The following is a 115,343-nucleotide window of genomic DNA, read 5'->3' as shown; positions in this document are numbered from 1 at the left end:
CCGTCCCGCCTGGGCGAGTTCGCCCATCTCGAGCAGCGCCCGCAGCTCGCGCAGCCGCAGCTCCAGGGACGGCGCGGGCGCCGCGGCCAGCGCGGTGATCAGCTCGGCCGGGGCGGCGGCCATCAGACCGGCCAGGAACCCGGCGTTCGGGTCGCCCGGGTCCACCCGCGGCACCGGCAGCGCCAGCGAGGTCGCCCGTACGTCGAGCGGCGCCAGGTACGCCCCCGGGATCCCGGTGGCCGGGCCCGGGACGGCCGTCGCCGCACCCGTCGGCTTCGTACCGCCGCCGAACAGGCCGAACAGGCCCGTCGGCACCTCCCGCGCCCCGAGCGCCGACACGTCGCCGGCCGACTCCGCGAACAACTCCGTGTCCGTCACCCGCAGTTCCGCGCCGAACAGCGTCGACAGCGCGGGCCGCGGACGGCCGGACTGCAGCGCCACGACCTCCCGGAGCACACCCGTCAACTGCTCCGCCATCTCCTGCGCGGAGGCGAACCTGCGGGCCGGGTCCGGGTCGGTCGCCCGTACCAGGAAGCGGTAGAAGGACTCGTACGTCCGGAACACCTCGATGTGCCCGGGGTCCGGCAGCGAGTCCGCGAAGATGTTGGTGTAGCCCTGGAAGTCGAAGGTCAGCACCGCGAGCGTGCGCGCCACGGTGTACAGGTCGCTGGCCACCGACGGGCCGAGCTCGGCGACCTCCGGGGCCTGGTAGCCGACCGTTCCGTAGATCGCCGACTCGTCGTCGTCCATGCGGCGCACCGCGCCCATGTCGATCAGCTTGAGCTGGTCCTCGGTCTGGATCGCGTTGTCGACCTTGAAGTCGCAGTAGAGCAGGTTCCGGCTGTGCAGGTGCCCGAGCGCCTCCAGCGCCTCGATGCCGTACGCGCACGCCTGCTCGACCGGCAGCGGATCGCGCCGGCCGTCCGCGCCGCGGCGGGCGTTGGCGATCTCCTTGAGCGACTTGCCGCCGACGTACTCCATGACGATGTAGCCGTCGAGGGAACCGGTCCGCTGGTCGAGGTGCTCGACGAAGTTGTAGATGCGGACGATGTTGGAGTGCTCGATCTCCGCGAGGAAGCGGCGCTCCGATATGGCGGCGGCCATCGCGTCCTGGTCGCCGGTGTCGAGCAGGCCCTTGAGCACCACCCACCGGTCGGAGACCGCGCGGTCCACCGCGAGGTAGATCCAGCCGAGGCCGCCGTGCGCCAGACAGCCCGCCACCTCGTACTGGCCGCGCACGATGTCGCCGGTGCGGAGCTTCGGCACGAACGAGTACGGGTGGCCGCACTTGGTGCAGAAGCCCTCGGTGCGGCCCGGCCGGTCGCCGCGTGCCCGGCCCACCGGGGCGCCGCAGTCGGAGCGCGAGCAGAATCGCTTCCGCTCCGGGACCTCGGGGTTCGCCATCACCGCGGAACGCGGGTCGGGGCGCGGGATCTCGGGGATCGCGACCAGGCCCGCGCCCAGCCGGTTCCGGCCGGACTGGCTCGCGGACGAGCCGGAGCTGCGCACCGAGACCGAGCGGGCCGTGCTCGCGCCGGAGAGCGAGCGGGAGAGCCGGCCCGAGACGGAACGGCGCGAGGTCGAGGACCGCGAGGAGCGGGCGGACGGGGCGGAACTCCGCGACGAGGAGCGGGAACTGCTCGACGAGCCCGAGCCCTTGCCGGGGACGGCCACGCCGGTCGGCGTGGACTGCAGCAGCCCTTCCCCGGGCTCTCGGCTCCGCTCGAGCAGGGGAGACCCCGGTGGCGGCAGGACCGGCGCCAGCCCGCAGGTGTCGCAGTACAGCTCGCCGCCGCCCATGTCCTCGTACGCGCCCGCGCAGCCCGGCCGCTGACAGGACGCCCCGGCGGCGCCGGAGGCCCCGACCGCCTGCGCAGCCGGACCGGCCGTGTTGGTTCCGGCGGCCTGGCCCGTCGCACCGGTACCGGCAGCGGCTGCCTGGCCCGTCGCGTGCGGCGTGCCCGTGGGACCGGTCGCGCCCGGCGCGCCGGTGCTCGCCGTCTGCGGCACTCCACCCGGCGGCAGGACCGGCGCCAGCCCGCAGGTGTCGCAGTACAGCTCGCCGCCGCCCATGTCCTCGTACGCCCCGCCGCAGCCCGGCCGCTGGCAGGACGCGCCCGCCGCCTGCGGTGCGTAACCGCCGCGCCGCGCCGACTGGTTGGTCGCCTGGCTGTGCGGACCGCCCACCGCGCCCGTCGGCACTCCGCCCGTCGGCACCCCGCCCCCGTTCGTTCCGGTCTCGCTCATCGTGTTCCCCTCGCGTCGCCCGGCCCGGTCAGGACCTCGGCCGCCGCCTGCTGGTAGCGGAGCACCGCCTGCTCGGCGACCCGCAGGTCGCAGGGCGCGCTCCACAGCATCCGGCGGGCCGCGTCGTACCGCTCCACGAGGACCGGGTCCTCCGCCCATCCGAGCCGGGCCACCTTCGCCTTGTACGCGTCGAGGCGGCCGCGCAGTTCCGCGCGGACCGCGAGCGGCGCGGTGACCGCCGTCAACGACGCGCGGGCCCGCTCCAGTTCGTTGTCGGCCTCCCGCTCCAGGGCCTCCAGGAGCGGCGAGAGCCGGTGCCACTGCGCGTGCCGGCGGTACTCGGCCGCCGCGACGAGCCGCTCCTGCAGCGCGGTCGGCGGTCCGCTGACCGCCGGCACCTCCGAGGCGGCGATCTTCGCGAGCACCTCGCCGCGCGCCGCCCGTGCCTCCGCCAGCGTCCGGTCCGCCCGGGACAGCACGTCCCGCAGCCGCAGCAGCCGCTCCTCGGAGTCCTGCCGCACCGCGAGGACCGCCTCGATCTCCCGGCGCACGTCCTCCAGGGCGAGGGCCGCCCGGTCGTACCGCTCGGTGTCCGGCCGTCCGCCGCCGGGCGCCGAACTCCCCGCCGCGGGCTGCCAGAAGGCCAGCGGATCGGACACCACCTGCTCGCGCAGCCCGGTCAGCTCGGCCGTGATCGCCTCCAGCTCGTCACCGGCCGGATGCTCCCCGGGGCGCACCCCGACGGAGTGCGCCAGCGAACGGGTCCGCCCCAGCTCGGCGGCGAGCAGATCTATCCGCGCGGGCAGCGCCGACCAGACCGCGTCGGCGGTCACGACCATGTCGAGCGAGCCCGCGTACAGCTCGTTCATCCGGTCCACCAGGCCCTCCAGCGTGAACCGTTCGCTGAGCGCCGCGCCGCCGCCGACCACCACGCTCTCGCCGCGCAGCCGGTCGGTCAGCTCCACCAGGTCGTCCTGCCCGGGCCAGCGCCGCCGGGCGCGCAGCTCACGCGTCTCGTGCAGGGCCGCGGTGTACGCGTCGAAGTACGCCCAGAGCAGGGTGATCGTCCGCTCGGTGGAGCTCCACCGCTCCTGGGTCGTCCCGGTCAGCCGGGCACCCTCGAGCAGCCGTCGGCCCGCGTGGTCCTGGAGCGCGAGGAGCGAGTCCTCGATCGCCTTGTGCTCCGCGCCGAGCCGCCCCAGCGCACGGTCCACCTCGTCCCGGTCCATCACCGGCCCAGGAGGTCCCGCGACGCCCATCGATCACCTCTCCGCTCGTGCCGTCGCCTGTCGTCGTTCCCGCGCCGCCCCCGTGTGCGCACCCGGCTCAGCCGCTCTTGTACTTCGGCGCGGGCGGTCCGGCGATGCCGGGCAGGTCCGCCTTCAGCCACTTCTCGTACGCCGCGGTCCACGGGCCCTGCCGGTACTGCACGAGTACCTGGTTGACCCGGCGCACCAGGTCGTCGTTGCCGAGCTTGGCGGCCACCCCGTAGTACTCGGTCGTGAAGGGCTTGCCCTTGAGCTGGACGGCCGGGTCCTGCGCGGCCTGGCCGGCCGCCAGCGCGTTGTCGGTGACGACCGCGTCGACCTCGCCCATCTGGAGCCGGGCCAGGCAGTCCAGCTGGTTGGGCACGGTCAGCAGGTCCGGGTCGGCGGGGCCGCCGTCGCCCAGGTCCTTGTACACCGCGCCGAACGACTTCTGCTCCAGGGCCTCGTACGCCGTGGAGCCCTCGGCCGTGCACACCCGCTTGCCGGCCAGCGAGGTGTCGTAGCCGGTGATCGTGGACGTCTTCGGCGCGAGCACCTGCTGCCCGGCCTGGAAGTACGCGGTGGAGAACGCGACCTGTTCGATCCGCTTGCAGTTGATGGTCATCGTGCGGACCACCAGGTCGACCTTGCCGGTCTCCAGCGCGGCGATCCGCTGGTTGGTCGGGATCGCCCTGAAGACGATCTTCTCCTCGTCGCCCAGGAGGTCCTTGGCGATGGCCCGGGCCAGATCGATGTCGAAGCCCTCGAGGGTGCGGTTCGTCGGGTTCCGGTAGCCCCAGCGGTAGCTGCTCTGGTCGACGCCCACGACCAGCCGGCCGCGCGCCTTGATCGCGGCGACGGCCGGTCCGTCGGCGGTCGACGGGGTGAGCGAGGCCTCCGGGTCCTGGCAGGCGGCCTCGGCCCGCACCTGCACGCCCGTGCCCACGCCCGGTCCGGTGACCTGCGACGGCGTACGGTCCGCGGCGCCGGAGTGGGACAGCGGGCCGAGGGTGAGCGCGGCGGTCAGGCCGCAGGCGACGGCCATCGCGCCGACCCCGCCCCAGCCCCTGAACCGGCCGGCGAGACGGGCCGCCGCCCGCCGTCCGCGCCCTGTGACGTCCGTCAACTCTCCCCCTCTCACCGGTACTCCGACAGTCTGCGGTTGATGCCCATGATGGCCCCCACCGCGCCGAGCACGGCCAGCATGCCCGCGCCGAGGGGGAGAGCGGTGAGCGCGCCCCGGCCGTCCGAGGCGGAGCGGGTGAACTCGGCCTGCTCGCGGTCGAGCGCCTGCTTCAGCAGGGCGTCGACCTGGTCGAAGGACCGCCCGGTGGAGTCGTCCCGGCCGATGACCAGGTTCAGCGCGCCCTCGTAGTCGCCGGCGTCGTCGGTGGCGCGGGCGACGGAGTGGCGCTGCTTCCAGTGGGCGACCGTCTCCGACGCCTTGTCCACCAGCGCGCGGCCCGCGTCGTCGTCGGCGAGCTCGCGGGCCTCGGCGAGCGCGGTGGACAGCGCCTTCATGCCGGCGTTGTGCTCGGTCTCGTACTTGTCGTTCTTGCCGTCGTCGGTGAGCACCGCGCCGCGCGCGACCAGCGTCAGGTTCTCGTTGGCGCGTGCCTTCAGGGAGTTGATGCGGGCGGAGGTGAGGACCTGCAGCGAGTTCTGGCCGTGCTCGCGGGCGTTGTTCAGTTCGGCGCGGGCGACGGTGTGCCCGACGGTCAGCCACAGCAGCACCACCAGGGACGCGGCCGTCGCCGCGAGCAGGCCGTGGTTCAGGACACGGTGGGTGCGCAGGTAGTTGCGGCGCTGCACGGCGGCGAGCGCGAGCAGCGCCACCAGGCCGAGGGCGAGCGAGAGGTACGGCAGCGCCCGCGCCTCCTCGTCGTCGGCGTGCAGCCGGGCGGTCTCCGCCGCGTACAGCCGCTCGGCGGCGGGCAGCAGTTGGGTGGCCATGGTCTGGTTCGCGTAGCGCAGGTAGGCGCCGCCCAGCGGCAGGCCCTGGCGGTTCGCGGCGCGGGCGCGCTCGATCAGGCCGGTGTAGCGGGGGAGATGCTCCCCCAGGGTGGCTATCTCGCGGGTCGACTCGACGGAGCCCTCGGTGTTCGCCGCGGCCTTCACCAGCAGGCGGGAGGCGGTCGCGATGTCGTCCGCGTACCGCTTGCGGACGTCGGCGGGCTCCGTCGCGCCGGCGAGGAAGCCGCTCGCGGCGGCGGTGTCGGCGTCGGCGAGGGAGCGGTAGATGCTCGCGGCGTCGGCGCTGAGCGGCTGGCTGCGGCTGACGACGTCGTCGGCGGAGGTGGCGCGGGCGGAGATCTCGTACGCGGTGACCGCGCCGAACGCGACGACGAGAACGGCCAGGACGGCGCCGATGATCTGAAGCCGGCCCGGCTCGGTGGTCGCCGCACGGCGCAGCCGCGCGCGGCCCTCGGCCCAGGCCCCGACGGGCCTCTCCGGCCCCTCGGGCGGCAGCCCGGGCGGCGCCGCCTGCGCGGGCACGGCGGGCGGCCGGGACTGTCCCTCCAGTCCCGGCGCCGGCGCGGCGTGCGCGTTCGGCGGGTATGTCACGTGACCTCCCCCTCGGTCGCCGATCTCGGCCACCCGGCCAGCAGTATGGCCGCAGTGGCCCCACCCGCACACCGGGAATGACTCGATCTTGTTCCTATCGTGCCCCCTAGGAGAACACGAAGGACGCCCGAGACTGGTTCCCCGACCGGCGCGAACTGGCGTACACACGCCACCCGGGCGGCCCGCTACCCCCTCCTGTACCGCTCCCGCAGCCGGGTCGCCGCCCCCGCGTCCGCGCCGACGCGGTCCAGGCCCAGGAGGGCCGCGCCGAGGACCGGAGGGGCAGTCACCACACGGAGCGTGGCCTTGGGGGCCTTTTCGGCCAGGAGCTCGGCGATCCGGGCGTCCAGGTCCGGGTGCCGGGCGGCCAGGACGCTGCCGCCCAGGACCACCGGGACCTCCTCGTCCAGCAGGTCCAGGCGGCGCAGGGCCACCGTCGACAGGGCCACCACCTCGTCCGCGAGCCGGTGGACCAGGCCGAGGGCGATCGGGTCGCCCGCCCGCGCCACCGCGAAGAGCACCGGCGCCAGTTCGTGGCGGCGCGCCGCCGGGACACGGCCCAGGTGCAGCGCCTCGATCAGCGCGTACATCGTCGGCAGCCCGAAGTGCCCGGGCAGCGCCCGCACCAGCTCCGTCGGCTCCCCCCGCCCGTCCTCCGCCCGCGCCGCGAACCACAGCGCCTCCTCCGCCAGACCGCCCCCGCCGCCCCAGTCCCCGGAGATCCGGCCGAGCGCCGGGAAGCGGGCGGTCCGGCCGTCCGGCAGCATGCCCACGCAGTTGATACCGGCCCCGCACACCACCGCCACGCCCCGCGGCTCGTCCACCCCGGCCCGCAGGAGCGCGAACGTGTCGTTGCGGACCTCGGTCGTCCCCGCCCAGCCGCGCCGCTCCAGCGCGGCCGTCAACTCGGCCTCCTCGACCGGCAGATCCGCGTTGGCGAGACAGGCCGAGACATGCGCCGCGTACGGCGGACCGCCGGGCGGACCGCCCGGCCCCGCCTCCCGCGCCGCCTCCGCGACCGCCGCGGCCAGGACGTCCACGGCCGCCTCGACGCCGACCACCGGCGGCTGGAACCCGTCGCCGCGCGCGGCCCCGAGGACCGAGCCGTCCGCGCCGACCAGCGCCACGTCCGTCTTGCTGTTGCCGGCGTCGATCGCCAGCACCGCCGCCTTCACCGGTGCGTTCACGCCCACGCCAGGTGCTCCCGGTTGTGCGCGAGGAGCCGGTCGGTGAGCCCCTCGGCCGCCGCGTACTGCCCGACCAGCGGATGCGCGAGCAGCGCCCGGAAGACCCGCTCCCGCCCGCCGCGCAGCGCCGCGTCCAGGGCCAGGTCCTCGTACGCGGTGACGTGCGCGACCAGCCCCGCGTACAACGGGTCGAGCGGCGCGACCGGCAGCGGCGCCGCCCCCTTCGCACCGACCGCGGCCTGCACCTCGATCACCGCGTCGTCCGGCAGGAACGGCAGCGTGCCGTTGTTGGACGTGTTGACCACCTGGTACGGCGACCCTCCTCCGCCCAGCAAAGACGCCGCGAGGTCCACGGCCGCCTCCGAGTAGTACGCCCCGCCCCGCTTGGCCAGCAGCGCCGGCTTCTCGTCGAGCGCCGGATCGCCGTACATCGCGAGCAGCTCACGCTCCATCGCGGCGACCTCGGCGGCCCGGGACGGCTTACGGCCCAGTTCCCGTACGACCTCGTCGTGCAGGTAGAAGTACCGCAGGTAGTAGGAGGGGACGACGCCGAGCCGGTCCACCAGCTCGCGCGGCATCCTCAGGTCCGCGGCGACGGCCTCGCCGTGCTCGGCGAGCAGCCGGGGCAGCACGTCCGCGCCCTCGGGCCCGCCGAGCCGTACCCCGGTCTCCCAGGTCAGGTGGTTGAGCCCGACATGGTCGAGATGGACCTCGGCCGGCGCGACGCCAAGGAGCTTCGCGAACTTCCGCTGGAAGCCGATCGCCACGTTGCACAGCCCGACCGCCTTGTGCCCGGCCCGCAGCAGCGCGCGGGTGACGATCCCGACCGGGTTGGTGAAGTCGATGATCCAGGCGTCCGGACTGGTCCGGCGGACCCGTTCGGCGATGTCCAGGACGACCGGCACGGTCCGCAGCGCCTTGGCGAGCCCGCCCGCCCCGGTGGTCTCCTGCCCGACGCAGCCGCACTCCAGCGGCCAGGTCTCGTCCTGCTCGCGGGCCGCCTGCCCGCCCACCCGCAGCTGCAGCAGGACGGCGTCCGCGCCCTCCACGCCGGCGTCGAGGTCGGCGGTGGTGACGATGCGCCCCGGGTGGCCCTGCCGGGCGAAGATCCGCCGGGCGAGCCCGCCCACGAGGTCGAGCCGCTCGGCGGCCGGGTCGATCAGCACGAGTTCGGTGACGGGAAGGGTGTCGCGCAACCGCGCGAAACCGTCGATCAGTTCGGGGGTGTAGGTCGAGCCGCCCCCTACGACAGCCAGCTTCATGATGTCCGAATCAGCCCTTCACTCCGGTCAGTGTGACTCCCTCGACGAACGCCTTCTGGGCGAAGAAGAACACGACGATCACAGGGGCCATGACCAGCACGGTCGCGGCCATGGTCAGGTTCCAGTCGGTGTGGTGCGCGCCCTTGAAGGACTCCAGTCCGTAACTCAGCGTCCAGGCCGCCGGGTTCTCGGACGCGTAGATCTGCGGCCCGAAGTAGTCGTTCCAGCAGAAGAAGAACTGGAACAGCGCGACGGCGGCGATGCCCGGCTTCGCCATCGGCAGCACGACCCGCAGCAGTGTGCGCAGTTCGCCGCAGCCGTCGATGCGGGCCGCCTCGATGTACTCGTCCGGGATCGTCAGCAGGAACTGCCGCAGCAGGAAGATCGAGAACGCGTCGCCGAACGCCAGCGGGACGATCAGCGGCCACAGCGTCCCGGACAGGTCCATCTGCTTCGCCCAGAACAGGTACATCGGGATGATGACGACCTGCGGCGGCAGCATCATCGTCGCGACGACCAGCATCAGCGCGAGCCGCTGCCCGCGGAAGCGGAACTTGGCGAGCGCGTACGCGACGGGCACGGACGACAGCAGGGTGAGGACGGTGCCCAGCCCCGCGTACAGCAGGGTGTTGCGCCACCACGTGAGGAAACCCGGAGTCTCGACGACACGGGTGTAGTTGCTCCACACCCAGGTGTCCGGGAGGAGATCCCGGGTGAGCGCCTGCTGGTCGCTCATCAGCGAGGTCAGCAGCACGAAGACGAACGGCAGCACGAAGAACAGCGCGGCGGCGACGCCGAGCGCGTGCACGCCGATCCAGTGCAGCAGGGCGGTACGGCGGGCGGCACGGGCGGCGCGGCCGGCGGCGGTGGGCGCGACCGGTCTTTCGACGGCAACGGTCATGAGGTGGGGGTCACCTGCCTGGATCCTGGAGGAGCCCTCCCCGCCGCCGCATCAGCAGCGCGGTGAAGGCCGTCGCGAGGGCGAAGAGGACGAGGGCGAGCACACACGCGGCCCCGTAGTCGAAGCGCTGGAAGCCCAGGTTGTACACGAGCTGGGGCAGGGTCAGCGTGGACTTCTCGGGGTAGCCCGGCTCGAACTGCTGGCCGCTGTTGCCGATGATCCCGGAGGCGACCTTCCCGGCCACCAGGGGCTGCGTGTAGTACTGCATGGTCTGGATGACGCCGGTGACCACGGCGAACAGCACGATCGGCGAGATGTTCGGCAGCGTCACGTACCGGAACCGCTGCCAGGCCGAGGCCCCGTCCAGCTCCGCCGCCTCGTACTGCTCCTTCGGCACGTCGAGCAGCGCCGCCATGAAGATCACCATCAGGTCGCCGACGCCCCAGACCGCGAGCGCGGTCAGCGCGGGCTTGGACCAGTCCGGGTCCATGAACCATCCGGGCGCCGGGAGGCCGGCGTCGGCGAGGAGTGCGTTGACGGGTCCGGTGCCGGGGTTGAGCAGGAAGACGAAGGCGAGGGTGGCGGCGACGGGAGGCGCGAGGTAGGGCAGGTAGAAGAGCGTCCGGAAGAGATTCGTCCCCGTCTTGATCTTCGTGACGAGCAGCCCGACACCGAGCCCGAAGACGACCCGGCAGGCGACCATGACGACGACGAGCCAGAGGGTGTTGCGCAGGGTCGGCCAGAAGGCCGGGTAGTCGGTGAAGACGTAGGTCCAGTTCTCGAGTCCGTTGAAGACGGGATCCTGGAACCCGTCGTAGGCCATGAACGAGAAGTACAGGGTGGAGACGAGCGGATAGGCGAAGAAGACGCCGAACCCCACCAGCCAGGGCGAGAGGAAGGCCGCGGTGCGCAGCGCCGAACGGCGGCGCTTGGCGCGCAGGGAGTGAACGACGGTCATGTCCGGCCGGCCTACTTGGCCTTCTCGACATCGGTGTCGATCTGCCGGGCCGTCCGCTCCAGACCACCCTTCAGATCGGTCTCCTTCCCGGCCTCGTACAGATATCCGAACTCCTGCAGCGTCACCTGGTACACGCCGCCGTTGACGGAGGCCGGGGTGGTGTTGGACCTCGGGTGCCGGGCGATGTCGAGGAAGGTCTTGAACCGCGGGTCCAGCTTGAGCGCGGGCGAGGCGAGGGCCTCGTTGGTGGAGGGCACGTTGCGCAGCTCGTTGGCGAAGTTCACGACCGCGTCGGTGTCGGTGGTCAGGTACTTCACCAGCTCCCAGGCCGCGTTCTGCTTCTTGCTGGTGGCGGCGATGCCGACGATGGTGCCGGAGAGGTAGCCCTTGCCGTAGTCGGCGGCCTGGTCGTCCGGGACGGGCAGCGGGGCGACGCCGATCTCGAACGGCAGCCCGGCGTCGGTGGCCATGCCGAGCCGCCACTCGCCGTCGAGCTGCATGGCGACCTGGCCGGTGTGGAAGGGGTGCTTGGCACCCCACTCGTCGCCGAAGGTGTTGCGGTACTTCTCCAGCCTGGCGAAGCCGCCGAGCTTGGCGATGAGGTTCTTCTGCCAGGTGAACATGGCGGCGAAGGCCGGATCCTTGGCGATGTTCGACTTGCCGGAGGCGTCGAAGTAGGTGGGGCTCCACTGGGCGACGAGGTGGCCGGGGGTGGACTCGTACCCGTGGAACACGGGCATGAAGCCGAGCTGCTCGTACGAGTCCCCCTCGGCCTTGGTCAGCTTGACGGCGGCGGCGTCGAACTCGCTCCAGGTGCGGGGAGGTCGGGCGATCCCGGCGGCTTCGAACGCATCCTTGTTGTAGTAGAGCCCGTACGCATCCCCCAGAAGAGGAAGCGTGCACCGCTTCCCCTCGAACTGCGTATAGGCGAGCCGGGGAGCGGCGAAGGTCTTCTCGAGATCGATGCGGGACTTCTCGACGAACGGCTTGAGGTCGGCGAAGGCTCCGGAGGAGCAGAACTTGCCGACGTTGTCCGTGGTGAAGGACGAGACGACGTCGGGGGAGTTGGAGCCGCCGGCCCGGAGCGCCTGCTGGATCTTGTCGTCGGTGATGTTGGGGACGACCTTGACGGTGATGTTCGGATGGTCCTTCTCGAACCGCGCGATGGTGGCGTCGACGGCCTTCACCTCGGACGGCGCGGACCAGCCGTGCCAGAAGGTGAGGGTGGTCTCGGCCTTGGGGTCGTCGGTGGCCCGACCGCCGGACTGCCCGGTGCAGGCGGTGAGGAGGAGCGCGGCGGCGGAGGCGAGGAGGAGGCCGCGGCGTACGGGGGAGGACGGGGAGACGGGCATGAGGAGGACTCCCTTGACGGTCTGAGCGAGGGACGACGGGGGGACCCCGCGTCCTCATCGGGACGTGTCGAAAACCTCGTCGCGGGTGGCGGCGAGGGCGCTCTCCAGGGCACCGCGCAGGACGGGCCGCCGGGGCACCGCGGCCAGGACGAGGGTGGGCCGCGCGGCGGCGAGCTCGGTCAGCTCGGCCTGGACGCGGGCCCGCAGGGGCTCGCCGCCGGGGACGACGGCCTCGCCGGACAGGACGACGAGCTCGGGGTCGAGGACGGCGACGAGCGAGGCGAGCCCGGTGGCGAGCCGGAGGGCGTACCGATCGAGGAACTCGGCGTACCGGGCGTCGGACGCGTGCTGTTCGGCGGCGATGGCGAGCAGCGCGGAGGCGTGGGCGACGTACGACCGGCCGGTGGTGTCGATCCCGACCTCGCGGGCGAGCCCGGGTACGGCCTGGGCGCCGGCGAGCTCCTGGAAGCCGCCGCTGTTGGCCTTGGTGACCCCGCGGACGAGCGGCGTACCGGGCACGGGCAGGAACCCGACCTCGCCGGCGCCCCCGGTGAACCCACGGTGCAGGCGGCCCCCGAGGACGAGCGCGGCGCCGAGCCCCTCCTGGTTCCACAGCAGCACGAAGTCCCCGTGCCCCTTGGCCGCCCCGAGCCGCTGCTCGGCGACGGCGACGAGGTTGACGTCGTTCTCGTACTCGAACGGCATGGGGAGGGCGGCGGCGAGCTCGTCGAGCAGGGTGGGCGAGTGCCATCCCGGCAGGTGGGAGGCGTACCGCAGCCGTCCGGTGGCGGGATCAAAGGCACCGGGCGTCCCGATGACAACCCGCCGAACGTCCCCGGCCGAGATCCCTGCCTCCTTGACGGCCCCGTCGAGCGCGGCACGCACCTGCCCCACGACATCCTGCCGGTCACGCCCGGGCGTAGGCAGCTCGAACTCCCCGACGACGGCCCCGGTGACGTCGGCGACGGCAGCAAGGATCCGCTCGGGATTGACATCAAGCCCAGCGGCATAGGCGGAAGTCGGGTTCAACGAGTACAACTGCGCACTGGGCCCAGGCCGCCCGGCAGTGGCCCCAGCCGCAACAACAAGCCCAGCAGCCTCAAGCCGAGCAAGAAGCTGCGAAGCAGTCGGCTTGGACAACCCGGTCAGCTTCCCGATCCGAGTCCGCGACAGGGTCCCGTGCTCCAGCAACAGATCGAGCGCGGCCCGATCGTTCATGGCCCGCAACACCCGAGGAGTCCCCGGCACCCCCATCCCGCTCCCACCCATGCGCAACCCGCTCTGTTAGGAAACCTTCCTATCAACGTGCATGGAAACTAGGACCCCCACGGAACGGAGTCAACCCCCAGGAACGCGAACGCCCCCGAGGCAACCGAAGAGTTGCCTGCGGGGGCGTAGGAGGTTTCGGGGTTACTTCGCCAGGTTCGGCGCGCTGCCCGGCAGCGGGGTCGTCGCCGCCGACTGCGGCGACGTCGTGTTGGCGAAGGCCGAAGGGGCCGCCATGCCGGCCGACGGGTCCGGGGTGGCCTCCTCCGCCTGCGGCGGGATGCCGCCGACGATGCGGATGCCAGCCTCGTCCAGGGCGCGCTTGATGCGCCAGCGGAGTTCGCGTTCCACGCCGAGCTTCTTGCCGGGCATCGTCTTCGCCGAGACGCGGATCGTCATGGAGTCGAGCAGGACCTCCGTCAGGCCCAGCGTCTCCACCGGGCCCCACAGGCGCTCGTTCCACGGCTCGTCCTTCGCCATCGCGGCGCCGACCTCCGCCACGATGCCGTTGAGCCGGTCCAGGTCCTCCGTCGGGCGGACCGTCACGTCCACCGCGGCCGTGGCCCAGCCCTGGCTCAGGTTGCCGATCCGCTTGATCTCGCCGTTGCGGACGTACCAGATCTCGCCGTCCACGCCGCGCAGCTTCGTGACCCGCAGGCCGACCTCCACGACCTCGCCGGACGCCACGCCCGCGTCGACCGAGTCGCCGACGCCGTACTGGTCCTCGAGGATCATGAACACGCCGGACAGGAAGTCCGTCACCAGGTTCCGCGCGCCGAAACCGATCGCCACGCCGGCCACACCGGCCGACGCCAGCAGCGGCGCCAGGTCGATGTCGAAGGCGCCCAGGACCATCAGTCCGGCCGTGCCCAGGATCAGGAACGACGCCACCGACTTCAGTACCGACCCGATCGCCTCGGACCGCTGCCGACGCCGCTCCGCGTTCACCAGGAGTCCGCCGAGGGCCGTGCCCTGCACCGCCTGCGCGGAGCGGTTCATCCGCTCTATCAGCTTCGTCAGGGCTCGGCGGACCGCCATCCGCAGCAGCATCGCCACGATCAGGATCAGCAGGATCCGCAGGCCCGTGTTCAGCCAGACGGCCCAGTTCTCCTCGACCCAGCCGGCCGCGTTGCTCGCCTTCTGGGCCGCCTCGTCGAGGGTGGCCGTGCCGGGCGTCGCGTCGGACACGTGAAGACCTCCATGCGTTGTGTGCAGATCCTCCACGGTAGCGGGGCTCCGGGCCCGCCCCCGCTGTCCGGAACCGCCAACGGCCCGATGTGGTCGAGAACACCCCCGGGCCGTTACCCCTACCTAGTGGCGCTCCGACCAGCCATGAGGAGAGACTGAGAGCAGATCGTCCCGGCGCGAGCCACGCGCCGCCGGCGTATGAGGAGGCCGTCCGTGCCACATGTCCTGGTCCTCAACGCGTCGTACGAGCCGCTCGGCGTCGTACCGCTCCGTCGCGCGCTCGTCCTCGTCCTCGAGAACAAGGCACTCTGCCTCGAGGAGTCCGGCGCCTTCCTGCACAGCGAGACCCGCGTCGTCCCCGCACCCAGTGTGGTCAGACTGAAACGGTTCGTGCGGGTCCCCTACCGGGGGCCCGTTCCCTTGACCCGAAGAGCCCTCTTCGCCCGCGACGGCGGGCGTTGCATGTACTGCGGTGGCGTCGCAACCAGCGTCGACCACGTCATTCCGCGCAGCCGGGGCGGGACGCACGCCTGGGACAACGTGGTGGCCGCCTGCCGCCGCTGCAACCACATCAAGGCCGACCGCCATCTGCGCGAACTGGGCTGGCGGCTGCGCCACCAGCCCGCACCGCCGTCCGGACTGGCCTGGCGCATCATCGGCACAGGTCACAGGGACCCGCGCTGGTTGCCGTACCTCAAGCCGTACGGCGCGGACGACGCGATGGCCCGGATCGACTCCGTGTCCCCACCCCGTGAACCCGGGGTGGCCACGGTCTCCGTTCCGGGCCGTTGACGTAGGTGAGGGCCGTACCGACTCAGGGGTTCCGCAGGTGTGCGGGGTCCCTGTCGTCGGCCGGTTCCTCCGGCTCCGTCCCCTCCGGGGCCTCCGGAGGCTCCTCCGCCACGGCGTAGGTCTCCACCGACCACAACGAGTACCCGTACTCGGTCGCCCGCGCGTCCCCCTGCACCCGCAGGAACCGGGTGTCCGCCGCGTCCATCCGGACCGACTCGCGGCCGCCCCGGCCGTCCCGGACCGTCGCCGCGGTGCGCCAGGTGCGGCCGTCCGCCGAGACCTGGACGCGGTAGCGGCTCGCGTGGGCGTCCTGCCAGTGCAGGACGACCCGCCCTATGCGGGCCGGCTGCGCCAGCTCCACCTGCCACCACGCGCCGTCCTCCGCCGGGGAGGACCAGCGCGTCGCCGGGTCGCCGTCCAGGGCGTACGAGGCGGGGAAGTCCGCCGTCTCGTCGCCGGACGACGCGGCCGTGCCGAGCCGCGCCAGGTCCGGGCCCGCCGTGCGCGGGTACGCCCGTACGGTCAGGACCCGCTCCTCGCCCGCGAAGGACACCGGCACCAGGTACGTGCCCGACGGCGCGTCCGGCGCCACCGAGACCTCCAGCGGCACCGTCGTGCCCGCGCCGCGCGGCACCCGGATCTGCCGCGGGAGCCGCACCGTCACGCCCTTCGGCGGCCGCGCCGTCAGCGCGCCGCGCACCTCGTCGGGCCGCTGCGCCACCAGCCGGACCTGCAGTCGCTGCGCCGGGCCGCCGATCTCCGCGTCGGTCTCCGCGCGGGCCAGCTCCAGCTCCGCCTGCGGCTCGTCCGCGAACCACGGCACCAGGGAGCGCACGACGGGAGCGCGCCCGTCCGCCCACACGACCCGCACCGCCTCCGCGCGCAGGCCCTTCGCCGCGGTCTGCGTGTAGCCGCTCGGCGACACCGGGCCCAGGTCCTGCCATCCCCCGCCCGGCAGCAGCGCCTCCAGGCGGGCCGCGTCGCCGGTGCCCGGCTCGGTCATCAGGGTCAGCGACTCCAGCGGCCGCGGCCGGTCCAGCTTCACCGTGTACGCGCCGGCCCCCGGCGAGACCGAAGGCGAAGGCGCGGGCACCGCCGCCCTGCGGGCCCGGTCCGCGCCGGTCCAGGCCGTGGCCTCCTTCACCGACCGGGCCAGGAACGGGTCGAGAACGCCCTTGCCGACCGTCGCCCGGGCCTTCGTCACCGCCGACCGCAGCGGCTCCAGCCGCAGCTGCGCCTGCCAGGCCGCCGCGCCGTCGCCGCGGGCCTGGGCCTGCAGCATGTCGACCGCGGTCTCCCCGGCGAGCCCGTACCGCGACAGCTGCTCCAGCCACGGCCGCACCTCGTCGTCGAGCAGCCCGCCCGCCGTACCGCTCAGCCGCTCGGGCGCCTCGCGCATCACGGTGAACGCGGCCCGCAGCTCGCGCGCCGCGCGGTCCCGTACGGCCGGGTCGGCGGCGGCGCGGTCCCGCCAGTACGCCGCCATCAGCGGCTTGAGGTACGCGGACTCGGCGCCCGGGTCGAGCAGCGAGGAGGAGCCGTTCCCGGCCAGCGCGCGCAGCGCCTCGCGGGCCCCGGCGTCCCCGCCCGCGAGATCGTCGACGGCGGCCCGCCAGGACTCCTGGGCGCGGTAGCCCTTGGGGTTCCAGGCGTAGTCGGCGGCGGTGAACAGCGGGATCCGGGAGGCGGCCGGCTGCTCCATGGCGTTGGCCAGGAAGGCGGCGGAGCCGGCGGCGACGGCCGGTTCGCGGCCGGTGTGCGGGCCGAGGAAGAGACGGTCCTGCGCGTAGTCGTTGACCGGGTAGTTGTCCATGGTGACCAGCGGGTGCCGGAACGTGTCGCGGGCGCCCGCCAGTTCGCGGCCGGTGATGGTGCGCGGCACCACCCCGACGCCCGTCCAGGCCACCTGGACCCGCGGGTCGAGCCGGGCGGCGAGCGCCCTGCGGTAGGCGGTGGCGCCGTCCTGGTAGTACTCGGTCGGCATCAGGGTCAACGGCTCGGCGTCCGGATGCCGTTCGGTGAGGTGCCGGGCGACGGCGCCCGCGACGCGGGCGTGCGCGGCCGCGGCGGCCTCCGGGCCCCGGCCGTAGACGTCGGCGTCCCGGTCGCAGTGCCACTCGCTGTAGCTGACGTCCTGGAACTGGAGTTGGAAGGCCCGCACCCCGAGCGCCCACATCGCGTCGATCTTGCGGTTCAGGGCCCGTACGTCGTCGTCGGAGGCCAGGCACATCGACTGCGCGGGCGCGACGGCCCAGGCGAGGGTGACGTGGTTGGCGCGGGCCCGCTCGGCCAGTTCGCGGAACGCGGTGCGCTCGGCGGCCGGGTACGGCTCGCGCCACAGGACCTGACGGTACGGGTCGTCGCCGGGGGCGTAGAGGTAGCGGTTCTGCTTCGTCCGGCCGAGGAAGTCGACCTGGGCGAGGCGCTGTTCGCCGGTCCAGGGGCGGCCGTAGAAGCCCTCGGTCATGCCGCGGACGGCCGAGCCCGGCCAGTCCCGCACCCGGACGCCGGGGATCTCGCGCCCGCCGCCGGTCCGCTCCGTCACGAGCTGGCGCAGGGTCTGCACGGCGTGGAACAGGCCGTCCGGGCCGACGCCGTCGAGGGCGACGGTGTCCCGTCCCTGGACGCGTCCGGTGGCGAGGCGGTAGCCGCCCCGGGGCAGATCGGTGCGCTCGGGGGCGCGCAGCGCGCGCAGTGCTTCCGCGGCGCCGGACGCGCCGTGGCCGGAGGGCCCGCCGAGGCGGAACACCGGGCCGCGACCCGCGGGAGCGGTGGCGCCGGCCCCGGCCGTGTACACGGTGTGGACCCCGGCCGCCCGCAGCACCTCCCGCAGCGCCGCGACCGCGTACGGATCGGCGTCGGCGTCCGCGAGCAGAGTCGCCTCCGTGCCGAGGGCCACCGGCGCGCCGGCGGCGGTCAGCGACTGGGGCCGTGGCCAGACGGAGGGCGGACCGGAGCCGTCGGGAACGTCGGTGGTGGTCACCGGCGGGACCGGCGCCGCGTACGCCGGGACGACGCCGCCGCCGAGGAGACCGCCGATCACGGCGGCCGCGACCGCCGTCGCCGTCCGCCTGCCGCGCCGCAGGTGCACGCCCCTCTCCCCTCTCCTGTGCCCCACCCGTACATCACGAGCAGATCACGAGCCCACCACCCGGCGCCCGAAGGTGTCAATGCAGCCAGCCGATCTGTCGTTTTTGCCCGGCGGGGTGGCGTCCGTACGCCGCGTTCCGCGGGTACAACGGAGGGTGACCGGCGTCACGCGCCGCCTCAGCCGCTGTGTCCACGTGTCCGCCCCCCAGCCCCGGGAGTGCCGAAGTGACCCTGGCCCGCCTCGCCGAACTCCACGGTGTCGCCACCGCGTACGCGCCCTCCGCGGGCGTCACGGTCCACGTCCCGGACGCCACCGTGGTGGCCGTCCTGCGCGCCCTCGGCGTCGACGCCTCGACGCCGCAGGCGGTCGCCGAGGCCCTCGCCCGGGCCGAACGGGACGCCCGGGAGCGGCTGCTGCCCGCCACCGTGGTCCTCTGGCAGGGCGCGCCGCCGCCCCCGGCGCTCGCCGAACTCCCGCCGGACACCCGACTGGTGGTGACCACGGAGGACGGAGACACCGCGACGTGGGAGCCGGGGCCGGAACTGCCGCTCGGCGTGCACCGCGTCGAGGCGCACGCCCCCGACGGCCGCCGCTCGCGCGCCACCCTCGTCGTCGCGCCCGAGCGGCTGCCGCAGCCCCCGGAGCGGGTCCACGGGCTGCTCGTCCAGCTGTACTCGGTGCTCTCGGAGCACTCCTGGGGCATGGGCGACCTCGGCGACCTGCGGGAGCTGGCCGCCTGGGCGGGCCGCACCCACGGGGCCGGCTTCGTCCAGGTCAACCCGCTGCACGCGGCGGTCCCCGGAGCGCCCGTGGACCCGTCCCCGTACCGTCCGTCCTCGCGCCGCTTCCCGGACCCGGTGCATCTGCGGATCGAGCGGATCCCCGAGTTCGCGTACATCGGGACCGAGTACCGTGCCGAGCTCGACGCCGTCCTCCAGGAGGCCGCCGAGCTGCGCGAACGGGTCCTGAAAAAGGGGGCGTTGATCGACCGGGACGCGGTGTGGGCGGCCAAGCGGCGGGCCCTGGAGCTGGTGGCGACCGTGCCGCTCGGTCCCGGCCGGCGCGCCGACTACTGCGACTTCCTCGCCGAGCACGGCCGCGCCCTGGAGGACCACGCCACGTACTGCGCGCTCGCCGAACGCCACGGCCACCACTGGCGGAACTGGCCGGCGGAGCTGCGCGACCCCCGGACCGCCGCCGCGGTGGTCCGGGACGACGACGAACTGCCCGCGCTCGTCGACTTCCACTGCCGGCTCGCCTGGCTGACGGACCAACAGCTCGCCGCCGCCTCCCGCGCCGCCGGGGAGGCCGGGATGGCGGTGGGGCTCGTCCACGACCTGGCGGTCGGCGTGCATCCGGACGGAGCGGACGCCTGGGCGCAGCAGGACGTGTTCGCCGCCGGCATGTCGGTGGGCGCGCCGCCGGACGCGTTCAACGCCCGCGGCCAGGACTGGGGCCTGCCGCCGTGGCGGCCGGACGCCCTGGCGGCCGCCGGCCACGCCCCGTACCGCGGGCTGCTGCGGAGCATGCTGCGGCACGCGGGGGCGCTGCGGATCGACCACGTGATGGGCCTGTTCCGGCTGTGGTGGGTGCCGGAGGGCGGCGAGCCCACCGAGGGCACGTACGTGCGCTACGACGCCGAGGCGATGCTCGCCGTCCTCGTCCTGGAGGCGCACCGGGCGGGCGCGGTGGTCGTCGGCGAGGATCTCGGCACGGTCGAGCCGGGCGTGCGCGAGGCGCTGGAGCGGCGCGGGGTGCTCGGCACGTCGGTGCTCTGGTTCGAGCGGGACTGGGACGGCGACGGCCGCCCGCTGGCCCCGGAGCGCTGGCGCTCCGGCTGCGTGGCCACCGCCACCACGCACGACCTGCCGTCCACCGCCGCCCGGCTGACGGGCGAGCACGTGCTGCTGCGGCACCGGCTCGGGCTGCTCACCGGGGAGCTGGAGCGGGCGCGGGCCGCGGACCGGGCGGAGGTCGCCGAGTGGCTGGGCTGCCTGGACGGGCTCGGGCTGCTGCCGGAGGGCGTCGGCGAGGAGGAGGCGGAGGTGCGGGCGGTGCACCGGTTCCTGCTGCGCACCCCGGCCCGGATGGTCGGGGTGTGGCTGCCGGACGCGGTGGGCGACCGGCGGCCGCAGAACCTGCCGGGCACCTGGGACCAGTACCCGAACTGGCGGCTGCCCGTCGCGGACCCCGCGGGCCGGCCGCTGACGCTGGAGGAACTGGCCGCCTCGCCCCGGCTGCACCGGCTGTTCGCGCTCTTTCGGGAGGGCTAGGGAACGGCCTCGTGGGGGCGCGGAAGCCCGTACGGCACCCCCGGGCGCGCGCCCCGTCCGGGCGTTCGCTACTTTTGCACCGTGGACAAGAAGAACGCCCTGCGCGCCGGCGCCGTGACGGCCGGTACGACGCTGATGATGCTGCTCATGTCGTCCCCCGCGCTCGCCAACGTGCGTGACGACGGTGACGACCCGGCTCCCAAGCTGAGCGTCGCGGAGACCCTCGGCCTGTTCGTGGCCGCGCCGATCGTGCTGTTCCTGGTCATCGCCGGCCTGGTGATGGTGCTCGACAAGTCCAAGAAGCAGGCCTGACCGCCCGCTGAGTCTTCCGAGGGCGCCGTACGGTCCATGAGGACCGTACGGCGCCCTCGCATGCGTTCGAGCGGTCGCGGGCGCGGTGGTGCGCGCCTCAGACCGTCGTGGCGAGCAGCTTGCGCAGCAGTCCGGCCAGCTGCTCCGCCTCCTCCTCGGTGAGCGCCGACTCCAGCGCCGCCTTCTGCTGCGCGAGACCGGCCCCGACGGCCTGGTCCACCAGCTCCCGGCCGCGGTCGGTGAGGGTCACCCGCAGCGCGCGCCGGTCGTTCGGGTCGGGGCTGCGGCTGAGCAGCCCGGCCTTCTCCAGGCGGTCGAGCCGGCCGGTCATGCCCCCCGTGGTGATCATGAGGGTGGCCGAGAGCTCCCGAGGCGAGAGCGTGTAGGGAGCGCCGGAGCGGCGCAGCGTGGCGAGCACGTCGAACTCCCCGAGGGCCATGCCGTACGGCGCGTACGCCTTGTCGACGCGGCCGCGCATGGCGAGCGAGAGCCGGTAGATCCGTCCGAAGACGGCCATCGGCAGGGTCGTCAGATCGGGCCGGACGGCCGCCCACTGGTCGGTGATGGCGTCGACGGCGTCGTGGGCCGGCCCGGGGCCGGGGGTGGGTCCGGGTCCGGGGTGCGGCTCGGGGCTCTTCTCGTCCATGCCCTCAGTGTTCCTTCCCTGTTCGTTCTTCGGCAAGAAAGAAGCTGCCGAGAAAGCTGCTTACAAACAAGTAGCTTAGTGCTAAGTTAATTACCGCCAAGCCAGTTCCACGCAGAGGGGGGATCCGTCATGTCCCGCAAGGCCGCAGTCGTCGCCCTGACCGCCCTCGCCCCGGTCTCCTGGGGCTCCACCTACTACGTCACCACCGAGTTCCTGCCGCCCGACCGGCCGCTGTTCACCGGGCTGATGCGGGCCCTGCCCGCCGGGCTGCTGCTGCTCGCGCTCACCCGGAAGCTGCCGACCGGGGCCTGGTGGGGCAAGGCGGCGGTGCTCGGCGCGCTGAACATCGGCGCCTTCTTCCCGCTGCTGTTCCTCGCCGCGTACCGGCTGCCCGGCGGGGTGGCCGCGGTCGTCGGCTCGGTCGGCCCGCTCTTCGTCGTCGGCCTCGCCGCCCTCTTCCTCGGCGACCGGCCCACGGCGAGGTCCCTGCTCGCCGCCGTCGCGGCGGCCTTCGGCGTCAGCCTGGTGGTCCTGAAGGCGGGCGCGGCCCTCGACGCGGTCGGTGTGGGCGCCGGACTGCTGTCCGCCCTGTCGATGTCCGCCGGCACCGTGCTCACCAAGCGCTGGGGCCGCCCCGAGGGGGTCGGCGCGCTCGCGATGACCGGCTGGCAGCTCACCGCGGGCGGCCTGGTCATCCTGCCGATCGCCTTCCTGGTCGAAGGCGCCCCGCCCGCCCTCGACGGCACCGCGCTGGCCGGGTACGCGTACCTCGCCCTCGGCAACACCGCGATCTCGTACTTCCTCTGGTTCCGCGGCATCGAGCGGCTGAGCGCGTCCTCCGTCACCCTCCTCGGCCCGCTCTCGCCGATCAGTGCCGCCGTCATCGGCTGGGCCCTCCTCGGCCAGGCGCTCGGCCCGGTGCAGCTGGCCGGCATGGCGATCGCGTTCGGCGCCTCCCTGGTCGGGCAGATGGGGCCACGGACGCCGAAGAAGGAATCGCCCACCCAATTGTTTAGTCTGACTGAAGGAAAGGCTCAGGAACTTTCGATGGACCTGAAGGTTGTCGGGGTGCGACGGTAGGCCGCATGAGCCTGACCACCGCACGCCGTCCGACCACCGACCTTCCCGCCCTCGCCCCGAGGCCGGCGCCCGTCCGGGGCGCCGGCCTCGGGCTGCTTCTCGCCCTGCTCGCCACCGTCGTCTGGTCCGGCAGCTTCGTCGCCTCCCGCGCCCTGCACGACACCGTCCCGCCCGTCCAGCACGCCTTCTGGCGCTGGATCGTCGCCCTCGTCGCCGTCGCCCCCTTCGCCGCCCGCGCGGCCTGGCGCCGACGTGCCCTGATCCGGCGTCACCTCGGCTTCCTCGCCCTCGCCTCACTGCTCGGCGTCACCGTCTACAACACCCTCGTCAACCAGGCCGGACTCACCACCTCGGCCGCCAGCATGGGCATGATCATGGCCGCCTCGCCGGTCCTCATGGCCGGGTACGAGCGGCTCGGCGGCACCCGGCTCGGGGCCCGGCGGGTCACCGGCATGCTGATCGCCTGCGCCGGCGTCCTGCTCCTGGTCGGCCGGGGCGCGCTGCCGACCCGGCTCGGCGCGGGCGACCTGTGGATGTTCGCCGCCGCGCTCAGCTTCGCCTCGTACAGCGCCCTCCTCAAGCGCCGCCCCGCCGAACTCGGCGGCGCGGTCCTCCTCTTCACCACCTTCCTGATCGGCGCGCTGATGCTCGCCCCGGTCTTCGCGGTCAGCCTCGCCGTCCAGGGCGGCTTCGAGCCGACCGCCGACGCCGTCGGCCCGCTGCTCTACGTCGGCGTGGCCTCCTCCGCCGTCGCCTTCTTCGCCTGGAACAAGGCGATCGCCCTCATCGGCGCGGCCCGCGCCGGCGTCGTGTACTACCTCCAGCCCGTCTGCGTCGCCCTCCTGTCGTACGCGCTGCTCGGCGAGGGACTCGGCGTCCTCGGCGCGGCCTGCATGGCCCTGATCCTCGGCGGCGTCGCACTGGCCTCGGCCCGGAGCCGGTGACCGCGCCGGGGCGGGGCGCCGCGCCCGGTAGGTTGCGCCCCATGACCGAGTGGGACATCAAGAAGCTCCAGATCCTGCGCACGCTGCGCGACCGCGGGACCGTCACCGCCACCGCGGAGGCGCTGCGGATGACCCCCTCGGCCGTCTCGCAGCAGCTCACCAACCTCGCCAGACAGCTCGGCGTCCCGCTCCTGGAGGCCCAGGGGCGGCGCGTCCGGCTCACCGACGCCGCCCACCTCGTCCTGCGGCACGCCGAGTCCGTGTTCGCGCAGCTGGAGCGGGCCGACGCCGAACTCGCCGGCTATCTGCGCGGCGAGGCCGGCGAGGTCCGGGTCGCCGCCTTCTCCACCGCCGTGCCCGCCCTCGTCGTCCCCGCCGTGCAGCAGCTGCGCGCCGAGCACCCCGGACTCGGGGTGCGGGTACGGGAGGCGGAGGCGGCGGAGGCGTACGAGCTCCTCGGCGCCGGCGACGTCGATCTGGCCCTGTCGCTCGCGGCGCACGCCCCGCCCGAGCGCGACCCCAAGTTCAGCCGCGTCCCGCTGCTCGCCGACCCGCTCGACGTCGCCCTGCCCGCCGGTCATCCGCTGGCCGAGGCGCCCGGACTGCGGCTGGCCGACCTGTCCGCCGAGCCGTGGATCTTCGGCGGCTCCGGGCCCTGGTCGGAGATCACCACCGCCGCCTGCGAGGCCGCCGGTTTCGTGCCTGAGCAGGCGCACAGCGCGGCCGGCTGGACGGCGATCCTCGCCATGGTCGAGGCCGGGATGGGCGTCGCGCTCGTCCCCCGGATGGCCTCCGCCTCGGCCTCCGCCGAGCGGCGGGCCGGTGTCGTCATGCGGGTGCTCGCCGCCGACCAGCCGCGCCGCCACGTGGTCGCCGCCGTCCGGCGCGGCGCGGAGGAGGGACCGGCCCTGGCCCGTGTCCTCGGCGCGCTCCGACAGGCCGCGGTCCGCCGCGAGACCGTTCAGCAGAACTGAAAAGGACCGTCGAAAACATTCGATGGACCGCGAGGGTCGAGGCGCGGCACAGTCAGCACATGAGCTTCGACGACGCGCACGCCGACCACCAGGACCCGCACGCCAACGACGCCGCCCCCTACTCCGGCGGCGACCCGTACGCCGACTACCGCTCCGGTGACTTCCCCTTCACCGAGCTGGTCGACCTGGCCGACCGCCGGCTCGGCGCCGGCGTCGTCGCCGCCAACGACGAGTTCTTCGCCGAGCGCGAGAACCTGCTCGTCCGCGAGCGGGCCGTCTTCGACCCGGAGCACTTCGGCCACAAGGGCAAGATCATGGACGGCTGGGAGACCCGCCGCCGCCGCGGCGCCGACGCCGAGAACGTCTTCCCCGCCCCCGAGGACCACGACTGGGCGATCGTCCGCCTCGGCGCCCCCGGCGTCATCCGCGGCATCGTCGTCGACACCGCCCACTTCCGCGGCAACTACCCGCAGAAGGTCAGCATCCAGGCCACCTCCGTCGAAGGCTCCCCGAGCCCGCAGCAGCTGCTCTCCGACGAGGTGAAGTGGGAGGAGCTCGTCCCGCCGACCCCCGTGCGCGGCCACGCCGCCAACGGCTTCGCGATCACCGCCGAGCGGCGCTACACCCACCTCCGCGTGTGCCAGCACCCCGACGGCGGCATCGCCCGCCTGCGCGTGCACGGCGAGGTCGTACCGGACCCCGAGTGGCTGGAGCTGCTCGGCACCCTCGACCTGATCGCCGTGCTCAACGGCGGCGCGTACGAGGACGCCTCGGACAAGTTCTACTCGTCGCCGACCCAGATCATCCTGCCCGGCACCTCCCGCAAGATGGACGACGGCTGGGAGAACCGCCGCCGCCGGGTCCGCGGCACCAACGACTGGGTGCGCTTCCGGCTCGCCGCGCAGGGCGCCGTCCGCGCGGTCGAGATCGACACCGCGTACCTCAAGGGCAACTCGGCCGGCTGGATCGCCCTGCAGGGCCGCAACGGCGAGTCCGGCGAATGGTTCGAGATCATCCCGCGGACCAGGCTGCAGCCCGACACCCTGCACCGCTTCAAGCTTCCCGCACAGGCCGTCGTCACCCACGTCCGCCTGGACGCCTTCCCCGACGGCGGCGTGGCCCGGATGCGGCTGCACGGCTCGCTCACCGACGAGGGCGCGGCCGACCTGCGCGCCCGCTACCAGCGGCTGAACGGCTGACCGGCCGACGACTCCCGCCCGGCGGCGCGGCGCGCACGAACGCCCGCGCCGCCGGGCGGGCCCAAGACCGGCGAAGGGGCACCTCCGTGGGGGAGGGTGCCCCTTCGCCGTCCCACGTCGCCTGCGGTTACTGCCCGGCGGCCCGGTCCGCCGCCTGCGCCTTCAGAGCCCGCTCGACGCCCGCGCGCGACTCCGTCACCAGTCGGCGCAGCGCCGGGGCCGGGTCGTTCGCCGCGATCCACGCGTCCGTCGCGTCCAGCGTCTCCTGCGAGACCTGCAGCGACGGGTAGAGCCCGACGACGATCTGCTGGATCATCTCGTGGCTGCGGGTCTCCGCCACGCCCTTGATCGACGCGAAGTACCGCTCCGTGTACGGGGCGAGCAGCTCACGCTGGTCGGTCTGCACGAAGCCGCCGATCACCGCCTCCTGCACGGCGTTGGCCAGCTTGTCGTCCTCGACGACCGACGCCCAGGCCTCCGCCTTCGCCGCTTCCGTCGGACGCCCGGCGCGCGCGGTGGCCGCGTGCCGCTCGCCCGCCGCCGTACGGTCCCGCTCCAGCTCGGCCGCGATCTCCGGCTCGTCGAACCGGCCGGTCGCCGCGAGCCGCTGCACGAACGCCCAGCGCAGCTCGGTGTCCACGACCAGGCCCTCGACGACCTCGCCGCCGTCGAGCAGACCCGCCAGCAGGTCCAGCTCCGCGTCCGTGCGCGCCGTGTCCGCGAACGCCCGCGCCCACGCCAGCTGGTGGTCGCTGCCGGGGGCCGCCGCCTTCAGGTGCTCCAGGGCCGCCTGCGTCCAGCGGGCCAGGCCCTCCGCCCGCCAGGCCGGGTCCGCGTACAGCTCGATCGCCAGCTTCACCTGGCGCTGCAGCGACTGCACCACGCCGATGTCGGACTCCTTGCCGATGCCGGAGAGCACCAGCTCCAGGTAGTCGCGGGTGGCCAGTTCGCCGTCGCGGGTCATGTCCCAGGCCGAGGCCCAGCACAGCGCACGCGGCAGGGACGCGGCGAAGTCGCCCAGGTGTGCGGTGACGTTCTTCAGCGAGACCTCGTCCAGACGGACCTTCGCGTACGACAGGTCGTCGTCGTTGAGCAGCACCACCGCCGGGCGGGCACGGCCCACCAGCTGCGGCACCTCGGTCAGTTCGGCGGCGGCGATGTCCAGCTCGATGCGGTCGGAGCGGACCAGCTTGCCGTCCCGCAGGTCGTACAGGCCGATCGCGATCCGGTGCGGACGCAGCACCGCCTCGCCCTTCGCGCCGGCCGGCAGCGCGGGGGCCTCCTGCCGCACGGCGAACGCGGTGATCGTGCCGTTCTCGTCGGTCTCGATCGCCGGGCGCAGGATGTTGATGCCGGCGGTCTCCAGCCACGCCTTCGACCAGGCCTTCAGGTCACGGCCGGAGGTCTCCTCCAGCGCGCCGAGCAGGTCGGACAGGCGGGTGTTGCCGAAGGCGTGGCGCTTGAAGTACGCCTGGACGCCGGTGAAGAACTCGTCCTGGCCGACGTACGCCACCAGCTGCTTCAGGACCGAGGCGCCCTTGGCGTACGTGATCCCGTCGAAGTTGACGAGCACGTCCTCCAGGTCGTTGATCTCGGCCATGATCGGATGGGTGGACGGCAGCTGGTCCTGCCGGTACGCCCAGGTCTTCTCCGCGTTGGCGAAGGTGGTCCAGGCGTTGGGCCAGCGGGTGCCCTCGACGGACGCCTGGCAGGCGACCGAGGTGAAGGTGGCGAACGACTCGTTCAGCCAGAGGTCGTTCCACCACTCCATGGTGACCAGGTCGCCGAACCACATGTGGGCCAGCTCGTGCAGGATGGTCTCGGCGCGGCGCTCGTACGCGGCGTCCGTCACCTTCGAGCGGAAGACGTACTGGTCGCGGATGGTCACCGCGCCCGCGTTCTCCATCGCGCCCGCGTTGAACTCCGGCACGAACAGCTGGTCGTACTTGGCGAACGGGTAGTCGTACGCGAACTTCTCCTGGAACCAGTCGAAGCCCTGGCGGGTCACGTCGAAGATGTGGTCCGCGTCGAGGAACTCGGCCAGCGAGGGGCGGCAGTAGATGCCGAGCGGGACGACCTGGCCGTCCTTGCCCTCGTACGTCGAGTGCACCGCGTGGTACGGGCCGACGATCAGCGCGGTGATGTACGTGGAGATGCGCGGCGTCGGCTCGAACTCCCAGACCCCGTCCTTCGGCTCCGGGGTCGGGCTGTTGGAGATGACGGTCCAGCCGGCCGGGGCCTTCACGGTGAACCGGAAGGTCGCCTTAAGGTCCGGCTGCTCGAACGAGGCGAAGACCCGGCGGGCGTCCGGCACCTCGAACTGCGTGTACAGGTACGCCTGGCCGTCGACCGGGTCGACGAAGCGGTGCAGGCCCTCGCCCGTGTTGGTGTACGCGCAGTCCGCGACGACCTTCAGCTCGTTGCGGCCCTGCTTCAGGTGCGGCAGGGCGATCCGGGAGTCCCGGAAGACGGCGGCGACGTCGAGGGCGTGCCCGTTCAGCACGGCCTCGTGCACGGCGGGGGCGACGAGATCGATGAAGCTCTCGGCGTTGGCCTCGGCGGAATCGAAGCGGACGGTGGTGACGGACCGGTAGGTGCCGCCCTCCTGCGCACCGGTGAGGTCCAGTTCGACCTCGTACGCGTCCACGGACAGCAGCTTCGCCCGCTGCTGCGCCTCTTCACGGGTCAGGTTCGTGCCAGGCACCCGGTCAACTCCTCAATTTCGTGACGTTTGGCCCATCCTTCCACGGGGTGCGTCACCTGCGCACGGCGCATTTCCAAGGCCCGTCGCCGCTGATCCGGAGGAGCCCGGGACCGGGCACGGGGGCGCTCACCCTGACCTCCCCGATCTCGTTCACCAGCAGCTCCTGGTCCTCCTCGTCGTACTCCGGGTAGGCGGGCGGGGTGTGCAGGTGGACGGTGAAGTTGGACTCGCCGCCGTGCAGGAAGTCCAGGACCCCGGCCGGCCCCTCGTAGATCACCAGATCGTGGGCATGGCCCTCGATGTGCCCGTCGAACCGCCGGGCGTGGGTCAGCGGCAGGACCCGCAGCGTCCAGGGCGTGTCGGCCTCCACGCGCAGGGTCAGCGGCCGGTCGCGGGGCGCCAGTGCGACGGTACGGGCGTGCACGTCGTCCTCGTAGGCCATGAGGAGATAGTCCTCGGCGCGGCCGTAGGCGTCGCAGGACTCGATGGTCGTCGAGATGGAGTGGTACGCCTCGACCTCCAGCAGCGCCCACCCCGGCGGGATCCCCGGATCACACCGCACGGTCTCCTTGCCCCGCCCCTGGTGCACGAAGGGCCGGAAGGAGACGGAGTAGGGGTCCCCGGGCCCGGCGGCGGCCGGGTACGCGTCGGGCGCCTGGTACGGGCCGGGCGGGGCCGGATGCGGGGCGGGGCCTGCCGGGGGCGGGTACCCGCCGGGGGCGGGCGGCTGGTGGTACGGGGCGGCCGGGACGGGCGGCGGGTACGGGGACGGGGCGGCGGGCTGGTACGGGCCGGGCTGAGCCGGGTACCCGGCGGGCGGAACGGGGCTGCCGGCCGGTTGCCCGGGGTGCCCGCCGTACTGGCCGGGAATCCCGGCCGGGTGCCCCGGGTACGCGCCGGGCCGGCCCGGGTACGCGGCAGGAGCCGGACCCGGGTACGGGGCGGGGGCCGGCGGGGGCACGTAGCCCGGGCCCGGGATCGGGGCGGGCGGGGGTTCCACCTCGATGCCGAAGTCCGTCGCGAGGCCGGCGAGGCCGGAGGCGTAGCCCTGGCCCACGGCGCGGAACTTCCAGCCGCCGGTCCGCCGGTAGAACTCGCCGAAGACGAACGCGGTCTCCGCCGCCGCGTCCCCGATCGCGAAGTACACCACCGGCTGCCCGGCCGGATCCGTCACCCGCACGTCCAGTCCGGGCACCTCCCCGAACGGTCCGCCGTCGGCCGAGGCGGCCACCACGACCCGTTCCACACCCGGCTCGATCCGGGCGAGATCCAGCCACAGCCAGTCCGCGACCACCGACCCGGGACCGCCCGGAGCGGACTTGCCCAGATGCCGCACGGCGCCGGACGGGTGGGTTCCGTGGTTGTAGAACACCAGGTCCGCATCCCCGCGCACCCGCCCGCTCGCGTCGAGGAGCAGCGCCGACACGTCCACGTCCGGCACCCCCGCCCCGCTCAGCCACGCCACCGCCACCTGGAGCGCCTGCGTGGGCACCGCGACGTTGGCGCCCTTCGGAATCTGGGTCATGACCGGATCCTTGCACCCGAAGCCCCGGCTTCGAACGCATTGTCCGAATCCCGCCGGTACGGGATGCGCGCCCGGCGGGAACGGCGAAGGGGCGGCCGCCCCGGAGGACGGCCGCCCCTTCGGGGCGCGTCAGGCGTTCTTCAGCTCCTGGGCCACCAGCTCCGCGATCTGGACCGCGTTCAGCGCCGCGCCCTTGCGGAGGTTGTCGTTGGAGAGGAAGAGCGCGAGGCCGTGGTCGACCGTCTCGTCGACGCGGATGCGGCCCACGTACGAGGCGTCCTTGCCGGCCGCCTGCAGCGGGGTCGGGATCTCGGAGAGCTCGACGCCCTCGGCGTCCTTGAGCAGCTCGTACGCGCGCTCGACGCTGATCGGACGGTCGAAGCGGGCGTTGACCTGCAGCGAGTGGCCGGAGTAGACCGGTACGCGCACACAGGTGCCGGAGACCTTCAGCTCGGGGATCTCCAGGATCTTGCGGGACTCGTTGCGGAGCTTCTGCTCCTCGTCGGTCTCGTGCGAGCCGTCGTCCACCAGGTTGCCGGCGAGCGGGAGCACGTTGAAGGCGATCGGGCGGCGGTAGACGCCGGGCTCCGGGAAGGCCACGGCCTCGCCGTCGTGGGTCAGCTCGGGGGCGCGCTCGGCGACGGCCTTGACCTGGCCGTCCAGCTCGGCGACGCCGGCCAGACCGGAGCCGGACACGGCCTGGTAGGTGGTGGCGACGAGCGCGGTCAGCCCGGCCTCCTGGTGGAGCGGCTTGAGGACCGGCATCGCGGCCATCGTGGTGCAGTTCGGGTTGGCGATGATGCCCTTCGGGCGGTCCTTGATCGCGTGCGGGTTGACCTCGGACACGACCAGCGGGACCTCGGGGTCGCGGCGCCAGGCGGAGGAGTTGTCGATCACGACCGCGCCCTGGGAGGCGACCTTCTCGGCGAGCGCCTTGGAGGTCGCGCCGCCGGCGGAGAACAGCACGATGTCCAGGCTGGTGTAGTCGGCGGTGGCGGCGTTCTCGACGACGACGCCGTCCAGGACGGTGCCGGCGGAGCGCGCGGAGGCGAAGAGACGCAGCTCCTCGACGGGGAACTTCCGCTCCGTGAGGATCTTGCGCATGACCGTGCCGACCTGACCGGTGGCTCCGACGATTCCGACCTTCACGGGGCTCTCCTCCGTACGTTTGTGCAGGGTGCTGCGTTCCATGATGCGTATCACCAGAGGCGGCTTGTCCAATCCTTTGTCCGAGGATCGGGACACGCGCTGGACACCGGCCGAGACGACGAAGGGGCGGACGCCGGTTCCGGCGCCCGCCCCCAGTGATCGTTCCGCGGTGTTACGGGGTGACCTTGCCGATCACCACGCTGCCGGCGCCCGCGACGGTGCCGCGCGCGTTCAGCAGCTTGACCTCGCCGAAGAACTGCCGGCCCTCGGGCGCCTCGCCGGAGACGAGGACCTCGGCGCCGACCTTCGCGCTGGCGCCGTTGGCCAGCGGGTAGGTCTTCGCCGCGTCGACCTGGACCTTGCCGAGCGACGCGGAGTAGTACACGTCCCGGTAGTCGTAGGTCGTGCCGCCCTCGGCCTGCACCGAGTAGCCGTCGATCACGATGGTGTACGTGCCCGCGGCGGGCTTCACCAGCGAGACCGACTCCTCCGAGTCGCCGTCCGCCGACTGGCCGACCTGCTTGCCGTTGAGCAGCACGGTCAGGTCGAGGTCGGCGGCCTTGTCGGAGGTGTTGCCGATGGCCACGTCGAGCCGCTCGACACCCTCACCGACGGTGACGGTCTTCGTCTGCTGCTCGTGGTGCTTGATGGTCGGGGTCTCGACCTTCGCCGAGCCGAGCGAGCCGCCCTGCAGGGTGCCCTCCAGACCGGCGAACTTGTTCGTGACCGTCCACTCGACCGCGGCCGGGGTGCCGATCTTCGCCTCGGCGACGTTCTGCACCGCCGGGTCGAAGTCCGCGCCCAGGACGGACACGTCCAGCTTGAACGGGTTGTCCAGGTCGGGCGAGGTACGGCGCGACTCGACCTCGATCTCCCAGACGCCCGGGGTCGGGTTCGCGTACGAACGCAGGTCCGGACGGCAGGTGTTGGCCGGGTTGTAGTGCGGGTAGCACGCGGTGGACGCGGTCGACTCGATGGCCACGCCGTACGGGTGGATCGCGATGAACCGGGTCTGGCTCTTCTCCTTCAGACCGCCGAGGGCGACCTCGAGGGTCTTCGCGCCCGCGGGGACCTTCACGAAGAAGGACTTGTGGCTGTTGCGCTGCACGGTGCCGGACAGGGAGCCCGCGAAGCCCGGGGCCGCGAGGTCCTTGGCGACCACGACGGTCGACAGGATCTGCTTGTCGACGCCCTCGGTGCGCTCGTCGTCCAGCTCCAGGATGGCGCTGTGCACGCCGGCGGTCTTCGGCGCGGCCTGGACCTTCACGGTGACCGGCTTGTTCAGCGGCAGCGTGATGTAGTCGTACGCGGTGGCCGCCTTGAAGGTGCCGTCGTTGTACTTCCAGTTCAGCTCGTGCCGCACGCCGTACGCCGGGCCGGAGGTCCGGGTGACGGTGACGTCGTACGTCTTCTTCTGGCCGACCTTGAGGCCGCCCTCGCGGTCGTACACGCCGGTGCCGGTGTGCGGGGCCGGGAAGATGACGGTGTCGACCGGGGCCTCGACCTTGTAGTCGTGGGCGGTCGCGCCGGCCTGGATGGACTCCCAGGCCTCGTTGATGTCGATCAGACCGGAGCCCTGCTCGTGCGCGGCGACGCCCGAGATCTTGTTCGCGGTCGAGGTGAGCGCGGTGCGCAGGGTCAGCGGGGTGAGCTCGACGCCCTTCTGCTTCGCGGCGGAGAGCAGCAGCGCGCTCGCGCCCGCGACCTGCGGGGAGGACATCGAGGTGCCGTTGAGCATCCCGTAGCCGGCGGGCAGGGTGTAGCCCGCCTCGGGCACGCCGGAGCCGGCCTGCCAGGTCGGGATGGTGTTCACGGCCGAGCCCGGACCGGTGATGGTCGGGGTGAAGCCGCCGTCCTCACGCGGGCCGCGCGAGGAGAAGGGGAACATGGCGTACTTCTTCTCCACGGCGGAGCCGTAGTTGGACGCCCACGTCGACTGGGAGATGGCCGCGCCGACCGAGAGGACCTTGTCGGCCAGACCGGGGTCGCCGATCGTGTTGATGCCCGGGCCGGAGTTGCCGGCCGAGATGACCAGCTGGACGCCGTGCTCGTCGATCAGCCGGGTGTACAGGCGGGCGCGGACGTTGTCGCCGTCGTTCTGCGCGGGCAGGCCGCCGATCGACATGTTGACGATGTCGACGCCGCGGTTGACGACGAGGTCCGTCATGCCCTCCATGAGGGCGGTGTTGGTGCAGCCGCCGGTCCAGGTGCAGGCGCGCGAGGAGACGAGCTTCGCGCCCGGGGCCGCGCCGTTCATCTTGCCGCCGAACAGACCCTTGGCGGCGGTGATGCCCGCGACGTGGGTGCCGTGCGAGGACTCGACGATGCCGATGTTGACGAAGTCGCGCTTCTGGCCGACCCAGGTGCCGCCCAGCGGGTCCATCGGGACGTCCTTGCGGATCTCCACGACGAACGGGGTGCGCTCGGCGACCTCGGTGTCCGGGTTGTCCGTGCCGAAGTACCCGATCTGGAAACCGTCCTTGTACGGCTTCATCGGCGCGTTGTCCGTGAAGTCGTTGTTCTGGTCGGTGTCCACGCGGACGGTGCCCGCGGCCGGGTCGTACAGCATGCCGAAGACGTCGGTGGTGTCGCCGTCGCGGTTGATGTCACCGGCCGGGTCGCCGCCCGCGGTGATCGCCTCGCTGAACCGGCTCCACTGGTACGCGCCCTCGGGCGCCTTCCAGCTCTGGCTCGCGGCGGTGAACTCCGGGCCGGAGACCGGGGTGATCTGCGCGCGCCAGGTGGCGTCGCCCTCGGTCAGCGGGTCGGTGGCGGTGACCCAGTCGACGATCTTGCGCTCGCCGGTGGTGGTCTGCTGCAGCGCCGGGTGCCCGAGGTCGACGCCGGAGTCGAGGATGCCGATGGTCACGCCGCGGCCGTCGGCCTTGGGGTGGTCCTGGACGAACTCGACCGCGCCGGTCTCGTGCGACGGGTTGTACGGGTTCTTGGCCGGCGTGCTCTTGCCCGGGGCCGGGTACGTCGTCGCGGTCGCGCCCGCGGCGGAGCCCTTGACGCCCGCGTCCGGGGCCGGGTCGTCCAGGACGATCTCCGCCTGGAGGTCGACGGCCTGGACGGAGGAGAGCTTGGTGGCCGCCTTGATGGCGGAGTCCGCCTTGGCGGTCGGCAGGGTGGCGCGGACGTAGCCGAGCTTGTCGTCCCGCTTGCCGACGGAGCCGCCGGGGACGGCGTCGAGCTGGCCGGCGACCTGCTCGGTCGCGCCCGGGGCGGTCGCCACGAGGATCGTGACGTTCTTCCGGCCCGCGGCCTCGGCCTCGTCGAGGCGCTGCGCGTCGGTGGCGCCGAGCTTGTCGGCGGCGTCGGAGGACTTGACCGGGGGAGTGGTCGCCGGGTCGTCGGCGGCCAGGACCGGAGCGGCACCGGCGGCGATCAGCGCGGTCACCAGGCCGGCGGCCGCGGCGACGCGGGCGGCCCGTCTGTGTCCGGGGGTCGAGCGCCCGGGTATGGAGCTCTGGGTTTCGGGGGTGGTCATTTACATCCCTGATTGGTGAAAGAAGAGGGTCCGGATTTCGGTACCGGATGACCGCTCAGCCTTTCGTAAACGACCAGGGTTTGTGGAGAGTTGTCGAGGGGCGGGATGTGCAAGTGGCGTACATCCGCCACGGGGGGACATACGCCACAGGAGATGAATCACCCTCAACCGGGGCGATTCGCAGGCCGGTTAGTTTTCCTTTGTACGAGCGTAGTGGCGCGAGGCCTTGGCCCGGTTGCCGCAGACCGCCATCGAGCACCAGCGCCGGGTGCCGTTTCGCGAGGTGTCGAAGAAGTGCAGGATGCACGCCTCGTGCGCGCAGCCGCGGATCCGGTCGGGCGCGGTCCGCAGCAGGTCGAGGTAGTTCCGCGCGGCGGTCCAGGCCGGCCCCCAGGCGGGGTCGCGGAACTCGGGCAGTTCCCCGGGGCCGTCGACGGTGAGGGTGGCGCGGATCCGGCCGTGGCCGAGGATCGCGTCCAGACGCTCGACGGCGGCGGGGTCGCCGGGCCGGTCGACCAGGCCCAGGAGGGCGTCGCGGGCCGCGAGGGTGTGCCGGAGCGTCGTGTCGTCGGCGGTGAAGCGGTCGTCGAGGCCGTTGGCCGCGAGCCAGACCGCGAGTCCGGCCGGATCGGTGAGCAGGTCCAGTCGCTCGCCCTCGTGCACCCACCGGGTGTTGAGCAGGTCCAGGGAGACGGGCTCGCCGGTGAGCGGTCGGGGGTCGGGGACGGTCATGGCGGACTCCCTGGGCGCTCCGTCGGCCTCATTGCTAACCCCTCAAGAGTACGTGACCGGTTGCGCACCTCTTGACTAACCTCTAAAGTCGAAGTGAGAGGTTAGCCCGGAGGGGGTTGGCCACGTCCGAGGGGACCGTCATGTCTGCGATCGGCACGCTGCGCACGGGGCACATCGGGATCAACGTCACCGACCTGGAGCGCTCGCTCGGCTTCTACCGGGACGTCCTCGGCTTCGAGGTGCTGGGCGAGGGCAAGGAGGAGGGGCGGCGCTTCGCCTTCCTCGGGCAGGGCGGCGCGCTCGCCGTCACGCTGTGGCAGCAGGCGGAGGGCGCGTACGACAAGGCCCGCGCGGGGCTGCACCACCTGGCCTTCGAGGTCGAGTCGATGGACCGGGTCCGGGCGGCGGAGGCCGCGCTGAAGGAGTTCGGCGTCACCTTCGCGTACGAGGGCGTCGTCCCCCACGCCGAGGGCGCGGCGAGCGGCGGCGTCTTCTTCCACGACCCCGACGGCATCCGCCTCGAGATCTACGCCCCGAAGGGCGCGGAGGGCGCGGAGGCCCCGAACACCACGGCCCCCACCTGCGGCTTCTTCTAGAAGCGCCGCACCACCCACTCGCCCGCAGAGAAAGGCGACCCATGGACCCCGTCAGCGCGTACCACCCAGGCTCCGTGGCCGTACAGGAGCGCCTCGGGGTCCGCGACCTCGCCGACCACGTGGGCCGCTCCATCGGCCCGACGATCAAACCCGTCGCCGCCGCGTTCCTGGAGCAGCAGCCCATGCTGCTCCTGGGCGCGGCCGCCCCGGACGGTCAGGTCTGGAGCGCCCTCCTCACCGGCGAACCGGGCTTCGTGAGCGCCACGGGCCGGGCCCGGATCGCGATCCGGAGCACCCCCGGCGAGGGTGACCCCCTCGCCGCCGCCCTGAACGGCACCGCCCCCGTCGGCACCCTCGCCCTGGACCCCCGCACCCGCCGCCGCATGCGCCTGAACGGCACGGCGCTCCCCGCCCCCGGCGGCCTCGCCGTCCACGCCGAGCAGGTCTTCGCCAACTGTCCGAAGTACCTCCAGAAGCGCGAGCTGTACGGCGCCGAGCCCGCCGCCCGCCCGGGCGCCGCGCGGCGCGGCCGGGCTCTCACCCCCGGCCAGGAGCGGTTCGTCCGTGCCGCGGACACGTTCTTCGTCGCGACCACCGCCCCGGACGGCGTGGACACCAGCCACCGCGGGGGCCATCCCGGCTTCGTCCGGGTGCACTCGCCGACCGAGCTGAGCTGGTCCGACTATCCGGGGAACGCGATGTTCCTCACCCTCGGCAACCTGGAGGCCGACGGCCGCGCCGGCCTGCTCTTCCTGGACTGGAACACCGGCGACACGCTCCAGCTCTCCGGGACCGCCCGCACCGCGTTCGGTCCGGAGGGCCGGACCACGTACCTTAGAATTCAACAAATTGTGGAAACGGAGGGGGCGAGTCCGCTGCGCTGGTCGGCGCCCGACTACTCGCCGGCCAACCCTCCCCTGGACGAAGGAGCCCGATGGCCGGAGTGACGCAGACGGCGGAGGCGCCCCCGGCGGTGGCGTCCCCCGCCAGGACCCCGGCCTCGGCCCCACCCCGTCCCCGCCCCCGCGTCGTCCTCGCCGGCACCGCGCTCAGCACCCTCGCGCTGCTGACCCTGGTCGCCCTCGGCACCGCGGTCCACCACCCGCTCCTGATACCGCCGCTCGCCGCGAGCATGGCGCTCGTCGCCGGCGCGCCCGACCTGCCGCTCTCCCAGCCCCGCTCGGTCGTCGTCGGCCAACTCCTCTCCGCGCTCACCGGCTTCGCCGTGCTCGCCGTCGCCGGACCGGGCCTGTGGAGCGCCGCGGTCGCCGGCGGGCTGGCGCTCGGCGCGATGATGCTGGCCCGCACCCCGCACTCGCCGGCCGCCGCCACCGCGGTGATCGTCGCGCTGCAGGACCCGCCGTTCTGGACCTTCACCGGCCTGCTCGCACTGGCCTGCGCGGTCCTCGTGGCCACCGGAGTCCTCGGCGGCCGCCTCACCGGCCGCCGCTACCCGGTCTACTGGTGAGCCCCGGGGGCTAACCTCGCCCCATGGTGCAGGAGTTGAGGGTGGCGTCCTACGCCGTGTGCGTGCACGACGAGCAGATCCTGCTGGCCCGCTGGGTCGCGCGGGACGGCGCCCGGCAGTGGACGCTGCCCGGCGGCGGCATGGACCACGGCGAGGACCCGCTCGACACCGTGGTGCGCGAGGTGGAGGAGGAAACCGGCCAACTCGTGGAGCCCGTACGGCTCCTCGGCGTCGACACCATCCGCCGCCGCTGGTCGCGCCGGTTCGGCGCGGACGCCGACTGGCAGGGCCTGCGCATCGTCTACGAGTGCCGGCTCACCGGCGGCACCCTGCGCAACGAGATCGGCGGCTCCACCGACCTGGCCGCCTGGTTCCCGCTCGCCGAGGTCGCCGGGCTCGACCGGGGGGAACTCGTCGACACGGGCCTCGCCCTGTGGCGCGAGCGCCCCGTCCTCGGGAGGCTTCCCCACAACGGCTGAAAGCCGCCCCACCCCCGGCACGTCGATCAACTGCCCACGGCCCGGCGGAGTCCTGCCCCACGACCACAGTCGACGAGCAGGGGAGCACCGCACATGTCCGTACGCACGGTCCGCCCGGTCCGCACCGCGATCGCGGCGGCGACGGTCGCCGCCGCCCTCACCGCCACCGTCCTGGTGCCCGCCACGGCGGCCACCGCCGCACCCGCGAAGCCGCGCCACGAAGCCACCCGGCAGGCACTGGACGCGGCCGTGGCCGCCGGGGTCCCCGGCGTCGTCGCCGGGGCCCGCGACGGCAGGACGGCCCCATGGACCGGCACGGCGGGCGAGCGCGGCGGCCGCGACCACTACCGGGTCGGCTCCATCACCAAGACCTTCGTCGCCACCGTCCTGCTCCAGCTCCAGGCCGAGGGCCGGCTCGACCTCGACGACCCGGTCGAGAAGCACCTGCCCGGCGTCGTGCGCGGCAACGGCCACGACGGCCGCAAGGTCACCGTCCGCCAACTGCTCAACCACACCAGCGGGATCTACAGCTACACCGAGGACCCCGGTCTGACGGCCAAGGTCTTCGGCCCGGGCTTCCTGGAGCACCGTTACGACACCTGGACACCCCGGCAGCTCGTCGCGGTCGCCATGACCCACGAGCCGGACTTCCCGCCCGGCACGTCCTGGCACTACTCCAACACCAACTTCGTCCTGGCCGGCATGGTGATCGAGAAGGTCACCGGCCGCCCGTACGGCAAGGAGATCGAGAGGCGCGTCCTCAAGCCGCTCAAGCTCCGCGCCACCAGCGTCCCCGGCACCACCCCGACTCTGCCCCGGCCCAGCAGCCGGGCGTACTCCACGCTCCAGGACGAAGCCGGTCCCGGCGCCAAGGTGTACGACGTCACCGAGCTCAACCCCAGCATGGCCGGCGCGGCGGGCGAGATGATCTCCGACTCGAACGACCTGCAGACCTTCTACCGCGCCCTGCTCAAGGGCCGGCTGCTGCCGCCCGCGGAGATGAAGGAGATGACGACCGCGGTCCCGGTCTCGCCGGACTTCCCCGACTTCGGCTACGGCCTCGGGCTCATGCGGCAGAAGCTCAGCTGCGGCAAGGAGGTCTGGGGACACGGCGGCGGCATCCACGGCTCCAACTCCCAGGCCCAGGCGACCCGGGACGGCGAGCACACGCTGGCAGCCAACTTCAACGCCGACTGGACGGGCGACGGCCAGACCGTCGTCGAGGCCGAGTTCTGCGGCACCGTCCCGAAGGCGGCCCCGAAGGATGCCCCGAAGGGCGCCCCGCAGCTGCGCTGACGCTCAGCGCGGCAGGACGACCACGTAGGCGGCCGGCTCCCGGTCCGTCGCGGCCATCAGCGCCGTACGGACCACGGTCGCCTGCTGCTCCAGGGAGTCACGCAGCTTGCGCGGGGTGAGATGGACGACGGTGATCCCGAGCCGTTCCAGCACCTCGCGCTTGCGCGTGTACTCGGTCCACAGCGCGTCGCCGTCGTCGAGCCGCGGCGAGCGGGTGTCCAGCTCGACGGCGACCGCCTGGTCCGGCCAGTACGCGTCGAGGCCGCCGAGGTGCGGGCCGCCCGGCAGCCGCAGGTCCACGTTCCACAGCGGGTCGGGCAGGGCGAAGGCGCGCACCATCTCGTACAGCCGGTCCTCCGCGACCGCCCGGCCCTCGGCCAGCAGCAGGTCCACCGCGTCCACCACATGCGGCCGGGACAGCAGCCGCGCACGACTCAACTCCCGTACCACCGCGCTCGGTTCGCAGTGGCCGCCGCGCACCGCCTCGGTGAGCAGCCGGCGCACCACGCCCGCGTCGGCGAGCCCGTCCACCGCGTCGGCGAGCGCCCGGGCGACGGGGGCGACCGGCACCCCGTCGAGCTGGACCGCCTCGGGCATGTCCGGCGTGCGCACCACCCGCACCAGCGCGGTGGACTTCAGCCGGCGGACCCGCGGCACCAGGACGTCGATCCGGTCGACGACCGCGGTCGGGGGCGCGGAGGAGAAGCCGTGCAGGGCCAGCGCGGCGAGCCCGGTGATCACCGCCTCGGTGCCCTGCGCGGGCACGGCCCCGCGGCGGCGCGTGTGGTGGAGGGCCTCCCGGACCCGGTCGTCACCGGAACGGGGGAGGGGGCGGGGGGAGATGGGGGCGTTGTGGTTCATGCGGGGGATCTTCCGCCGTCCGGCCCGTCAACTAACCGCTGTTACAAGTCCGTCGCTCAATCCGGACAAGGCCGTCCTAAAGTACGCACGTTCGACAGCCGAGGGGCGCGACTCCGTTCGAGTGACGCCGCGCCCCTCCGCGGTACGACGATCAGCCCGCCGCCGCGTCGCACTCCTGCGCCCGCAGCGCCCGCGCGAGGTCGTCCCGGGCCTCCAGGACCAGCCGGCGCAGCGCCGGGGCCGCGTCGGCGTGGGCGGCGAGCCAGGCGTCCGTCGCCGCCAGGGTCTCCGGGGAGTCCTGCAGCCCCGGGAACAGGCCCCGGACCACGTGCATGCCGATCTGGATCGACCGCTCCGCCCAGACCCGCTCGATCGCCTCGAAGTACCTCGGTGCGTACGGCGCGATCAGCGCGCGCTGCGAGGGCTGCACGAACCCGGCGATGGTCGCCTCCACCAGCGCGTTCGACAGCCGCTCCGACTCCACGACCGCCGCCCACGCCTGCGCCTTGACCGCCTCCGACGGCCGGGACGCCAGACAGCGCACCGAGTGCCGCTTGCCGGTCGCGGTGTCGTCGCGGGCCAGCTCCGCCCCGATCCGCGCCTCGTCCGCGCGGCCGTGCGCGGCCAGCGGGCCGAGCAGCGACCAGCGCAGCTCCTGGTCCACGTCGAGACCGTCGATCCGGGCGGCGCCGTCGAGCAGAGCCTCCAGGAACTGGAAGTCCGCCTCCTCGGACGCGGTCGCCGCGAAGAAGCGCGCCCAGGTCAACTGCTGCTCGCTGCCCGGCTCGGCGAGCCGCAGCTCGCGCAGCCCGCCCTCGGCGAGCAGCCGCCCGCCCTCCGCGCGCCACGCGGGGGCCGCGTAGTGCGTGACCGCCGCCTGGGCCCAGGCGTGCACCATCTGCAGCACGCCGATGTCGGTCTCGCGGCCGGCGAAGTCCAGCGCGATCGCGACGAAGTCCCGGGCCGGCATCAGCCCGTCGCGGGTCAGGTTCCACAGCGCCGACCAGCACAGGGCGCGGGCCAGGGGGTCGGTGATGCCGCCGAGGTGCGCGCGCAGGGTGGTCAGCGACGCCTCGTCGAAGCGGATCTTGCAGTACGTGAGGTCGTCGTCGTTGACCAGGACCAGGTCCGGCCGCTCGGCGCCCGTCAGTTCGGCCACCACCGTGCGCGGCCCAGTGACGTCCGCCTCGGCCCGGGCGTACCGCTCCAGCGCGCCCTCGGGCGTCAGCCGGTACAGGCCCACCGCGGCCCGGTGCGGGCGCAGCTCGTCCCCGTCCTGGAGGACGGCGAGCTCGGTGATCCGGCCCTCGGCGTCGTGGGTGACGGCCGGCGTCAGCGCGTTGACGCCGGAAGTCTGCAGCCAGGACTTCGCCCAGGCCCGCATGTCCCGGCCGGAGGTCTCCTCCAGCACGGTGAGCAGGTCCGCCAGGCGGGTGTTCCCGTACGCGTGCCGCTTGAAGTAGCGCCGCGCGCCGTCCAGGAAGGCGTCCCGGCCCGCGTAGGCCACGAGCTGCTTCAGCACCGCGGCGCCCTTGGCGTACGTGATGCCGTCGAAGTTCAGCTTGGCGTCCTCCAGATCACGGATGTCCGCCGTGATCGGGTGCGTGGACGGCAGCTGGTCGGCGCGGTACGCCCACGCCTTGCGGTTGTTGGCGAAGGTGACCCAGCTGTTGGTGAAGCGGGTGGCCTCGGCCAGCGAGAACGAGCCCATGAAGTCCGCGAAGGACTCCTTCAGCCACAGGTCGTCCCACCACACCATGGTGACCAGGTCGCCGAACCACATGTGGGCCATCTCGTGCAGGATCGTGTTGGCCCGGCGCTCGTAGGCGGCCTGCGTGACCTTGCCCCGGTAGACGTACTCCTCGCGGAAGGTGACCAGGCCCGGGTTCTCCATCGCGCCGAGGTTGTACTCGGGGACAAAGGCCTGGTCGTACTTCCCGAAGGGGTACGGGTAGTCGAAGTTGTCGTGGAAGAAGTCGAAGCCCTGCTTGGTGATCAGGAAGATGTCGTCCGCGTCGAAGTGCTTCGCGAGCCCCTTGCGGCACATCGCGCCCAGCGGGATCGTCAGGTCCCCGCGCGTGTACGTGTCCGTCACGTAGTGGTACGGCCCGGCGACCACGCAGGTGATGTACGAGGAGATCGGCGCCGTCTCCGCGAACCGCCACACCCCGTCGGCGCCCTGCTCGCCCGCCCCGTTCGACCAGACCGTCCAGCCCTCCGGCGCGGTCACCTCGAAGCGGTACGGGGCCTTCAGGTCGGGCTGCTCGAAGTCGGCGTACACCCGGCGGGCGTCGGCCGGCTCGTACTGGGTGTAGAGGTAGACCTCGCCGTCCTCCGGGTCGACGAAGCGGTGCAGGCCCTCGCCGGTCCGGCTGTACGCGCACTGCGCGTCCACCACCAGCACGTTGTCGTCCTGCAGGCCGTCGAGCGCGATCCGCGCGCCGTCGAAGACGACCGCCGGGTCCAGCTCCCGCCCGTTGAGGGTCACGGAGGTGACGGACGGGGCGATCAGATCGACGAAGGTCGCGTCGCCCGTCCCGGTGCGCCGGAAGCGGAGGGTGGTCACCGAACGGAAGGTGCGCACCTCCTCCGTGGACTCGCCGACCGCCGAGCGCAGGTCGAGGGCGACCTCGTACCCGTCGACGGCCACCAGTCCGGCCCGCTCGTGGGCCTCGTCGCGGGTCAGGTTCTCTCCGGGCACGGTCACTCCTTCGTGGCTCGTTGGACAGCAGTGATCCTGCCATGTGCGGCTGACGCCGGACACTCCGGGAATGTCGGCGCCGGACGGCGGCGTTTCCGCTGAACGCGTACGCAGATATCCCTTCGCGAGGAGTGACATGTCCGAGAGCAGGACCACCGCCGACTTCTGGTTCGACCCGCTGTGCCCGTGGGCGTGGATGACCTCGCGCTGGATGCTCGAGGTGGAGAAGGTCCGCCCGGTGGACGTGCGGTGGAAGGTGATGAGCCTGGCGGTCCTCAACGAGGACAAGCTGGACGAGCTGCCGGAGAGGTACCGCGAGCTGCTCGCCACGGCCTGGGGCCCGGTCCGCGTGGTCATAGCGGCCAAGGAGCTGCACGGCGACGAGTACGTCGGCAAGCTCTACACGGCGCTCGGCACCCGCTTCCACAACAACGGCGAGGCGGCGACGAGGGAGACCGTCGTCGCGGCCCTCGAGGACGTCGGCCTGCCGGCCGCGCTCGCCGACTACGCGGACCAGGACGTGTACGACACGCAGCTGCGCGCCTCCCACAAGGAGGGCATCGACAAGGTCGGCCAGGACGTCGGCACCCCGGTGATCGCGGTGCCCGGCGCGGACGGCGACGAGGTCGCCTTCTTCGGTCCGGTCGTCACCCCGACCCCGCGCGGCGAGGCTGCGGCGCGGCTGTGGGACGGCACGCTGCTCGTGGCGTCGACGCCCGGCTTCTACGAGATCAAGCGCACCCGCACGGCGGCCCCGAGCTTCGAGTAGCCACCCCTGTTCCGTACGGAAGAACCCCCGCGATTCCTGTCATCGCGGGGGTTCTTCTTTCATCCGCCCGCCCGGTGAAAGTTGAGAAGACGATCACGAGCAGGACGTCGGGGGAGGCGCGGGTCAGAACGAGATCAGCGGGACGGACGCCTTGGCGGCCAGGTAACGCCTGCTCACGTCCTGCCAGTTCACGACCTGCCACATGGCCTCGATGAAGTCCACCTTCTGGTTCTTGTACTGCAGGTAGAAGGCGTGCTCCCAGGCGTCGAAGACCAGGACCGGGACGGAGCCCTGGCCCACGTTGCCCTGGTGGTCGTAGACCTGCTCGACGATCAGCCGGCCGCTGATCGGCTCGTACGCGAGGACACCCCAGCCGGAGCCCTGGGTGGTCGCGGAGGCCTTGGTCAGCTGGGCCTTGAACGCGGCGAAGGAGCCGAAGGACTCGGTGATCGCGTCGGCGAGCTCGCCGACCCCGTCGGCGGCCAGCGGCTCGCCGCCGCCCCCGTCCTTCGGGCTGTCCATGTTGTTCCAGTAGATCGAGTGGAGGATGTGGCCGGAGAGGTGGAAGGCCAGGTTCTTCTCCAGGCCGTTGAGCGCGCCCCACTGCTCCTTGTCGCGGGCCTCCTCCAGCTGCTCCAGGGTGTCGTTCGCGCCCTTCACGTACGCCGCGTGGTGCTTGTCGTGGTGCAGCTCGATGATCTGCGGATTGATCACCGGCTCCAGCGCCGCGTAGTCGTACGGCAGCTCAGGAAGTGTGTAGATCGCCATGTGCCGAGCCCTCGCCCTCGCCTTTCGACTGCTTATTGCAACCTCTATGCAATTGCAGGCTATCAGCAGGTGGGCAAGAAGTGGATCAGCCCTTCGCCCTACGCCTCGGGGCCCGGTCCCGGGTGCCGGGTACGACGGAACCCCCGGCCGCGACGTGCGGACCGGGGGTTCCTCGGGTGTGAGGGCGCGTCAGGCGTCCTGGCGCACCGCGCCCCGCTTCTGCCGGACGATGCCGATGGCGGCGAGGACGAGGGTCATCGCGCCCGTGGCGTACAGCTGGATGCGGGTGCCCTCCTCACGGGCCATCAGGAAGAAGATGACCGCCATGCCGGCCAGCGCCACCCAGGTGAGGAAGGGGAAGGCCCACATCTTCACGACCAGCTTCTCCGGCGTCTCGCGCTCCAGACGGCGGCGCAGCTTCAGCTGCGAGGCCGCGATGAAGATCCAGACGACCAGGATCACGCCGCCGATCATGTTCAGCAGCCACGGGAAGATCGTGTCGGGGGACAGGTAGTTCAGGCCCACGCAGACGAAGCCGAAGAAGCAGGAGGCGAGCACGGCCAGGCGCGGCACGCCGCCGGAGACCTTGCCGAGCACCTTCGGGCCGAGGTTGCGCTGGACCAGCGAGAAGGCGATGCGCGAGGAGCCGTAGATGTTGGCGTTCATCGCGGACAGCAGGGCGATCAGCACGACGACGTTCATGATCTGGCCGGCGGCCGGGATGCCCAGCTGGTCCAGGGCGGCGACGTACGGGCCCTTCTCCGTGACGGCCTTGTCGTTCCACGGGACGAGGGTCACGATCACGGCCATCGAGCCGATGTAGAACAGCGCGATCCGCCACATCGCCGTGCGCACGGCCTTCGCGACGCCCTTGACCGGGTTCTCCGACTCGGCGGCGGCGATGGTCACGGTCTCCATGCCGCCGTACGAGAACACCGAGGCGAGCAGACCGATGACCAGGCCCTCGCTGCCGTTCGGCAGCAGACCGCCCGCGCCGAAGAGGTTCGACGTGCCGGGGGAGTCGGTGCCGGGCAGCAGGCCCAGGACGGCGAGCACGCCGAGACCGAGGAAGAGGGTGATGGCGCCGACCTTCAGGGCGGCGAACCAGAACTCGAACTCGCCGAAGTTCTTCACGGCCGCCAGGTTGGCGCCGCAGAAGATCAGCATGAACAGCGCGACCCAGGCCCACTCCGGGGTGCCGGGCAGCCAGCCGGTGACGATCTTCGCCGCGCCGATGCCCTCCAGGCCGACGGCGACGCTGAGCAGCACCCAGAACGACCAGCCGGCGGTGAAGCCCGCCCACGAGCCGAAGGCGCGCTCGGCGTGCGAGGAGAAGGAGCCGGAGGACGGGTACGCGGCCGACATCTCGCCCAGCATCCGCATCACCAGCATGACCAGCAGGCCGGAGAGCGTGTACGCGAGGACGATGGAGGGGCCGGCGGCGGCGATGCCGGCGCCGGAGCCGACGAAGAGGCCGGCGCCGATGACGCCGCCGAGGGCGATCATCGAGAGGTGGCGCTGCTTGAGGCCGTGCGAGAGAACCGTCGTGCCGTCGTCCTTGCGGTCGACGGGCGCGGGCGCTGTGGTCCGGGACATGAACCTGCCCTGTTCGGGGAGGAGGCGGGGGACGCCACAGTCTGTGGGCGTGTACCGCTCACAGGGAACGGATGTCCGCTATACGGGCACGACCTTCACGCAACGTGAAGATCTCGTGTTGTTCTGTACGCGCCGGTAGCCCCGCATCCGCCGAAACCGGCTCATCTAGCCCCGGCGGTCCCGGAGTTCCCTCGCGCCGGCCGCCAGCAGCACCGCGCCGGTCGCCGCGGCCGACCACAGCACCTGCGGGCGCGTGGCGTCGTCGGTCAGCATCAGCACCAGGACGGCGCCGATCGCGACCAGGGCCGTCCAACTCAGCCACGGGAAGCCCCACATCCTCAGCGTCAGCTTCTCCGGCGCCTCGCGCTCGATGCGGCGGCGCAGCCTCAGCTGCGAGACCGCGATCAGGCCCCAGACGAAGAGCAGGACCGCGCCCACGGCGTTGAGGAGGTAGAGGAAGACGGTGTCCGGCCACATGAGGTTGAGCAGCACGGAGACGAACCCGAAGGCCACCGATGCCAGCACCGCCCGCCGCGGCACCCCGCCCCCGCTCCCGGTTGCGTCCGAGCGGGAGGACCCCCCTCCGGAGATCTTCAGCAGCCCCTTCGGGGCCTCCCCGCGCTCGGCCAGCGAGAAGATCATCCGCGAGGACCCGTAGAGGTTCGCGTTGAGCGCCGAGAGCAGCGCCACGAACACCACCACGTTCATCAGCTGCCCGGCCGCCGGGATCCCGATGGCGTCGAGCACCGCCACGTACGGCGACTCGCCCGGCTTCATCGACGTCCACGGCAGCAGCGTCACGATCACCAGCATCGAGCCGACGTAGAAGAAGAGGATGCGCCAGACCGCGCTGCGCACCGCGCGGGCCACATTGCGCGCCGGGTCCTCCGACTCGGCCGCCGCGATGGTGACGACCTCCAGACCGCCGAAGGCGAACACCACGGCGAGCACGCCGGAGACCACGCCCTCCCAGCCGTTCGGCAGGAAGCCGCCCTGCCCGGTCAGATTCGCCAGACCCACCGCGTCCGTGTCCGGCAGCCGGCCGAGGATCGCCAGGGTTCCGAGGGCCAGGAACAGTACGATCGCGCCGACCTTGAGCGCCGCGAACCAGAACTCGAACTCGCCGAAGTTCTTCACCGCCGCCAGATTGGCCCCGGTGAACACCAGCATGAAGATCAGCACCCAGGCCCACTGCGGCACCCCGGGCGCCCAGCCGTTGGCGATCCGCGCCGCGCCCGTCGCCTCCACCGCGAGGACCACGACCAGCAGGAACCAGTACAGCCAGCCCACCGAGAACCCGGCCCAGCGGCCCAGCGCCCGCTCCGCGTGCACGGAGAACGCGCCGGAGGCCGGCATGGCCGCCGACATCTCGCCGAGCATCCGCATCACCAGCATCGCCAGCGCGCCGGCGATCAGATACGAGAGCACGATGCCCGGCCCGGCGACCGCGATGCCCGCGCCCGAGCCCACGAACAGGCCCGCGCCGATCACCCCGCCCAGGCCCAGCATCGTCAGATGACGCTGCTTCAGCCCGTGGGAGAGCGGCTCCGGTTCGGTGGCCAGGGGGGACGGCGGTGCGTCGTGCATGTGCGGGCTCGTGCTCTCGGGAGGCGCTCGGAGATCGTCCGGCGGTTTATGGAGACTCCACAGTCTCTCCGGTCGGCCACCTGTGGCGCAAAAAGGACCTCGCGCGGGGACTCCCAAGTGACAAGCGTCACGCGGCCCGAGGCATGATCGAGCGCCTTTGTTCGATCTCCACCAAGCGCTCGGCCCGCGCTTTGTCGGCGGCTGACCGTGATCGCGCGCTCACCGCTCGACTACGGTCGAGCTGCCCGACCGACCCCTCACCTCGCGGAGTACCGATGAGCACCGCCGCCGCCCCCGTCCGTTCCCTCCGCCCCGGCCAGGTCCTCGCCGACCTGCTCCCGGCGGCGGGGCTCGCCCGCGACGCCGTACTGGTCGCCGGCGGCGCCGTACTCACCGGCCTGGCCGCCCAGCTCTCCGTACCGGTCCCCGGCTCGCCGGTCCCGGTCTCCGGGCAGACCTTCGCCGCCCTGCTCGTCGGCACCGCGTTCGGCGCCCGGCTGGGCTTCCTCTCCCTCGGCCTGTACGCCGTCGCCGGCATGGCGGGCGTGCCGTGGTTCGCCGAGGGCGCCTCGGGCTGGTCGATGCCGTCCTTCGGCTACGTCCTCGGCATGATGCTGGCCGCCACCGTCGTCGGAGCCCTGGCCCGCCGCGGCGCGGACCGCTCGGTGCTGCGCACGGCCGGCGTGATGGCACTCGGCTCGGCCGTGATCTACGCGGTGGGCGTGCCGTACCTGGCCCTGGCCACCGGCATGTCGTTCTCCCAGGCCGTCGCCGCGGGCCTCACCCCGTTCCTGATCGGCGACGCGCTCAAGGCCGCGCTCGCCATGGGCCTGCTGCCCGCCGCCTGGAAGCTGGTCGGCCGCAAGGGCTGACACCCGCGGGCAGACGAAGAAGCTCTCCGTTCCGCAGGGGGTCGCCCTGGGAACGGAGAGCTTTCCGCTGTCCGGGATCAGTCCTCGGTGACCGGCTCCGGGGTCTTGCCGAGGCGGTCGCGGACCAGGGAGATCGCCACCACGAGGCCCGCCACGAGGAGCGACAGCACGACCTGCTCACGGGCCGAGCCGCCGTTCCAGAGCATGTAGCCCAGGACGAAGACGATCATCGCGATGGTCGCCCAGGTCAGGTACGGGAAGAGCCACATCTTGACGAGCAGCTTCTCCGGGGCCTCGCGCAGGATGATCTTCCGCATGCGCAGCTGCGAGAAGCAGATGACCAGCCAGACGAAGAGCGCGATGGCGCCGGACGCGTTCAGCAGGAAGGCGAACACGGTGTCGGGCCACTTGTAGTTGAAGAACACGGCGACGAAGCCGAAGATCACCGAGCCGATGATCGCGGCCTGCGGCACGCCCTTCGCGTTGACCTTGGCGAACGCCTTCGGCGCGTCACCGCGGCGGCCCAGCGAGTAGGCCATGCGGGAGGCGGTGTACAGGCCGGAGTTCAGGCAGGACAGCACGGCGGTCAGGATGATCACGTTCATGATCTGGCCGGCGTGCGGGATGCCGATCGAGTCGAGCGCGGCGACGTACGAGCCGTCCTCCTGCAGCTTCGGGTCGTTCCACGGCAGCAGCGAGACCACGACCAGGATCGAGCCCAGGTAGAAGATGCCGACGCGCCAGATCACGCTGTTGGTGGCCTTGGCGACGGCGCGCCGCGGGTCCGAGGACTCGCCGGCGGCGAGGGTGACGATCTCGCTGCCCATGAAGGAGAAGACGACCATCAGGATGCCGGTGAGGATCGCCCCGTAGCCGTTGGGCAGGAAGCCGCCGTGCTCGGTGAGGTTGCTCAGACCGGCCTGCGCGGTGTCCGCGCCCGGCAGCACGCCGAAGATCGCGAGCCCGCCGACGATGATGAAGGCGGCGATGGCGACGACCTTGATGCCGGCGAACCAGAACTCGAACTCGCCGTAGGAGGCGACCGATCCGAGGTTGGTGGCGGTCAGCACGACCATCACGATCAGGGCCCAGGCCCACTGCGGGACGGCCGGGAGCCAGCCGTTGAGGATGTCCGCGCCCATGGTCGCCTCGACGGCGAGCACGACGACCCAGAAGAACCAGTACAGCCAGCCGATGGAGAAGCCGGCCCAGCGTCCGAGCGCCCGGTCGGCGTGGGCCGAGAAGGAGCCGGAGGTGGGGTTGGCCACGGACATCTCGCCGAGCATCCGCATGACGAAGACGACCATCGCGCCGACCAGCGCGTAGGAGAGCAGGATGCCGGGGCCGGCGGCCTTGATGCCGGCCGCGGAGCCGCCGAAGAGTCCGGCGCCGATGACGCCGCCGATGGCGATCATCGAAAGATGGCGGTTCTTGAGACCGGCCTTGAGACCGTCGGAGTGCTGGGAATCACCGGTGGTTCCGGTGTTACCGCCTTCCTTCGTAAGGGTCGGTTGCGTGTTCATGGACGCATTCCTTGCTTTGAGGGGAGGGCTCGGATCGCGAGCCCGAGTATGGAACACCGAGTTCGGGGAATTCCGGAAGGGCCGACTCCGGATCGTTACCGGAGTCACAGTGCCGCGGCGTGCGGCGCCGACCGGCCCCGACCCCGCTGACCGCTACCCCGGTCCCGCCGTGCCACACTCGGAACATGCGCGTCTACCTCGGCTCCGACCATGCCGGCTACGAACTCAAGAACCACCTCGTCGAGTGGCTGAAGGCCCATGGCCACGAGGCCGTCGACTGCGGTCCCCACATCTACGACGCCCAGGACGACTACCCGCCGTTCTGCCTGCGCGCCGCCGAGAAGACGGCCGCGGACGAGGGCAGCCTCGGCATCGTCATCGGCGGCTCCGGCAACGGCGAGCAGATCGCCGCGAACAAGGTGAAGGGGGTCCGCGCCGCCCTCGCCTGGAGCGAGCAGACCGCCGCGCTGGGCCGCGAGCACAACAACGCCAACGTGGTCGCGGTCGGCGCCCGCATGCACTCCGAGGAAGAGGCGACCAAGTTCGTCGAGATCTTCCTCAGCACCCCCTACTCGGGTGACGAGCGCCACACCCGCCGCATCGACATGCTGTCGGCCTACGAGACCGAGGGCGTCATGCCCCCGATCCCGGCCCACCACCCGCAGCAGGGCTGAACCCCACCCGTGCCGCCGGACCGGGTCCGGCGGCACGGCCGTGCCGTCCTTCATCCAGGCAGGAGAGCCAGCCGTGCCCGAGGGGCATACGATCCACCGCCTCGCCGAGGACCACCTGGAGCGCTTCGCCGGCGGGCCGGTACGGGTGAGCAGCCCTCAGGGCAAGTTCGCCGCCGGCGCGTCACTCCTCGACGGCCGGGTCCTCGACGGAGTCGACGCCCACGGCAAGCACCTCTTCCTCGGCTTCCAGGGCACCGGCTGGATCCACATCCACCTCGGCCTCTTCGGCAAGGTCGGCTTCGGCGCGACCCCGGCACCGCCCCCGACGGACACCGTCCGCCTGCGGCTCGTCAACGAGATCCACCACGTCGACCTCCGCGGCCCCACCACCTGCGCGCTGATCACCGAGCCCGAGAAGCAGGCGATACACGACCGCCTCGGCCCGGACCCGCTGCGGGGCGGTGACGACCCCGACAAGGCGTGGCACCGCATCTCCCGCTCCCGCACCACCGTCGCGGCACTCCTGATGGACCAGAAGGTCATCGCGGGCGTGGGCAACGTCTACCGCGCCGAGGTCCTCTTCCGGCACGGCATCGACCCGTACCGCGCGGGCAAGGACCTCACACGCCGCGAATGGGACGCGATCTGGACGGACCTGGCGGCCCTGATGCGCGAAGGCGTCCGCAACAACCGCATCGACACCGTCCGCCCCGAACACACCCCCGAGGCCATGGGCCGCCCACCCCGCGTCGACGACCACGGCGGCGAGGTCTACGTCTACCGCCGCGCGACGATGCCGTGCCACATCTGCACCACGGAGATCCGCACGGCGGACCTCCAGGCACGCAACCTCTTCTGGTGCCCGGGCTGCCAGACCCGCTGAGCGGGGGTCCGGGGGCCGAGCCCCCGGTGACGGGAAGGGGCGGGGTGGGGGACTAGAAGCCGTGCGGCAACCACGGCGCCACCGGCCACCCGAACGCGACGGCGGCCTGGTTCAGCGCCCCGGGCCGGAGTTCGCGCACGCGCCCCGCCGCGGCCAGCGCAGTCAGCGACACGCCGCCGAGGTACGCCGCTCCCAACTCCCGCACGGACAGCGCGACGTCGGCAGCGTCCTGCGTCCGGACGCAGTTGGCCCCGCTCGCGTCAGCGGTAAGTCGCCACCGCCCCTCGTTCCACGGACAGAACGCGTCCGCGACCTCGAACACCACGTCCACCGGCGCCTGGTACGCCCGCAGGGACAGCGCCGCCCCCACCTCCACCAGCCGCACGTGCAACCCGTCCCGCTGCGACGGCTCGCAGCGGCGGATGTCGCTCACCAGGTGCTGCCACGCGTCGTCCACCGGCCGGCTGTGGATCCGCACCGACGACGTCAGGTCGATCGAGCAGAGGAACCGCCACAGCGCCCCCTCCGCCGCCGGGTCCAGCGCCCCCAGGTCCCGCACCGTCACCGAGCCGTTCGCCCCGGCGAAGCTCCACTCCGGCTTGATCGAGTACCGGGCGAACCCCACGACCTCCCCGCCCCGCTCCGCGAGCACGCACTGCAGCGGCGAGGCGCCGCCCCGCCCGCCGGGCGGGTCGAGGAGCGGCTGGGCCTCCCAGCCGGGCTGGCGGGCGAGCATCCCGGGCCGCCCCGGTACCAGCCGCGCGTACACGGCCTCGCACGCCCCCGCGGCCTTCCCCGCATCGGTCTGTCGCAGCAGCACGTCGTCCGCGCCGTCCGGCACGCTCAGCCGCACCCGCGTCGTGTCGATCGTCGCGCGGGTCGTGCAGGCGCCGATGCCGTACCCGAAGCGTCCGTAGATCTCCGGCTCCGAGGCGGTCAGGACGGCCAGCGGCTCGCCCCACGCCCGTACGTCGTCGAGCTGACGTCGCATCATCGAGGTGAGGATCCCACGCCGCCGGTGCGTGGTGGCCACGCTCACCATCGTCACGCCCGCCGCCGGGACGAGCGTCCCGCCCGGTACGGACAGCCGGAACGAGAACGCGCCCGCCGTGCCGACCGCCCGCTCGCCGTCCCACACCCCGAGGAACCGCTCGGGCTCGGTCAGCTCCTGCCAGAGCGCCCGCTCCTCGGGGGCCTCCGCCACCCCGCCGAACGCGAGCTCCAGGTTCGCGTACCAGTCGTCCCACTCGGCGGGGTCGAGCACCCGTAGTTCGGTCGTCATATGCCATCGATATCAGCGAGCCGCCACCCCCGGCGACCCGATTTCACGCGCAATGTCTGAGGGGTCCCCCTGCACGAGCGCCGATCGGGTGGATAGGGTCCAGGCCAATGAGAAGTCGCGCGGGAGTGGATACCTATGCGGCCCGGCTGCGCAGGAGCGCACACCGGGCCCGCGTCGGCCTGCGCAAGTCGGGGGTCGACTACTTCCGGGGCGAGGGCTCCGACTGGGTGGCGATGGCCGCGCTGCTGCTGATGATCCCCGCGATCACCTTCGGCACGCTCCTCGACCCCACCTGGTGCGCGCCCGCCGCCCTGGTGCTGCCGATCGTCGCCGGCGGGCTCCTACTGCGGCCCGCCAGCCTCCTCGGCCTGTACGCGGCGGCCGCCGGCGCGCTGATCGTCGAGTCCCTGGTGCTCGGCCCCTACCAGGACACGCCGGCCGCGGTCACCCCCGGCACGGTGCTCGTGGTCGCCGCCTGCGGACTGTTCGGGCTGCTGCTCGCCCAGTTCCGGGCCCGGGTCGGCGTGCCCTGGCGGCGCGGCGGCACCATGCTCTTCGACCTGCGCGAGCGCATCCGCGTCCAGAGCGCGCTGCCCCGGCTGCCGCAGGGCTGGCACCACGAGATGGCGCTCCGCCCGGCCGGCGGCCAGTCCTTCTCGGGCGACTTCGTCGTCGCCGCCCGCACCAACGGCGGCCGCACCCTGGAGGTGCTGCTCACCGACGTCTCCGGCAAGGGCATGGACGCGGGCTCCCGCGCCCTGCTGCTGTCCGGCGCCTTCGGCGGGCTGCTGGGCTCGCTGCCCCCGCACGGCTTCCTGCCCGCCGCCAACGGCTACCTGCTGCGCCAGGACTGGGACGAGGGCTTCGCGACCTCCGTCCACCTCGTCCTCGACCTGGAGTCCGGCGACTACGAGCTGCTGTCCGCCGGCCATCTGCCCGCGCTCCAGCTGCACGCGGGCAGCGGCCGCTGGGAGGAGAAGGCCGCCGAGGGCCCGCTGCTCGGCGTGTACGACGGGGCCGAGTTCCACCCGGTCAAGGGCTCGCTGCGGCCCGGCGACGTGCTGATGCTGTTCACCGACGGCCTGGTGGAGGCCGCCGACCGCGACATCGCCGAGGGCATCGACCGCCTCACCGGCGAGGCCGACCGCTATGTCGCCTCCGGCTTCCACGGCGCGGCCTGGCACCTCATCGAGGCCTGCGCGAAGGACGTCAACGACGACCGGGCGCTCCTCCTGATCACGAGGGAGGCATGACCCGATGACGTATCTGAGCCTCACCGAGGTCGAAACCCTGGCCCGCGCGGTCCACGAGGGCCAGACCGACAAGGCGGGACGCCCGTACGCCGAGCACCTGCGGGCCGTCGCCGAGGGCGTACGCGCCCGGGGCGGCGGCGAGGAGCAGATCGCCGCGGCCTGGCTGCACGACTCCGTGGAGGACCACCGGCTCACCGCCGAGCAGCTCCAGGAGCTCCACGTCCCCCAGCAGACCAAGGACATGGTCCTCGCGCTTACCAAACGCCCGGGGGAGTCACCGGAGTCGTACGCGCGGCGCGTGCTCGCGGTGCCCGGCGCGCTCCTGGTCAAGGAGTCCGACCTCGCGCACAACGCCGACCCGGCCCGGCTCGCCGTCCTGGACGCGCCGACCCGCCTGCGGCTGACCGAGAAGTACGCCCGCATGCGCGCGCTTCTCGGCCTCGATCGGAACGATCAAGCCTAATTCCCGGGCCGGGACGCCCAGATGTCGCCGAAGTGGCCCGATCCGTACGCCGACGATTCGTCACCGGGGGACTACGCGGCCGAGGTTGGTGGCACGATGGAGGGAGCGGGGGCGCCTGAGTCGTGTGTCCCCCGGCCGGCTAGGCGGACCGACCAGGGGTGTGATCAGTTGTGGTCCTTTCACTGTCTGTGGTGCTTCTCTTGGGCATCGTGTTGGTGGTGCTGATCAGGGGCGGCTCCCTCAAAGCGGGCCCCGCGGTCGTCGCCGCTCTCTTCGGCTTCTTCCTGGCCTCGACGGGCATGGCCGACGACATCCAGCGCTTCCTCGACTCGATAGCCATGACGATCAACTCGATCAAGTTCTAGCGCGCCCGTCCGCCCACGACGACAGGGCCTGAGCCGGCGGACCGGCCCAGGCCCTCGCAGCCGTGCGACTTCAGGACTTCTTGGCGGTGCCCCGCTTCGCCGCCCTGCCCCGGCCGGCGGTCGCCGGCCGCGCGCTCCGCGGCGCCTCGGGCGCCTCGGGCGCCTCCGGCGCCGTGATCGGCCACTTGAGCTCGATCTCCAGCTCGATCTCGCCGTCGCCGACCTCGACCTCGAACTCGCTGTCCAGCTCGTCGGGGATCCGCATCGTCAGCGTCACCGGACCGAGCTCGACGTCCGCCTCCCCGCCCTCCCGCAGCGCGGCCGCGAGCGCGGTGAGCCGGTCGGCGGCCTCCAGGCGGGACAGCGAGGTCTTCTGCTCGAACTTCAGGTCCTTCATCGCCGTCTCCGATCCGGCGGGAACAGTGCCTCTGTCCATTCTCACGACGCAGGGCGCACCGGCCACCGCAAACGCATCAGGGCCAGGCAGGAGGGTGAACCTCCGACCTGGCCCTGAGCCGAGAGAGCGGGCGACGGGAATCGAACCCGCGTAGCTAGTTTGGAAGACTAGGGCTCTACCATTGAGCTACGCCCGCAAGCATCGCGCCGCAGGTCACGAGGGCCGCGGCACGTGAAGCATCCTAGCGGGTCCGGCGGCGCCCCCGCACGCCCCTTTCCCGTGGGGCGTCGCAGCGTCCCCGGGCATGTACCCTACGTGTCGCACCGACGGGGTGTGGCGCAGCTTGGTAGCGCGTCCGCTTTGGGAGCGGAAGGCCGTGGGTTCAAATCCCGCCACCCCGACCAGCCGGATCTCCCGGGCTCGTCCCCGCGACCGCCGCCCGTACGAGCCGTACGGACAAGATCGCGTTGTGGGGCGCAATGCGCTTGCGGTTACTATGCAGGCTACGTGCCCGTGTGTCTTTCTGACCGGGCCGGACGGCAGGAACCGCCTCCGAGCGGACCCGCCACATCCCAGAATCAGCCATCAAGGAGACCGAACCGTGAAGAGCGCCGTGGAGACCCTGAACCCGACCCGGGTTCGGCTCACTGTCGAGGTGCCCTTCGAGGAGCTCAAGGACAGCCTCGACGCGGCGTACAAGAAGATCAACCAGCAGGTCACGGTCAAGGGCTTCCGCAAGGGCAAGATCCCGGCGCGTGTGATCGACCAGCGGTTCGGCCGCGGCGCCGTGCTGGAGGAGGCCGTCAACGACGCGCTCCCGAAGTTCTACACCGAGGCCGTGAACGAGGCCGAGGTCAACCCGCTGGGCCAGCCCGAGGTCGACATCACCGAGCTGAAGGACGGCGAGCTGCTGGCCTTCACCGCCGAGGTCGACATCCGCCCGACCATCGAGATCCCGGACTACTCCGGCATCGAGATCACCGTCGACGCCGTCGAGGTCACCGACGAGGACATCGAGAAGTCCGTCGAGCAGCTCCGCGAGCGCTTCGCGTCGACCTCCCCGGTCGAGCGCGCCGCCGCCGAGGGCGACGTCGTGACGATCGACCTCGAGGCCAAGGTCGACGGCGAGGTGCTGCCCGACGGCGTCGCCGAGGGTGTCTCGTACACCATCGGTTCCGGCGAGCTCCTCGACGGCATCGACGAGGCCGTCACCGGCCTGGAGGCCGGCGGCGAGGCCACCTTCACCTCGCAGCTGAAGGGCGGCTCCGCCGAGGGCAAGGACGCCGAGGTCACCGTCAAGGTCACCGCCGTCGCCGCCCGTGAGGTCCCCGCGCTGGACGACGACTTCGCCCAGCTCGCCTCCGAGTTCGACACCCTCGACGAGCTGAAGGCCGACGCCCGCACGCGCCTCGAGAACCAGAAGCAGTTCGACCAGGCCACGCAGGCCCAGGAGCGCGTCCTCGACGCCCTCATCGAGCTGGTCGAGGTCCCGATGCCGGAGAAGCTGCTCGAGGACGAGATCAACACGCGCAAGCACAACCTCGAGCACCACCAGCTCGGCCAGATGGGCCTCACCCTCGACAAGTTCCTGGAGCTCCAGGGCAAGACCGCCGAGGAGTTCCAGGCGGAGACCGAGGCGCAGGCCCAGAAGGGCATCAAGACCCAGTTCATCCTCGACGAGCTGGTCGCCAAGGAGAAGCTCAGCGTCAGCCAGGAGGAGCTCACCGAGCACCTGCTGCGCCGTGCCGCCTCCTCCGGCATGAGCCCCGACCAGTTCGCCCAGGCCGTCGTCGAGGGCGGCCAGGTCCAGATGCTGGTCGGCGAGGTCGCCCGCGGCAAGGCCCTCGCGGTCGTCGTCGAGGCCGCCAAGGTCGTCGACACCAAGGGTGAGGTCGTGGACCTCTCCGACGACGAGGACGAGGTCGAGGAGGCCGCCGAGGTCGTCGAGGCCGCCGTCGACGGCGACGCCGAGGCCGAGGCCAAGTAAGCCCACCGGAGAGGGGCCCGGACGCGTGTGCGTCCGGGCCCCTTCCCCGTTCCCAAACGGGCCTTGACAGCTTGCGCTCCGAGCGAACAGTTCGGGAACCGGGATGGCGTTGTCCTACCTGGGCGTTAGGGTCCATGAATACGAGGGCAGCGCCCTCCGAACGAGACGCTGAGACGGCACGTGCGCCGTCGGAGACGAGCAGGTGGATACGTGACGAATCTGATGCCTTACGCCGCGGGTGAGCCGTCCATCGGTGGTGGCCTCGGCGACCATGTCTACAACCGGCTGCTCGGCGAGCGGATCATCTTCCTCGGCCAGCAGGTCGACGACGAGATCGCCAACAAGATCACCGCCCAGATGCTCCTCCTGGCCGCCGACCCGGAGAAGGACATCTACCTCTACATCAACAGCCCCGGTGGCTCCGTGACGGCCGGCATGGCCATCTACGACACCATGCAGTACATCCCCAACGACGTCGTGACCATCGGTATGGGCATGGCCGCGTCGATGGGCCAGTTCCTGCTCACCGGCGGCACCGCCGGCAAGCGCTTCGCGCTGCCGAACACCGACGTCCTGATGCACCAGGGCTCCGCCGGCATCGGCGGCACGGCCTCGGACATCAAGATCCAGGCCGAGTACCTTCTGCGGACGAAGAAGCGCATGGCCGAGATCACCGCGCTCCACTCCGGCCAGACCGTCGAGACGATCATCCGTGACGGCGACCGCGACCGCTGGTTCACCGCGGAGGAGGCCAAGAACTACGGCCTCATCGACGACATCATCACCCACGCCGCGGGCGTTCCCGGCGGCGGCGGCACGGGCGCCTGAGCCCGGCAGACCGCTGAAGAGCCCCAGCCCCCGCCGAACGCCACCAGGACGGTGAACATCCAGATGCAGAACAACCTCTCCCCGAGCGGCCTCTACACCGGCGCGCCGATGGACAACCGGTACGTCGTCCCGCGCTTCGTCGAGCGCACCTCGCAGGGCGTGCGCGAGTACGACCCGTACGCGAAGCTCTTCGAGGAGCGCGTGATCTTCCTCGGCGTGCAGATCGACGACGCCTCCGCCAACGACGTCATGGCGCAGCTGCTGTGCCTGGAGTCGATGGACCCGGACCGCGACATCTCGATCTACATCAACAGCCCCGGCGGCTCCTTCACGGCGCTCACCGCGATCTACGACACCATGCAGTTCGTGAAGCCGGACATCCAGACGGTCTGCATGGGCCAGGCGGCCTCCGCCGCGGCCGTGCTGCTCGCCGCCGGCACCCCCGGCAAGCGGATGGCCCTGCCGAACGCCCGTGTGCTGATCCACCAGCCCTCCGGCGGCACCGGCCGTGAGCAGCTCTCCGACCTGGAGATCGCGGCCAACGAGATCCTGCGGATGCGCAGCCAGCTCGAGGAGATGCTGGCCAAGCACTCCTCGACGCCGATCGAGAAGATCCGCGACGACATCGAGCGTGACAAGATCCTGACGGCCGAGGACGCGCTCGCGTACGGCCTGGTCGACCAGATCGTCTCGACCCGCAAGAGCACGGCCGCCTCGGCAGCCTGACGCTCGACCTTCCCCTGGCACGGTTCGCCCGAAGCACCGCTTCGATGTGAACCGTGCCAAGGGGGGCCCGAACGGGGGGCCCGGCAAGGTACCGTCGGATATGAGGCACCAGGAGTCGGCTGAACCAAGGCCGCTCCCAGGCGAAGGGGAAGCACCTCGTGGCACGCATCGGTGATGGCGGCGACCTGCTCAAGTGCTCGTTCTGCGGAAAGAGCCAGAAGCAGGTGAAGAAGCTCATCGCAGGCCCCGGTGTGTACATCTGCGACGAGTGCATCGACCTCTGCAACGAGATCATCGAGGAAGAGCTCGCGGAGACGAGCGAGGTGCGGTGGGAGGAACTCCCCAAGCCCCGCGAGATCTACGAGTTCCTGGAGGGGTACGTCGTCGGGCAGGAGCCCGCGAAGAAGGCCCTCTCCGTCGCGGTGTACAACCACTACAAGCGCGTCCAGGCCGGCGAGAACGGCGGCGCGCAGGGCCGGGACGACGCCATCGAACTGGCCAAGTCCAACATCCTGTTGCTGGGCCCCACGGGCTCCGGCAAGACGCTGCTGGCCCAGACGCTCGCGCGCATGCTCAACGTGCCGTTCGCCATCGCCGACGCGACGGCGCTGACGGAGGCGGGCTATGTCGGCGAGGACGTCGAGAACATCCTGCTCAAGCTGATCCAGGCGGCCGACTACGACGTCAAGAAGGCCGAGACCGGGATCATCTACATCGACGAGATCGACAAGGTCGCGCGGAAGAGTGAAAACCCCTCCATCACGCGTGACGTGTCGGGCGAGGGCGTCCAGCAGGCCCTGCTGAAGATCCTGGAGGGCACGACGGCCTCGGTCCCGCCGCAGGGCGGACGGAAGCACCCGCACCAGGAGTTCATCCAGATCGACACGACGAACGTGCTCTTCATCGTGGGCGGCGCCTTCGCCGGCCTGGAGAAGATCATCGAGTCGCGGGCGGGCGCCAAGGGCATCGGCTTCGGGGCGACGATCCGCTCCAAGCGCGAGATCGAGGCCAGCGACCAGTTCCAGGAGGTCATGCCCGAGGACCTGGTGAAGTTCGGCATGATCCCCGAGTTCATCGGCCGCCTCCCCGTCATCACCTCGGTGCACAACCTGGACCGCGAGGCCCTGCTCAAGATCCTCGTCGAGCCGCGCAACGCGCTGGTCAAGCAGTACCAGCGGCTCTTCGAACTCGACGGCGTGGAGCTGGACTTCGACCGCCCGGCCCTGGAGGCCATCGCCGACCAGGCGATCCTCCGCGGCACCGGCGCGCGCGGCCTGCGCGCCATCATGGAAGAGGTCCTGATGTCGGTGATGTACGAGGTCCCGTCCCGCAAGGACGTGGCACGCGTGGTCATCACCGCCGACGTCGTCCACAACAACGTCAACCCGACGCTGGTGCCGCGGATCGTCAAGAACGACGGCCGGCACGAGAAGAGCGCGTAACCGCACGGGACATGTGACAGGGGCGCCCGGCCGGATCCAACCGGCCGGGCGCCCCTGTGTGTCGAGCCTCGCGGATCAGGCCTTCGCGCGGGCCGTGGAGTACAGCTTCGCCGCCATGTCGGCGACCTCCGTCTGCTGCACACCCGACTGACCCGTCACCAGGGAGGCCATGTCGAGGATGTTGACAGCGCCGAGCGTCGAGTAGTCCGCCCAGGCGCAGGTGGGAGCCTGCAGTTCGCTCGGCTGGCCGGGCTTGGCGGGGGCCGAGCTGGTCATCTTGACCATCTGGCACTTCATGACCGCGCCCTCGAAGCCGGCCGGCTCCACCTCCTGGGACGTGCCGACCGTCTCGACCTTGAAGCCGGCCTCCAGCTGGTCGGGGTTCTTCCCGATGCTGGCGAAGTAGTTGTCCAACGCCTTCTCGGGGTCGGCGATCTCGCCGTACAGGCCGCTGAACGTCAGCTGCTTGCCCTTGAGCGTCTCGGTGCTGTTCTTGTACTGGGCGACGACCTGGGCCGGGTTGGTGATGCCGAGCGCCGTGGCCCGCATCTTCTGCTCGGAGTTCAGCGGCTTCTCGCCGTTGCCCGGGATCTTCTTGTACTCGCCGACGGTCTCCGGAGCGGTGAGCTTGTAGCCCTTGGTGTCGTCGCTCACCCCACCGCCGCCGATGCCGCCCCCGCCGCCGCTGAACACGAAGTACGCGCCGACGCCCAGCGCGGCGACCACCGCGACCACGGCGACGACCGCACCGGTGCGCTTCTTCGGGGCCGGCGGCGGGTAGCCGGGGCCGCCGTACTGCGGCTGCTGGCCGTAGGGGCCGGGCTGCTGGGGCTGCCCGTACGGGCCGGGCTGGCCGTACGGCGCCTGCTGCGGCGGCACACCGGGCTGCGGGTAGCCGTACCCGGGCTGGGGCGCCTGCTGCGGATACCCGTAGCCGGGCTGGGGGGCCTGCGGCGGCTGGCCGTAGGGGTCCGGCTGGCCGTAGGGCCCGGGCTGCTGCGGCGGACCACCGTACGGTCCCGGCTGGTTGTAGCTCATTAAGGGCTTCCCCTCACAGGATGTTTATGCGTACCGAACATCCTGGCGGAACCTCTGCCCCGCGCGGGCGGTGGGGGGCACACCGTTACGGAACCATCTCGTTTCGGGGCGGCCCCGTGACACCTCTAAACTGACCCCGTGACCGAGAACACTCAGCAGCAGCCAGCAGCCGCCACCACTGAATTGCCGACCCAGTACGCGCCGGCCGAGGTAGAGGGGAAGCTGTACGAGCGCTGGGTAGAGCGCGGTTACTTCGAGGCCGACGCGAAGAGCGAGAAGCCGCCCTACACGATCGTCATTCCCCCGCCCAACGTCACCGGCTCGCTCCACCTGGGCCACGCCTTCGAGCACACGCTGATCGACGCCCTCACCCGCCGCAAGCGCATGCAGGGCTACGAGACGCTGTGGCAGCCGGGCATGGACCACGCCGGCATCGCCACCCAGAACGTCGTCGAGCGCGAGCTCGCCAAGGAGGGCAAGTCCCGCCACGACCTGGGCCGCGAGGCGTTCGTCGAGCGCGTCTGGCAGTGGAAGGCGGAGTCCGGCGGCCAGATCTCCGGCCAGATGAAGCGCCTGGGCGACGGCGTCGCCTGGTCCCGTGAGCGCTTCACCATGGACGAGGGCCTGTCGCAGGCCGTCCAGACCATCTTCAAGAAGCTCTACGACGACGAGCTGATCTACCGCGCCGAGCGCATCATCAACTGGTGCCCGCGCTGTCTCACGGCGATCTCGGACATCGAGGTCGAGTACCAGGACGACGACGGCGAGCTCGTCTCCATCCGGTACGGCTCCGGGGACGCGGAGATCGTCGTCGCCACCACCCGCGCCGAGACGATGCTCGGCGACACGGCCGTCGCCGTCCACCCGGACGACGAGCGGTACAAGCACCTCGTCGGCACCGAGATCGAGCTGCCGCTCACCGGCCGCCGCATCCCGGTCGTCGCCGACGAGCACGTCGACCCCGAGTTCGGCACCGGCGCCGTCAAGGTGACCCCGGCGCACGACCCGAACGACTTCGAGATCGGCCAGCGTCACGGCCTGCCGAACCTCGCCGTCATGGACGAGCGCGCGGTCATCACCGCCCACGGCCCCTTCCAGGGCCTGGACCGCCTGGAGGCCCGCTCCGCCATCGTCGCCGCGCTGCGCGCCGAGGGCCGGATCGTCGCCGAGAAGCGTCCGTACACGCACTCCGTCGGCCACTGCTCGCGCTGCAAGACCACCATCGAGCCGCGCCTGTCCATGCAGTGGTGGGTCAAGGTCGGCCCGCTCGCGCAGGCCGCCGGCGACGCGGTCCGCGACGGCAAGGTCAGGATCCACCCGCAGGAGATGGAGAAGCGGTACTTCGACTGGGTCGACAACCTGCACGACTGGTGCATCTCGCGCCAGCTGTGGTGGGGCCACCGCATCCCGGTCTGGTACGGCCCGAACGGCGAGATCGTCTGCGTCGGACCGGACGAGCAGCCGCCGAGCGGCGAGGGCTGGCACCAGGACACGGACGTCCTGGACACCTGGTTCTCCTCCGGCCTGTGGCCGTTCTCCACGCTCGGCTGGCCCGGGCAGACCGAGAGCCTCGAGAAGTTCTATCCGAACTCCGTCCTGGTCACCGGCTACGACATCCTCTTCTTCTGGGTCGCCCGGATGATGATGTTCGGCCTCTACGCGATGGACGGCACCCCGCCGTTCCACACCATCGCCCTGCACGGCATGGTCCGTGACCAGAACGGCAAGAAGATGTCGAAGTCCTTCGGCAACGTGGTCAACCCGCTGGACTGGATGGACGAGTACGGCTCGGACGCCGTCCGCTTCACCCTGGCCAGCGGCGCCAACCCGGGCGTCGACGTCCCGATCGGCGAGGACTGGGTCAAGGCCTCCCGGAACTTCGCCAACAAGATCTGGAACGCCACCCGCTTCGCGCTGATGAACGGCGCCACGATCGAGGGCGAGCTGCCCCCGGCCGAGCGGCTGTCCGCGACCGACCGGTGGATCCTGTCCCGCCTGAACAAGACGGTCGCGCAGGTCGACGCCCTGTACGAGGACTACCAGTTCGCGAAGCTCAGCGACGCGCTCTACCACTTCGCCTGGGACGAGGTCTTCGACTGGTACGTCGAGCTGTCGAAGACGACGTTCTTCGCCGGCGGCGAGCAGGCGAAGGTCTCCGGCCGGGTCCTCGGCGAGGTCCTGGACGTCATGCTGCGGCTGCTGCACCCGATCGTCCCGTTCGTCACCGACGAGCTGTGGACCACCCTCACCGGCCGCGAGTCCGTCGTGGTCGCCGAGTGGCCGCAGGACTCGGGCTTCCGCGACGACGCCGCCGAGGCCGAGATCGAGAACCTGCAGCGGGTCGTCACCGAGGTCCGCCGGTTCCGCGCCGACCAGGGCCTGCAGCCCGGCCAGAAGGTCCCGGCCCGCCTCGACCTGGACGGCACCGCGCTGGCCGCGCACGAGGCGGCCATCCGCCAGCTGCTCCGCCTCCAGCCGGAGGGCGAGGGCTTCGCGGCCACCGCCTCCCTGCCGGTCGCCGGCGCGACGGTCTCGCTGGACCTGTCCGGCACCATCGACGTGGCCGCCGAGCGCAAGCGCCTCGCGAAGGACCTGGCCGCCGCCGAGAAGGAGAAGGCCCAGGCCAACGCGAAGCTCGGCAACGAGGCCTTCCTGGCCAAGGCCCCGGACAACGTGGTCGACAAGATCCGCACCCGCCTCGCCAAGGCGGACGAGGACATCGCCCGCATCCAGGCGCAGCTGGAGCGACTGCCCCAGGCGTAGCGAACGGGTGAAAGGGCCGGAACCCACGAGGTTCCGGCCCTTTCGCGTGCCCGGCGCGCGTTCCCGGGCCGCCCCGAACGTCCCGAAAGGGGTGCGTCCACCGCGCTGTCGGCCCCCCTCCGTAGACTTGGGTCCGTGAGTGAGCAGCCCCGCGACGAGTACGACGAGTCCGACGCGTTCGACGACCTCGTCGAAGCCGAGACCGACAGAGACCCCGACCTGGCGGTGATCGAGGCCGGCAGCCGCACCCTGCGCGCTCAGGCCGGTCCGCCGCAGGCCGACGCCGTGCCCGCCCGCCCCGCCGACCCCGAGGTCGACGCGGCGCTGCGCGAGGTGGAGACCGAGCTGGCGACCCGCTGGGGCGAGACCAAGCTGGACCCGTCGGTCCAGCGGATCGCGGCCCTGATGGACGTGCTGGGCGACCCGCAGCGCGCGTACCCCTCGATCCACATCACCGGCACCAACGGCAAGACGTCCACGGCCCGCATGGTCGAGGCGCTGCTCTCCGCCTTCGATCTGCGCACCGGCCGCTACACCTCGCCGCACGTCCAGTCGATCACCGAGCGGATCAGCCTGGACGGCGCGCCGATCTCCGCCGAGCGGTTCATCGAGACGTACCAGGACGTCAAGCCGTACGTGGAGCTGGTCGACGCGAAGCAGGAGTACCGGCTCTCCTTCTTCGAGGTGCTCACCGCCATGGCGTACGCGGCCTTCGCCGACGCGCCGGTGGACGCCGCGGTGGTCGAGGTCGGCATGGGCGGCACGTGGGACGCCACCAACGTGATCGACGGCTCGGTGGCCGTGGTCACCCCGATCTCGCTCGACCACACCGACCGGCTGGGCGAGACGCCCGCCGAGATCGCCGCCGAGAAGGCCGGTGTGATCAAGCAGGACGCCACGGTCATCCTGGCCCAGCAGCCGGTCGACGCGGCCCAGGTGCTGCTGAAGAAGGCCGTCGAGGTGGACGCCACGGTGGCCCGCGAGGGCATGGAGTTCGGCATCGTCTCCCGCGAGGTCGCGGTCGGCGGGCAGCTGCTGACCCTGCGCGGCCTCGGCGGCGAGTACGAGGGCGTGTTCCTGCCGCTGTACGGGGCGCACCAGGCGCACAACGCGGCGGTCGCCCTGGCCGCGGTGGAGGCGTTCTTCGGCATCGGCGCGCAGCACGCCCGCACGCTGGACCTGGAGACGGTCCGCCGGGCCTTCGCCTCGGTGGCCTCGCCGGGCCGCCTGGAGGTGGTCCGTTCGTCCCCGACGGTGATCCTGGACGCGGCGCACAACCCGGCCGGCGCGGCGGCGACGGCCGAGGGCGTCTCCGAGTCCTTCGGCTTCTCCCGGCTGATCGGTGTGGTCGCGACCAGCGCCGAGAAGGACGTGCGCGGCCTTCTGGAGGCCTTCGAGCCGCTGTTCGCGGAGATCGTGGTCACCTCGAACTCGACCCACCGCGCGATGGACGCCGACGCGCTCGCGGCGATCGCCGTGGAGGTCTTCGGCGACGAGCGCGTGGTGGTCGAGCCGCGCCTCGACGACGCGATCGAGGCCGCGATCACGCTGGCGGAGGAGGAGGGCGAGTACGCGGGTGCCGGCGTCCTCGTGACCGGCTCCGTGTTCACGGTCGGCGAGGCCCGGCTGCTCCTCGGGAAGGGCTGAATCCGTTGCGTACCCTCTGTGCCTCCACGCTCATCGGCGAGTTCTTCGTGATCGGTTTCGCCGGTCTCGTCGCCATGAAGGACGAGACCCTGGCGATGTCGACCGTGTGGACGGTATGCGGCGTCGCGATGCTGCTGAGCGTGCTGCTCTGCGGGATGATCACCCGGCCGGGCGGCGTGCAGCTCGGCTGGGCGCTGCAGCTCGCGCTGATCGCCAGCGGCTTCGTGCTGCCGGTGATGTTCTTCCTCGGACTGCTGTTCGCGGTCCTGTGGTGGTGCTCGGTGCACTACGGGCGGCGGATCGACGAGGTGAAGGCCCGCTGGGCCGAGTCCCAGGCCGCGGCGGGGCCTGACGCTGCGTGACGACGGGGCCGGACGGCCCTGTAGCCTCTGAGGACCGCACACCGTACGTGAAGGAGTTTCCCCCGTGAGCCAGCGATCGCTCGTCCTGCTCAAGCCCGACGCGGTCCGCCGCGGCCTGATCGGCGAGATCATCGGCCGCATCGAGCGGAAGGCCGGCTGGACCATCGCGGCCCTGGAGCTGCGCGAGCTGGACCAGGACACGCTGGAGCAGCACTACGGAGAGCACAAGGGCAAGCCGTTCTACGAGCCGCTCATGGGCTTCATGCAGTCCGGTCCGGTCGTCGTCATGGTCGTCGAGGGCGAGCGCGTCATCGAGGGTCTGCGGACCCTCGCGGGCCCGACCGACCCGATCGCCGCGGCCCCCGGCTCCATCCGGGGCGACTTCGGCACCATCGTCCGGGAGAACCTGATCCACGCCTCGGACTCCGAGGAGTCCGCCCTGCGGGAACTGAAGATCTTCTTCCCCGGCCTGGTCTGATCCGGTCCGGCCGGAATGACCGATTCCGTCTGACCCGGTATCAACCGATCGCAGCAACGCCCTGGGGGCGACCGATGGAATTCGGTCGCCCCCAGGCATATGAACGGAAGAACCGGGAACGGTTCGCTGCGTCATCTCGTCTGCTGTTCAGAGGTGGTCCACCGCGCCGGATCCCTGCGGGCGGCACTACGATGGAAACCTCCACGCCACCGCACACGCGTCACCACCACCTCGCCGACCTGAGCAGTCGTCAACGCTCCAATTGGGAAGGCCCGACGCATCCTCATGGGAAACAAGGGGAACTCTATGTCGTTCATCGGCCGTGACATGGCTGTCGACCTCGGGACCGCCAACACGCTGGTGTACGTCAGGGGTCGTGGCATCGTCCTGAACGAGCCCTCGGTCGTCGCCATCAACACCAACACCGGCGGCATCCTCGCCGTCGGCTCCGAGGCGAAGAAGATGATCGGCCGGACCCCCGGCAACATCGTCGCCGTACGCCCGCTCAAGGACGGCGTGATCGCCGACTTCGAGATCACCGAGCGCATGCTGCGCTACTTCATCCTGAAGATCCACAAGCGCCGCTACCTGGCCCGCCCGCGTGTCGTCGTCTGCGTCCCCAGCGGCATCACCGGAGTCGAGCGCCGCGCCGTCATCGAGGCCTCCACCCAGGCCGGCGCGCGCCAGGTGCACATCATCGAGGAGCCCATGGCCGCGGCCATCGGCTCGGGCCTCCCGGTCCACGAGGCCACCGGCAACATGGTCGTGGACATCGGCGGCGGCACCACCGAGGTCGCCGTCATCAGCCTCGGCGGAATCGTCACGGCACAGTCCATCCGGGTGGCCGGCGACGAGCTGGACAACGCGATCATCCAGCACATCAAGAAGGAGTACTCGCTCCTTCTCGGCGAGCGCACCGCCGAGCAGATCAAGATCACCATCGGCTCGGCGTACGACCTCGAGAAGGACGAGCACACCGAGATCCGCGGCCGCGACCTGGTCTCCGGTCTGCCCAAGACCGTGGTCATCTCGGCCGCCGAGGTCCGCAAGGCCATCGAGGAGCCCGTCAACGCCATCGTCGACGCGGTGAAGACCACGCTCGACAAGTGCCCGCCGGAGCTGTCCGGTGACGTCATGGACCGCGGAATCGTTCTCACCGGGGGCGGCGCGCTGCTGCGCGGCCTCGACGAGCGGCTGCGCCGCGAGACCGGCATGCCGATCCACATCGCCGAGGACCCGCTGGACTCGGTGGCGCTGGGCTCCGGCAAGTGCGTGGAGGAGTTCGAGGCACTCCAGCAGGTCCTCGACGCCCAGCCGCGCCGGTAACAACTCGGCGACACCTCGCCGCCGATCGGCTGTACGGGTGGCAAGAACCCTCGTACTGGGGGCTCCCCCAGGCCCCTAGGGCCTGGGGGACGATCGTTGATATAACGGCACGAACCCGCATCAAGCGCTGTACCAACTGCTTGCACCAATCGAACCAAGAGGAAAGGCACGGCCGCCGCACGTGAGGGACACACGAGAGAGCCGGCTACTCCTGGTGCTGCTGGTCGCCATCGCGTTCGCACTGATCACGGTGGACATCCGCGGCGGCGAGGAGTCACCGGTCGACGGCGCCCGGCAGGCAGCCGCCGCGGCCTTCGGCCCCATCGAGAACGGCGTCGCGACGGCCGTCGACCCGATCGGCAACGCCATAGGAGCCGTACGCGACTCCGGCGAGCGGCACACCCGGATCGCGGCCCTGGAGCACGAGAACGCCGCCCTCAAGGCCAAGCTCGGCAGCGACGACCGCAACCGCAGCCGGCTCGCCGAACTCGACGCCCTGCTGAAGAACGCCGGCGCCGGGCAGTACGGCATCAAGGCCGCCCAGGTCATCGCCATAGGAGCCGCGCAGGGCTTCTCCTGGACCGTCACCATCGACGCCGGCGCCGACGACGGCATCCAGCGCGACATGACCGTCCTCAACGGCGCCGGACTCGTCGGCCGCGTCACCACCGTCGGCCCGTCCACCGCGACCGTGCTGCTCGCCAGCGACCCGGACTTCACCGTCGGCACCCGCATGGAGAAGAGCAACGAGCTCGGCTTCGCCACCGGCCAGGGCAACGGCCCGCTGCTCGTCCAGCTGCTCAACGGCAAGGCCAAGGTCAAGCCCGGCGACCGCCTGGTCACCTTCGGCTCGCACGGCAGCAAGCCGTTCGTGCCGGGCGTGCCCGTCGGCGAGGTGATCCGCGTCGACCCGGCCGGCGGCGACCTGACCCGCAACCTCTACATCCGGCCGTACGCCGGCTTCACCAAGCTCGACATCGTCGGTGTCGTCGTCCAGGCCCCGCGCACCAACCCGCGCGACATGGTCCTGCCGCCGCGCCCGGCCAAGCCGAAGCCCGTACCGACCGTCACCGTCACGGTCACCCCGCCGCCGCCCGGCCAGGAGCAGGCGGGACAGCAGCAGCCGGGACAGGCGCCGGCCGACGGACAGAACGACCTGCAGGGGGACTGAGGCATGAAGATCAACCGCATCCTGCTCTCCGCGGCCCTGGTCGTGGTGGCCCTCGTCGTCCAGGTCTCCGTCCTGTCCCGGCTCCAACTCCCCGGCGCCGTCCCCGACCTCGTCCTGCTCACCGTCGTCGCCCTGGCGCTGGTGTACGGGCATGTCAGCGGCGCGCTCATCGGCTTCGGCGCCGGTCTGCTCTCCGACCTCGCCCCGCCCGCCGACCACGCCGCCGGCCGCTACGCCCTCGTGCTCTGCGTCATCGGCTACGTCGCCGGACTCTTCCGGCCCGAGAAGGGCCAGCTGCGGTCCGCCACTGGTCCGATGGCCGTGGTCGTCGCCGCCGCCCTCGGCTCCACGCTGCTGTACGCGGCCGTCGGCGCCCTCGTCGGCGACACCGCCGCCCGCCATGTCGGCCTCGGTTTCCTGCTGTTCACCGCCGCCCTGTACGACCTGCTGCTCGCCCCCTTCACGGTGCCGGCGATCATGGCACTGGCCCGCCGCGCCGAGAACGATCCGCTCGCCGAGACCGGGACCGCCACCGACGTGTCCTCCGGCTGGCTCTCCTCCGGCACCGGACTGCGGATCGGCGCCCAGCGCAGCGGCCTGCGCGTGAAGGCCGCCCGCTCCCGGGCCTCACGGGCCGGGCGCATCAAGGGAGTCAAGCGACTGTGACCGAGGGGGCAACGGCAGCATGAGCAACATTCCGGAGACCGGGCGGACCCCCAGGGTCCAGATCCGGCTCGTCATCATCCAGGTCCTCGTCTTCTCCCTGCTGTTCACGCTCGGCGGGCGGCTCTGGTACCTCCAGATCCGCAACGGCAAGGAGTACACCGACGAGGCCAAGAGCAACCACGTCCAGCAGGTCGTCCAGCCCTCCGTGCGCGGCTCGATCCTGGACGCCCGCGGCGTCCCGCTCGCCGACAACGAGACCCGGCTCGTGGTCTCCGCGTCCCGCACCGAGCTGCTGAAGATGAAGGACGACGGCAAGGCCGTCCTCACCCGCCTGGCGGGCGTCCTCGGCATGAAGCCGCAGGACGTCATGAACAAGATCCGGCTCTGCGACTCGGAGACCCCCAAGCCCTGCTGGAACGGCTCGCCGTACCAGCCGATCCCGGTCACCGACGAGGCCACCACCCAGCAGGCGCTGACCATCCGGGAGAGCACCGAGGACTTCCCCGGCATCACCGCCGAGCCCACCGCCGTACGCCGCTACCCGGCGCTCGGCGGCGCCCGCACCTCCCAGGTCCTCGGCTACCTCTCGCCGGTCACCGACGACGAGATCGAGAAGGCCAAGGACGGCGACTCGCCGTTCCTCCGCTCCGACCAGGTCGGCCGCTCCGGCATCGAGCGCACCTACGACAAGGAACTGCGCGGCAAGGCCGGCGTCACACGCTACGAGGTCGACAAGATCGGCCGCGTCATGGGCCAGACCGAGTCCGACCCCGGTGTCGCCGGCTCCACCCTCGTCACCAGCATCGACGCCCGCGTCCAGGCCGTCGCCGAACACGAGCTGGCCCAGGCGATGAAGACCGTCCGCGGCGAGACCGACAAGATCACCGGCCGCAAGTACGAGGCCGACGCCGGCGCCGTCGTCGTCATGGAGTCCCGGACCGGCCGGATCGTCTCCATGGCCTCCCTGCCCGACTACGACCCCAACGCCTGGGTCGGCGGCATCTCCGCCAAGGACTACGCCGCACTGACCAGCAAGAAGTCCAACTACCCGCTGCTCAACCGGGCCATCCAGGGCCAGGCCGCGGCCGGTTCCGTCTTCAAGGTCGTCTCCGCGAGCGCCGCCGTGCGCGCCGGGCACGACTTCAACGACACGTACCCGTGCACCGCCTCGTACAGCATGGGCAACACCAGCTTCGCCAACTTCGAGTCCCAGGGCCACGGCCCCATCACCCTCGGCGACGCGCTCAAGTTCTCCTGCAACACGGTCTTCTACCGGCTCGGCCACGAGCAGTGGTCGCGCGACGGCGGCCTCAAGCCCAAGAAGAACGCCCACGACTGGTTCTACCGCACCGCCCACGACTTCGGCTTCGGCTCGGAGACCGGTGTCGACCTGCCCAACGAGGTCAAGGGCCGCGTCCCCGACCGCCAGTGGAAGCAGCGCTTCTGGGAGGCGAACAAGGACGCCTGGTGCAAGGAGGGCAAGAAGGGCGGCACGTACATCCAGCAGCTCAGCTACGAGAACTGCCTGGAGGGCAACCAGCTCAAGGCCTACGACAGCATCAACTTCTCCATCGGCCAGGGCGACCTGCTCATCACGCCCATTCAGCTGGCCACCGCGTACGCGGCCATCAGCAACGGCGGCACCCTGTACAACCCCACCGTCGGCAAGGCCGTGGTCAGCGCCGACGGCAAGACCGTGCGGGAGATCAAGCCCACGGCGCACGGCAGGCTGCCGGTCGACGCCCAGACCGTCAAGGACCTCGACAAGGGCCTGCGTTCCGTCGTCGAGCCCGGCGGCACCGCGGCCTGGCGGTTCGGCGGCTGGCCCCAGGACAAGATCCCGATGCACGCCAAGACGGGCACCGCGCAGGTCTACGGCAAGCAGACCACCTCGTGGTTCGCGACCTACACCCGCGACTTCACCATCGTCATGACGATCTCCCAGGGCGGCACCGGCTCCGGCGCCTCCGGCCCCGCCGTGCGCAACATCTACGACGCCCTCTACGGCCTCGACGACGCCGGCAACCAGGACCTCAAGCGGGCCCTGCTGCCGCAGCCGCAGAAGGCCCTGCCGAAGATCCAGACCGACGGCAGCATCGACGCGCCCGTGATCAAGCCGTACGACCCCGACGCGCAGCTGGTCAAGCCGGAGGGGGAGCAGGCCGCCGGCCGGGATCCGGCCTCTCCGCCCGAGCCGCAGCCGAGCGTCCCGCCGCTCGCAGGCCCGCCGAGGGCCGGGAGGCTCTGACCCGATGAACGCACGCACCGGCTTCTCCGTCTCCCGGTACGCCCCCGAACGCGGGGCCTTCGCCAAGCTCACCGCCCGCGACTCCGTCGTGCGGCGGCTCGACTGGCCGATCCTGCTGTCCGCCCTCGCCCTGTCCCTGCTCGGCGCGCTGCTCGTCTGGTCCGCCACCCGGGGGCGCACCGAGCTCAACCAGGGCGACCCGTACTACTTCCTGTTCCGGCACGTCCTGAACACCGGCATCGGGCTCGTCCTGATGATCGGCACGGTCTGGCTCGGCCACCGCACCCTCCGCGGCGCGGTTCCGGTCCTGTACGGCATCTCGATCGTGCTGATCCTCGCGGTCCTCACGCCGCTCGGCGCGACGATCAACGGCGCGCACGCGTGGATCGTGATCGGCGGCGGCTTCTCGCTCCAGCCGAGCGAGTTCGTCAAGATCACGATCATCCTGATCATGGCGATGCTGCTCGCGGCGAAGGTCGACGCCGGCGACCAGCTCCACCCCGACCACGGCACCGTCGCCAAGGCGCTCGGCCTCGCGGCCGTCCCCATGGGCATCGTCATGCTGATGCCCGACCTCGGCTCGGTGATGGTCATGGCCGTCATCGTGCTCGGCGTCCTGCTCGCCTCCGGGGCCTCCAACCGCTGGGTCCTCGGCCTGATCGGCGCGGGCGTCGGGGGAGCGGTGCTGGTCACCGCGCTCGGGATGCTCGACGAGTACCAGATCAACCGCTTCGCCGCCTTCGCCAACCCCGAGCTCGACCCGGCCGGCGTCGGCTACAACACCAACCAGGCGCGCATCGCCATCGGCTCCGGCGGCCTGTACGGCGCGGGGCTCTTCAAGGGCCACCAGACCAGCGGCCAGTTCGTGCCGGAGCAGCAGACCGACTTCATCTACACCGTCGCCGGCGAGGAGCTGGGCTTCCTCGGCGCCGGGCTGATCCTCGTGCTGCTCGGCGTGATCCTGTGGCGCGCCTGCCGCATCGCGCGGGAGACGACGGAGCTGTACGGCACGGTCGTCGCGGCCGGGATCATCGCCTGGTTCGCCTTCCAGTCCTTCGAGAACATCGGCATGAACCTCGGCATCATGCCGGTCGCCGGCCTGCCGCTGCCGTTCGTCTCGTACGGCGGTTCGTCGATGTTCGCGGTGTGGGTGGCGATCGGACTGCTGCAGTCGATCCGGGTCCAGCGGCCCATGACGGCGTAAGGGCACCAGGTCGGCCCAAGGCCCCCTCCCCTCGCGTTCACATCCCGTCTAGATTCGATTCATGGCGGAGACGAAGCGCGAGATCGAGCGGAAGTACGAAGCCGAAGCCGGTGACCGGACGAAGCTGCCGGACCTGACCAAGGCGTCCGGTGTCGCCTCGGTGGAGGACCGGGGCGTCACCGAGCTCGACGCGGTCTACTACGACACCCCCGACCTGCGGCTCGCGGCGGACTCGCTCACCCTGCGGCGCAGGACGGGCGGGGCGGACGCCGGCTGGCACCTGAAGTTCCCGGTCGCCTCCGGAATCCGCGACGAGATCAGAGCCCCGCTCTCGGACACGCTCCCGCATGCCCTGGCGGGGCTCCTGCGTTCCCGCGTCCGCGACGCCGACGTCGTCCCCGTCGTCCGCCTCCGCTCCTCCCGAGCCGTCCGCCACCTGCACGCCGAGGACGGCACGATGCTGGCGGAACTCTCCCTCGACACCGTCCGGGCGGAACGCCTGAGCGGCCCGGGGGAGGGAGCGACGGCCGCCTGGACGGAGATCGAGGTCGAACTCGCCGACGACGCCGACGAGGCGGTCCTCGACGCGGTCGAGAAACGCCTGAAGAAGGCCGGCATCCGCCCGTCCTCCGCCCCGTCGAAGCTGGCGAGGGCGCTGGAGGAGACCGTCCCCGAGAAGGGCAAGGGCGGTGCCGGGAAGGCCGCCGTCACCCGCGCGGTGAAGGAGGCGAGGCGCACCGCCGCCGCCGAGCCCCGGGACGACGTCCCGGCCGGCAAGCGCATCGCGAAGCAGGCCCGCGGCAAGGACGCGGACGGGCCGGCGGGGGAGGCCGCCCCGCCCTCCGGCAGCGCCGGGGCCGCCGTGCTCGCGTACGCACAGGCGCAGCGCGACGCGCTCGTCGCGCTCGACCCCGCCGTCCGCCGCGACCTGCCCGACTCCGTGCACCAGATGCGTGTCGCCTGCCGACGCCTCCGCAGCGCCTTCAAGACGTACCGCAAGGTCCTCGACCGCAACGTCACCGACCCGATCGGCGCCGAGCTCAAGTGGCTCGCGGGTGAACTCGGCCTCGCCCGCGACCAGGAGGTCCTCGTCGCCCGCCTGCGCGCCCTGCTCGACGACACCCCCCGCCCGCTCCTCCTCGGCCCGCTCCGCAACCGCCTGCGCACCTGGGACTCCGCCCGCTCCGGGGGCATCCGCCGCCGCACCCTCGCCGCCCTCGACGCCAAGCGGTACCTCGTCCTCCTGGACGCCCTCGACGCCCTGCTCGCCGACCCGCCGCTCCGGAAGGCCGCCGGCCGCCCCGCCGAGGACGTCCTGCCGAAGGCGGTCCTCAAGGACCACGCCCGCCTCGCCGCCGCCGTCGACCACGCCCTCGCACTCGACCCGGGCCACGACCGCGACGTCGCCCTGCACGAGGCCCGCAAGGCCGCCAAACGCGCCCGCTACGCCGCCGAGGCCGCCGTCCCCACCCTCGGCAAGCCCGCCAAGAAGCTGGCCGCCCGCGTCAAGGCCGTACAGAGCCTCCTCGGCGACCACCAGGACTCCGTCGTCGCCCGCGACGCCCTGCGCACCCTCGCCGTCCAGGCGTACAGCGCCGGCGAGAACGCCTTCACCTGGGGACTCCTGTACGGCCGCGAGGAGGCCGCCGCGGCGGCCGGCGAGCGCGAACTCCCGGACGTCTGGGCGGCCGCCGCGCACCCCGATCTGTGACCGGTCGGGAGTCTCCGAGCACCGGGTACGCTTGAGAGTCGCCCCATGCCAGCTCACGAAGGTTCGAGATGTCTGCTGCCGAGTCTGTCTTCCCGCAGCTCGAAGCTCTGCTCCCGCACGTGCAGAAGCCGATTCAGTACGTCGGTGGAGAGCTGAACTCCACGGTCAAGCCGTGGGAGTCCGCCGACGTCCGCTGGGCTCTGATGTACCCGGACGCGTACGAGGTCGGTCTGCCCAACCAGGGCGTCATGATCCTCTACGAGGTACTGAACGAGCGCGAGGGCGTCCTGGCCGAGCGCACCTACAGCGTGTGGCCGGACCTCGAGGCGCTGATGCGCGAGCACGACGTGCCGCAGTTCACCGTGGACTCGCACCGCCCGGTCGGCGCGTTCGACGTCTTCGGCCTGAGCTTCTCCACCGAGCTCGGCTACACCAACATGCTCACGGCCCTCGACCTCGCGGGCATCCCGCTGGAGTCCAAGGACCGGACGATCGACCACCCGATCGTGCTCGCCGGCGGCCACGCCGCCTTCAACCCCGAGCCGATCGCGGACTTCATCGACGCGGCGATCATCGGCGACGGCGAGCAGGCCGTGCTCGACATGACCGAGATCATCCGCCACTGGAAGGCCGAGGGCCGCCCCGGCGGCCGCGAGGAGGTCCTCCTCCGCCTCGCCAAGACCGGCAGCGTGTACATCCCGGCGTTCTACGACGTCGAGTACCTCCCGGACGGCCGCATCGGCCGCGTCGTCCCCAACCGCTCCGGCGTGCCGTGGCGCGTGTCCAAGCACACCGTCATGGACCTCGACGAGTGGCCCTACCCCAAGCAGCCGCTGGTCCCGCTCGCCGAGACCGTCCACGAGCGGATGTCCGTCGAGATCTTCCGCGGCTGCACCCGCGGCTGCCGCTTCTGCCAGGCCGGCATGATCACGCGCCCCGTGCGGGAGCGAAGCATCACCGGCATCGGCGAGATGGTCGAGAAGGGCCTCAAGGCGACGGGCTTCGAGGAGGTCGGCCTCCTCTCCCTCTCCTCCGCGGACCACACCGAGATCGGCGACATCGCCAAGGGCCTCGCGGACCGCTACGAGGAGGACAAGATCGGCCTCTCCCTCCCCTCGACCCGCGTCGACGCGTTCAACGTCGACCTGGCGAACGAGCTGACGAGGAACGGTCGCCGCTCCGGCCTCACCTTCGCCCCCGAGGGCGGCTCCGAGCGCATGCGCAAGGTCATCAACAAGATGGTCTCGGAAGAGGACCTGATCAGGACGGTCGCGACGGCCTACGGCAACGGCTGGCGCCAGGTGAAGCTGTACTTCATGTGCGGCCTGCCGACCGAGACCGACGACGACGTCCTCCAGATCGCCGACATGGCCATCAACGTCATCGCCAAGGGCCGCGAGGTCTCCGGCCAGAACGACATCCGCTGCACGGTGTCGATCGGCGGCTTCGTCCCGAAGCCCCACACTCCCTTCCAGTGGGCCCCGCAGCTCTCGGCGGAGGAGACGGACGCCCGCCTGGAGAAGCTCCGCGACAAGATCCGCGGCGACAAGAAGTACGGCCGCTCCATCGGCTTCCGCTACCACGACGGCAAGCCCGGCATCGTCGAGGGCCTGCTCTCCCGCGGCGACCGCCGCATCGGCGACGTCATCCGCGCCGTGTACGAGGACGGCGGCCGCTTCGACGGCTGGCGCGAGCACTTCTCGTACGACCGCTGGATGGACTGCGCCGCGAAGACGCTCCCCGCCCACGGCGTCGACGTCGACTGGTACACCACCCGCGAGCGCGGCTACGAGGAGGTCCTCCCCTGGGACCACCTGGACTCCGGCCTCGACAAGGACTGGCTCTGGGAGGACTGGCAGGACGCCCTCGACGAGACCGAGGTCGACGACTGCCGCTGGACCCCGTGCTTCGACTGCGGCGTGTGCCCCGCCATGCAGACCGAGATCCAGGTCGGCCCGACGGGCAAGAAGCTGCTGCCGCTGAGCGTGGTCAAGTAGTACGCAGAACGCCGAGAGGCGCCCGGACCATCGTGTCCGGGCGCCTCTCGGCGTTTCCGGGCTGCTGATCGCGCGTCACCGCACGACTTTCCCGGGATCCGGGACAGAGAGCGGGCGGGGCGGATAGCCTCGAGTGGCTCAGAGGAATCTGTGGCCCTGGAAAGAGAGCCGGCCGGCGCTGTGGCGAGGACGGGGGGATTCGCCGCCCCGCCGAACACTCTCTGAAGGGAGCCCTATGGAGCTGGCAGGTTGGGTCACCGTGGGTACGGCCGCGGTCGTGGGAGGTTTCACCGTAGTGGGACACCTCTTCGACCAAGTACCCGCGCTCTCCCAAAAAATGATCACGGCGATCCGGTCGGTACGCGCGGTGCGCGACGAAGTGAAGGCCACGCGCGAGTGAGACCGGGAGTCCCGTCGGGGTTGGCCCCGACGGGACTCACATGCGCTTCAACGGCCCGGTTCGGGGTGAGAACCCCGGGCCGGGCCGTTGCGTCATTCCAGGCATGAGCATGGAGAAGCCGCAGCCCACGGCCGGTCCCGAGCCCGAAGGGTGTCTGACGGCGTTCGTCCGGATCCCGGTGCGGATCGTGGTGCTGGTGCTCGTCGTGCCGGTGCGGATGGTGTGGGACGTGCTGGTCGTGGCCGGGCGGTTCGTGCACCGGACGGTGCTGAGGCCGGCGGGGCGGGCGCTGGGGTGGCTCTTCCATCACGCCGTCGGGGTGCCGGGGGCCTGGCTGTACCGGCACGTGCTGACGCCCGTCGGGCATGCTCTGGCCTGGTTCTTCACCGGGGTGGCCCTCGCCTTCGAGTGGCTCGCCGGGCGCATCGGGCTCGTGCTCGGGTGGCTGCTCAGGGCGGTGTTCGTGTGGCCCTGGGCGGCCCTGTGGGAGTACGTCGTGGTGCCCGTCGCCCGGTACGGGATCGCCGTTCCCGCCGTCTGGCTGTACCGGAACGTGCTGAGCCGGCTCGGTACCGGGCTCGCCCTCGTCTTCGCGCTGCTGGTCGTCACGCCCGTCGCCGGGCTGTGGAGCCACGTCGTCGTGCCCGTGGTGCGGTACGGGATCGTCGTGCCGGCGGCGTGGGTGTACCGGGCCGTGCTCACGCCGCTCGGGCACGCCCTCACCATCGGCGCCGTGTGGCTCGGCAGGGCGCTGTTCGTGTGGCCCTGGGTCGGGCTGTGGCGGTACGGCGTCGTACCGGTCGTGCGGTACGGGATCGCCGTTCCCGCCGTCTGGCTGTACCGGCGTGTCCTCGCGCCGGTCGGGCGTGAGCTCCGGGACGCGCTGCTGGTCGGGTGGCGGATCGCGGGGTACGTGTCGCGCGCCGTCGGGCGGGTGCTCACTTGGCTGGCGTGGAATCTGGTCGGGCGGCCCGCCACCTGGTTCTACAAGTGGGTCGCCCTGCCCGTCGGGCACTGGGTCCGTGACCACGTCTGGGCGCCCGCCCGGGCCGCCGCCGTCGAGGCCGGCCGGGCCGCCCGCGGGGCGCTCGCCTCGGCGCGGGACGCCGTGCGGCAGGCCCGCCGGGACGCCTGGCGCGCCCTGGTCGGAGGCCCCCGGGCGGCCGAGGCCGGGGAACCGGTGGTGAGCCGGGCGCGTACTCTGGGTAGTACGACTGCCGTCCCCGGCGTGGCGCCCGCCCCCGAGATCTCCCTGCGCAAGCGGGGGTGAGCCGGACGGGACCCCCAGGGACGACCGCCACCGGCATCCGCATTTCGAGGGCGGCGCGCCACCCGCGCCCGCCCCGCACCGAGGAGAAGAACCACTGGGCAAGCGACAGCCCGAAGGCCCGCCGCCCGCACCTGCGGTGCAGCGCATCCGACTGCGCTACACCAAGCGCGGCCGCCTCCGGTTCACCAGCCACCGTGACTTCCAGCGCGCGTTCGAGCGTGCGCTGCGCCGCGCCGAGGTGCCCATGGCGTACTCGGCCGGATTCACCCCGCACCCGAAGGTGTCGTACGCCAACGCCGCCCCCACGGGTACGGGCTCCGAGGCCGAGTACCTGGAGATCGCCCTCACCGAGCGCCGCGACCCGGAGACCCTCCGGGCCCTGCTCGACGAGTCGCTCCCGGGCGGTCTCGACATCACCGACGCCGTCGAGGCCCGGACCTCCGGGCTCGCCGACCGGCTCACCGCCTCCGTGTGGGAGCTGCGGCTCGACGGCGTGGCCGTCGAGGACGCGGAGAAGGCCGTCGCGGCCTTCCTCGCCGCCGAGACGGTCGAGGTGCAGCGCAAGACGAAGAACGGCATGCGCACCTTCGACGCCCGTTCCGCCGTCGCGGAGCTCGCCGCGGCTCGTCCACAGCCTGATAGGCCGCTGGAGGAGCCCTGTGCGATACTGCGGCTGGTTGTTCGGCACGTGACACCTGCCGTACGACCCGACGACGTCCTGTCCGGTCTCCGAGCTGTGGCCGACCTGGCGCCGCCGGTCCCCGCAGCGGTGACCAGGCTGGCGCAGGGGCTCTTCGACGAGGAGTCCGGCACGGTGACCGACCCGCTCGCGCCCGACCGCGAGGCAGTCACGGCCGCTCCACCCACGGCCGCCGCGACCGCCCCGGCGACGGCGCCGGGTACCGGCTCCGCGTAGGGACGGTCGTCGTAGCGCAGCCCTGGCACTCGGGAGCCACCTGGGCCGGGCCGCGCACTGACCAGGAGACTTTCGCCAGGCCGTCCGCATGAGGCGTACGGAACCGGCGAGCCAGACACTGAAGCTCCCGTGCGGCGCCCGCGCCCCGGGCGGCGGCACCGCGGCAGACCCGCGACGTGCCGCCGGACCGGAACCAGGCGCGGCGCCCGGGAGCGTGACGGGAGAACCGCCCGCATGCTCGAGCAGCACGAAGAGGACAACAACAACGCCCCTGGCGACAAGCTGCCGCCGCGCCGCCGGCGCCGCGCCGCTTCTCGCCCCGCGGGCCCGCCGGTCGCCGAGACGGCCGCCGCCGAGACGGCCGAGCCGGTCGCCGAGGCCGTGGCCGAGGAGGCCCCGGCGGCCGAGGCCGCTCCGGCGCGTCCGCGCCGCCGTGCCACCCGCAAGGCCACCGCGCCCACCGCCGAGACGGCCCCGGCCGCGGAGCCGGTCGTCGAGAAGACCCCGGCAGCCCAGGAGACCCCGGCAGCCGCCGAGGAGCCCGCGCCGCCGGCCCGTACCCGCCGTCGCGCCACCCGCAAGGCCACCGCTCCCGCCGCCGAGGCGGCCGAGCCGGTCGTCGAGGAGGCCGCGGCCGAGGAGACCCCCGCGGCCGAGGAGGCCGCCCCCGCGCGTCCGCGCCGCCGTGCCACCCGCAAGGCCACCGCGCCCGTGACGTCTCCGGCCGTGGCCGAGGAGGTCGTGGTGGAGGCGCCGGTCGTCGAGGAGGCGGCCGAGGTCGTGGAGGAGCCGGTCGTGGAGGCCGCTCCGCCCGCCCGTACCCGCCGCCGTGCCACCCGTAAGGCCACGTCCCCCGTGACGTCTCCGGCCGTGGCCGAGGAGGTCGTGGTGGAGGCGCCGGTCGTCGAGGAGGCGGCCGAGGTCGTGGAGGAGCCGGTCGTGGAGGCCGCTCCGCCCGCCCGTACCCGCCGTCGCGCGACCCGTAAGGTCACGTCCCCCGTGACCACCCCGGCCGCCGCCGAGGAGGAGACCACCGGCGAGGCCCTGCCGCAGGACGTCGTCGAGCAGATCGCCCCCGAGGCCCCGGCCGCGGCCGAGGTCGCGGCCGCCGAGAAGGCCGCCACCCGTGGCCGCACCCGTCGTCGCGTCACGGCCCCGCAGTTCACCTCCGAGCCGGCCGGGAAGGCCGAGAAGAAGGCCGAGGCCGAGGAGGAGCCCGCGCGCGGCCGCCGTGCCGCCCGCCCCGCCGTGGCCGTCTTCCAGGCGCCGGTGTTCACCGAGCCGATGTTCCAGACGCCGGAGACCGCGGCCGCCGCGGCCGCTGCCGCCGCCGTGGAGCAGGAGCCGGAGGAGGACGAGGAGACGGTCGAGACGGCCGAGGCGGTCGTCGAGACCGTCGAGCCCGCCGAGCGCGAGACCGGCCGCCGTCGCCGTCGCCGCCGTGGCGAGCCCGTCGCCGTCGAGCCGGTGCCGGCCACCGTCGCCGACGAGCCCGAGGTCGAGGCCGAGGAGCCCGAGGCCGCCGAGGCGGAGGAGTCGGACGAGTACGAGGAGCGTCCCTCCCGCCGTCGCCGCCGGGGCGGCCGTCGCCGTCGCCGTGGTGCGGACGCCGAGGCCGACGAGGCCGAGGAGTCCGAGGAGACCGCGGTCGAGGCCGAGTCCGAGGAGGCCGACGAGGAGGAGCCCGAGGAGGAGTCCGACGAGGACGCCGAGGGTCTCGCCCCGTCCGGCAGCAGCAGCTCGCGCCGCCGTCGCCGTCGTCGCCGCCGCAGCGGTGAGGCCGGTGAGGGCGAGGCCGCCGAGGAGGACGGCGTCCGTACGGTCGTCAAGGTCCGCGAGCCGCGGCCGAAGTCGGAGCCGTCCGACGAGGTCCAGTCCATCAAGGGCTCGACGCGTCTGGAGGCGAAGAAGCAGCGCCGCCGCGAGGGCCGCGAGCAGGGCCGTCGCCGCGTCCCGATCATCACCGAGGCCGAGTTCCTGGCCCGCCGCGAGGCCGTCGAGCGTGTCATGGTCGTCCGCCAGAACGGCGACCGCACCCAGATCGGCGTCCTCGAGGACAACGTGCTCGTCGAGCACTACGTCAACAAGGAGCAGGCCACCTCGTACGTCGGCAACGTCTACCTGGGCAAGGTCCAGAACGTGCTGCCGTCGATGGAGGCCGCCTTCGTCGACATCGGCAAGGGCCGCAACGCGGTCCTGTACGCCGGCGAGGTCAACTTCGAGGCGCTCGGCATGGCCAACGGGCCGCGCCGCATCGAGACCGCGCTGAAGTCCGGCCAGTCGGTCCTCGTCCAGGTGACGAAGGACCCGATCGGCCACAAGGGCGCGCGTCTGACCAGCCAGGTCTCCCTGCCGGGCCGCTACCTCGTGTACGTGCCCGAAGGCTCGATGACCGGCATCAGCCGCAAGCTCCCGGACACCGAGCGCGCGCGTCTGAAGACCATCCTCAAGAAGATCGTCCCCGAGGACGCGGGCGTCATCGTGCGCACCGCCGCCGAGGGCGCGAGCGAGGACGAGCTGCGCCGTGACGTCGAGCGACTGCAGGCGCAGTGGGCCGACATCAAGAAGAAGGCCAACCAGATCTCGACGTCCGCGCCGAGCCTGCTGTACGGCGAGCCGGACATGACCGTCCGGGTCGTCCGCGACATCTTCAACGAGGACTTCTCGAAGGTCATCGTCAGCGGCGAGGACGCCTGGGAGACCATCCACGGGTACGTCTCGCACGTCGCGCCCGACCTGGCGGACCGCCTGAACAAGTGGACCAGCGAGGTCGACGTCTTCGCGACGTACCGGATCGACGAGCAGCTGATGAAGGCGCTGGACCGCAAGGTCTGGCTGCCGTCCGGCGGTTCGCTGGTGATCGACAAGACCGAGGCGATGGTCGTGGTCGACGTCAACACCGGCAAGTTCACCGGTCAGGGCGGCAACCTCGAAGAGACCGTCACCCGGAACAACCTGGAGGCGGCCGAGGAGATCGTGCGCCAGCTGCGGCTGCGCGACCTGGGCGGCATCGTCGTCATCGACTTCATCGACATGGTCCTGGAGTCCAACCGCGACCTGGTGCTGCGCCGGCTCCTCGAGTGCCTGGGCCGGGACCGGACCAAGCACCAGGTGGCCGAGGTCACCTCGCTGGGCCTGGTGCAGATGACCCGCAAGCGGGTCGGCCAGGGTCTGCTGGAGTCCTTCTCCGAGACCTGTGTCCACTGCAACGGCCGCGGTGTCATCGTGCACATGGAGCAGCCGGCCACCCACGGGGGCGGCGGCACCGGCAAGCGGGCGAAGAAGCGCGGCCGCGGCGGCGCCGAGCACGTCCACGAGCACGAGCACGTCGAGGCGGTGGAGCCGGAGACGGCCGAGGCCGTCGAGGTCGAGACCGAGGCCGAGGTGGCGGCGGAGCTCGCCGCTCCGGTCGCCGTCGAGGAGCCGATCGGGGCGGACGAGGAGCTGTACGGTTCCGCGGCCGAGGCGGAGGCCGCCGCGGCCGGTGGCCGTGGGCGTCGCCGTCGCCGGGTGGTCCGCGAGGTGTCCCGCCCGGCCCGTGTCACGGCCGAGCCGGCCGTCGAGGTCGTCGAGCCGGCCCCGGTCGTCGTCGAGGCGCCGGTCGCGAAGACCGAGGCCCCGGCCGAGGAGGCGCCCGTCGTCGAGGAGGCCCCCGTGGCCGCCCCGCCGCGGGCCCGTCGCCGGGTCGTCCGCAAGGCCACCGCGCCCGCCGGCGCGCCGGCCGGTGCGGAGGAGGCCGCGGTCGTCGTGGTGACCGGCACTCCCGAGGCGGAGGCCCCGGCCGAGGCCGAGGCGGAGGCCGAGGAGGCGGCGCCGGCGAAGAAGGCCGCGCGCAAGACCGCCAAGAAGGCCACGGCCAAGAAGGCCGCCACCAAGAAGACGGCGGCGAAGAAGACCGCGGCCAAGAAGACCACGGCGAAGAAGGCCACGAAGGCGGCGGCCAAGAAGACCGCCGCGGCCGAGCAGTAGACAGTCGCCGGGGCGCAGGCCCACGGCACCGGGGAGTGACGTCCGTCGCGTGACGGTCGTCACTCCCCGCTGTTGTTCGGTCGAACGAATAGTGGCCGTGGGTTGAACACCGTGTGTGGCCGCTCAGGGGGTGTCCGACGAGGTCAGGACTTTGTTTCAGAATTGATGCCTGGCCACGTAAACGGCCCAGAAATTGACTAGGAAATTCCTGATAATGTGACGCCCGGTCGCCGCCGACTCGGGCCTCCGCACGGGACTACGGTGGGTGACCGACCCGGATCGGGACACACTCGGTCCCAGCATTCCTCGGTAGGGCGTCGGCATCGCGCCGGAGGGGTACGCGCGGCCTCGCGAGACGCCCGCCGCACCCCAGACCTCTGCCACGTAGAGCTCTTGCGGTGTTCAAGGAGGACGTCCATGGCGAGCATCAACGAGCAGCCCATCCCCGCTGCCCGCCCGGTCATCGGTGAAGAGGAGATCGAGGCTGCGGTCCGCGTGCTGCGCACCGGCCGCGTCGTACAGGGCCCGGAGGTGGCCGCCTTCGAGGAGGAGTTCTCGGAGATCGTCGAGGGACGTCACTGCGTCGCCGTCAACTCCGGTACCTCCGCGCTGCACCTCCTTCTGATGGCCATGGGCATCGGCCCGGGCGACGAGGTGATCGTCCCGTCCTTCTCGTTCGCCGCCTCGGCGAACGCGGTCCGCCTGGTCGGCGCCGACGTCGTCTTCGTCGACATCGAGGCCGACAGCTTCAACATCGACCCGGCCGCCGTCGAGGCCGCGATCACCCCGCGCACCGCCGCGATCATGCCGGTGCACATCTACGGCAACCCGGCCGCGATGGACAAGATCATGGCCATCGCCGACAAGCACAAGCTGGCCGTCGTCGAGGACGCCTGCCAGGCGCACGCGGCCGCCCTGAACGGCACGCCGGTCGGCGCCTTCGGCACCGGCGGCACGTTCAGCTTCTACCCGACGAAGAACATGCACTCGCTCGAGGGCGGCATGATCTCCACGGCCGACGCCGAGATCGCCCGCACCCTGCGCCTGCTGCGCAACCAGGGCATGGAGCAGCGCTACGCCAACGAGATCGTCGGCGCCAACATGCGCATGACCGACGTGAGCGCCGCGATCGGCCGCGTCCAGCTCGGCAAGCTCGCCGGCTGGACCGAGCGGCGCATCGCCAACGCCGCGTACCTCTCGGAGCACATCACCGCCGAGAACGTGGTCACGCCGATCCTCGCCCCGGGCGCGCGGCACATCTACCACCAGTACACGATCCGGGTGAAGGGCGACCGCGACGCCGCGATGGCCAAGCTCACCGAGGCGGGCATCGGCAACGCGGTCTACTACCCGACCCCGATCCACCGCCTGAAGCCGTACTGGGAGCCGGACCAGAAGGCCGGCCGCAACTGGGACCTGCCGCAGACGGAGAAGGCCGCCGCCGAGGTCGTCTCGCTGCCGGTCCACCCGTCCCTGTCCGAGAACGACCTGGAGCGCATCGTCACCGCCGTGAACGCGCTGGGAGAGAACCTGTGACTGCCGCTGCACTGCGAGCCGGCCTGATCGGCCTCGGCTCCATGGGACGCCACCACGCCCGCGTACTCGCCGGGCTCGACGGCGTCCAGCTCGTCGGTGTCGTCGACCCGATGGGCGACAAGAACGGCTGGGCGCAGGGCGCCCCGGTCCTGTCGACCGTCGAGGAGCTCATCGCCCTCGGCATCGACTACGCCGTCGTCGCCTGCCCGACCGCCCTGCACGAGGAAGTCGGCCTGAAGCTGGCCGAGGCCGGCGTCGGCGCGCTCATCGAGAAGCCCGTCGCCGACACCGTCGAGGGCGCCCGCCGCCTCGTCGAGGCGTTCGAGACCCGCGGCCTGGTGGCCGGTGTGGGTCACATCGAGCGCTGCAACCCGGCGCTGCGTTCGCTGCGCCAGAAGCTCGAGGCCGGTGAGCTGGGCGACGTCTACCAGGTCGTCACCCGCCGCCAGGGCCCGTTCCCGCACCGCATCGCCGACGTCGGCGTGGTCAAGGACCTCGCCACCCACGACATCGACCTCACCGCCTGGGTGACCGGCCAGTCGTACACCTCGATCGCCGCCCACACGGTGTCGAAGTCCGGCCGTGTGCACGAGGACATGGTCTCCGCCGTCGGCCAGCTCTCCGACGGCACCATGGTGAACCACCTGGTCAACTGGCTGAGCCCGCTGAAGGAGCGGTTCACCTCGGTCACCGGTGAGCGCGGCTGCTTCATCGCCGACACCCTCACCGCCGACCTGACCTTCTACTCCAACGCCGCCGTGGCGACGGAGTGGGAGGCGCTGCAGGCCTTCCGCGGTGTGTCCGAGGGCGACATGATCCGCTACGCCATCCCGAAGCGTGAGCCGCTGCTCGTCGAGCACGAGCTGTTCCGCGACGCGATGCTCGGCAAGGAGGCGGACATCTGCACCCTGCGCCAGGGTCTGCGTACGGTGGAGGTCGCCGCGGCGGTTCTGCAGTCCGCTGCCGACCGGACTACTGTCCGTCTGGACGACATCGCGGGTGGAGCTGCCTGACCCACCTCGGCGGCGGGTAGCCGCTGCCCGCCGGTCCCCGGCCTCCCGACGCGTGGAGGCCGGGGACGCCGAACGTAAGTCTTCCCGGAGGAAGTAGCTCATGGAATCCCACGCCCGCCGGCCGCGGCTCGCGGTGATCGTCGCCAACGGAATCACCGGCGACTCGCGGGTACAGAAGACCGCCGTCGCCGCCGCGCGCGACGGCTGGGACGTCACCCTGATCGGCAGGAGCGACACCAGGCGCGTCCAGCACTCCAAGATGGGCCCGATCGACGTGATCCGGGTACCCGTGGGCTCCGACTACCTCCGGGCGGTGAACGCGCGCAAGCCGCACCCGGTGCGCGCCGCCGCCACCCAGTTCCAGATCCAGGACCAGGCCGCGCTGAATCGCTACAGCGCCGCGTACCGTGCGTGGGTCCGGCAGAAGTCCGCCGAGTCCGCGTGGGCCGGCGGCACGCGCCGTACGTCCCTGAAGGCGCTGCTCCGGGCCCGCCGGGCCGTGCACCGCTTCCGCGTCCGCGCGTTCAAGTGGGAGCAGCGGCGCAAGCCGAAGGACCCGACGCCGGTGCGCGACTGGCGCCGTGACTGGCCGCAGGTCGTCGACCTCGACCTGGCCTTCGGCCCGGTGATCGAGAAGCTGAAGCCGGACGTCATCCACGCCAACGACGCCACGATGATTGTCACCGCGGCCCGCAGCGCGGCGCGTCTGAAGGCCGCCGGCCACACGTGCGCCTGGCTGTACGACGCGCACGAGTACATCAAGGGCGTCGAGTGGCCCAACAAGCGTCAGGCGTACGCCCTTCCGGCGATGGAGGCCGAGTTCATCGGCCGCGCCGACGCGGTCGTCACCGTCTCGACGCAGATGGCCGAACTGCTGAAGAACGACCACAAGCTGGGCAAGCTCCCGCTGGTCGTCGGCAATTCGCCGGTCCGCGAGGTCATCGGCGGCGGCAAGTCGAGCAACTCGGTGCGCAAGGCCTGCGGCCTGGGCCCCGAGGTCCCGCTGATGGTGTACTCCGGCTGGATCGGCCGTGAGCGCGGCGTCGACGCGGTCATCGACGGCCTGCCCGAACTGCCCGGCTACCACCTGGCGCTGGTCGTCGGCCGGACGACGCCGCTCCTGGAGGAGCTGCTGGCACAGGCCGAGTCCCTCGGCGTACGCGACCGGATCCACCTGGTGCCGTACGTGCCGCAGCACGAGGTCGCCGACTACCTGTCCTCCGCGGACGTCGGCCTCACCCCGTTCAAGAAGGTCCCCAACTGCGAGGTCTCCCTTCCCACGAAGGTCTCCGAGTACCTCCAGGCCCGGCTGCCGCTGGTCACCAGCGACGTCAAGGTCATCAAGGCGTACGTCGAGGAGCACGGTCTCGGCGAGGTGTGGACCTGGGACGACCCCAAGACCTTCGCCACCGCCGCGACCCGCGCCATGAAGAACCGCGACAAGCTCGCCGAGGCGATCACCGAGGACGTCCTCACGGACCTGTCCTGGGAGGCGCAGAGCGGCAAGCTGCTCCAGCTGTACCGCGAGCTGTCCAAGAAGACCCCGCCCGGCCCCCGGCCCGAGGTGTCCTGGACCGTCCAGGAGACTCCCGGGGCGGTCCGTGAGGTGGAGATCACCACCGAGGACGGCCAGCCGGTCTGGAAGAAGCTCGGCAACACGAAGATCAAGCTCGGTCTCGGCCCGGCCAACTACGGCGGCCAGGGCGCCGCGTACGCGCAGGCCATCACGCGGCTGAACCCCGACGTCTCCGTCGAGGTCGTGATGAACAAGCGGCCGGAGTCCTTCGACTTCCCGGCCGACGTGTACGTCGACGCCACCCGCCTGCGCGAGCTGGACGTCCAGTTCCAGCAGGTCGAGCGGGTCGTCGGCCGGTACACCCACCTGCTCGTCGACGCGTTCATGCCGGTGTTCGGCTACCTGAACGGCGCGTCGGTGCAGGGCGACCTGGACGCGCTGAAGCAGGCGAAGATCAAGGTCGGCCTGCTCGCGCACGGCAGCGACATCCGCCACCCCGGCAACCACATGAGGCGGCACCCCTTCTCGCTGTTCCACGACGCCCCCGAGGGCATCGTGGAGAAGCTCCAGGCCAAGGCCGAGCTCAACAGGAAGATCGCCGACGAGGTCGGTCTGCCGTTGTTCGTCACCACCCCGGACCTGCTCGACGACCTGCCGACGGCCGCGTGGGCCCCGCTCGTCGTGGACGTGAAGTCCTGGGCGAGCGAGCACCCGGTGATGGAGCGCAAGCGCCCGGTCGTGCTGCACGGTCCGTCCAAGCGCTGGACCAAGGGCACCGACCGGATCATGCCGCTGATGACCGAGCTGCACGACGCCGGCATCATCGAGTTCAAGCTCGCCGAGGGCATCCCGTGGCCCGAGATGCGCGCGCTGGTGCAGAGCTGCGACCTGGTCCTCGACCAGTTCACCACCGGCAGCTACGGCACCTTCGCCGTCGAGGCCATGGCGGCCGGCCGGCCGGTCGTCGGCTACATCAGCGACGAGGTCAAGGCGGTCACCCAGGGCGCGCTGCCGATCGTCAGCGCCACCCCGGACACCCTCCGCGAGGTCATCCAGTCGCTGCTCGACGACCGCGAGGGCACCGCCCGCATCGGCCGCGACTCGGTCGAGTTCGCGCACACCTACCACGACGGAACCTGGACCGCCCAGGTCCTGAGCGGCTTCCTCAAGTGATCGGTCAAGAAAGGCTGTTCATGGAATCGCAGAATGCCGGCGCGCCACGTCCCCCGAAGGGCCGCGTCGTCATGCTGGTCGACAACAAGGTCGAGGGCGACTCGCGCGTGCAGAAGGCCGCCGAGTCCGCGGCCGCGGCCGGCTGGGACGTCACCCTGCTCGGCCTGGTGCGCTCCGGCAACGGACGCACCTGGAAGCTCGGCGACGCCGAGGTCAAGCTGCTGCCGCTGAAGACCCCGCTGGCCAAGCGGCACGCCGAGCGGCACCGCTCGCTGCTGCGCCGCCCGTTCGCGTACCAGCCGGGCCCGATGTCGGCGTACCGGCAGCAGTGGGCCAAGGCCTGGCGCGCGGACGTCGCCACCCGGCGCGCCGCGCTGAAGGTCGTCCCCGAGGCGGTCGGCTCCCCGCTGTTCCGCAAGAGCGAGGCGGCCCGCCTCGTCGTCGCCGGACCGGTGTCGAAGTTCATGCAGAAGTGGATCGGCTTCCGCGCCCGCCAGACCCGGCAGGCGCAGAAGGCCGGCAAGGCGCTGCGCGGACCGATCGACCGCGCGTTCACCGCGACCTGGAAGGCCGCCAAGGGCAAGCGCGCCTGGCGCCGCCTGGAGCCGGTGCTCTGGGACTACGAGCTGACGTACGGCGCCGAGATCGACGCGCTGAAGCCCGACCTGATCCACGCCAACGACTTCCGGATGCTCGGCGTCGGCGCCCGCGCCGCGGTGCGCGCCCGCGCCAAGGGCCGCAACGTGAAGCTGGTCTGGGACGCGCACGAGTACCTGCCCGGCGTCCGCCCGTGGGAGGACAACGCCCACTGGATCCCCGGCAACACCGCGCACGAGAGCGAGTTCGCCCCGTACGCCGACGCCGTCGTCACCGTCTCCGAGGGCCTCGGAGACCTGCTGCGCGAGCGCCACGGCCTCACCGAGCAGCCGACCGTCGTGCTCAACGCCCCGGACCGCCCGGTCGAGACCGACCCGGCCCTGGACGACGCCGAGCCCGTCCCGGACCTGCGCGCCCTGTGCGGCATCGGCCCGGACGTGCCGCTGGTGGTCTACAGCGGTTCGCCCGGTCCGCAGCGCGGTCTCGGCGACATGGTGGAGGCGCTGCCGAAGCTCGACGGCGTCCACATGGCGTTCGTGGTGCCCGCGCCGGCCGCCGGCTACATCCAGGGGCTGCTCAAGCGAGCCGCGGAGCTCGGCGTCGGCGACCGGCTGCACGCCGTGCCGTACGTGCCGCACTACCAGGTGGTCCGCTTCCTGTCCGCGGCGAACGTGGGCTGCATCCCGATCCACCACTGGCCGAACCACGAGATCGCGCTGATCACGAAGTTCTTCGAGTACTCGCACGCCCGGCTGCCGCTGGTCGTCAGCGATGTGAAGACGATGTCCGAGGTCACCCGGTCCACCGGCCAGGGCGAGATCTGCAAGGCCGAGGACGTCGACGACCTCGCGCGCGCCATCAAGGCCGTCCTCGCGGACCCGGAGCGGTACAAGGCCGCGTACGACAAGCCGGGGCTGCTCGACACCTGGACGTGGGAGGCGCAGGCCGAGGTCCTCGACCGCCTGTACACCCGCCTGGTGCCGGGCGCCGCCGAGAGGGGCCGGATGTGACGACCGTCCCCGACGTCACGGTCGTCGTCGCGGTCTACAACACGATGCCCTACCTGACCGAGTGCCTGAACTCGCTCCTCGGTCAGAGCATCGGACGCGACCGTCTGGAGATCGTCGCGGTCGACGACGGCTCCACCGACGACAGCGGCAAGGAGCTGGACCGCTTCGCCGCGAAGTACCCGGGCACGGTCAAGGTCGTCCACCAGGCCAACTCCGGTGGCCCGGCGGCGCCCAGCAACCGGGCGCTCGACCTGGCCACCGGCCGTTTCGTGTACTTCATAGGCTCGGACGACCACCTCGGCAAGGACGCCCTCAAGCGCATGGTGGCGTGCGCCGACGAGAACGAGTCGGACGTCGTCGTCGGCAAGATGGTCGGCACCAACGGCCGCTACGTGCACCAGGCGCTGTACAAGAAGAACGACCCGGACGTGAGCCTGTACGACTCCGCCCTGCCGTTCACCCTGGCCAACACCAAGCTGTTCCGGCGCGAGCTGGTCGAGAAGCTGGGCCTGCGGTTCCCCGAGGACATGCCGGTCGGCAGCGACCAGCCGTTCACCATCGAGGCCTGCGTCAAGGCCCGCAAGATCTCCGTGGTGGCCGACTACACCTGCTACTACGCGGTCAAGCGCGGCGACGCGAGCAACATCACGTACCGGGCGAACCACCTGGCCCGGCTGCACTGCGCCGAGCGGATCATGAACTCCGCGGCCGAGCTCATCGAGGCCGGCCCGAAGCGCGACTGGGTCTTCAAGCGGCACTTCACCTGGGAGCTCGCCAAGCTGATCCAGGACGACTTCCCGTCCGTGGACCGGCCCACCCAGGTCGAGGTCTGTGCCGGCATCGCCGAGCTGGCCGACGCGTACTTCACCGAGCCGCTGCGCGACTCCATGGACGTGCAGCGCCGCGTCCGGATCGCGCTCGCGCAGGCCGGCGCCGTCGACCGGCTGGTCGAGGCGATCAAGGGCGACACCGAGGGCGAGGGCTGGCCGCTGCTGCTCGAGGACGAGCGCGCGTACGTCCGCTACCCCGGCTTCCGCGACCCCGAGCTCGGCCTGCCCGACCGCCTCTTCGAGGTGATCGGCGAGGCCGTCCCCAAGCACCTGTCCACCGGCACCGGCCTGGTGTCCGCGGAGTGGGACCAGAACGGCCAGGACCTGGCGGTACGGCTCGCCGTACGCGTCCCGGTGGCCGGACAGGCGGACGCGGCGGTGCTCCGGCTCGCCGACCGGGCGATGCCCAAGAGCGCCGACAAGCCCGGCGGCCGCCGGCTCCCGGTCGGCACCGAGCTGTCCGCCGCGGGCGGGGAGCAGCACAGCGAGCCCACCGAGGACGGCCTGGGCACGGTGCTGCACGCCCGGTTCCCGCTGCAGGTGAAGCGTGCGACCCTCGGCGTACGCGCCTACCTGGATGTGGCAGGCTCGATGTACGAGATCCCGGTACGGACCAAGGGCCGTCCCCTGCCGCTGGCGCGGCGCTGGCGGGACGCCGTCCCGTACCGTGTCTCGGCCACCGCGAACTCCAAGGGGCGGCTCGTGATCACCACGGCGCCGCTCTGGGAGCCGGCGCTCGGCGTGGGCAAGCGACTGCGCCAGACGATGTCCCGTGTGAAGAGGAAACTGACCCGATGAAAATCTGTGTAGTCGCGCTCGGCAAGATCGGCCTGCCGCTCGCTGTTCAGTTCGCCGCCAAGGGCCACAAGGTCATCGGCGCGGACGTCAACGAGAAGGTCGTCGAGCTGGTCAACGCCGGCACCGAGCCCTTCCCGGGCGAGTTCGACCTCGACCGTCTCCTGAAGGAGACCGTGGGCGCCGGTCTGCTGTCCGCCACCACCGACACCACCGCCGCGGTCGCCGACTCCGACGCCGTCGTGGTCGTCGTCCCGCTGTTCGTGGACGCCGAGGGCGTGCCGGACTTCGGCTGGATGGACGCCGCCACGAAGGCCATCGCCAAGGGCCTGAAGCCGGGCACCCTGGTCTCGTACGAGACCACCCTGCCGGTCGGCACCACCCGCACCCGCTGGGCGCCGATGCTGGAGGAGGGCTCCGGCCTCACCGCCGGCCAGGACTTCCACCTGGTGTTCTCCCCGGAGCGTGTGCTCACCGGTCGCGTCTTCGCGGACCTGCGCCGTTACCCGAAGCTGGTCGGCGGCATCGACGAGGCCTCCACCAAGGCCGGCGTCGAGTTCTACGAGCAGGTCCTCGACTTCGACGAGCGCGACGACCTGCCGCAGGCGAACGGCGTGTGGGACCTGGGCACCGCCGAGGCGTCCGAGCTGGCGAAGCTGGCCGAGACCACGTACCGCGACGTCAACATCGGCCTGGCGAACCAGTTCGCCAAGTTCGCCGACAAGAACGGCATCGACGTCAAGAAGGTCATCGAGGCCTGCAACTCGCAGCCCTACAGCCACATCCACCAGCCGGGCATCGCCGTCGGCGGCCACTGCATCCCGATCTACCCGCGGATGTACCTGTGGAACGACCCGGAGGCGACCGTCGTGCGCTCGGCCCGCGAGGCCAACGCCGCGATGCCCGAGTACGCGGTGGACCTGCTGGCGGCCGCGTACGGCGACCTGTCCGGCGTGAACGTGCTCGTGCTCGGCGCCGCCTACCGCGGCGGCGTGAAGGAGACCGCGTTCTCCGGCGTGTACGGCACCGTGGAGGCCCTCAAGGCCCGTGGCGCGGTCCCGTTCGTGTCCGACCCGATGTACACCGTGGAGGAGCTGGAGGCGCACAAGCTGCCGGCCCACCGCGGCGAGACGGTCACGGCCGCGATCCTGCAGGCCGACCACGCCGAGTACCGCACCCTGGCCGCCAAGGACCTGCCGGACGTCACCGTGCTGGTCGACGGCCGCCGCACGACCGACCCGGCCAACTGGGAGGGCGTGCGCCGCGTCGTCATCGGCGGCTGACACGCACGTACTGCTGAAAGGGGCCCCGCCCACCGGCTGTTCAGGCCGGGGGCGGGGCCCCTTCCGTTCGTCCTCGGCCGCGCTCGTCAGCGGCTGATCATCCGGTCGACCAGGTTGGCGGTCGCCTTGCGGATCTTCGCCCGTGCCGTGCGGTCCTTGATCCTCGCGTCGGCCCAGGAGTCGCCGTCGACCAGGGCGAGCGGCCAGTGGAAGGTGCCGGCGACGAACACCGAGCCGCCGTCGGGGAACTCGGTGTGCGCGGTGTGCTGGATCGTGCGGTGCTTCACCCCGGGGCGCGAGTCCTTGAACGGGGACTCGGCGAGCAGGGTGCGGGTGGCGCCGGCGGGCTCGACGGCCTTCGGGTCGTAGGCGTCCGCCTCGATGCCGACCAGGCCGGGGAGCTTCTCGCCGTCGCGCACGCCGGTGCCCGCCCAGAGCCAGTGGTCGGCGTTCTTCACGATGAGCGGGAACGGCTTGTCGGTGGGCACGATGCCGATGAACTGGATGCCGAGCAGCTGCTGTTCGGCGAGGCTTCCGTCGCGCTGGACCTCCCGGAAGCGCGAGGTGCGGCCGGCGGCGTCGGGGGACGGGTCGTGGCCGGACTTGTAGCAGGCCATCAGCCGGTCCTTCACGCCCGTGTGGGAGGAGGGCTCCATCCGGACGTGGAAGTAGACGTTGTTGGCGCCGAGGAAGGCGAGGTCGCGGCCGGCCCGGACGGCGTCCATGGAGGCGTCGAACATCGCCCGCGACCAGTACTCGTCGTGGCCGGGGAAGACCACGGCGCTGTAATCGGCCGGGTCGATCGTCCCGTCGTGCAGGTCGAGGCTGCTCGCGTAGGTGACGTCGTACCCGGCGGCCTCGGCCCAGCGCACGAAGCTGCTGTCCATGTTGAACCAGCTGGGCACGCCGCTGCCGGAGTACGGGCGGTCGAAGGACACCTTGCGCGCGCGGTGCTCGGTGCCGCCGAGCTTGCCGTTCGGCAGATAGCCGCGGTAGAGGTTCTTGCCCGTCCGGTGGTCCTTCGGCCACATGTTGTACGCCTGGTACGTGGCGAACGGGATGACGACGAGCAGCGCGGAGGTGCGCTGCGGCTCGCGCACCACGAAGGGGGTGCTGCTGCGGTGGCCGTCGTCGGCGGTGAACACCGCCTGGTACAGGCCGGACATCCAGCTCTCGGGGATCCGCAGGCTCCAGGAGACGGGCCAGGCGCACTCGATGGCGCCGGTCTCCGGGTCGGCGGGCGGCTGGGGGTGGCGGACGCCGCGCAGGGGCTCGCTGGTGGTCATCAGGCGGGCGCCGGTGCCGCCGTAGTCGCCTATTCGGTAGATCGCGACCCGGTAGTCGCGTCCGTCCCGCACCGAGACGTGGAAGTCCACGAGCTCGCCGTGGCCGGCCGAGGTGGTCGAGGCGTACCCCATGATCTGGCCCCGCACGTCGCTGGAGCACAGGGAGTTGTCGCGGTACTGGATCCACTTCCGCGAGCCCGGCAGCCGGTTCTCCGCGACGATGGACGAGGAGGTCGCCGGCACCGGCGGATCGATCACGGTGGGCGTCGGCTCGGGCGTGGCCGTGGGGCCCCCGACCGTGACGGTCGTCGCCGCCGACCCCGCGTCGCGCAGCGCGTACGCCGTGGCGCCTGCCGCCCCCGTGAGGCCCAGCAGGCCCAGTACCGCGCGGCGTGATCGATTGCCCATGTTCTGCCTCCCCAGACGTTCCGGGGAGGTAGATGGATTTCGATCTTCGTTGGTTGTACTCGCCGGTCGGATTTCTTCAGAGGATCCTTACCGGGTGTTCGACGCGGCGTGGTGGACGCGTGGATTCCGTTCTGATAGAGGGGTGCTGATCGGACATCACCCCCCAGAACGGGTCAGACGCGGTCGAGTTCCTTCGGGGTGCCGGACTCACGTGCCAGGCGCGCCTTGAGCCACTTCACGGAGGGCTTCTCCACGAAGAGATGGGTGAGCCAGGCCAGGACCACCATCGCCGCCGAGGTGACGGCGAGCGTCCCCCAGGGGCCGAGACCCCGCTGGTACAGCTCGCGGATGACGGCCCAGCCGAGCTCCTCGTGGAGCAGGTACAGCGGGTAGACCAGCGCACCGGCCGTGGTCAGCCACTTCCAGTTCACCCAGTCGAGCTTGCGCAGCGCGACGAGGAGGACGAGGAGGTAGCAGACGGTCACGATGGCGAGGGCCACGTAGTAGCTGCGGTCGTAGCCCCGCTCGCGGCCCTTCATCACGGACTCGAACAGGTCGTGCTGCATGACCAGCCAGCTCGCCCCGAGCAGACCCCACAGCTTGAGGTCCGGGCCGAAGCGGTACATCAGGTACATCGCGATGCCCGCGACGAACAGGGCCGTGTTCAGCGGCTGGGTGAAGACGCTGAGCAGCGGGACTGCCTGGCCGGTCTGCTGCATCAGGACGCCGGCGATCAGCCAGACCCAGCAGAAGACCGTGACCCGCATGTAGTCCAGGCGCTTCAGCAGGACCACCAGGAAGATCATGTAGAAGGTCAGCTCGACCCACAGCGTCCAGTACGCGCCGACCAGATGGCGCGCCGACATCGGCACCTGGAACATCGTGAAGTTGGCCAGCGAGTCGCTGATCGCGGGCACCTGCCGCTGACCGTCCGGCAGCACCCGCCAGGTCACCAGCGCGACCACCACGGAGAACCAGTACGCCGGGAAGAGCCGCAGGAAGCGGGCCTTGACGAACTGGCCGGGGGTGCGACCCCAGGCCGAGAGGCAGATCACGAAGCCGCTGATGATGAAGAAGAGCTGGACGCCGTAGTTCCCGTACACCGTGAACGGGAACAGCGAGGGGAACAACTCCTTGGGGTGGACGCCCCAGTTGGCCTTCGTCGACGCGTCGATCCCGGTGTAGTGGAAGAACATGACCGACAGGGCGGCCACCACGCGCAGCGCGTCCAGCGCGTACAGACGCGGTGCGGACCGCGGCTTCGGCTCGGCTGAGCCGGCCGTCGCGGTCGCATATGGCTGACCGGGGACCTGAACGTCGGTCTGGGACATGTGTCGGCCTCGCATCGTCGGGGCGCCGGGGGCGGGGAATCCCGACATCCTATGCGTCCCCAGTGGGCCGGACGAGCGAGGGTACGGACGTACGAACGCGAGGAACGTCACGGCGGAAACGAGGGAGGGGACCGGCGGACCGGTCCCCTCCCGAACTCTGTGCGGCAGGCCCCTCGGGGCGGCGGCTCAGGCCTCCGTCAGCGTGCCGTCCGACTCGCGGTACAGGTCACCCGTCTTCGGGCACTCCCAGACGCCCGGCTCGCCCTCGCGCTCGACCAGGCGGACGCCGGTCTTGCCGACCCAGCCGATCTGCCGCGCCGGCACGCCGACGACCAGACCGAAGTCCGGGACGTCCTTGGTGACGACCGCGCCGGCCGCGACCATCGCCCAGCGGCCGATCTCCAGCGGGGCCACGCACACCGAGCGCGCGCCGATCGAGGCACCGTCGGCGATCTTCACGCCCACGGCCTCCCAGTCGCCGCCGCGCTTCTGCTTGAAGTCCGGGTCGACGGAACGCGGGTTGTGGTCGTTGGTGAGGACCACCGCGGGGCCGATGAAGACACCGTTGCCGAGCTCGGCCGGCTCGTACACCAGCGAGTAGTTCTGCAGCTTGCAGTTGTCGCCCATCTGCACGCCCGTGCCCACGTACGCGCCGCGGCCGATCACACAGCCCTCGCCGAGCCGGGCCTTCTCACGGATCTGCGCGAGTTCCCAGACGCTGCTGCCGGCGCCGATCTCCGCGGTCTCGTCTACCTGCGCGGTGGGCTGGACCCTGTAGTTCACTCTGCTGCCTTTCCCAGTGCCTCCGCGGGCAGTGCCGCTGCGGGCTGCTCTGCGGGCTCCTCGCCTTCTGCGGGCGCTTCGCCGGTCGAGCATACGGCGCTGCCGGCCGGCAGCAGGAGCCGGTCGAAATCGCGCTGGACCCGCGACCAGTCCCAGGCCGCCCGCGCGTGCTCGGCCGCCTGGCGGCCGGCCGTGCGCCAGCCGTCCTCGCTCGCCGTCAGCTCCAGGATCCGCTCCGCGGCGGCGGCCGGGTCGGGCACCACCCAGGACTCCGGGAACAGCGCCTTCGCCCCGCGCGGCCGGCCCGCGAAGAACGGCCAGTCGCGCACCACCGGCACCGCGCCGCTCGCCGCGCCCTCGACCAGGCCGAGGTGCCAGCTCTCGCGCACCGAGGAGCTGAGGATCACGCCGATCTCGGCGAGCGCCCCGGGCACGTCCGGGGTCTGCCCGATGTGCCGCACCGCGCCGGCCGCCTCCAGGCGGCGCAGCTCGCGGGCGTACACCTTGTGATAGCGGGCGGCCGCCGGGCCGACGCCGGGGTCCAGCGGGGAGCCGATCAGGTGCAGCCGGTAGCGGTCGTCCTTCTCCCGCAGCAGCCGCAGCACCTCCAGCGCCCAGCGCGGGTCCTTCGCCACCTGGCCGACACCGACGAGCCCCAGCGTGAACCGGGCGTCCGGCTTCTTGGGAAGGTCGAACGGGGACAGCTCGACGGCGTTGTCGACGACATGGAGCCGGGGCGCGCCCTTCTCCTTGAGCCGGGGCACGGCCGCGATGCACAGATCGCGCAGGTGCTCGCTGACGAACACCAGGTCGTCCACCCGGGAGAAGTCGACGACGTGCGGCCACAGACTGAAGGCCTCGTAGCTGTGCAGCCGGACGACGATGCGGGTGCTGCCGGGGTCCACCAGGGTGAACAGCGCCGCGCCCATCTGGCACCAGTCGATGAAGACGGTGTCGGCCCAGTCCAGGTGCGGGCGGAGCGCCGCCTCCAGGTCCTTGCCGTACGCGACCTGTCCGCCCAGCGCCCGCTGGACGATCCGGGTGACGCCCTTGGCCAGCGGCCCGACGACGGGGTCGTGGGCGGTGTCGAGGACCCGGGTCTCGACGTCCGGGTTCGCCTCGTACCGCTCCTGGATCGGGCGGAGGAAGTTGTCGTTGTCGTGGTGCACGAACAGCAGCCGCTGCGGCCGCCCGGGCGGCGGCGCGGCCGCCGTGCCCGAACGCCCGCGCGGCCGGCGCAGCGCTGCGGCGGCGCGGCTCTTGCGCAGCGGGCCGGTGTAGCGGCCGGGGTGCTCGGCGAGCGGGGAGGTGAGGCCGTCGACGTGCAGCACCCGGTGGTACGCGAGCAGCAGCGCCCGGGTCGTCTCGCTTCCGGCGGCCGCCCAGCGTCCGGCCGCGTGCTCCTGGTCGGCCCGTTCGAGCCGTGCCACGTACGCCTTGGTCAGATGCCGCGGGACATGGCCCCGGGCGAGCCGGGCCTCGGCCCCGTCGATGAGGATGTCCGCCCGCACCCGGGGGTCCTGGACGCGCTGTCCGGCCGCGCCGAGAATGCGCTCGGCGACCGGAGCCCGGTCGGAGCGCGCCATCCGGGCGATGGCCCACTGCGCGAATTTCGCCAGCCGTTCATCGGGTATTTCGGGTGCAGGCACGGTGCAGCTCCACGGTCGAGGCAGGAACACGGACCGTACGGTCATTCGGATCTGAGCGGAACCCCCCGTCGAGACTACCGTCAGACGGGGGGTGGCGATGTCTGTCTATGTACAGAAGAGGGAGCGTCCGCGCTGCTCACACAGGGTGTGTACGGGGTCGCGGAGGGCGGCCCGATGCGCGGCGGGGCGGCCGGTTTGACCCCCCAGTCCCCGGCCCGTAACCTTGACCGTCGGCGTGTCTACGTGCGCGCCAGCCACTGAGCACCTCACCTCCCGGTCGCATCGCGGCATGGGGGAGGCCGCCCGTGCATTGAGCCGGGTCGGCTGGCTTCAGGGGTACCCGATTCGAGCGAAAGAGAGTTCCGCGTGTACGCCATCGTGCGCAGCGGTGGTCGCCAGCACAAGGTTGCTGTCGGCGACATCGTCGAGGTTGACAAGATTTCCACCGCCAACGTGGGCGACACGGTCGAGCTCTCGACCCTGCTCGTCGTGGACGGCGACGCCGTGACCAGCGACCCGTGGGTCCTGGCGGGCATCAAGGTCCAGGCCGAGGTCGTGGACCACCACAAGGGCGCCAAGATCGACATCCTGCGCTACAAGAACAAGACCGGCTACCGCCGTCGCCAGGGTCACCGTCAGCAGTACACGGCGATCAAGGTCACGTCCATCCCGACGGCCGCGAAGTAAAGAGGGACTGAGCAATGGCACACAAGAAGGGCGCATCGTCCACCCGGAACGGTCGCGATTCCAACGCCCAGCGGCTCGGCGTGAAGCGCTTCGGCGGTCAGGTCGTCAACGCGGGTGAGATCCTGGTCCGCCAGCGTGGCACCCACTTCCACCCGGGCTCGGGCGTCGGTCGCGGTGGCGACGACACCCTGTTCGCCCTGCAGGCCGGTTCGGTGCAGTTCGGCACCTTCCGCGGTCGCAAGGTCGTGAACATCGTTCCGGTCGCCTGACCGGAATCACTGCGGAGGCGGACCTCTCTTCCTGTGCGGATCTTCCGTACGGGAAGCAGGTCCGCCTTTCGCGTGTTAAGCAGTAGACATTCCCGTCTGTACCTGGAGGAAGACCACCATGACCACCTTCGTGGACCGCGTCGAGCTGCACGTCGCCGCGGGTAACGGGGGCCACGGCTGCGCCTCCGTGCATCGGGAGAAGTTCAAGCCGCTCGGCGGACCCGACGGCGGCAACGGCGGCCGGGGCGGCGACGTCATCCTGACCGTCGACCAGTCCGTCACGACGCTGCTCGAGTACCACCACTCGCCGCACCGCAAGGCCACCAACGGCAAGCCCGGCGAGGGCGGCAACCGCTCCGGCAAGGACGGTCAGGACCTGGTCCTGACGGTGCCCGACGGCACGGTCGTCCTCGACAAGCGCGGCAATGTGCTCGCGGACCTCGTCGGCGAGGGCACCACGTACGTCGCCGCCCAGGGCGGCCGCGGCGGCCTCGGTAACGCGGCGCTGTCCTCCGCCCGCCGCAAGGCCCCCGGCTTCGCGCTGCTCGGCGAGCCCGGCGATCTGCAGGACATCGTCCTGGAGCTCAAGACCGTCGCCGACGTCGCGCTGGTCGGCTACCCGAGCGCCGGCAAGTCCTCGCTGATCTCGGTGCTCTCGGCCGCCAAGCCGAAGATCGCGGACTACCCGTTCACCACTCTGGTCCCCAACCTCGGTGTGGTGACGGCCGGTTCGACCGTCTACACCATCGCCGACGTCCCCGGCCTGATCCCCGGCGCCAGCCAGGGCCGCGGCCTAGGCCTGGAGTTCCTGCGGCACGTCGAGCGCTGCTCGGTCCTCGTGCACGTCCTGGACACGGCGACGCTGGAGTCCGACCGCGACCCCGTCTCCGACCTCGACGTCATCGAGGAGGAGCTCAAGCAGTACGGCGGCCTCGAGGACCGGCCCCGCATCGTCGTCCTCAACAAGATCGACATCCCGGACGGCCAGGACCTCGCGGACATGATCCGCCCGGACCTGGAGCAGCGCGGCTACCAGGTCCACGAGGTGTCGGCGGTCGCCCGCACCGGCCTGAAGGAGCTCTCCTTCGCCCTCGCCGACATCGTGGCGCAGGCCCGCGCCGCGAAGCCGAAGGAGGAGGCGACCCGCATCGTCATCCGCCCGAAGGCCGTCGACGACTCCGGCTTCACCGTCACCTACGACGAGCACGAGGACCTGTACCGCGTGCGCGGCGAGAAGCCGGAACGCTGGGTCCGCCAGACCGACTTCAACAACGACGAGGCCGTCGGCTACCTCGCCGACCGCCTCAACCGCCTCGGCGTCGAGGACGAGCTGATGAAGGCCGGCGCCCGCGCCGGCGACGGCGTCGCGATCGGCCCGGACGAGAACGCGGTCGTCTTCGACTGGGAGCCGACCATGATGGCCGGCGCCGAGATGCTCGGCCGCCGTGGCGAGGACCACCGTCTGGAGGCTCCCCGCCCCGCCGCCCAGCGCCGCAAGGACCGCGACGCCGAGCGCGACGAGGCGCAGCGGGAGTTCGACGAGTTCGACCCGTTCTAGTCCGACCCGTTTCGGTCGGTAGGGAGAGGGCCGGTCGCCGTTCCGGTGACCGGTCCTCTCCCTGTGTCTTCCGTCACGGCCGTGGTGGTGCGCGTGCGCGCCAACGGCCCTGGCGGGGCGGTGAACAGAGCATGTCCTGGCGATGTGGGCCCGTCGCCGTCCGCCTTGCGAGACGGTCACGGAGAGTGCGACCATCACACGGTCTCCCGTCGTCGCAAGGTAGGTCGTTTTCGTGTCTGTGCCGCATGAAGCCAAACTCCGCACCACGGCAGTCGTCCTGGCCGGCGGCACCGGCCAGCGCGTCGGGCTCGCCATCCCGAAGCAGCTGCTGAAGATCGCGGGCAAGGCGGTCATCGAGCACACCCTGACGATCTTCGAGCAGGCCGACTGCGTCGACGACGTGATCGTGCTGATGGCCCCCGGCTTCGTCCCCGAGATCGAGAAGATCGTCGCCAAGGCCGGCCTCACCAAGGTCACCCGCATCATCGAGGGCGGCGCCACCCGCAACGAGACCACCGAGCGCGCCATCTCCGCCCTCGGCGAGGGCCTCGCGGCCGGCGAGGACCGCAACGTCCTCTTCCATGACGCGGTCCGTCCGCTTCTGTCACAGCGCGTGATCAAGGACTGTGTCGACGCCCTCGACCGCTACCAGGCCGTCGACGTCGCCATCCCCTCCGCGGACACGATCATCGTCACCCGCACCCATGGCGAGGACGGCGAGTTCATCACCGACGTCCCGGACCGCTCCCGGCTCCGCCGCGGCCAGACCCCGCAGGCGTTCAAGCTCTCCACGATCCGCCGCGCCTACGAGATCGCCGCCGGCGACCCCAACTTCCAGGCCACCGACGACTGCAGCGTCGTGCTCAAGTACCTGCCCGACGTGCCGATCCACGTCGTCGCGGGCGACGAGTACAACATGAAGGTCACCCAGCCCGTCGACGTCTTCATCGCCGACAAGCTGTTCCAGCTGGCCTCCACCGCCGCCCCCCGCCCCGCCGACGAGGCCCGCTACCGCGAGCTCCTCGAGGGCCGCACCCTCGTCGTCTTCGGCGGCTCCTACGGCATCGGCGCCGACATCGCCGCGCTCGCCGAGCGGTACGGCGCCAAGGTCTACGCCCTGGGCCGTTCCACCACGGGCACCCACGTCGAGAACCCCGAGCACGTCGAGCAGGCGCTGACCACGGCGTACTCCGAGACCGGGCGCATCGACTACGTGATCAACACCGCCGGCGTGCTCCGCATCGGAAAGCTCGCGGAAACCGACACCGCGACCATTCAGGAAGCGCTGCACGTCAATTACCTGGCCCCGGTGCAGATTGCCCGTGCCGCGTACAAGTACCTTGCGGAGACCAAGGGCCAGCTGCTGCTCTACACCTCCTCCAGCTACACGCGCGGCCGCGCCGAGTACAGCCTTTACTCGTCGACCAAGGCCGCCATGGTGAACCTCACCCAGGCCCTCTCCGACGAATGGGCCGCCGAGGGAATCCGGGTCAATTGCGTCAACCCGGAGCGCACCGCGACGCCCATGCGCACCAAGGCCTTCGGCCAGGAGCCGGCGGGCTCGCTGCTCTCCTCCGAGGCCGTCGCCCGTACCTCGCTGGACGTTCTGCTCTCGGATCTCACCGGACACGTGATCGACGTCCGGCAGCAGGACCCGACCCGCGAAGCGTACGAAGCGTCCGGTTTCGAGCAGGCTCTGGCGGCCGTGCTTGACCGCCAGGAAGATGTGTAATACTCACCAGATGTGTTTTTCGGGCCTCTTCAGTAGCCAAATAGCCACTGCGGAGGCCCGAGTTCATGAACGTCCGATTCTTCGGACTTCCCCCCACGTTCTCCCGATGTTTCATGTGAATAAGCTGCACCCCCCCTCTGGAGCAGATTCTTCGTGATTTCGACCGCCATTCGCCTGGCGCGCGTGGGCAGCAGGTCAGAGCTGGCCGCCGCTCTGCTCATGGCGCTGGGGTATCCGTGCGTACTCGCCGGTGCCCTGCTGCCCAACATCTGGCTGTTCGCGGGCGCGAGCGCCGTGACCTACGCCACCGACTGGTACCTGCACCACAAGCGCAGCTACCTCGTCGACCGGTTGGCCAAGGTCCGCGCCGGCCTGCCGATCCGCTTCCTGGTGCGCCAGCTCCTGCTGATCCTGCTGCTCGCCCGCGAGAACCTCGCCGAGCAGCCGGTCTTCTACGCGGCGGTCGCCTGCTTCCTGCTCTTCTACGCCCTTCAGGCCCCGCAGGGCGCGCTCGCGACCCTCATCCGGCTGCGCCGCACCATGCCGGTCGTCACGCGCAACGTCGACCTGCACGCGCTGCGGATCGCGGACGCCCCGCCGAAGGCGCTGCTCCACCGCTCCGGCGAGAAGATGCTCCACCTGGACATCCCGGCCGTGGCGGGCCTGCTCTGGGCCGCCGCCACCGGCCGCACCGTGGTCGGCTTCGTCGGCATCGGCATCACCCTCGGCCTCGGCCTGCTGTACGTGCTGCTCCTCGTCCCGTACCTGCGCCGCCGCCGGCTCGTGCCCTCCGCGCCCGCCGTGCTGAAGGCGGTCAACAACTGGCTGCGCGAGTACCAGCCGACCGTCGTCATGTACTTCTCCGGCGCCGACGCCTCCGCGTACCAGGTCAACATGTGGCTGGACACCCTGCAGCACGTGGACGGCCGCCCGCTCATCGTCATGCGCGAGCGCACCCTGGTCCCGAAGCTGTCGGCCACCGACGTGCCGATCATCTGTGTGCCCGGCGGCACTCACATGATGAACCTGGACCTGTCGTCCGCGCGGGTCTGCCTCTACCCGGCCAACGTCGGCAAGAACATCCACATGCTGCGCGTGCCCACCATGAAGCACGTCTTCATCGGCCACGGCGACAGCGACAAGCTGGCCAGCGTCAACCCGTTCTCCAAGGTGTACGACGAGGTCTGGACGGCCGGCCGGGCCGGCCGCGACCGCTACGCGCTGGCCGACGTCGGCGTCCGCGACGACGACATCGTCGAGGTCGGCCGCCCGCAGCTCGCGCCGATCGAGAGCTGGACGGGCGCCCCGAAGAACCCCATCCCGACGATCCTCTACGCCCCCACCTGGGAGGGCTGGGACGCCAACCCCGGCAACACCTCCCTGCTGCTGGCCGGCGAGAACATCGTCCGCACGCTGCTCGCCGCGAAGAACCCGGTGCGGGTCATCTACAAGCCGCACCCCTTCACCGGCCTGGTGAACAAGAAGGCCAAGGCCGCCGACGAGCGCATCCAGAAGCTGATCGCCGAGGCAGCCGCGGCCCGCGCCGCCGAGCCCCGCTGGGCCGAGCAGTCCGCCGCGGCCGCCGCGGAGCAGACGGCCGCGAAGGCCGAGCTGGTCAGGCTCGAGGCCCGGCTCGCCGAGCTGGAGAACCCGTTCCGCAAGGGCGGCGACGAGTCGGAGGAGTCGCGCGTCGCGCTGGCCGACCCGGAGCGGCTGGCCGAGACCCGGCGGCTGCGGGCCGAGTGGAACGAGGCGTACTGGCGCTCCTTCGGCTGGTGGGAGCACAAGGTCGTCACCGGTGCCAAGCCGCATCTCTACGACTGCTTCAACGAATCCGATGGAATGGTTTCGGACATTTCCAGCGTGGTCTCCGATTTCATCGCGAGCGGCAAGCCGTACGCGGTGACGGACTCGGCCGAGGTCGGGGCCGAGGAGTTCAAGCGGCAGAACACCGCCGTCCGCGCCGCCGTCATCCTGACGAACTCGGCCGCCGAACTCGGCGGGCTGCTCGACGCGGTCGCCGACCCGGCCGCCGACACGCTCGCCGACGCCCGTCGTGACCTGCGGCGTTACCTGCTCGGCCCGGACTCGCCGTCGTCCATCGACCGCTTCAACGCGGCGCTGCGGACCCTCGCCGCCAAGGCCGAGGCCCGCAACACCGGGTTCGCCCAGCGGCTCGCCGAGCAGCCGACGGCGCCGGAGATCGACCGGGAGGCCGAGGACAGCCTGGAGCCGGAGGAGCGCACCGCGGCGACGCGGTAACGCGGCTTCACGGCGCGTGTGTGGCGCGTTTTCGCCGGGTTTACGCATGCGAGAAGGCCCGCGAACACTGTCCGACAGTGTTCGCGGGCCTTTGTGTGTGTCCGTCGGTAACTGCCAGACTGCGCGCCGATGACCGAAAACACCAGCTCTGGCGCCCTCGATGTCACCGTGATCATCGGGGCGTACGAGGCGATGCCGTATCTCGAGAAGTGCCTCGAATCCGTCGAGAACCAGACGATCGGCGCGGACCGCGTCGAGATCGTCGCCGTGGACGACGGCTCCACCGACGGCACGGGGGAGTGCCTCGACGCCTTCGCGGCGCGCAGCAAGGTCCGCACCCGCGTGGTGCACCAGGCCAACTCCGGCGGCCCCGGCGGGCCCCGCAACACCGGCCTCGAACTGGCCGAGGGCCGCTACGTGTTCTTCCTCGACGCCGACGACCACCTCGGCGAGGAGGCCCTGGAACGGCTGGTCGCCATGGGCGACCGGGCCGGCACGGACGTGATCCTCGGCCGGATCGAGGGCGTCAACCGCAATGCGGCCAAGTCGATGTGGGGCGCGACCGTCGAGCGCGCCGACATCTACACGTCCAACGTGAAGTTCACGCTCAGCGCGCAGAAGCTGTTCCGCCGCGAGCTGTTGATCCGCCACGGCATCCGCTTCGACACGGCGATGCGGACCGGCGAGGACGCGCTGTTCACCATGGAGGCGTACCTCCGCGGCGACGGCGTCTCCGTCGTCGCCGACTACACCTGCTACTACCTGGTGGGCCGCGAGGACGGCCAACACCTCACGAAGACCGGCACGTACGACATCCGCTTCCTCTCGGCGCAGCGCCTGATGGAGCTGATCGCCGCGCACGAACCCCCGGGCGAGAAGCGGGACCTGCTGATGATCCGCCCGTTCGTGACGACGCTGCTGCCGCAGTTCGGTCATGTGCTGCTGCGTCAGGACGAGGAAACGCTCCGCCACAAGCTGGAGTTGGCGGCCCCGCTGATGAGCGCGTACTGGACGAAGGGCGTGGCCCGCCGCCTCAGGCCGGAGGAGCGCCTCCGTCTGACGTGCGTCGCCCTGGGCAAGGCGGAGGAGCTGAAGACGGTCGTCGAGTACCAGCGCACCAGGCAGGTACCGCAGAAGGTCACCCGCCGGGGCCGTCACTACCTGGCCCTGCCGTACTTCGGGGACAAGGTGGCCGGCATTCCGGACCGGACCTACGAGGTGTCGGGCCCGACCCTGCTCCAGCGCGCCCGCCGCAAGGTACGGCGACTGCTGGGCTGAAGGCGGGGAGTGGGCGGCGCGAACGCCGTCCCACCCGCCTCAGCCGTCCCGCCCCGGCACCCGCACCGCCGTCTCCCCCCGCGGCCCCGGCACCCGCGCCCCGCGTGCCGCCGCCCGTGCGCCCAGCGCCTCGACGGCGGCGGCGAAGCGGGCCGGCGAGGGCGGGTCCGCGGGGCCGAGAAGCTGCTCCTTCAGCTCGGCCCGCACCCCGGCCAGCCGGTCCTTCGACGGATCCCGCACCGCTTCCAGCAGCGCCGGCACCCCCCGCGCGTCCGGCGTCAGCACCGTCGCCGCCCGCACCGTCGGGAACACCGCCCGGAACTCGTCCTCCGACAGCCCCCCGGTGTTGGCCACCGCGTACGGCTTCCCGCTCGCCAGGAAGTCCGAGACCACCGACGACACATCGCTGATCAGCAGGTCCGCCCGGTTGAAGCAGGAGTACAGCGACGGCCCCGCCCCGGTCACCACCCGGTGCTCACGCGGCCCGAGCCCCGCCCAGTACGCGGCCTCCCGCGCGGCCTCCTCCGCGGCCACGGCCGCCGCCCGGCCGGGCTCCGGCGCGCCCTGCAGCAGCATCCGTTCCGCACCGTCGGCCCGCGCCGGGAACGCCCGCCGCGTCCTCGCGGGCATCGCCACCGCCGTACCCCCGCCCCCGACCATGCGCCGGATCCGCGCGTCGGCGGCCGCCGCCCGCGGGTCCACGGACCCGGTCATGGGATGCGGCCGGTACAGCAGCCGTACGCCGGGATCGGCGAGCAGCGCCCGGACCAGGTTCTCGCCCGCGAGGATCACCGACGTGTTCCCGGGGTCGTCCGTCCACCCCTCCCAGGTCGGCGCGTACAGCACGGTCACCGGCCGCCCGGCGGCGGGCGGGCCCGCGTGCGCCTCGATCGGGGCCAGCTGAGGCCGCCCGATCTCCACCACGTCCCGGTCGTCCACGCCCACCTCCGCCCGCGCGTACCGCTCGCGGGCCGCCGGACCGGCCACCCACACCTCGTCGTACGCCTTCGCGTACGGATTGCAGCTCGACAGCTTGTCGCTCTCGCCGTGGTTGACGAAGGCGTGCTTGATGGAGGGGATGCGCAGCACCTGCGAGGTCTTGCCGGAGTTCGCCGGGTGGAGCAGCACGCCGAGCGTGGAGTGCTCGAGGCGCATCAGATGCGCGACCTTCGGCACGCAGACCACCGGCAGATCCGTCGGCCCGAGCTTCTGCAGCATGAACCGTTCGCGCAGCACGATCACCGGCCGCTCGCCCCGTCCGCCCAGCCCGGCCCGTCCGCCCAGCCCGGCCAGCGGTTCCAGCCACATGTCGGCCTGGTACGCGGAGCTCGTACCTCCGGAGAAATACATGCCGACCGTCGGCCGGTACGCGGCCAGCCAGGCATCGAACCAGGCCAGGACCTCCGCCTCGCCGGGCGGCCGCCGCCCCGGCAGCAGCCAGGCGAGCAGCACCGCGAGGCCCGCGCCCGCCAGCAGGACGGAGAGGGCGACCCCGGCCCCCGCCCAGCGGCCGTCACCGGTGAGCGCCGTCGCCGTCAGGCCGGACGTGGCGGGCAGCCCGGTGGCGAGCAGCCGGACGCCGGGACGGCGGGCGAGCAGCGCCGGCGGCGCGGGGCGCAGCCGCAGCGCGGAGGCGTCGATGTTGCGGGTGAGGACCGGCAGCGCACGGCTGCGCCGCACCTTCGCGACCGCGCCCTGGCAGGCGAAGTACAGGGCGTAGCAGAGCAACAGGCCGTAGCAGAGCGGCAGATAGTGCCGTCCGGGACCCTGCGGCTCCAGGTTCATCAGCCCGGCCACCAGCAGCAGATCGCGGATCAGGTGACGCACCATCACATTGGCGCGGGCCTTCGACAGCACCCGGCTCAGCCGCCGGTGCCGGTGATGAAGCAGCGCCTCCACGCCGAGACCGCCGGCGGTGGAGGCGGCGAGCAGGCCCGCGTCGGGGCCGACGGCCCCCGCGACCTGCCCGGCGAAGGCGACCCCGAGCGCCGCGAGCGGACCGAAGCGCCGCAGTCTGCCGAACCGGCGCGGTCTGCTGCGTCGACCGGTCCGGCGGAGACGGGCGAGAGGGCGCACGGCGGACTCCAGTGGGCGCGTGGGGGGACCGGTCACCGGGCAGAACGAGCGACGGCCACCGATTCGTCCGGTACGGCCGGGAAGTTCACCTGAACCGGCCGCACCCGCGCACACGGTTTACGCGAGACGGGGCGCGCGTCGGCGCGCGAAACCCGCGACGGCCCGTTTGTCCAGCCCCTGTCCAGCGACTGGAATACGGAAGCGACCCGCGCCGTACCTGACATAGATTCGGACTTGTGACAGTGGCAAGGCAGTACGTAACGGAAGCCCGCAGGATCGTCGTCAAGGTCGGCTCGTCCTCGCTGACCACCGCGGCCGGCGGCCTCGACGCGGACCGCGTCGACGCCCTCGTCGACGTCCTCGCCAAGGTCCGCAGCGGCGGCGAGAAGGAGATCGTCCTGGTCTCCTCCGGCGCCATCGCGGCCGGCCTGGCCCCGCTCGGACTGGCCCGCCGCCCGAAGGACCTGGCCCGCCAGCAGGCCGCCGCCAGCGTCGGCCAGGGCCTGCTGGTGGCCCGCTACACCGCCTCCTTCGCCCGGTACGGCGTCCGCGTCGGCCAGGTGCTGCTCACCACCGACGACACCAGCCGCCGCGCCCACTACCGCAACGCCTACCGGACGCTTGACCAGCTCCTGGCGATGGGCGCGCTGCCGGTCGTCAACGAGAACGACACCGTCGCCACGGACGAGATCCGCTTCGGCGACAACGACCGGCTCGCCGCCCTCGTCGCCCATCTCGTCCGCGCCGACCTGCTGGTCCTGCTCTCCGACGTCGACGGGCTCTACGACGGCGACCCGTCCAAGCCCGGCACCGCCAGGATCGCCGAGGTCACCGGCCCCGAGGACATCGCGCACGTCGAGATCGGCGCGGCCGGCAAGGCCGGCGTCGGCACCGGCGGCATGGTCACCAAGGTCGAGGCCGCCCGGATCGCTGCCGCCGCGGGCGTCCCGGTCGTGCTCACCTCCGCCAGCCGCGCCGCCGACGCGCTGGCCGGCCGCGACACCGGCACGTACTTCCGCCGCACCGGCCGCCGCTCCGCCGACCGGCTGCTCTGGCTCGCCCACGCCTCCACCCCGCAGGGCTCGCTCACCCTCGACGACGGGGCGGTGCGCGCGGTCGTCCAGGGCCGCAAGTCGCTGCTGCCGGCGGGCATCGCGGCCGTCGAGGGCGAGTTCGTCGCCGGCGACCCGGTCGAGCTGCGCGACTCCGAGGGCCGGGCGGTCGCCCGCGGGCTGGTCAACTTCGACGCCAAGGAGATCCCGCAGCTCCTCGGCCGCTCCACCCGCGAACTCGCCAAGGAACTCGGCCCGGCCTACGAGCGCGAGGTCGTCCACCGGGACGATCTGGTCGTCGTCCGCTCCTGACCGGACCCGACCGGACCCGACCGGACCCGACCGGAACCGAAAAGGCTGAAACTCCGGTCATCCGTTGGAGAGGTTCACCAAAACCGCCCCATCCGTGGCCCGGGACTGGTCAACTTTGTCTCGGGGGCAAGACAAGGCGGGGTACAGCACAGCAGCACACGCATCACAACAGGAGGCCGCCGGTGAGACGAGCGCGCCCAGGGGCTGCGCCCCGCGGGACGTCCGAACGCGCCCTGACGAGCGTCGAGGCCGGATTCGACTTCGGTGCGGCGAACGACGACGTCAAGGACGTCGTCACGAACGGCAGCACGGAGACGGCCGAGGTACGCGCCGAGCAGCGGGTGGTGTCCAAGCTCTGGCACATCACCCTCACGGTCTCGGGGGCGGAGGCCCCGCTGAAGGAGGTCAGGCGCGGGCTCGAGCAGCTGGCCCACGACCACCCCTTCCTGCTGACCAGCCGCTATGCCAACGACCACGCCGAGATCCGGTACTGGGAGGAGGCCCGCGACCTGCACGACGCCGCCGCGGTCGCGCTGCGGCTGTGGGGCGAGCACCGGCAGACCGCGAAGCTGCCGCCGTGGGAGATCGTCGGCCTGGAGGTCATCGACCGCGAGACGTACCACCAGCGGATCGCCGAGGGATACGGCCCGCCGCCCGCCGCCCCGGTGGGCGTGCACCCCTACTGACGGCACGGAGCGCCAGGGGCGGTTTCCGGCCGTCCGGAGGCGTCCGGGGACGTCCTGGGGCGTCCGGGGAACGTCTCGCAGATCGGGATGTACGAGGGAAGTCCGCAGCGGTGCCAGTACCCTGCGGACATGACCTCGCTCACGCCCCTCGACAACCTGTCCCCCGTCGCCCGGGCCGCGTACCACGCCCGCGCCGCCGCCGCCGAGATCGCGCCACTTCCGCGCGCGGCCAAGGACGACGCCCTGCTGGCGATCGCGGACGCGCTCGAGGTCCGGACCGGCGAGATCGTCGAGGCCAACGCCGAGGACGTCGCCCGCGCCCGCGAGGCCGGCACCAGCGAGTCCGTCATCGACCGGCTGACGCTCACCCCCGAGCGGATCCGCGCCATCGCCGCCGACGTCCGGCACGTCGCCGCCCTGCCCGACCCGGTCGGCGAGGTCGTCCGCGGCTCCACTCTCCCCAACGGCATCGACCTGCGCCAGGTCCGCGTCCCGCTGGGCGTCGTCGGCATCATCTACGAGGCCCGGCCCAACGTGACCGTCGACGCCGCCGCGCTCTGCCTGAAGTCCGGCAACGCCGTGCTGCTGCGCGGCTCGTCCTCCGCGTACTCCTCCAACACCGCCCTGGTGAAGGTGCTCCGCGACGCCGTCGGCGGCGCCGGGCTGCCCGCCGACGCCATCCAGCTCGTCCCCGGCGAGTCCCGCGACTCGGTGCGCGAGCTGATGCGCGCCCGCGGCCTCGTCGACGTCCTCATCCCGCGCGGCGGCGCCTCGCTGATCAAGACGGTCGTCGAGGAGTCCATCGTCCCCGTCATCGAGACCGGCACCGGCAACTGCCACGTGTACGTGGACGCCAACGCCGACCTCGACATGGCCGTCGACATCCTGGTGAACTCCAAGGCCCAGCGGGTCAGCGTCTGCAACGCCGCCGAGACCCTGCTCGTCCACCGGGACATCGCCGACGCCTTCCTGCCGCGCGCCCTCGATGCCCTCGCCGAGGCCGGCGTGACCGTCCACGGCGACGAGCGGGTCCTCGGCCACGCCGAGGGCAGCAAGGCCACCGTCGTCCCGGCCACCGCCGACGACTGGGAGACCGAGTACCTCTCGTACGACATCGCCGCCGCCGTCGTCGACTCGCTCGAGAAGGCCGTGGAGCACATCCGGCTGTGGTCCTCCGGCCACACCGAGGCGATCGTCACCACCTCCCAGGCCGCCGCCCGCCGCTTCACCCAGCTGGTCGACTCGACCACGGTCGCCGTGAACGCCTCCACCCGGTTCACCGACGGTGGCCAGTTCGGTTTCGGCGCCGAGATCGGCATCTCCACGCAGAAGCTGCACGCCCGGGGCCCGATGGGCCTGCCCGAGCTGACCTCCACCAAGTACATCGTCACCGGCGACGGTCACGTTCGGTAATCGGACTGTCTCGAACGGGCAGGGATAGTTCGCACTCTCCCTGCCCAAAACCCCCTCTCCGGTCTACTCTGAAGCCGTGCCGGACGACGTGGGGGGCAAGCCGTTCCAGGACGGCGGGGACCCCGAGGACTCTGTCGACCGCGGAGGCGCAGACGACTTCGCCGCCGTGGTCTTCGACGAGGACTTCGTCCGGGCCGCCGCGTTCCACGAGCCGACCGCCGTCGAGCGGCTGCTCGCCGCCGCCCAGGCCCGTGCCGAGGCGGACGCCGCCCGGGCCCGCGCCCGCCGCGCCGCCGGCGACGACGAGTACTACGAGGACGGCTACGACCCGGCCCGCGGCCTCGTCGGCCCCGACGGGTACGACCCCGACACCTACGACGAGACGGGCCCGTACGGCCCCCACGGCGGCGCCCTGCGCCCCTACCGGGGCAGCGCCCGCTGGCACCGGCCGGTCGCCTGGGTGCTGGCCCTGGTGATGGGCGTCGGCATGGTCGCCCTGGCCTTCACCGCCGTCTACCGCGGCGCCACCGCCAACCGCCAGGACCCCACCCCGGCCCCCACGACCTCCGGGATCGATCTCCCGTCACCGGGCGCGACCTCCGCCGTGGCCCCCGTCGTCGTCCCCACCGCCACCGGTCCCGCCACGCCCTGAACGTGGCCCGACCACGCCAGGACGATGCCCTGACCGCTCCTTGACCGGGCCCCCTGAGGAGACCCCGGACCGCGCCGTGAGCCCCGGCCGGAGCCGCGTCGGGATTCTTCCGAACTTGTCGTGTACCTGCGCGTTTACGGATGTCCGTACCGACCTACTCTGAAGGTATGGCAGGGCGTGGCGACCCGCCTGACGGGACCCCCGAGGGGCTCCCCGGCGGAGGAGAGGACGAATACCGATCCGTCGTCTTCGACGAGTCGTTCGTCCGCGCTGCCCGCCTTCAGGAGTTCTCCGCCCAGGAACGGATGGGGGAGCACGCCCGCGCCGTACGCTCCCGCCCCGGCTGGGAACCCGGCCGCCGCTCCCGGCAGCCCCTCGTCCTCGTGCTGCTGATCCTCCTCGCCTTCGGCACCGCCATCTACCTCGGCGTCCGCAACCCCTACCAGCCCCCCGCCGTCCACCGGGCCGAACCGCTGTGGACCACCGTCACCCCCCTCGCCCCGCAGGGCCCGGTGCCCGGCGGCGAGCCCGCCGAACTGATCGCTCACAGCCCGGCCGCCGAGTACCGCACCGGCGCGGCCGGCATCAACCTCCCGAACGCGGGCCGCACCGAGCACTTCTCGGAGGGCCAGGTCGTCACCGCGCTGTCCGTGGCCAAGGACTACCTCGTGGCCTCCTCCCTGGAGCCCGACGTGCTGTCCGGAGCCACCACCCGGCCGGTGCGCCTCCTGGTCGACCCCGACCAGCAGGCCCAGTTCGACCGGAGTGCCGACGCCTCCCGGGCCGACGGCCGGCACGCCCTCGCCGGCTGGCTGGTCCGCTTCGACCCGGCCCGGACCACCGTGATCGACCCGGCCACCCGCGTCCAGGGCACCCTCCGCTTCGCGGAGATCGACGCCGACCTGCTGCAGGTGACCGCGGACCACACCTTCACCTACACGCTGCGCCCCGCCGCCTCCGGCCCGGACCGTGCCGCCTCTCTGTTCACCGTCCACCGTCAGATGCAGTTCCGCTTCGACCGCGAGGACCTGCGGATGCACCGGGCCGAGCTGCTGACCAGCCGTGTCGCCGCCGGCCCGCAGGCCTGTGCCCCCGACGCCGGAGGCACCCTGCGGCCGCTGCTGGCCGGCGAGCGGACGCCCCCGGCGGACGCCCCCGCCGTCACCGACCCGTACGCCACCGGCGACCGGTCGGTGACCCCGCTCTGCGGCACCCTGTCCCCGAAGGCCCAGCCCCGCCTCTGAAGCGTCTGACGCGTCCGGCGCCTCAGCCGTGCCTGACGCGCCGGCCCGGTCGTCGCCTCAGCTCTCGCCGCGCGTGCCCTCGCCCTCGCTCCGGCCGTCCCCGGCGTTGCTCCTGCCGTCCGAGGTACCGCTCTTGCCGTCCTCGTTGCCGTTCTTGCCGCCGAAGCGGCCGAACAGCTTGCCGCCCAGGTCGCCCGCGAGGTCGCCGGCGCCACCCGCTATGTCGCCGACCAGCTTCATCAGCGGATCCTTGCTCTGCTTCACCGAGTCGGCGTAGTGGTTCGCCGACTCGCGGATGGAGTCGGTCACCGAGGTGTCCTTGTCCTCCGTGCGCTTCGGGTAGTGCCCGTCCATGATCCGCTGGTAGTCGCGGGTCTCCGCCCACTTCTTCAGCTCCGCGGCCCGGACCGTGGTGAAGGGGTGCGTCCGCGGCAGCACGTTCAGGATCTTCAGGACGGAGTCCCGCAGGTCGCCGCCGGCCTCGTACTCCTCGGCCTGCGCCAGGAACGCGTCCACGTTCATCTCGTGCAGGTGGTTGCCGCCGGCGATCTTCATCAGACCGCGCATCGAGGCCTGGAGGTCCTGGCCCACGAGCAGCCCGGCCCGGTCGGCGGAGAGCTCCGACTTGCGGAACCACTCCCGCAGCGCGGTGACGATCGCCATGATCGCCATGTTCCCCAGCGGGATCCACGCGATCTTCACCGCCAGCGTGGTCAGGAAGAGCAGGATCGTGCGGTACACGGCGTGGCCGGAGAGGGCGTGGCCCACCTCGTGGCCCACGACGGCCCGCATCTCCTCCTCGTCGAGCAGCTCCACCAGGCCGGTGGTGACCACGATGATCGGCTCGTCGAGACCGATGCACATCGCGTTGGGCTTCGGGTCCTGCGCCACGTACATCGGCGGGACCTTCTCCAGGTCCAGGATGTAACAGGCATCCCGCAGCATGTCGTTGAGGTGCGTGAACTGGGCGTCGCTCACCCGCACGGAGTCGGAGAGGAAGAGCAGCCGCAGGCTGCGCTCCGGCAGCAGCCCGCTGAGGGTCTTGAAGACCGTGTCGAAGCCGCTGAGCTTGCGGAGCGCGACCAGGGCCGAGCGGTCCGCGGGATGTTCGTACGCGCGCGAGGAGATGTCCGGGAAGCGCTTGCGCTGCCTGCTCGGGACGTTCTCCCGGGCGTTGTCGGTGCCGTCGGTCATGGATCCCCCTGATTCCTTACGAGTTCTCGCTCGTCCCCCTGACAGACCCCAGCGTAGGTCCTGGCCCGCAAGTCCGTCGGAGCCTGTGGACAACCTCGGCGCTGTGGAAAACCGGGGTGCCGGGTGCCGCCGTGGTGACGACGACTACGACAACGACTGAGTCGGCGTGAGCGTGCCCGGACCGCCCGCATACGATGTGCGCGAAGTCTCGCTCCCATCCCCGATCGATTGGTCCTGCCGAAGATGAGCCTGCACAGCACCGCACTCAACCTGGTCAGCCTCGCCGAGGGCGCCGAACACGGCGGCAACCACGACAGCCTGAACCCGTACGTCACCGGCGGCGGCGCCCTGCTCGTGCTGCTCCTGCTGCTGTGGGTCACCACCCGCTTCAACCGCGACCGCTGATCCGGTAGACCGCCCCGAGGGGTCGCGCCGACGTGCCAGTAGGCTCTGCACGCATGGGAGAGCAGGAAGTGCCTACTGGCCGCGGCAAGCGCCGCCTCGGCGTGATGGGCGGGACGTTCGACCCGATCCACCACGGACACCTGGTGGCCGCCAGCGAGGTGGCCGCCCTGTTCCACCTCGACGAGGTGGTGTTCGTGCCGACGGGGAAGCCGTGGCAGAAGAGCCACAAGGTGGTGTCGGCCCCCGA

90 protein-coding genes and 2 tRNA genes (2 of these 92 only partly in view) are annotated in these 115,343 nt (G+C 71.8%); 58 read left to right on the top strand and 34 right to left on the bottom strand.

Going from position 1 to position 115,343, the window contains the following annotated elements; all coding sequences use genetic code 11:
• From ABZO31_RS11015 to ABZO31_RS10965, 11 genes are all read right to left on the bottom strand, one after another.
• On the bottom strand, positions 1-2,073 hold the 5' portion of the coding sequence (locus ABZO31_RS11015) for a serine/threonine-protein kinase (protein WP_406865319.1). 708 nt of this gene lie to the left of the window's left edge; the window shows 2,073 of its 2,781 coding nt (coding positions 1-2,073); the start codon lies at positions 2,071-2,073; its stop codon lies beyond the left edge, outside the window.
• Positions 2,074-2,243: 170 nt separating this feature from the next.
• Positions 2,244-3,506 carry a hypothetical protein gene (locus ABZO31_RS11010; RefSeq protein ID WP_406860951.1) on the bottom strand — a complete coding sequence of 421 codons (1,263 nt, stop codon included), beginning with the start codon at positions 3,504-3,506 and terminating at the stop codon, positions 2,244-2,246.
• A 67-nt stretch (positions 3,507-3,573) separates the two neighbouring features.
• On the bottom strand, positions 3,574-4,620 hold the full coding sequence (locus ABZO31_RS11005) for a glutamate ABC transporter substrate-binding protein (RefSeq protein ID WP_406860950.1): 1,047 nt from the start codon (positions 4,618-4,620) through the stop codon (positions 3,574-3,576).
• An 11-nt stretch (positions 4,621-4,631) separates the two neighbouring features.
• Positions 4,632-6,059: a hypothetical protein gene (locus ABZO31_RS11000; RefSeq protein WP_406860949.1), complete on the bottom strand. Its 1,428-nt coding sequence runs from the start codon at positions 6,057-6,059 to the stop codon at positions 4,632-4,634.
• 185 nt (positions 6,060-6,244) lie between these two features.
• Positions 6,245-7,252, bottom strand: a complete 1,008-nt coding sequence (locus tag ABZO31_RS10995; protein WP_406860948.1) for an N-acetylglucosamine kinase — start codon at positions 7,250-7,252, stop codon at positions 6,245-6,247.
• A complete protein-coding gene (locus ABZO31_RS10990) occupies positions 7,243-8,508 on the bottom strand; it encodes a 6-phospho-beta-glucosidase (protein ID WP_406860947.1) in 1,266 nt (421 codons plus the stop codon). The genes ABZO31_RS10995 and ABZO31_RS10990 overlap by 10 nt, the downstream gene beginning before the upstream one ends.
• A 10-nt stretch (positions 8,509-8,518) precedes the next feature.
• A complete protein-coding gene (locus tag ABZO31_RS10985; RefSeq protein ID WP_406860946.1) occupies positions 8,519-9,409 on the bottom strand; it encodes a carbohydrate ABC transporter permease in 891 nt (296 codons plus the stop codon).
• 10 nt (positions 9,410-9,419) lie between these two features.
• Positions 9,420-10,367, bottom strand: a complete 948-nt coding sequence (locus ABZO31_RS10980; protein ID WP_406860945.1) for a carbohydrate ABC transporter permease — start codon at positions 10,365-10,367, stop codon at positions 9,420-9,422.
• An 11-nt stretch (positions 10,368-10,378) separates the two neighbouring features.
• A complete protein-coding gene (locus ABZO31_RS10975; RefSeq protein WP_406860944.1) occupies positions 10,379-11,719 on the bottom strand; it encodes an ABC transporter substrate-binding protein in 1,341 nt (446 codons plus the stop codon).
• A 54-nt stretch (positions 11,720-11,773) separates the two neighbouring features.
• Positions 11,774-12,988, bottom strand: coding sequence for an ROK family transcriptional regulator (locus ABZO31_RS10970; protein ID WP_406860943.1), 1,215 nt, complete (start codon positions 12,986-12,988; stop codon positions 11,774-11,776).
• Between the two features lie 141 nt (positions 12,989-13,129).
• Positions 13,130-14,173: a mechanosensitive ion channel family protein gene (locus tag ABZO31_RS10965; RefSeq protein WP_406860942.1), complete on the bottom strand. Its 1,044-nt coding sequence runs from the start codon at positions 14,171-14,173 to the stop codon at positions 13,130-13,132.
• A 213-nt stretch (positions 14,174-14,386) separates the two neighbouring features.
• Here ABZO31_RS10965 and ABZO31_RS10960 point away from each other — a divergent pair, with 213 nt between their 5' ends.
• Positions 14,387-14,965, top strand: a complete 579-nt coding sequence (locus ABZO31_RS10960; RefSeq protein ID WP_406860941.1) for an HNH endonuclease — start codon at positions 14,387-14,389, stop codon at positions 14,963-14,965.
• Between the two features lie 22 nt (positions 14,966-14,987).
• On the opposite strand, the gene ABZO31_RS10955 is transcribed toward ABZO31_RS10960, so the two are convergent.
• Complete coding sequence (locus ABZO31_RS10955; RefSeq protein WP_406865318.1) at positions 14,988-18,050, bottom strand: beta-N-acetylglucosaminidase domain-containing protein; 3,063 nt, start codon at positions 18,048-18,050, stop codon at positions 14,988-14,990.
• Between the two features lie 230 nt (positions 18,051-18,280).
• Here ABZO31_RS10955 and malQ point away from each other — a divergent pair, with 230 nt between their 5' ends.
• The gene (malQ, locus tag ABZO31_RS10950; protein WP_406860940.1) at positions 18,281-20,329 is read left to right on the top strand and encodes a 4-alpha-glucanotransferase; all 2,049 of its coding nucleotides are present in this window, start codon (positions 18,281-18,283) and stop codon (positions 20,327-20,329) included.
• An 81-nt stretch (positions 20,330-20,410) separates the two neighbouring features.
• Positions 20,411-20,641, top strand: a complete 231-nt coding sequence (locus ABZO31_RS10945; protein ID WP_406860939.1) for a hypothetical protein — start codon at positions 20,411-20,413, stop codon at positions 20,639-20,641.
• 97 nt (positions 20,642-20,738) lie between these two features.
• Here ABZO31_RS10945 and ABZO31_RS10940 read toward each other — a convergent pair whose 3' ends face one another.
• A complete protein-coding gene (locus ABZO31_RS10940) occupies positions 20,739-21,287 on the bottom strand; it encodes a MarR family winged helix-turn-helix transcriptional regulator (RefSeq protein WP_406860938.1) in 549 nt (182 codons plus the stop codon).
• Positions 21,288-21,416: 129 nt separating this feature from the next.
• On the opposite strand from ABZO31_RS10940, the gene ABZO31_RS10935 reads away from it, so the two are divergent.
• The 4 genes from ABZO31_RS10935 to alc are packed head-to-tail and all read left to right on the top strand — an operon-like array spanning position 21,417 to position 25,484.
• Complete coding sequence (locus ABZO31_RS10935; protein ID WP_406860937.1) at positions 21,417-22,367, top strand: EamA family transporter; 951 nt, start codon at positions 21,417-21,419, stop codon at positions 22,365-22,367.
• Positions 22,368-22,372: 5 nt separating this feature from the next.
• On the top strand, positions 22,373-23,311 hold the full coding sequence (locus ABZO31_RS10930) for a DMT family transporter (protein WP_406860936.1): 939 nt from the start codon (positions 22,373-22,375) through the stop codon (positions 23,309-23,311).
• Between the two features lie 41 nt (positions 23,312-23,352).
• A complete protein-coding gene (locus ABZO31_RS10925; RefSeq protein WP_406860935.1) occupies positions 23,353-24,285 on the top strand; it encodes a LysR family transcriptional regulator in 933 nt (310 codons plus the stop codon).
• Positions 24,286-24,344: 59 nt separating this feature from the next.
• Positions 24,345-25,484 carry an allantoicase gene (gene alc, locus ABZO31_RS10920; protein ID WP_406860934.1) on the top strand — a complete coding sequence of 380 codons (1,140 nt, stop codon included), beginning with the start codon at positions 24,345-24,347 and terminating at the stop codon, positions 25,482-25,484.
• Positions 25,485-25,611: 127 nt separating this feature from the next.
• Here alc and pepN (ABZO31_RS10915) read toward each other — a convergent pair whose 3' ends face one another.
• The 5 genes from pepN (ABZO31_RS10915) to ABZO31_RS10895 all read right to left on the bottom strand — a co-directional run bounded on the left by pepN (ABZO31_RS10915) (position 25,612) and on the right by ABZO31_RS10895 (position 35,084).
• Complete coding sequence (gene pepN / locus ABZO31_RS10915; protein WP_406860932.1) at positions 25,612-28,188, bottom strand: aminopeptidase N; 2,577 nt, start codon at positions 28,186-28,188, stop codon at positions 25,612-25,614.
• Positions 28,189-28,240: 52 nt separating this feature from the next.
• The gene (locus ABZO31_RS10910; RefSeq protein WP_406860931.1) at positions 28,241-29,713 is read right to left on the bottom strand and encodes a TerD family protein; all 1,473 of its coding nucleotides are present in this window, start codon (positions 29,711-29,713) and stop codon (positions 28,241-28,243) included.
• Between the two features lie 129 nt (positions 29,714-29,842).
• The gene (locus tag ABZO31_RS10905; protein ID WP_406865316.1) at positions 29,843-30,862 is read right to left on the bottom strand and encodes an aspartate-semialdehyde dehydrogenase; all 1,020 of its coding nucleotides are present in this window, start codon (positions 30,860-30,862) and stop codon (positions 29,843-29,845) included.
• Positions 30,863-31,034: 172 nt separating this feature from the next.
• Positions 31,035-34,352: a S8 family serine peptidase gene (locus ABZO31_RS10900; protein ID WP_406860930.1), complete on the bottom strand. Its 3,318-nt coding sequence runs from the start codon at positions 34,350-34,352 to the stop codon at positions 31,035-31,037.
• Between the two features lie 189 nt (positions 34,353-34,541).
• The gene (locus tag ABZO31_RS10895; RefSeq protein WP_406860929.1) at positions 34,542-35,084 is read right to left on the bottom strand and encodes a CGNR zinc finger domain-containing protein; all 543 of its coding nucleotides are present in this window, start codon (positions 35,082-35,084) and stop codon (positions 34,542-34,544) included.
• 140 nt (positions 35,085-35,224) lie between these two features.
• On the opposite strand from ABZO31_RS10895, the gene ABZO31_RS10890 reads away from it, so the two are divergent.
• The 5 genes from ABZO31_RS10890 to ABZO31_RS10870 all read left to right on the top strand — a co-directional run bounded on the left by ABZO31_RS10890 (position 35,225) and on the right by ABZO31_RS10870 (position 38,923).
• Entirely contained in the window at positions 35,225-35,680 is a 456-nt protein-coding gene (locus ABZO31_RS10890) for a VOC family protein (RefSeq protein ID WP_406860928.1), read from the top strand.
• A gap of 41 nt (positions 35,681-35,721) precedes the next feature.
• The gene (locus tag ABZO31_RS10885; RefSeq protein WP_406860927.1) at positions 35,722-36,627 is read left to right on the top strand and encodes a pyridoxamine 5'-phosphate oxidase family protein; all 906 of its coding nucleotides are present in this window, start codon (positions 35,722-35,724) and stop codon (positions 36,625-36,627) included.
• Positions 36,615-37,148, top strand: coding sequence for an HPP family protein (locus ABZO31_RS10880; protein WP_406860926.1), 534 nt, complete (start codon positions 36,615-36,617; stop codon positions 37,146-37,148). Before ABZO31_RS10885 ends, ABZO31_RS10880 begins: the two co-directional genes overlap by 13 nt.
• 23 nt (positions 37,149-37,171) lie before the next feature.
• Entirely contained in the window at positions 37,172-37,627 is a 456-nt protein-coding gene (locus ABZO31_RS10875; protein ID WP_406860925.1) for an NUDIX hydrolase, read from the top strand.
• Positions 37,628-37,720: 93 nt separating this feature from the next.
• Complete coding sequence (locus ABZO31_RS10870) at positions 37,721-38,923, top strand: serine hydrolase domain-containing protein (protein ID WP_406860924.1); 1,203 nt, start codon at positions 37,721-37,723, stop codon at positions 38,921-38,923.
• A gap of 3 nt (positions 38,924-38,926) precedes the next feature.
• On the opposite strand, the gene ABZO31_RS10865 is transcribed toward ABZO31_RS10870, so the two are convergent.
• A complete protein-coding gene (locus ABZO31_RS10865) occupies positions 38,927-39,784 on the bottom strand; it encodes a hypothetical protein (RefSeq protein ID WP_406860923.1) in 858 nt (285 codons plus the stop codon).
• Positions 39,785-39,935: 151 nt separating this feature from the next.
• Positions 39,936-42,485: an aminopeptidase N gene (gene pepN / locus ABZO31_RS10860; protein WP_406860922.1), complete on the bottom strand. Its 2,550-nt coding sequence runs from the start codon at positions 42,483-42,485 to the stop codon at positions 39,936-39,938.
• Between the two features lie 136 nt (positions 42,486-42,621).
• On the opposite strand from pepN (ABZO31_RS10860), the gene ABZO31_RS10855 reads away from it, so the two are divergent.
• Positions 42,622-43,254: a DsbA family protein gene (locus ABZO31_RS10855; protein WP_406860921.1), complete on the top strand. Its 633-nt coding sequence runs from the start codon at positions 42,622-42,624 to the stop codon at positions 43,252-43,254.
• Between the two features lie 123 nt (positions 43,255-43,377).
• Here the strand turns inward: ABZO31_RS10855 and ABZO31_RS10850 are convergent, their stop codons facing one another.
• From ABZO31_RS10850 to ABZO31_RS10840, 3 genes are all read right to left on the bottom strand, one after another.
• Positions 43,378-44,022 (bottom strand): superoxide dismutase, encoded by a 645-nt coding sequence (locus ABZO31_RS10850; protein WP_406860920.1) that lies wholly within the window; start codon positions 44,020-44,022, stop codon positions 43,378-43,380.
• Between the two features lie 189 nt (positions 44,023-44,211).
• Positions 44,212-45,618, bottom strand: coding sequence for an amino acid permease (locus ABZO31_RS10845; protein WP_406860919.1), 1,407 nt, complete (start codon positions 45,616-45,618; stop codon positions 44,212-44,214).
• A 165-nt stretch (positions 45,619-45,783) separates the two neighbouring features.
• Positions 45,784-47,205 (bottom strand): amino acid permease, encoded by a 1,422-nt coding sequence (locus ABZO31_RS10840; protein ID WP_406860918.1) that lies wholly within the window; start codon positions 47,203-47,205, stop codon positions 45,784-45,786.
• Positions 47,206-47,480: 275 nt separating this feature from the next.
• On the opposite strand from ABZO31_RS10840, the gene ABZO31_RS10835 reads away from it, so the two are divergent.
• A complete protein-coding gene (locus ABZO31_RS10835) occupies positions 47,481-48,077 on the top strand; it encodes a biotin transporter BioY (RefSeq protein ID WP_406860917.1) in 597 nt (198 codons plus the stop codon).
• A 77-nt stretch (positions 48,078-48,154) separates the two neighbouring features.
• Here the strand turns inward: ABZO31_RS10835 and ABZO31_RS10830 are convergent, their stop codons facing one another.
• Positions 48,155-49,600, bottom strand: a complete 1,446-nt coding sequence (locus tag ABZO31_RS10830) for an amino acid permease (RefSeq protein WP_406860916.1) — start codon at positions 49,598-49,600, stop codon at positions 48,155-48,157.
• 185 nt (positions 49,601-49,785) lie between these two features.
• Here ABZO31_RS10830 and ABZO31_RS10825 point away from each other — a divergent pair, with 185 nt between their 5' ends.
• Positions 49,786-50,274 carry a ribose-5-phosphate isomerase gene (locus ABZO31_RS10825; RefSeq protein ID WP_406860915.1) on the top strand — a complete coding sequence of 163 codons (489 nt, stop codon included), beginning with the start codon at positions 49,786-49,788 and terminating at the stop codon, positions 50,272-50,274.
• A 73-nt stretch (positions 50,275-50,347) separates the two neighbouring features.
• Positions 50,348-51,157 (top strand): Fpg/Nei family DNA glycosylase, encoded by an 810-nt coding sequence (locus tag ABZO31_RS10820; protein WP_406860914.1) that lies wholly within the window; start codon positions 50,348-50,350, stop codon positions 51,155-51,157.
• Positions 51,158-51,209: 52 nt separating this feature from the next.
• Here the strand turns inward: ABZO31_RS10820 and ABZO31_RS10815 are convergent, their stop codons facing one another.
• On the bottom strand, positions 51,210-52,439 hold the full coding sequence (locus tag ABZO31_RS10815) for a GNAT family N-acetyltransferase (RefSeq protein ID WP_406860913.1): 1,230 nt from the start codon (positions 52,437-52,439) through the stop codon (positions 51,210-51,212).
• A 107-nt stretch (positions 52,440-52,546) separates the two neighbouring features.
• Between ABZO31_RS10815 and ABZO31_RS10810 the strand changes: the two genes are divergently transcribed.
• From ABZO31_RS10810 to ABZO31_RS10800, 3 genes are all read left to right on the top strand, one after another.
• Entirely contained in the window at positions 52,547-53,692 is a 1,146-nt protein-coding gene (locus ABZO31_RS10810) for a PP2C family protein-serine/threonine phosphatase (RefSeq protein ID WP_406860912.1), read from the top strand.
• 4 nt (positions 53,693-53,696) lie between these two features.
• Positions 53,697-54,155, top strand: coding sequence for an HD domain-containing protein (locus ABZO31_RS10805; protein ID WP_406860911.1), 459 nt, complete (start codon positions 53,697-53,699; stop codon positions 54,153-54,155).
• 170 nt (positions 54,156-54,325) lie between these two features.
• Positions 54,326-54,520, top strand: coding sequence for a hypothetical protein (locus ABZO31_RS10800; protein WP_393642633.1), 195 nt, complete (start codon positions 54,326-54,328; stop codon positions 54,518-54,520).
• A gap of 70 nt (positions 54,521-54,590) precedes the next feature.
• Here ABZO31_RS10800 and ABZO31_RS10795 read toward each other — a convergent pair whose 3' ends face one another.
• Both ABZO31_RS10795 and ABZO31_RS10790 read right to left on the bottom strand, forming a co-directional pair.
• Positions 54,591-54,917, bottom strand: a complete 327-nt coding sequence (locus ABZO31_RS10795; RefSeq protein WP_406860910.1) for an amphi-Trp domain-containing protein — start codon at positions 54,915-54,917, stop codon at positions 54,591-54,593.
• A 125-nt stretch (positions 54,918-55,042) separates the two neighbouring features.
• A tRNA-Gly gene (locus ABZO31_RS10790) sits at positions 55,043-55,113 on the bottom strand.
• A 131-nt stretch (positions 55,114-55,244) separates the two neighbouring features.
• Here ABZO31_RS10790 and ABZO31_RS10785 point away from each other — a divergent pair.
• From ABZO31_RS10785 to clpX, 5 genes are all read left to right on the top strand, one after another.
• Positions 55,245-55,321, top strand: a tRNA-Pro gene (locus ABZO31_RS10785).
• A 197-nt stretch (positions 55,322-55,518) separates the two neighbouring features.
• The gene (tig, locus tag ABZO31_RS10780; protein WP_406860909.1) at positions 55,519-56,904 is read left to right on the top strand and encodes a trigger factor; all 1,386 of its coding nucleotides are present in this window, start codon (positions 55,519-55,521) and stop codon (positions 56,902-56,904) included.
• A 222-nt stretch (positions 56,905-57,126) separates the two neighbouring features.
• On the top strand, positions 57,127-57,732 hold the full coding sequence (locus tag ABZO31_RS10775; RefSeq protein ID WP_406865314.1) for an ATP-dependent Clp protease proteolytic subunit: 606 nt from the start codon (positions 57,127-57,129) through the stop codon (positions 57,730-57,732).
• A gap of 63 nt (positions 57,733-57,795) precedes the next feature.
• Positions 57,796-58,458, top strand: a complete 663-nt coding sequence (locus ABZO31_RS10770) for an ATP-dependent Clp protease proteolytic subunit (protein WP_406860908.1) — start codon at positions 57,796-57,798, stop codon at positions 58,456-58,458.
• A gap of 158 nt (positions 58,459-58,616) precedes the next feature.
• Positions 58,617-59,900 carry an ATP-dependent Clp protease ATP-binding subunit ClpX gene (gene clpX, locus ABZO31_RS10765; protein WP_318106826.1) on the top strand — a complete coding sequence of 428 codons (1,284 nt, stop codon included), beginning with the start codon at positions 58,617-58,619 and terminating at the stop codon, positions 59,898-59,900.
• 75 nt (positions 59,901-59,975) lie between these two features.
• On the opposite strand, the gene ABZO31_RS10760 is transcribed toward clpX, so the two are convergent.
• Positions 59,976-60,938: a hypothetical protein gene (locus ABZO31_RS10760; RefSeq protein WP_406860907.1), complete on the bottom strand. Its 963-nt coding sequence runs from the start codon at positions 60,936-60,938 to the stop codon at positions 59,976-59,978.
• Between the two features lie 138 nt (positions 60,939-61,076).
• Between ABZO31_RS10760 and ABZO31_RS10755 the strand changes: the two genes are divergently transcribed.
• From ABZO31_RS10755 to ABZO31_RS10655, 21 genes are all read left to right on the top strand, one after another.
• Complete coding sequence (locus tag ABZO31_RS10755) at positions 61,077-63,701, top strand: valine--tRNA ligase (protein ID WP_406860906.1); 2,625 nt, start codon at positions 61,077-61,079, stop codon at positions 63,699-63,701.
• 135 nt (positions 63,702-63,836) lie between these two features.
• Complete coding sequence (gene folC / locus ABZO31_RS10750; RefSeq protein WP_406860905.1) at positions 63,837-65,348, top strand: bifunctional tetrahydrofolate synthase/dihydrofolate synthase; 1,512 nt, start codon at positions 63,837-63,839, stop codon at positions 65,346-65,348.
• Positions 65,349-65,353: 5 nt separating this feature from the next.
• Positions 65,354-65,710 (top strand): DUF4233 domain-containing protein, encoded by a 357-nt coding sequence (locus ABZO31_RS10745; protein ID WP_406860904.1) that lies wholly within the window; start codon positions 65,354-65,356, stop codon positions 65,708-65,710.
• Positions 65,711-65,774: 64 nt separating this feature from the next.
• Positions 65,775-66,188 (top strand): nucleoside-diphosphate kinase, encoded by a 414-nt coding sequence (gene ndk, locus ABZO31_RS10740; protein ID WP_406860903.1) that lies wholly within the window; start codon positions 65,775-65,777, stop codon positions 66,186-66,188.
• A 306-nt stretch (positions 66,189-66,494) separates the two neighbouring features.
• Positions 66,495-67,514, top strand: coding sequence for a rod shape-determining protein (locus ABZO31_RS10735; RefSeq protein ID WP_393642617.1), 1,020 nt, complete (start codon positions 66,495-66,497; stop codon positions 67,512-67,514).
• A 181-nt stretch (positions 67,515-67,695) separates the two neighbouring features.
• Positions 67,696-68,685 (top strand): rod shape-determining protein MreC, encoded by a 990-nt coding sequence (gene mreC, locus ABZO31_RS10730; RefSeq protein WP_406860902.1) that lies wholly within the window; start codon positions 67,696-67,698, stop codon positions 68,683-68,685.
• 3 nt (positions 68,686-68,688) lie between these two features.
• Positions 68,689-69,351 carry a rod shape-determining protein MreD gene (mreD, locus tag ABZO31_RS10725; RefSeq protein WP_406860901.1) on the top strand — a complete coding sequence of 221 codons (663 nt, stop codon included), beginning with the start codon at positions 68,689-68,691 and terminating at the stop codon, positions 69,349-69,351.
• 19 nt (positions 69,352-69,370) lie between these two features.
• Positions 69,371-71,599: a penicillin-binding protein 2 gene (gene mrdA / locus ABZO31_RS10720; protein ID WP_406860900.1), complete on the top strand. Its 2,229-nt coding sequence runs from the start codon at positions 69,371-69,373 to the stop codon at positions 71,597-71,599.
• A 4-nt stretch (positions 71,600-71,603) separates the two neighbouring features.
• Complete coding sequence (rodA, locus tag ABZO31_RS10715; RefSeq protein ID WP_406860899.1) at positions 71,604-72,803, top strand: rod shape-determining protein RodA; 1,200 nt, start codon at positions 71,604-71,606, stop codon at positions 72,801-72,803.
• 61 nt (positions 72,804-72,864) lie between these two features.
• Positions 72,865-74,514, top strand: a complete 1,650-nt coding sequence (locus tag ABZO31_RS10710; protein WP_406860898.1) for a CHAD domain-containing protein — start codon at positions 72,865-72,867, stop codon at positions 74,512-74,514.
• A 68-nt stretch (positions 74,515-74,582) separates the two neighbouring features.
• Positions 74,583-76,511: a TIGR03960 family B12-binding radical SAM protein gene (locus ABZO31_RS10705; protein ID WP_406860897.1), complete on the top strand. Its 1,929-nt coding sequence runs from the start codon at positions 74,583-74,585 to the stop codon at positions 76,509-76,511.
• A 235-nt stretch (positions 76,512-76,746) separates the two neighbouring features.
• Positions 76,747-76,911: a hypothetical protein gene (locus ABZO31_RS10700; RefSeq protein WP_406860896.1), complete on the top strand. Its 165-nt coding sequence runs from the start codon at positions 76,747-76,749 to the stop codon at positions 76,909-76,911.
• A 103-nt stretch (positions 76,912-77,014) separates the two neighbouring features.
• The gene (locus ABZO31_RS10695) at positions 77,015-78,181 is read left to right on the top strand and encodes a hypothetical protein (protein WP_406860895.1); all 1,167 of its coding nucleotides are present in this window, start codon (positions 77,015-77,017) and stop codon (positions 78,179-78,181) included.
• 136 nt (positions 78,182-78,317) lie between these two features.
• Complete coding sequence (locus ABZO31_RS10690) at positions 78,318-79,097, top strand: TIGR03936 family radical SAM-associated protein (RefSeq protein ID WP_406860894.1); 780 nt, start codon at positions 78,318-78,320, stop codon at positions 79,095-79,097.
• A 234-nt stretch (positions 79,098-79,331) separates the two neighbouring features.
• A complete protein-coding gene (locus tag ABZO31_RS10685; protein WP_406860893.1) occupies positions 79,332-83,066 on the top strand; it encodes an Rne/Rng family ribonuclease in 3,735 nt (1,244 codons plus the stop codon).
• A 417-nt stretch (positions 83,067-83,483) separates the two neighbouring features.
• Positions 83,484-84,602, top strand: a complete 1,119-nt coding sequence (locus tag ABZO31_RS10680; RefSeq protein ID WP_406860892.1) for a DegT/DnrJ/EryC1/StrS family aminotransferase — start codon at positions 83,484-83,486, stop codon at positions 84,600-84,602.
• Positions 84,599-85,615 (top strand): Gfo/Idh/MocA family protein, encoded by a 1,017-nt coding sequence (locus tag ABZO31_RS10675; protein ID WP_406860891.1) that lies wholly within the window; start codon positions 84,599-84,601, stop codon positions 85,613-85,615. The genes ABZO31_RS10680 and ABZO31_RS10675 overlap by 4 nt, the downstream gene beginning before the upstream one ends.
• Positions 85,616-85,715: 100 nt before the next feature.
• Positions 85,716-88,304 (top strand): glycosyltransferase family 4 protein, encoded by a 2,589-nt coding sequence (locus ABZO31_RS10670; RefSeq protein ID WP_406860890.1) that lies wholly within the window; start codon positions 85,716-85,718, stop codon positions 88,302-88,304.
• Positions 88,305-88,324: 20 nt separating this feature from the next.
• Entirely contained in the window at positions 88,325-89,911 is a 1,587-nt protein-coding gene (locus tag ABZO31_RS10665) for a glycosyltransferase family 4 protein (RefSeq protein ID WP_406860889.1), read from the top strand.
• Positions 89,912-89,955: 44 nt separating this feature from the next.
• A complete protein-coding gene (locus ABZO31_RS10660) occupies positions 89,956-91,539 on the top strand; it encodes a glycosyltransferase family 2 protein (RefSeq protein WP_406865313.1) in 1,584 nt (527 codons plus the stop codon).
• The gene (locus tag ABZO31_RS10655; RefSeq protein WP_406860888.1) at positions 91,536-92,819 is read left to right on the top strand and encodes a nucleotide sugar dehydrogenase; all 1,284 of its coding nucleotides are present in this window, start codon (positions 91,536-91,538) and stop codon (positions 92,817-92,819) included. The genes ABZO31_RS10660 and ABZO31_RS10655 overlap by 4 nt, the downstream gene beginning before the upstream one ends.
• Before the next feature lie 86 nt (positions 92,820-92,905).
• Here the strand turns inward: ABZO31_RS10655 and ABZO31_RS10650 are convergent, their stop codons facing one another.
• The 4 genes from ABZO31_RS10650 to ABZO31_RS10635 all read right to left on the bottom strand — a co-directional run bounded on the left by ABZO31_RS10650 (position 92,906) and on the right by ABZO31_RS10635 (position 98,276).
• Positions 92,906-94,513, bottom strand: a complete 1,608-nt coding sequence (locus ABZO31_RS10650; RefSeq protein ID WP_406860887.1) for a N,N-dimethylformamidase beta subunit family domain-containing protein — start codon at positions 94,511-94,513, stop codon at positions 92,906-92,908.
• A 173-nt stretch (positions 94,514-94,686) separates the two neighbouring features.
• Entirely contained in the window at positions 94,687-95,844 is a 1,158-nt protein-coding gene (locus ABZO31_RS10645; protein ID WP_406860886.1) for an acyltransferase family protein, read from the bottom strand.
• A gap of 186 nt (positions 95,845-96,030) precedes the next feature.
• On the bottom strand, positions 96,031-96,627 hold the full coding sequence (locus ABZO31_RS10640; protein ID WP_406860885.1) for an acyltransferase: 597 nt from the start codon (positions 96,625-96,627) through the stop codon (positions 96,031-96,033).
• Positions 96,624-98,276 (bottom strand): glycosyltransferase family 4 protein, encoded by a 1,653-nt coding sequence (locus ABZO31_RS10635; RefSeq protein WP_406860884.1) that lies wholly within the window; start codon positions 98,274-98,276, stop codon positions 96,624-96,626. The genes ABZO31_RS10640 and ABZO31_RS10635 overlap by 4 nt, the downstream gene beginning before the upstream one ends.
• A gap of 366 nt (positions 98,277-98,642) precedes the next feature.
• Here ABZO31_RS10635 and rplU point away from each other — a divergent pair, with 366 nt between their 5' ends.
• The 6 genes from rplU (at position 98,643) to ABZO31_RS10605 (ending at position 106,062) form a co-directional block, all read left to right on the top strand.
• The gene (gene rplU / locus ABZO31_RS10630) at positions 98,643-98,963 is read left to right on the top strand and encodes a 50S ribosomal protein L21 (protein WP_046905603.1); all 321 of its coding nucleotides are present in this window, start codon (positions 98,643-98,645) and stop codon (positions 98,961-98,963) included.
• Positions 98,964-98,977: 14 nt separating this feature from the next.
• Complete coding sequence (gene rpmA / locus ABZO31_RS10625) at positions 98,978-99,232, top strand: 50S ribosomal protein L27 (protein ID WP_030494090.1); 255 nt, start codon at positions 98,978-98,980, stop codon at positions 99,230-99,232.
• Between the two features lie 118 nt (positions 99,233-99,350).
• Positions 99,351-100,790 (top strand): GTPase ObgE, encoded by a 1,440-nt coding sequence (gene obgE / locus ABZO31_RS10620; RefSeq protein ID WP_406860883.1) that lies wholly within the window; start codon positions 99,351-99,353, stop codon positions 100,788-100,790.
• Positions 100,791-101,022: 232 nt separating this feature from the next.
• Positions 101,023-102,522: an SDR family NAD(P)-dependent oxidoreductase gene (locus tag ABZO31_RS10615; RefSeq protein ID WP_406860882.1), complete on the top strand. Its 1,500-nt coding sequence runs from the start codon at positions 101,023-101,025 to the stop codon at positions 102,520-102,522.
• A gap of 153 nt (positions 102,523-102,675) precedes the next feature.
• Positions 102,676-104,784 carry a hypothetical protein gene (locus tag ABZO31_RS10610; protein WP_406860881.1) on the top strand — a complete coding sequence of 703 codons (2,109 nt, stop codon included), beginning with the start codon at positions 102,676-102,678 and terminating at the stop codon, positions 104,782-104,784.
• A 129-nt stretch (positions 104,785-104,913) separates the two neighbouring features.
• Positions 104,914-106,062, top strand: a complete 1,149-nt coding sequence (locus ABZO31_RS10605) for a glycosyltransferase family 2 protein (protein ID WP_406860880.1) — start codon at positions 104,914-104,916, stop codon at positions 106,060-106,062.
• Between the two features lie 39 nt (positions 106,063-106,101).
• On the opposite strand, the gene ABZO31_RS10600 is transcribed toward ABZO31_RS10605, so the two are convergent.
• Positions 106,102-108,075 carry a hypothetical protein gene (locus ABZO31_RS10600; RefSeq protein ID WP_406865312.1) on the bottom strand — a complete coding sequence of 658 codons (1,974 nt, stop codon included), beginning with the start codon at positions 108,073-108,075 and terminating at the stop codon, positions 106,102-106,104.
• A 299-nt stretch (positions 108,076-108,374) separates the two neighbouring features.
• Between ABZO31_RS10600 and proB the strand changes: the two genes are divergently transcribed.
• The 5 genes from proB to ABZO31_RS10575 all read left to right on the top strand — a co-directional run bounded on the left by proB (position 108,375) and on the right by ABZO31_RS10575 (position 113,497).
• On the top strand, positions 108,375-109,502 hold the full coding sequence (gene proB, locus ABZO31_RS10595; protein WP_406860879.1) for a glutamate 5-kinase: 1,128 nt from the start codon (positions 108,375-108,377) through the stop codon (positions 109,500-109,502).
• 182 nt (positions 109,503-109,684) lie between these two features.
• The gene (locus ABZO31_RS10590) at positions 109,685-110,188 is read left to right on the top strand and encodes a hypothetical protein (RefSeq protein WP_406860878.1); all 504 of its coding nucleotides are present in this window, start codon (positions 109,685-109,687) and stop codon (positions 110,186-110,188) included.
• 129 nt (positions 110,189-110,317) lie between these two features.
• Positions 110,318-111,601, top strand: coding sequence for a glutamate-5-semialdehyde dehydrogenase (locus ABZO31_RS10585; RefSeq protein ID WP_406860877.1), 1,284 nt, complete (start codon positions 110,318-110,320; stop codon positions 111,599-111,601).
• Between the two features lie 76 nt (positions 111,602-111,677).
• The gene (locus ABZO31_RS10580) at positions 111,678-112,253 is read left to right on the top strand and encodes a hypothetical protein (protein ID WP_406860876.1); all 576 of its coding nucleotides are present in this window, start codon (positions 111,678-111,680) and stop codon (positions 112,251-112,253) included.
• A 167-nt stretch (positions 112,254-112,420) separates the two neighbouring features.
• Positions 112,421-113,497 carry a hypothetical protein gene (locus ABZO31_RS10575; protein ID WP_406860875.1) on the top strand — a complete coding sequence of 359 codons (1,077 nt, stop codon included), beginning with the start codon at positions 112,421-112,423 and terminating at the stop codon, positions 113,495-113,497.
• Between the two features lie 57 nt (positions 113,498-113,554).
• On the opposite strand, the gene ABZO31_RS10570 is transcribed toward ABZO31_RS10575, so the two are convergent.
• Positions 113,555-114,691 carry a M48 family metallopeptidase gene (locus ABZO31_RS10570; RefSeq protein ID WP_406860874.1) on the bottom strand — a complete coding sequence of 379 codons (1,137 nt, stop codon included), beginning with the start codon at positions 114,689-114,691 and terminating at the stop codon, positions 113,555-113,557.
• 243 nt (positions 114,692-114,934) lie between these two features.
• On the opposite strand from ABZO31_RS10570, the gene ABZO31_RS10565 reads away from it, so the two are divergent.
• Together ABZO31_RS10565 and nadD are read left to right on the top strand one after the other, a co-directional pair.
• Complete coding sequence (locus tag ABZO31_RS10565; protein WP_406860873.1) at positions 114,935-115,096, top strand: hypothetical protein; 162 nt, start codon at positions 114,935-114,937, stop codon at positions 115,094-115,096.
• 53 nt (positions 115,097-115,149) lie between these two features.
• A protein-coding gene (gene nadD / locus ABZO31_RS10560; RefSeq protein WP_406860872.1) for a nicotinate-nucleotide adenylyltransferase crosses the window boundary here: on the top strand, positions 115,150-115,343 show its 5' portion. Its footprint extends 424 nt past the window's final position; the window shows 194 of its 618 coding nt (coding positions 1-194); its start codon is at positions 115,150-115,152; its stop codon lies beyond the right edge, outside the window.

It is taken from the genome of Streptomyces solicamelliae (assembly GCF_045348655.1).
GTDB classification, from domain to species: Bacteria; Actinomycetota; Actinomycetes; order Streptomycetales; family Streptomycetaceae; genus Streptomyces; species Streptomyces solicamelliae.
This window is presented reverse-complemented; position numbering and strand designations above follow the sequence as displayed.

Bases quoted from the DNA above. Each gene is read 5' to 3' on its own strand.
- ABZO31_RS11010 (WP_406860951.1), bottom strand. From the start codon at position 3,506: ATGGGCGTCGCGGGACCTCCTGGGCCGGTGATGGACCGGGACGAGGTG.
- ABZO31_RS10990 (WP_406860947.1), bottom strand. From the start codon at position 8,508: ATGAAGCTGGCTGTCGTAGGGGGCGGCTCGACCTACACCCCCGAACTG.
- ABZO31_RS10985 (WP_406860946.1), bottom strand. From the start codon at position 9,409: ATGACCGTTGCCGTCGAAAGACCGGTCGCGCCCACCGCCGCCGGCCGC.
- ABZO31_RS10980 (WP_406860945.1), bottom strand. From the start codon at position 10,367: ATGACCGTCGTTCACTCCCTGCGCGCCAAGCGCCGCCGTTCGGCGCTG.
- ABZO31_RS10975 (WP_406860944.1), bottom strand. From the start codon at position 11,719: ATGCCCGTCTCCCCGTCCTCCCCCGTACGCCGCGGCCTCCTCCTCGCC.
- ABZO31_RS10970 (WP_406860943.1), bottom strand. From the start codon at position 12,988: ATGGGTGGGAGCGGGATGGGGGTGCCGGGGACTCCTCGGGTGTTGCGG.
- ABZO31_RS10940 (WP_406860938.1), bottom strand. From the start codon at position 21,287: ATGGACGAGAAGAGCCCCGAGCCGCACCCCGGACCCGGACCCACCCCC.
- ABZO31_RS10935 (WP_406860937.1), top strand. From the start codon at position 21,417: ATGTCCCGCAAGGCCGCAGTCGTCGCCCTGACCGCCCTCGCCCCGGTC.
- ABZO31_RS10930 (WP_406860936.1), top strand. From the start codon at position 22,373: ATGAGCCTGACCACCGCACGCCGTCCGACCACCGACCTTCCCGCCCTC.
- ABZO31_RS10925 (WP_406860935.1), top strand. From the start codon at position 23,353: ATGACCGAGTGGGACATCAAGAAGCTCCAGATCCTGCGCACGCTGCGC.
- alc (WP_406860934.1), top strand. From the start codon at position 24,345: ATGAGCTTCGACGACGCGCACGCCGACCACCAGGACCCGCACGCCAAC.
- ABZO31_RS10910 (WP_406860931.1), bottom strand. From the start codon at position 29,713: ATGACCCAGATTCCGAAGGGCGCCAACGTCGCGGTGCCCACGCAGGCG.
- ABZO31_RS10900 (WP_406860930.1), bottom strand. From the start codon at position 34,352: ATGACCACCCCCGAAACCCAGAGCTCCATACCCGGGCGCTCGACCCCC.
- ABZO31_RS10895 (WP_406860929.1), bottom strand. From the start codon at position 35,084: ATGACCGTCCCCGACCCCCGACCGCTCACCGGCGAGCCCGTCTCCCTG.
- ABZO31_RS10890 (WP_406860928.1), top strand. From the start codon at position 35,225: ATGTCTGCGATCGGCACGCTGCGCACGGGGCACATCGGGATCAACGTC.
- ABZO31_RS10885 (WP_406860927.1), top strand. From the start codon at position 35,722: ATGGACCCCGTCAGCGCGTACCACCCAGGCTCCGTGGCCGTACAGGAG.
- ABZO31_RS10880 (WP_406860926.1), top strand. From the start codon at position 36,615: ATGGCCGGAGTGACGCAGACGGCGGAGGCGCCCCCGGCGGTGGCGTCC.
- ABZO31_RS10875 (WP_406860925.1), top strand. From the start codon at position 37,172: ATGGTGCAGGAGTTGAGGGTGGCGTCCTACGCCGTGTGCGTGCACGAC.
- ABZO31_RS10870 (WP_406860924.1), top strand. From the start codon at position 37,721: ATGTCCGTACGCACGGTCCGCCCGGTCCGCACCGCGATCGCGGCGGCG.
- ABZO31_RS10865 (WP_406860923.1), bottom strand. From the start codon at position 39,784: ATGAACCACAACGCCCCCATCTCCCCCCGCCCCCTCCCCCGTTCCGGT.
- ABZO31_RS10855 (WP_406860921.1), top strand. From the start codon at position 42,622: ATGTCCGAGAGCAGGACCACCGCCGACTTCTGGTTCGACCCGCTGTGC.
- ABZO31_RS10850 (WP_406860920.1), bottom strand. From the start codon at position 44,022: ATGGCGATCTACACACTTCCTGAGCTGCCGTACGACTACGCGGCGCTG.
- ABZO31_RS10845 (WP_406860919.1), bottom strand. From the start codon at position 45,618: ATGTCCCGGACCACAGCGCCCGCGCCCGTCGACCGCAAGGACGACGGC.
- ABZO31_RS10840 (WP_406860918.1), bottom strand. From the start codon at position 47,205: ATGCACGACGCACCGCCGTCCCCCCTGGCCACCGAACCGGAGCCGCTC.
- ABZO31_RS10835 (WP_406860917.1), top strand. From the start codon at position 47,481: ATGAGCACCGCCGCCGCCCCCGTCCGTTCCCTCCGCCCCGGCCAGGTC.
- ABZO31_RS10830 (WP_406860916.1), bottom strand. From the start codon at position 49,600: ATGAACACGCAACCGACCCTTACGAAGGAAGGCGGTAACACCGGAACC.
- ABZO31_RS10825 (WP_406860915.1), top strand. From the start codon at position 49,786: ATGCGCGTCTACCTCGGCTCCGACCATGCCGGCTACGAACTCAAGAAC.
- ABZO31_RS10815 (WP_406860913.1), bottom strand. From the start codon at position 52,439: ATGACGACCGAACTACGGGTGCTCGACCCCGCCGAGTGGGACGACTGG.
- ABZO31_RS10810 (WP_406860912.1), top strand. From the start codon at position 52,547: ATGAGAAGTCGCGCGGGAGTGGATACCTATGCGGCCCGGCTGCGCAGG.
- ABZO31_RS10805 (WP_406860911.1), top strand. From the start codon at position 53,697: ATGACGTATCTGAGCCTCACCGAGGTCGAAACCCTGGCCCGCGCGGTC.
- ABZO31_RS10795 (WP_406860910.1), bottom strand. From the start codon at position 54,917: ATGAAGGACCTGAAGTTCGAGCAGAAGACCTCGCTGTCCCGCCTGGAG.
- ABZO31_RS10775 (WP_406865314.1), top strand. From the start codon at position 57,127: ATGCCTTACGCCGCGGGTGAGCCGTCCATCGGTGGTGGCCTCGGCGAC.
- ABZO31_RS10770 (WP_406860908.1), top strand. From the start codon at position 57,796: ATGCAGAACAACCTCTCCCCGAGCGGCCTCTACACCGGCGCGCCGATG.
- ABZO31_RS10760 (WP_406860907.1), bottom strand. From the start codon at position 60,938: ATGAGCTACAACCAGCCGGGACCGTACGGTGGTCCGCCGCAGCAGCCC.
- ABZO31_RS10735 (WP_393642617.1), top strand. From the start codon at position 66,495: ATGTCGTTCATCGGCCGTGACATGGCTGTCGACCTCGGGACCGCCAAC.
- mreD (WP_406860901.1), top strand. From the start codon at position 68,689: ATGAAGATCAACCGCATCCTGCTCTCCGCGGCCCTGGTCGTGGTGGCC.
- mrdA (WP_406860900.1), top strand. From the start codon at position 69,371: ATGAGCAACATTCCGGAGACCGGGCGGACCCCCAGGGTCCAGATCCGG.
- rodA (WP_406860899.1), top strand. From the start codon at position 71,604: ATGAACGCACGCACCGGCTTCTCCGTCTCCCGGTACGCCCCCGAACGC.
- ABZO31_RS10710 (WP_406860898.1), top strand. From the start codon at position 72,865: ATGGCGGAGACGAAGCGCGAGATCGAGCGGAAGTACGAAGCCGAAGCC.
- ABZO31_RS10705 (WP_406860897.1), top strand. From the start codon at position 74,583: ATGTCTGCTGCCGAGTCTGTCTTCCCGCAGCTCGAAGCTCTGCTCCCG.
- ABZO31_RS10700 (WP_406860896.1), top strand. From the start codon at position 76,747: ATGGAGCTGGCAGGTTGGGTCACCGTGGGTACGGCCGCGGTCGTGGGA.
- ABZO31_RS10695 (WP_406860895.1), top strand. From the start codon at position 77,015: ATGAGCATGGAGAAGCCGCAGCCCACGGCCGGTCCCGAGCCCGAAGGG.
- ABZO31_RS10685 (WP_406860893.1), top strand. From the start codon at position 79,332: ATGCTCGAGCAGCACGAAGAGGACAACAACAACGCCCCTGGCGACAAG.
- ABZO31_RS10680 (WP_406860892.1), top strand. From the start codon at position 83,484: ATGGCGAGCATCAACGAGCAGCCCATCCCCGCTGCCCGCCCGGTCATC.
- ABZO31_RS10670 (WP_406860890.1), top strand. From the start codon at position 85,716: ATGGAATCCCACGCCCGCCGGCCGCGGCTCGCGGTGATCGTCGCCAAC.
- ABZO31_RS10665 (WP_406860889.1), top strand. From the start codon at position 88,325: ATGGAATCGCAGAATGCCGGCGCGCCACGTCCCCCGAAGGGCCGCGTC.
- ABZO31_RS10660 (WP_406865313.1), top strand. From the start codon at position 89,956: ATGCCCTACCTGACCGAGTGCCTGAACTCGCTCCTCGGTCAGAGCATC.
- ABZO31_RS10655 (WP_406860888.1), top strand. From the start codon at position 91,536: ATGAAAATCTGTGTAGTCGCGCTCGGCAAGATCGGCCTGCCGCTCGCT.
- ABZO31_RS10650 (WP_406860887.1), bottom strand. From the start codon at position 94,513: ATGGGCAATCGATCACGCCGCGCGGTACTGGGCCTGCTGGGCCTCACG.
- ABZO31_RS10645 (WP_406860886.1), bottom strand. From the start codon at position 95,844: ATGTCCCAGACCGACGTTCAGGTCCCCGGTCAGCCATATGCGACCGCG.
- rpmA (WP_030494090.1), top strand. From the start codon at position 98,978: ATGGCACACAAGAAGGGCGCATCGTCCACCCGGAACGGTCGCGATTCC.
- obgE (WP_406860883.1), top strand. From the start codon at position 99,351: ATGACCACCTTCGTGGACCGCGTCGAGCTGCACGTCGCCGCGGGTAAC.
- ABZO31_RS10605 (WP_406860880.1), top strand. From the start codon at position 104,914: ATGACCGAAAACACCAGCTCTGGCGCCCTCGATGTCACCGTGATCATC.
- ABZO31_RS10585 (WP_406860877.1), top strand. From the start codon at position 110,318: ATGACCTCGCTCACGCCCCTCGACAACCTGTCCCCCGTCGCCCGGGCC.
- ABZO31_RS10575 (WP_406860875.1), top strand. From the start codon at position 112,421: ATGGCAGGGCGTGGCGACCCGCCTGACGGGACCCCCGAGGGGCTCCCC.
- ABZO31_RS10570 (WP_406860874.1), bottom strand. From the start codon at position 114,691: ATGACCGACGGCACCGACAACGCCCGGGAGAACGTCCCGAGCAGGCAG.
- ABZO31_RS10565 (WP_406860873.1), top strand. From the start codon at position 114,935: ATGAGCCTGCACAGCACCGCACTCAACCTGGTCAGCCTCGCCGAGGGC.